Origin of the sequence: Microbacterium halophytorum (assembly GCF_002970975.1) — a bacterium.
GTDB classification, from domain to species: domain Bacteria; phylum Actinomycetota; class Actinomycetes; order Actinomycetales; family Microbacteriaceae; genus Microbacterium; species Microbacterium halophytorum.
The window spans coordinates 1-115343 of the sequence record NZ_PNFA01000013.1 but is presented as its reverse complement, the minus strand read 5'-3'; the positions used below and the strand labels follow the sequence as shown (position 1 = coordinate 115343).

Below are 115343 nucleotides of genomic sequence, written 5' to 3'. Positions count from 1 at the left end.
CTCGTCGTCGGCGGAGATCACGACGGCCTCGCGCGCGCGGTCGGCGAACGCCACGAATGCGTCGTCGAAGGCCTCGTGGCTGCCGTAGTTCTCGAGGTGGTCGGCGTCGACGTTCGTGATGAGTGCGACGGACGTGTCGTAGAGCAGGAACGACTTGTCCGACTCGTCGGCCTCGATCACGAAGAGCTCGTCGCTGCCTGTGCGGCTCGACGTGCCGAACTGCTGGATCACGCCGCCGTTGACGTAGCTGGGGTCGGCGCCGAGCTCGGCGAGCGCGGTCACGATCATCCCCGTCGAAGTCGTCTTGCCGTGCGCGCCCGCGACCGCGACGAGCCGACGACCGGCGATCAGGTAGTGCAGCGCCTGCGAGCGGTGCAGCCGTGGGATGCCGCGCTCCGCCGCCGCCAGGAACTCGGGGTTCTCGGGCCAGATCGCGCTCGTGTACACCACGGCGTCGACGTCGCCCAGATTCGCGGCGTCGTGGCCGATGTGCACCGTCGCGCCGAGCTCCGCGAGGGCGCGCGTGTTCCCGCCCTCCGCGCGGTCGGAACCGGAGACGGGGATGCCCGCCGCGAGGAACATGCGCGCGAGGCCCGAGATGCCCGAGCCGCCGATTCCGATGAAGTGGACGGAGCGGATCTGCTCGGGGATGGGAACGCTGAGATCGGGTGTAATCATGGCGCTTCGAGTCTAAGTACGGCGACCTGCGACGAGGCCGACGGCGCGCTGGGAGAAGCCCACTGCCCGGTCGGCGACCGAAGAGAGCGCCGCCGGGCATGCCCCATCGCACCGTCGCTCGCCGCGCGAGAACGTGCGTCCGGCACGGCCGACGAAGGCGTCGACCCTCAGGTCGGCGACTGAGGAGAACGCCGCCGGAGGCACCTCATCGCACCGCGGCGGCGTCCAGCATGCGGATGACGTTGCGGGTGCCCTCGCGTGTTCCGGCGCCCTCGGCTGCTGTCGCCATCGCCGCGATCTGCCCGGCGTCGCCCAGGAGCGGCACGACCGTGCGGCGCACGGTCTCCGGCGTGAGGTCGGCGTCGTCGATGACGATCGCCGCGCCGGCGTCGATCGAGCTCTGAGCGTTGAGCCGCTGCTCCCCGTTGCCAACGGCGTACGGAACGTAGACCGCGGGGATGCCGAGCGCGCTGACCTCGGCGACCGTCGATGCGCCCGAGCGGCACAGCACGACGTCCGCCAGCGCGAACGCGAGGTCCATCCGGTCGATGTACGACCGCAGGGCGTACCCCGGCTCGCCCGGGTCCACGAGATCGGAGCGATCGCCGACGACGTGCAGGAGCTGCCAGCCGGCGCCGGTCACGTCGCCTCGGGCCTGCCACAGCGCGTCGTTGATGCGCCGCGCCCCGAGCGAGCCGCCGAACGCGAGCAGCACGGGCGCCGATGCATCCAGGCCGAAGGCCTCGGCCGCCTCCGCACGAAGCGCGGCCCTGTCGAGCTCCGCGATCTCCGGCCGCAGCGGCATGCCGACGACCTCGCCGCGCTTCAGCGGCGTGCCGGGGAATGTCGTGCCGACCGCGAACGCTGAGCGCGCGCCGAGGATGTTCGCCAGGCCGGGCTTCGCATTGGCCTCGTGCACGACAAACGGGATCTTCTCGCGCTTCGCCGCGACATACGCGGGCGTGGCGGCATAGCCCCCGACGCCCAGGACCACGTCGACGCCCCGCTCGCGTACGTATCGGCGCACGCGCTTCACGGCGCGCGAGAACCGCACGGGGAACCGCAGCGCCGCGCCGTTGGGCCGACGGGGGAACGGCACCTTCTCGACGATCAGCAGCTCATAGCCGCGCTCCGGCACGAGGCGCGACTCAAGCCCTTCCGCCGTTCCCAGTACGAGGACCTCGTCACCGGGGGCGCGCTCGCGCAGGGCGTCGGCGACGGCGAGGAGGGGGTTGACGTGGCCGGCGGTTCCGCCGCCCGCGAGGAGGTAAGTGGTCACCCGATCCATCATCCCAGGTCGAGCTGGAGGCCCCGTACACGCGGCGGCGGCAGCGGCTCGCGGTGTCAGCGCTTCTGCGGAACGGCGCCGATACCGCTCTCGATGGGCGGCAGGGTCCTGGCCAGCGACAGGAGCACGCCCGTTCCGAGGAGCACGGCGAGGAGGGACGTGCCGCCGGACGACACGAACGGCAGCGGCACGCCGAGGACGGGGAAGACGCCGATCACGACGCCGATGTTGATGAGCGACTGCCCCACGATCCAGATCGTCATCGTTCCCGCGACGACCCGCACGAACGTGTCGTTCGTGCGGCGCACGATCCGGAACGCCGCGAAGGCGTACAGCGCGATCACCACGAGCACCACGGCGCATCCGATCAGACCGAGCTCCTCGCCCAGGATCGCGAAGATGTAGTCGTCGGCCGCCGCGGGCAGCCAGCCGTACTTCTGCTTCGAATTGCCCAGGCCGACGCCGAACACGCCGCCCTCAGCGAGCGCCCAGATGCCGTGCGTCGGCTGGTAGCACTCGACGTAGTAGTCGCAGTTCTCGTCGAGGAAGCTCATGATGCGGCCCATGCGGTTCGGGCTCAGGATCGCGAGCCCGACGACCGCGGCGATCGACAGCAGCACGGGGATGATGAACAGCCGCATGGGCACGCCCGCGAAGAACAGCGCCGCGAGGGCGATCAGGAACAGGATCATGCCGGTGCCGAGGTCCTTGCCCGCGAGCACTGAGCCGATCACGAGGATCGAGACCGGCACGATCGGGATGAAGACGTGGCCCCAGTTCGTCAGCAGCGAGCGCTTGCGGTACAGGATGCAGCCGAGCCACACGACGAAGGCGAGCTTCAGGAACTCCGACGGCTGCATCGTGAAGCCGCCGACGCTGATCCAGTTGCGGTTTCCGCCGGTCTCGTAGCCGAGCGGTGTGAACACGAGCATCTGCAGAGCGAGGCCGAGCCCGAGCGCGAGCCACGCCACGCGGCGGAAGAACGCCGCGGGGAATCGGCTGAGCAGGAACATCAGCGGCACGCCGACGAGGATGAACATGCCGTGCTTGATCGCGCCGTCGTACGGCGATCCGCCCGCGCTGATCGACTCCACGCTCGTGGCCGAGAGCACCATGACGCCGCCGAACGCCGTCAGGATGAGGGCGCTCGAGGCGAGCAGCAGGAACTCGAGCGGAACCGCCGAGAAGCGCGCTCCCAGCGACACCCGGGCGAGGAAGCCGGGGCGCGGATCCTGCGGGTCGTGACCCGGGGGGCGCGTCGTGGTCTGGCTCATCGCTCCCCCTCTGCTCGTCACTCCCGTGCGCTGTCCGTGTGGGCCCTGACGGCCGCCGCGAACTTCTCGCCGCGGTCCTCGTAGCTGCGGAACTGATCGAACGATGCCGCAGCGGGTGCGAGAAGGACCACGTCGCCGTCGCGCGCCGCCGAGGCCGCCAGCTCGACCACGCGGGCCATCACGTCAACATTTTCGCCGTGCTCGACCTCGTACACCGGCACCTCGGGCGCGTGTCGCGCGAACGCCTCGAGCACTTCGCCGCGCTCGGCGCCGATGACGATGGCCGCACGCGCGCCCGGCCCGCGCTGCGCGATCAGCTCGGAGACGTCGACGCCCTTCAGCAGGCCGCCGACGACCCAGATCGCCCCCGGGTACGCCGCGAGCGACGATGCGGCCGCGTGCGGGTTGGTCGCCTTCGAGTCGTCGACCCACGTCACGCCGCCCGCGCGCCCCACGACCTGGATGCGGTGCGGGTCGAGCTCGAAGCCCTGCAGTCCGACCCGGATGTCGCCGGGCGCGACGCCGAGGGAGCGCGCGAGGGCGGCGGCGGCGAGCGCGTTCTGCACGATGTGCGGCGCGCCGAGGCCGTGCTCGGCGAGCTCGGCAACGGTCGCGAGCTCGAGCGCCGAGGTGCGGCGGTCGTCGAGGAAGGCGCGGTCGGCGAGGATCCCGTCGACGACGCCCAGGTCGCTCGGGCCCGGCGTGCCGAGGTCGAAGCCGATCGCCCTGGCGCCCTCGACGACGTCCGCTTCCTCGACCATCCGCAGGGTCGCGGCGTCTGCCTTGTTGTAGACGCACGCGTGCGTCGTGTGCCGGTACACGACGGCCTTCGCGTCGCGGTACGCCTCGGCCGAGCCGTGCCACTGCAGGTGGTCGTCGGCGAGGTTGAGGCAGACGGTCGAGTGCGGCACGGGCGAGCCGGGCCCGTCGTTCAGGCCGAGGTACCAGAGCTGGTGGCTCGAGAGCTCGACGACGAGCGCATCGAAGCCCGCGGGGTCGCGCACGGCGTCGAGCACCGGCACGCCGATGTTGCCGCACGGCGCGGCGCGCAGCCCGCCGGCGACGAGCATCGTCGCGGCGAGCCGCGTCGTCGTCGTCTTGCCGTTGGTGCCCGTGACGAACACCCAATCGGCCGGCGAACCGTCGTCGCGCACGACCTTGTCGCGCACGCGCCACGCCAGCTCGACGTCGCCCCAGAGCGCGATGCCGCGCTCGCGCGTCCACCGGATGACGGGGTGATGCGGGGGAAAGCCGGGCGAGGCGACGACCACCTCGGGAGCGAAGGCGACCAACTCATCCGGCGCTTCGTCGAGCGTGCCGATGTGCACCGACGCGCCGATGACGGGGATGAGGCGCTCGTACTCCTCGCTCGCCGACTCGGCGAGGACGAGGACGTCCGCGCCGAGCTCCGTGAGGGTGTCCGCGACGGAGAAGCCGGTGGCGGCGAGGCCGAGCACCGCGACGCGCAGCCCCTTCCAGTCGGCGCGCCAGCTCGTCAGTTCGTCGAGCGGTGCGCTCATCGGACCGCCAGCCATTCGACGTAGACGAGGCCGACGCCCGTGACCGCGAGGATTCCGGCGACGATCCAGAGGCGCACGACGATCTGGGTCTCCTGCCAGCCGCGCAGCTCGAGGTGGTGGTGCAGCGGGCTCATCAGGAACAGCCTCTTGCCGCGCGTCGCTTTGAAGTAGATGCGCTGCAGGAGGACCGAGCCCGACGAGATCACGTAGCCGCCGGCGATCAGGATGCCGAGGATCTCGGTGTGCGTCAGAACGGCCATGGCCATCACGACGCCGCCGATCGACATCGACCCCACGTCGCCCATGAAGACCTGCGCCTTGGGCGCGTTCCACCACAGGTAGCCGACCAGGCCGCCGACGAACGCCGCGGCGATGATCGAGAGGTCGAGCGGGTCGCGCACCATGTAGCACGCGGCGACGGAGGCGTCGGACAGGGCCGGCCCCGAGCACGCCTGGTTGAACTGCCAGTACGCGATGAGGCTGTACGCACCGATCACGAAGATTCCGACCCCCGCCGCGAGGCCGTCGAGGCCGTCGGTGAGGTTGGCGCTGTTCGAGAAGCCCACGCCCAGCAGAGAGAGCCAGATCAGGTAGAGCAGCCAGGCGATCACCGGCGTGAAGAAGAAGAACGACAGCGCCGGGATGTCTCGGATGAGCGAGATCGCGCCGGATCCGGGCGTCTGCCCGGATTCGTCGGGGAAGTTCAGTGCGACGATCGCGAACGGCACGATCACGAGCACCTGGCCGATGATCTTCTGCCAGCTCTTCAGGCCGCCGAAGTGCTGCGTGCGCACCTTGAGGAAGTCGTCGATGAAGCCGACGACACCGAAGCCGACCATCAGCCAGATCACGAGCCAGCCGGACAGCGTCGGCGGGATGTTCGCGCTGTAGCAGCCGATCAGGTAGCCGAAGATGGTGCCGACGATGAAGATCGTGCCGCCCATCGTCGGGGTCCCGCGCTTGGCGGCATGGCTCGGGTTGTGCGAGTCCTCCGGCGTGCGGATGACCTGCCCCCAGCCCCATTTCCGGAACAGCTGCAGGAACACCGGGGTGAGGAAAATCGCGAACGCGAAGGAGATGGCGGCCGCGGTCAGAAGAGCTCTCACGAGAACAATCCTCCCAGACGGTCGCCGAGAAGCCGCAGGCCCGCGGCGTTCGACGACTTCACGAGCACCGTGTCGCCGTCGCGCAGTTCGCCCGCGAGGTAGTCGTACGCCTCGTCGGCCGTCTCGAAGAACACGGCCTCCTCGTCCCACGAACCCTCGGCGATCGCCGAGAGGTACAGCGGGCGCGCCTCGCGCCCGACCACGACGATGCGCGGGATGCGCAGCCGCACCGCGAGGAGCCCGATCTTCTGGTGCTCGGCGACGTCGCGCTCGCCCAGCTCGCTCATCGAGCCGAGCACGGCGACCATCCGGCCGTCTTCGCCCGTGACCTGGGCGAGCGTACGCAGGGCGGCCTGCATCGCCTCGGGGCTCGCGTTGTACGCGTCGTTGATGATGCGGACGCGGTCGTTGCCCATCACCTGCATGCGCCACCGCTCGGCGAGCTCCACGCGGCCGAGCCGATCGATCGCCGCGGCGGGGTCGACGCCGAGCGCGACGGCGGCCGTCAGCGCCGCCTGGGCGTTCTTGACGTGGTGCGCGCCGAGCACCTGGAGCCGGATGTCGAACGGCTCGCCGTCGACGACGATGCGCGCCTCGGTCCCCGATGCGCTCACGCGCACGTCCTCGGCCCGCACGTCCGCCGTGTCCGACTCGCCGAACCAGCGCACCTCGACCCCGCGCTCCGCGGCGGCCGACGCCATCGCCGCGACGCGCGCGTCGTCGGCGTTCAGGACGGCGGTGCCGCCCGGAATGATCGCCTCGACCAGCTCGCGCTTGGCCCGCGCTGTGTGCTCGACGCCGCCGAAACCGCCGGCGTGCGAGAGGCCGACCATCAGCACGATGCCGATGTCGGGCGTGACGAGTCCCGCGAGCGAGGCGATCTGGCCCGGGGCATCCGCGCCGAACTCGCAGATCAGGAACCGGGTGCGCTCCGTCACGCGCAGCATCGTCAGCGGTGCGCCGACGGCGTTGTTGAAGCTGGCGACCGGCCAGACCGTCTCGCCCTCCTCGCGGAGCACCGCCGCGAGCATGTTCTTCGTGGTCGTCTTCCCGTTGGAGCCCGTGACGCCCACGACCTGGAGCTCGCCCGCCGCGCGGACGCGCGCGACGACCTCGCGCGCCAGGTCCGCCAGGGAGGCCACGGCATCCTGGACGACGATCTGGCTGACCGGCTCGTCGACCTCGCGCTCGACGACGGCCAGGGCCGCACCGTTCGCGACGGCGGGGCCGACGAACAGATGCCCGTCCGTGGCCTCGCCGGGCTTCGCGACGAAGATCCCGCCTGCCGTGATATTGCGGGAATCGGTGTCGACGGCGCCGGAGACGATCGTCTCCTGCGTGTCGGCACCATGGGTGCGCAGGGAGCCGCCGATGGTTTCGGCGAGCTCCGCAAGCGATAGCGCGATCAAGCGTTCCTCCTGGGGCCACGCATCGTCATCGGGTCTTCGGGTAGATCGTCGGGTTTCCGCTCGACGGTTCGACCCGATAGTTCTTCATCACCTGGGTCAGCGCGTCGGTCAGCGCGGGTACGGTGGCCGCAGACGACCTTATCGTCTTCGGCTCGTCCAGCGTGGCGATCACGACGTACTCGGGGTCGTCGATCGGCGCCACGCCGACGATGCTCGTCGCGTACACGCCCGGCTTGTAGCCGCCCTCGCCGTCGGATTTCTGCGCCGTTCCGGTCTTGACGCCGACCCGGTACCCCGGTACGTCGATCGTGTTGTCGCCCGCCAGCGCCACGTTCTCGATGAGGTTGAGCATCGTGTCGGCCGTCGATTCCTTGACGATGCGCTCGGGCTCCGGCAGCTCGGGCTCGACGACCTCGCCATCTGCGGTCGTGCACGACTCCACGATGTGCAGCGGCATCTTCACACCGCCGTTCGCGAACGCCTGGTACACGTTGGCGACCTGCGGCGCCGTCACCGTGAACGCCTGGCCGAACGCCGTCGTGTACCGCGTCTGCGCGTCCCAGGTGTCGGCGGGGTGCAGCACACCCGCTTCCTCGCCGGCGAAACCGATCGCCGTAGGCGTTCCGACGCCGAACTTCTCGAGGTAGTCATGGCGCGTCTGCATCGACAGCCGGTCGCTGAACTTCGAGATGCCGACGTTGAGCGACTCGTCCAGCACCCCGGCGAGCGTGTAGTTCGCCGCGGCGTGGTCGGTCGCGTCGTTCACGACGGCGCCGTTCGGGAACACCTCGCGGTTCGGCACCCACTCCGTCGACAGCGGGTCGGCCTTGCCCTGGTCGATCAGCATGGCCGCCGTCACCGCCTTGAACGTCGAACCCGGCTCGAAGGTCGTGCGGAACAGCCGCGACCCCCGGTCCTCCGGCGCCGTCGCGACGGGGTCGTTGGGGTCGACCGACGGCGACTCCGCGGCCGCCCTGATGGCGCCCGTCTTCGCGTCCACGACCGTGATGGAACCCCAGTTCGCCTTCTTGTCCGCCGCTTCCTCCGCGATCAGCTCCTGCAGGTACCACTGCAGGTCACTGTCGATCGTGAGCTGCAGCGTGCCGCCGTCGACGGCAGGCGTCGACGTCTCCGTGCCGGGGATCCGGATGCCGCCCGGGCTCTGCTGGTAGCTCTCCTCACCGTTCGACGCGGCCAGGCACGAGTCCGACATCCGCTCGTAGCCGGCGAGAGCCTCGCCGTCGCTCGACATGTAGCCGATCAGGTTCCCCGCCACCTGGCCGTTCGGGTAAGAGCGCGAAGACTTCGCCTCGAAGCTCAGGAACGGCAGGCCGAGGTCGACGAGGTCGACGTACTGCGTCGTCGTGATGTCCTGCGCGAGCCGGGCCCAGCGGTCATCCGGATCCTCGGCGACCGCGTCTTCCACGATCTTCTCGACGTCCTCGGTGTCCATGTCGAGCACGCGCGCGACGTCGGGGGCGAACTCCGAGAACGGTACGTCGACCTCCTCGCCGTCGACGCGATCGGTCATGTTCGTCGCGAGGTACGGATCGATGTTGGCGTCGTAGAGCTCGGTGCTGGTCGCCAGAACGTCGCCGTCCGAGTCGACGATCGATCCGCGCACCCCGAAGAGCGTGCGACTGCCGTGCAAGCCCTTCTCCGAGGCATCGGCGAGGTGGTCGTTCGCGCGCACGACCTGGATGTCGACCAGACGCACGACGAACGCCACGACGATCACCGCGACGACGGCGAGGGCGACGACGGTGCGTCGCCGCGGTGCGCTGGCCGCTGTCTTCTTCGTGGCACCCATGTCATCCCATCAGTGCGTCAGGGGGCTCGGGAGCCCCTCGTCGATCGACGGCGGCGCGGTCTCGCCCGCTCCGCCCTCCTTCTCGGTCTTCTTCTCGCCGGAGCCCGGCGCGTCGTCCTTCTCGATGCTCCCCGTCAGCGTGCGGCTCGGGTCCGCGGCCAGCGGCGTGTCGGCGACCAGCGCGTTGCCCACCTGCGCCTTGCCCATCCCGACGGACGAGTTCCCGTCGGAGGCGCTGCCGCTCCCGGAGACCTCGCCGTCGCTCAGGCGCAGGTACATCGGCGTACCGCCGACGACCATGCCCAGCTCGGCGGCGTTCGCCGCCAGGTACTGCGGCGAGCTCAGCCCGGCGATCGCGTCTTCGAGCTCCTGGTGCTGCAGCGTCAGGTCGCGCCGCTCCTGCATGAGCTCGGCCGCGCGATAGCTGTCCTGGGTCGCCAGCATCGAGAAGACGATCTGCACAGCGACAGCGGCGCCGAGGCACAGCAGGGCGACGATCGCGTACACCGTGCGCGGACGCCGCCGCGGAGCGGGCGATTCCACTGCGCGCAGCCGCCGGCGGCGCGGCGTCTCCGGTGCTTCCGCCGGCCGCCGCGGGGCCGCCGACGTGATGAGGTCGAGGTCGGCGAGGCTCATGAGTTCTCCCTCACCTTCTCGATGGCGCGCAGCCGAACGGGCTTCGCCCTCGGGTTCGACTCGGCTTCCTCGGTGCTGGCCTGTTCGGCACCGCGCACGAGGCCGCGGAACCGGGGTGCGTGCTCAGGGAGCTCGACCGGCAGCCCTGGCGGGCTCGTCGAGGCGGTCGCCTCGGCGAACAGACGCTTCACGAAGCGGTCCTCGAGCGACTGGTAGCTCAGCACGACGATGCGGCCGCCGACGCTGAGTGCGTCGAGCGCCGCGGGGATGGCGGCCTCGAGGGCGGCGAGCTCGCCGTTGACCTCGATGCGCAGGGCTTGGAAGACGCGCTTGGCCGGATGGCCGGCGCCCTTCACCGCGGCCGGCGTCGCGTCCTGCAGCACATCGACCAGCTGGCCCGAGCGCTCGATCGGCGCCTCGGCTCGGGCCGCGAGGATCGCGCGCGCGTAGCGGCCGGAGAGCTTCTCCTCGCCGTAGCGCTCGAAGATGCGCCGCAGCTCGCCCTCCGAGTACGTCGCGACGATATCGGCGGCCGTGCGGCCCGTCGTCGGGTCCATGCGCATGTCGAGCGGGGCGTCCTGCGCATAGGCGAAGCCGCGGTCGGCCTCGTCGAGCTGCAGGGACGAGACGCCGAGGTCGAACAGGATCGCGTCGGCCGACGCGGCTCCCGCGATGTCGAGCGCATGCGCGATGCCGTCGTACACCGTGTGGACGAAGGTGGTGCGACCCTCGAACGCCGCGAGCCGCTCCGCGGCGATGCGCAGCGCCTGGGGGTCGCGGTCCATGCCGATCAGCCGCGCGCCGCCGAAGCGTGTCAGGACCGCTTCGGCGTGGCCCCCCATGCCGAGCGTGCCGTCGACGTACACGGCGCCCTCGCGCCCGAGCGCGGGCCCGAGCAGCTCGAGGCATCGCTCGAGGAGTACCGGGGTGTGGATGTCTCGAATGCTCATCGTGTTCCGGATGCCCTCCCCTGGCTCTGATCCCCATCCGCTCGACCTGCCACCGGGGAAGTGATGTCAGGGCGTCGGCTGGGAGTCGGAACCAGGGGCGGGCCTCAGAAGAGACCCGGGATCACCTCCTGCTCCATCTGCGAGTAGTCGTCCTCGTTCGCCGTGAGGTAGTCGTTCCACGAGTTCTGGTCCCAGATCTCGGCGTGTGCGCCGACGCCCGTGACGACCAGCTCCTTCTCCAGGCCCGCGTATGCGCGGAGGTGCTGCGGGATCGTGATGCGGTTCTGCCCGTCCGGCGTCTCGGCGCTCGCGCCCGACAGGAACATGCGCAGGAAGTCCCGCGCCTGCTTGTTGCTCAGCGGAGCTTGCCGGATCCGCTCGTGCACCTGTTCGAACTCGCTCGTCGAGAAGACGTAGAGGCACCTCTCCTGGCCGCGCGTGACGACGATTCCGCCGGCGAGCTCCTCCCGGAACTTGGCGGGCAGGATGACGCGGCCTTTGTCGTCGAGCTTGGGGGTATGAGTACCCAACAGCATCGGCCTTCACCCCCCTCGTCATCCGGCCAATCTGAGGTGGCCCCCACTTTACTCCACTTCCCCCCACTGTCTAGAGGCGCGCACAATATTCCCCCGCGCGTCGCGTGCGCGTGTGCGGAAACGCCCCCGGATTCACGCGGATTTCCGCGGGTGGAGCGCGGTGGAGCGCGAGTGGAGGGAATCTCGCGCCGAGGCCTCACGACGCGGCCGTCAGACCCCCCATCGCGTGCACGGGTGGAGCGCCGTGGAGGCGCAGGAGTGCGCCGGAAGCGCCGACCTCGGCGGCCGGCGCTTCCGGGTGCATCGCAGACGACGGGCGCGTCACACCCGCAGGGGGCGCCTCCCGCGCTGCGCGCACAGAAAAAGCGCCGACCTCGCGGTCGGCGCTCTCACTGAATCTCTGCGGGGTGCTATTCGCCCCCCTGGCGGCGGTCCCACCTCTCGCCCATGCGGTCCATGAACGAGCCGTGCGACGACTTCCCGACCTTGCCGGGCGTCTCGGCGCGCTTCTCGCCCGGAGTCGGCGCGTTCTTCATCGGCGTCGATGCGATGATCACGCCGCCGAGCATGGCGGCGAAGCCGACGACGCCGATGATCACACCGGCGATCGGCAGGGTCTGCCAGAGGGTGACGCCGGCGATGATCGCGGCGAGGCCGAGGATCGCGACGACGACGCCGATCACCAGGTTGCGGTAGCTGATCGACCGACCGCCCGACGCGTGCACGACGTCGGCGTCGTGCTGCATGAGATGGCGCTCCATCTCGTCGAGCAGACGCTGTTCCTGTTCGGAGAGTGGCATCGGGTTCCCTCCCGGTGAGTTGGTCGAATCAGTCTACCGCTCGCGGCGATCACTAGGCTAGGGGCGTGACCCTTACTCCCGCCTTCGTCGCGGTCATCTCCCAGCGACTGGAAAGCTTCGCGGCGGCGAAGAGCCGGGAAGTCTCCGGACTCGGGCCGGAGGCCGCGCTGTTCGTCGATCACGCGGCGGCCACGCTGTCGGGGGGCAAGCGCCTCCGCGCGCGGTTCTGCGGAGCCGGGTGGGGTGCCATCACGGGCGGGTCGGCGGTCGGCGCGGATTCGGCCATCGCCGGGGCGGCCGCCGCGCTCGAGGCGTTCCAGGCCGCCGCCCTCGTGCACGACGACATCATCGACAACGCCGACACGCGTCGAGGCCGCCCTTCCGCGCACCGCGCGCTCGAGGCCGCGCACCGCGCGGCCGGCTGGACGGGCCGCGCGGAATCTTTCGGGCGCTCGGGGGCGCTCCTGCTCGGCGACCTGCTCGTCGCGTGGAGCGACGATCTGCTCGAGGAGGCGCTCCGCTCCCCCGGGCTCGGCTCCGCCGCCGTCGCCGCAGCGCGCGAGGAGTACGGCGCCATGCGCCGCGACGTCACGCTCGGGCAGTTCCTCGACATCGCGGAGGAATCGGCGTGGTCGACGGCGCCCTCCGGCGACGCCGATGCGAGGGCCCTGCGCATCGCGTCGTACAAGTCGGCCCGCTACAGCGTTCAGCAGCCGCTCGTGATCGGGGCGGCGCTCGCCGGCGGCGACGCCGATCAGCTCGACGCACTGCGCTCCTTCGGCCTGCCCGTCGGGCTGGCGTTCCAACTGCGCGACGATGTGCTCGGCGTGTTCGGCGACGAGGCGGAGACGGGCAAACCCGCGGGCGACGACCTGCGCGAGGGCAAGCGGACGCTCCTGGTCGCACTCACCCGTGCACAGCTGACCGGCGACGCGCTGCGCGAATTCGACGCGCGGTTCGGCGACCCCGACCTCGATCCGGACGAGGCGGCCGGCCTGGCCGAGGCGATCAGGGCCACCGGAGCGCTCACGGAGGTCGAACGGCGCATCTCCGCCTTCGCCGATGACGCCGAGCGTGCGCTCGACGAGGCACCGATCGACCCGCACGCCGGGACCGCGATGCGCGGGCTCGCGGAAGCCGCCATCCGCCGCTCGGCCTGACGGCCGGCGTCGTTCAGAGGATCGCCGCGACGCGGCGGACCTCGGCCTTCCGCCCGGCGAGCAGGGACTCGATCGGCGCGTTGCCGAGTGCGTCCTCGTAGTTCAGCAGCCAGTCGATCGCCTCGTCGGTGCTGAGGCCGACGTCGTGCAGCACCGTGACGGTACCGCGCAGCGACGACAGCGGCTCCGCCCCCTGCAGGAAGACCGACGGCACCTTCTGGACACCATCGCGACGGGAAGCGACCAGGACGTCGTCCTCGATCAGCTTGCGCACCTGGCCGACGCTCACGTCGAGCCGCTCGGCCACATCCGGCAGCGGCAGCCATTCCGTCGGGTAGGTCGCACTGTTCTCAGTCACTGCGCCATTGTCGCACCCCGCCGCTGTGCGGGCGAACGGCGCTGCACCGTTCGCCACGTGCATCACATTCGTCACATCCGCCCCATTGCCCACAATCGTTATCAACTATTGACTTCTCTTTACTTCTTTGACAGCGTGAACGCGGAACAAGTTGGGGGTTTCCATGTCGTTCACGCGTACCGCACTCACTACCGCACCCGTTGCCGTCGTCGGATCGCTCGCTCTGAGCCTCGGGGTCGCCGATGCCGCGTCGGCCGCCGAGACGCACGAGGTGCGCCCGGGCGAGACCGTCACGGGGATCGCGATCAACCACGGTCTCCAGACGCGCGACGTCCTGCGATGGAACGACATCTCGCCGGCCGCCGCTCGCTCGCTCGCACCGGGCACGGTCCTGAAGCTGTCTGGGGGCAACGGCGCTCCCGTGACGACGGCCTCCGCGACGACGCGTTCGTCGTCGAAGACCCACACTGTGGAGCCGGGTGACACCCTCTGGTCGATCGCTCAGCAGCACCGGACGTCGTTGAGCGCCCTCGTCGAGGCCAACGGCTTCAAGGCGTCGACGATGATCTTCCCCGGTCAGAAGGTGAAGCTCACGGGCACAGCTCCCGCCGAGCGGGCAGCCTCGACGCCGACGCGCACGACTTCGCTCGCGACGGCGATGACCTACACCGTGTCGTCGGGAGACACGCTCTGGTCGATCGCGAACGCGCACGGCCTCTCGCTCGGCCAGCTCTTCGAGGCCAACGGCTTCGACCGGTCGACGATCGTGTATCCCGGCCAGGTGATCCGGCTGACGACGGCGCACACCCAGCCGTCCGACGACGGCAATGCCAAGAACGTGCTCGACGCTCGGCGCGACTCCGACCGGACGAGCACGACCGGCGACTCGTCGTCCGACGACGCCGACGCGAACGCGACCACGCATACGGTCGAACCAGGCGACACCCTGTGGTCGATCGCGCATCAGTACGGCAGGACCGTCGCCGAGATCCTCGAGGCCAACGACCTCGAACCGGGCGCGATCATCTACCCCGGTCAGGAGCTCGAGCTCGATGCGCCGGAGCCCGAGACCGTCGACAACCCACAGCGCTTCGCCGCGCTCAGCGGCGCCCAGGCCGAGAACGGCGCGCTCATCATCCGCGTCGGCCGCAGCATCGGGGCGAGCGACCGAGCGATCGCCGAGGCGCTCGCGACCGCGATGGTCGAGTCGTCGCTGCGCAACGTCGAATACGGCGACCGCGACTCGCTCGGCCTGTTCCAGCAGCGCGCGTCGACCGGGTGGGGCACGAAGGCCCAGATCATGGACCGCGAGCGCTCGACGCTGGCGTTCTTCGGCGGCGCGAACGACCCGAACGGCTCCTCGTCGCGCGGCCTGTACGACCTGGCCGGCTGGGAGGACCAGCCGTTCGGCACCCCGTCGCAGCGCGTGCAGGTCTCGGCGCACCCCGATCGCTATGCGCAGTGGGAGACACAGGCCTACCGCTGGCTCGCCGAACTCGCCTGACCCGAGGAACCTCGGCGCCGCATCGGCTGCGTTCTCGTCGCTCGCAGTGCGCAGTACAGCGGCACTCCTCGGCCCTGCCGCCGCGACACCGAGGAACTTCGTCGCGGCAGGTCGTCAGGAAGCCGTGCGCATCCGCGTCTTTCCGGGGTTCGTTCCAGGGGATCGCCACCCTCGACGCCTAGACTGACCCCCGTGAGCACACGTCAGCAGGCCGACCCGTTGATCGGGCAGCTCGTCGACGGCCGCTACCGGGTGCGCTCACGCATCGCGCGCGGCGGCATGGCCACCGTATACGTCGCCACCGACATGCGCCTCGAGCGCCGTGTGGCGCTGAAGGTCATGCACGCGCACCTCAGCGACGACAGCGTGTTCCAGAGCCGGTTCATCCAGGAGGCCCGCTCCGCCGCGCGGCTCGCCGACCCGCACGTCGTGAACGTGTTCGACCAGGGCCAGGACGGCGAGATCGCGTACCTCGTGATGGAGTACATGCCCGGCATCACGCTGCGCGATCTGCTCAAGGAGCAGAAGCGGCTCACGGTGGCGCAGACGATCACGGTGATGGATGCCGTGCTCTCGGGCCTGAGCGCCGCGCACCGCGCCGGCCTGATCCACCGCGACGTCAAGCCCGAGAACGTGCTCCTCGCCGAGGACGGCCGCATCAAGATCGGCGACTTCGGCCTCGCGCGCGCGACGAGCGCGAACACGGCGACGGGCGCGGAGCTGCTCGGCACGATCGCGTATCTGGCACCCGAGCTGGTCACCCGCGGCACCGCCGACGCGCGCAGCGACATCTACGCGCTCGGCATCATGCTCTATGAGATGCTGACCGGCCAGCAGCCGTTCCGCGGCGACCAGCCGATGCAGATCGCCTACCAGCACGCCACCGACTCGGTGCCCCGCCCGAGCTCGCGCAACCCCGGCGTCCCCGAGCAGATCGACGAGCTCGTGCTGTGGACGACCGAGAAGGAGCCCGACGAGCGCCCGTCGGACGCGGCGGAGATGCTGGACCGCCTGCGCGCGATCGAACAGGAGCTCAGCATCGCGCCGATGTCGGCCCAGGCGGGCGCCGTCAGCGCCCCCGACATCGACCCGGATGCCGCGGAGCCGATCGACGAGACCATGGTGCTGCCGTTCTCGCGCACCGAGGCGATCACCGATGAGATCCTGCCCGACGGCGAGGTCGCGGCGACGGGCCCCCAGCAGGTCGACAACGCCGTGGCGCTGCGCCGCGTGACCGAGCGCCGCACCAAGCGCGGTTTCTGGCTCGTGGCGGTCGTACTGCTGCTGTCGGTTCTCGCGGGCGGCGCCGGCTGGTACTGGGGCTCGGGCCCCGGCTCGCTCGTCGCCGTGCCGGACGTGGCGGGCGGCACCTTCGAGGAGGCCTCCGCCGAGCTCGGCGCGCTCGGTCTCGCGGCCGAGGAGCACGGCGTGCACAGCCTGGATGTGGAATCCGGCACCGTCATCGGAACCGACCCAGAGGACGGGTCGCGGATCGAACCGGGCTCGGTCGTCTCCGTCGAGGTCTCGCTGGGCGCGGCCGAGGTCGACGTGCCCGCCCTGCCCGGTATGCCTCAGAAGGAGGCGATCGCGGCGCTCGAGGACATCGGCATCGAGACGAGCGAGGTCCGCAAGTACTTCATCGACGCGAGGGCCGGCGACGTCACGAACGCGCGGATCCAGCCGCGCGACGGCGGCGAGCTCATCGAGTGCATCGATGGCTGCACGGCCCACGACGGCGACACCGCTGTGCTCTCGGTGACCCTCGGCCCCGTGCCCGACGTCGCCGGCCGCTCCCCCGAGGACGCGTCCTCGATGCTCGAGGGGGCCGGCCTGACCGTCTCCGGCGACTCCCGCGAGCAGTTCAGCGACGAGGTGCCGGCCGGCACCGTGATCGGAACGGTCGGCAAGGAGGGCGTCTTCGCCGAGGGCGAGGAGATCCGGATGATCGTCTCGGCCGGGCCCGTGCCGGACGTGGCGGGGCAATCGGTGGAGGATGCCACGAAGACCCTCACGGACGCCGGTCTGAACGTCGTGAGCGAGTCTCAGGAGCAGTACCACGACAGCGTCCCCGAGGGCCAGGTGATCGGCACCGTCGGGAAGGACGGCGCCTTCGTCGCGGGAGACGACATCCAGCTCATCGTGTCGCTCGGCCCGGAGCCCGTGCCGGTTCCGGACGTCGCCGGAATGCACCGGACGGAGGCGATCGCCGCGCTGAGCGGAGCCGGCTTCGAGGTCGAGTACAACGTGCTGTGGAACTCGTTCCCGAACGGCTGGGTCGTCGCAACCGGAACCGACCCCGGCCCCGGCGAGGAGCTCCTTCCCGGCGAAACCGTCAAGCTCCTGCTCGACAACACCGGCCCCATCTGATTCCCGCGCACCCGTGATGCGGGAGAGGGCGCCCGCTCCCAGCCTCAGGCTGCGGAACGGGCGCCCTCTTCATGCGGGTCGCGGGTGCGACTGGTCGGAGGAGCGGGCCTCCGACCGGCGACGCCATGCCGTGCCCGCGGCCCGCGATCAGAGCTTCTCGAGCTCCTCCGCGACGAGGAACGCGAGCTCGAGCGACTGCTTGTGGTTCAGGCGCGGGTCGCAGAGCGACTCGTAGCGCGACTCGAGGCCGGCTTCGTCGATGTGCTCGGATCCGCCGAGGCACTCCGTCACATCGTCGCCCGTGAGCTCGACGTGCAGGCCGCCGGGGAACGTGCCGACCTGGTGGTGCGCCTCGAAGAAGCCCCGCACCTCGTCGACGACGTCATCGAACCGCCGGCTCTTGTAGCCGTTGGCCGTCGTGATGCCGTTGCCGTGCATCGGGTCGGTCACCCAGAGCGGCTGGGCGCCCGAGTCCTTCACGGCCTGCAGCAGGGGCGGCAGCGCGTCACGGATCTTGCCGGCGCCCATCCGGGTGATGAACGTGAGCCTGCCCGGCTCGCGATCCGGGTCCAGGATGTCGATGAGCTTCAGCGCCGTCTCGGGGTCGGTCGTCGGGCCGAGCTTCACGCCGATGGGGTTCTTGATGTGGCGGAAGTACTCGATGTGGGCGCCGTCGAGGTCGCGCGTGCGCTCGCCGATCCAGAGGAAGTGGCCCGACGTGTTGTAGATGTCTCCCGTGCGCGAGTCGACGCGCGTGAGCGGCCGCTCGTAGTCCATGAGGAGGCCCTCGTGACCCGTGAAGAACTCGACGCGCTTCAGCTCGTCGAAGTCGGCGCCGGCCGACTCCATGAACTTGATCGCCCGGTCGATCTCGGCGGCGAGGCCCTCGTAGCGCTCGTTCGCCGCGTTCTCGGCGAAGCCCTTGTTCCAGGAGTGCACTTCGCGCAGATCGGCGAACCCGCCCTGCGTGAAGGCGCGGATGAGGTTCAGCGTCGCCGACGACGTGTGGTACGCCTGCAGCAGGCGGCGCGGGTCTGCCGTGCGCGAGGCGCTCGTGAAGTCGAAACCGTTCACGATCTCGCCCCGGAAGGCCGGCAGCGTCACGTCACCGCGGGTCTCGGTGTCCTTCGAGCGCGGCTTGGCGAACTGACCGGCCATGCGGCCCATCTTGACGACGGGCATCGACGCGCCGTACTGCAGCACGACGGCCATCTGGAGCACGGTCTTCACGCGGTTGCGGATCTTGTCGCCCGTTGCGCCCGAGAACGTCTCGGCGCAGTCGCCGCCCTGCAGCAGGAACGCCTTGCCGGCGGCCGCCTGCGCGAGGCGCTCGCGCAGGTTGTCCGCCTCGCCCGCGAAGATCAGCGGGGGGAGCGCCGCGAGCTCTGCGGATACTTCCGCGACCGCCTCGGCATCCGGATACTGCGGCTGCTGCTTGATCGGGAGCGAACGCCAGGCATCGAGGTCGTGGAGTGAATCAGTCACCCGACGATCCTACCTATCCCCGCCGGCGGCCCGGGCCTTTGCGACGCTCGCATACTCGTCGCGGTAGCGCTGCTGACCGAGGCGCTGCAGCGCGACCATGATCTCGTCGGTGACGGAGCGCAGGATGTAGCGGTCGTTCTCCATGCCGGCGTAGCGGGAGAAGTCGAGCGGCTCGCCGATCACGACGCCGACCCGCACCGTTCGGGGCACCTTCGCCCCGATCGGCATCATCTTCTCCGTGTCGATCATGACCACGGGGATGACGGGGACCTTCGCCTCGAGCGCCATCCTCGCGAGACCCGTGCGGCCGCGGTACAGCGTGCCGTCGTGGCTGCGCGTGCCCTCGGGGTAGATGCCGAGCAGGTCGCCGCGCCCGATCACGCGCAGGGCCGTGTTCAGGGCCGCCTCCGACGCCTGGCCGCCCGAGCGGTCGATCGGGATCTGCCCCGTGCCCTTCATGAACCACTTCGTGGCCCACCCCTTGACCCCGCGGCCCGTGAAGTACTCGTTCTTCGCCAGGAACGACATCGGGCGCTCCAGCAGCAGCGGCAGGAAGATGGAGTCCATCACCGAGAGATGGTTGCTCGCGAGGATCGCGGCGCCCGTCGCCGGGACGTTCTCCTTGCCCGTGATCCACGGCCGATAGATCGCCTTCATCAGGGGTCCGACGACGATGTACTTCATGAGCCAGTAGAACATCGCTCCCCTTCCGCGCGCGAGCATGCCCCGCGCCCCGCCGGAACAGCTTACCGAAGGCTCTCGATCCCATAGAGTGGGGGAACACCCGCCCCAACGGTGCCGAAGGAGTTGCCGTGAACCAGACCTCTATCCCCGCACTCGTCCCCGCGGATCCGGACGCGAACATCGCCGATCTGCTGGTGCAGCGCGTCGCTGAGACGCCCGACCGGGCACTGTTCAGCGTGCCGGAGGGTGACGGCTGGCGCGACATCACCGCCCGCCAGTTCGAGGAGCAGGTGATCGCCCTCGCGAAGGGCTTCGCCGCATCCGGAATGCGACCAGGCGACAAAGCGGGCTTCCTCGCCCGCACGACCTACGAATGGACCCTCGTCGACTTCGCGCTGCACTACGCCGGCGTCGTCATGGTGCCCGTGTACGAGACGAGCTCGGCGTCGCAGGTGCAGTGGATCCTCGAGGACTCGGGCGCCACCTGGCTGATCACGGGAACGCGCGAGCACCTGGAGCGCTACCAGGAGGTCGCCGCCGACCTCCCCCTCATCGGGCAGACCTGGGTGCTCGAGGACGGCATGATCGAAGAGCTGACGGAGGTCGGCGCTGGAGTCCCGGATGAGGAGATCGCCGAGCGGCGCAGCCTCGCCAAGGGGGACGACCTCGCCACGATCATCTACACGTCCGGCTCCACGGGGCGCCCCCGCGGCTGCGTGCTGACGCACAGCAACTTCGTCGAGACGGCGCGCAACGCCGCCGCCTCGCTGACCGAGGTCGTGCACCAGCCGGGCGCGTCCACGATCCTGTTCATCACGACGGCGCACGTGTTCGCGCGCTTCATGAGCGTTCTGTACATCCAGGCGGGCGTTCGGACGGGCCACGAGCCCAACACGAAGAACCTCGTTCAGGCGCTCGGGTCGTTCAAGCCGACGGTGCTGCTGGCCGTGCCCCGCGTGTTCGAGAAGGTCTACAACGCCGCGGAGGCGAAGGTCGAGGCCGAGGGCAAGGGCAAGATCTTCCGCTCCGCGGCGAGCGTCGCGATCGAGCACGCCCGTCGCGAGCAGGAGGGTGAGAAGATCGGCCTGGTTCTGAAGGCGAAGTTCGCTCTGTTCGACAAGCTCGTGTACTCCAAGCTCCGCGAGACCCTGGGCGGCAATGTGCGGTACGCCGTCTCGGGCTCCGCCCCGCTCGGTCCGCGGCTCGGCTACTTCTTCCGCGGGCTCGGCGTGAAGATCCTCGAGGGGTACGGGCTCACGGAGTCCACCGCGCCGGCCTCCGTCAACGTGCCGCAGCGCATCAAGGTCGGCTCCGTCGGCCCCGCGCTGCCGGGTGTGGACATCCGGATCGCCGACGACGGCGAAGTGCAGCTGCGCGGCGTGAACATCTTCAAGGAGTACTGGCGCAACCCGACCGCGACCGAGAAGGCGTTCGAGGACGGCTGGTTCCGGACGGGAGACATCGGCGAGCTCGACGAGGACGGCTACCTGAGCATCACGGGCCGCAAGAAGGAGATCATCGTCACGGCGGGCGGCAAGAACGTCGCGCCGAACACGCTCGAGGACCCGATCCGCTCCAACCCGATCGTCGGCCAGGTCGTCGTCGTCGGAGACCAGAAGCCGTTCATCTCCGCACTCGTCACGCTCGACCCCGAGATGCTGCCCGCGTGGCTGAAGACGCACGGCGAATCGCCCGATCTGACCCTCGCGCAGGCGGCGCACAGCCCGGCCGTCCGCGGCGAGGTGCAGCGCCAGATCGACCACGCGAACAAGCTCGTCTCGCGGGCAGAGTCCATCCGGAAGTTCGAGATCCTCGGGACGGAGTGGACCGAGGCCTCCGGCCACCTCACGCCCAAGCTGTCGATCAAGCGGGCCCAGATCATGAAGGACTTCGCCGCCGACGTCGAGCGCCTCTACGGCGACCCGAACGAGACGACGAACGTCTCGGTCAGCGGCTGAGCCGATGCGCCGGGCGTAGAAGAAAGCCCCGGGAATAGGCGGAACTGAGCGGATTGCGCCTAGCCCGGGGAAATCTGCCTAGGCTCGGTGCGCGGCCCGCGGGTCGTGTGTGCGTGGAGCGCAAGGCCGAGGAGCGCAGGCGTACGCCCCGTCGGCCCTCCCACCCGCTGCATGCGCATCGGGTGGAGCCTCCGCCTCCGTGGGCCCGGTACGGCCAGCGACGAGAACGCAGCGGCGTACGCACGGCCCGCGGGTCAGAACCAGCTCGACTCGCGGACCTGCTTCATGGCTTCGCGGCGGGTCTCCTTGTCGAGCCGCTGCAGGTAGACCATGCCGTCGAGGTGGTCGGTCTCGTGCTGCAGCATCTGGGCGAACAGCCCCGTGCCCTCCAGGACGAGCTTCTTGCCGTCGAGGTCGATTCCCTCCGCGCGGGCGTACGGGTGGCGCCGCGCGTCGTGCCAGAGGTTCGGCACCGAGAGGCAGCCCTCCCCCGTCGGTTCGGCCTCGCCGCGCACCTCGACGATGCGGGGGTTCAGGATGTACCCGATGTCGCCGTCGACGTTGTAGCTGAAGGCGCGGAGGCCGACGCCGATCTGCGGCGCCGCGACGCCGGCCCGCCCCGGGAGCTTCACCGTGTCGAGCAGGTCGGTGACGAGCGCCCTGGTGCCGTCGTCGATCTCGGTGATCTCCGCGCACGGCGTGCGCAGCACGGGGTCGCCGTAGAGGCGGATCTCACGGACCGTCATGCGTCGTCCCCGACCGAGTGCATGGCGGCGGAGCGCATCCCCTCGATCAGGTGCGCCGCCGCCTCGCGGGCCGCGTCACGGGTGGCCCCGTTGAGATCGCCGAACACGATGGCGCCGCCCGTGGCGAGCGCTTCGTCGTACGGCAGGCGCACGACGGCGCGCACGCGGGAGGAGAAGTGCGACTCGAGCTCGTCGAGGCGTACGAGCGATCGACCGGGAGCCGACTGGTTCAGGACGACGACGGCACCGCGCACGAGGTCGGCCCGGCCGTGCGCCTCGAGCCACGTGAGGGTCTCCGACGCGAGCCTGGCCTCGTCGACGCTCGGGCCGGCGACCACGACGAGCTGGTCGGCCATGTCGAGCGTGGCACCCATCACCGAGTGGATGATGCCCGTTCCCGTGTCGGTGAGGACCAGCGAGTAGTACTGCGATGCCACCTCCGCGACCGTGCGGTAGTCCGAAGCGTCGAACGCGTCGGCGACGTGCGGGTCGGTCTCGCTCGCGACGATGTCGAGGCGCGTCGCGTCGCGCGCGACGAGGTCGCTGATGTCGGCGTAGCCGCGGATCTTGTCGTGGCGGCGCACGACGTCGCGCACCGTGCGGTTGGTGCGGTTCGCGGTGCGCTCGGCGAGCGTGCCTCGGTCGGGGTTCGCGTCCACGGCGATCACGCGGTCGTCCCTCGCGTCGGCGAGCGCCATGCCGAGGAGCGTCGTCACGGTCGTCTTGCCGACGCCGCCCTTGCGGCTCAGCACCGGCACGAAGCGGGCGCGACCCGGCAGCGGCGCCGCGATGCGGGTCAGCGTTTCCTTGCGCTCGCGCACGCGCTTGCTGTCGCCGAGGTTGATCAGGCCGCCCGACACGGAGTACCAGAACCCGCGCCACGCGCCCTCCGGCTTGCGCTTGCTGCGCACCGGCTCGATCAGTCGGTCGCTCGTGAGCAGGCTCGCGCTCTCGCCGCCGGAGCTCTGGCGCGCCTGCTGCGAGAGGAACCGCGCCCCGCCCGCTTCCGCCTTGTTGCCGTCTGCCATTCGTTCCGCCTCCGTGGCGTCGTCCGTCGTCACCGGCGCGTCTGCGCCGGCGGTGTCGTTCTGGCGCTCCCCCGCCGTGAGGGCGTGCCGGCGCGCGGCCTCGTCGTCTGCCGCGTCCGTCTCGCCGGTCGGTGCCGCCCCGTCTGCGGTGTCGGTCATCCGGTCGGCCGCTTCCGCGTCTGCCGCCTCGTCGGCCCCGCCGGTTCCGCTCGCGACGGCGTCGTCCTCGGCGGGCAGGTCGCCGGGGGCGTCGGCCGCCCGGTCGATCTCGCCGGAGTCCTCCGCGCCGTCGCCCGACGGCGCCGCCTCGTCCGCGTGCTCATCGGGCGCCTTCTCGGCGCCGTCGGCCCCATCGGGCTCGTCTGCGCCGAGCGCCGCCCCATCCGCTGCGTCGCCGGGCTCTTCGCCCTCGCCGGTGCCGATCGCCGCATCGTCGGCGTCGTCCCGCGGCTCCGCGGCTTCATCGCCCTCCTCGGCGCCGCCCTGCTCATGGAGGTCATCTGCATCGACAGCGGCGGCGTCGGCCCGGTCGTCGCCCTCGGCGGCATCGTCCTCGGCGTCGCCCCACTCGTCGTCGACATCGCCCGACCCGCCGGCATCGCCCGGAGAGTCGTCCGCCGCGTCGTCCGGCTCGTCGACATCGCCCGACTCGTCCTCGGCGTCGCCCGACTCGGCATCGTCCGATTCGCCGGCATCGCCCACCTCGTCGGCGTCGCCCTCCGCCTCGTCGCCGGCCCCGTGGGGAGCCCTCTCGGCGTCGCCGGCCCCGCGCGGCGCTCCTGCGCCGCCGTCCGTCTGGTCAGCCGGCTCGTCGGCGGCCTCGACGGCGCCACCCGGCTCCCCCGGAGCGCCGCTTCCGGCCGCAGCGTCGTCCGCGCCGCGGTGTGCGGCACCCGGCAGTTCGAGCACGATCGAGCCGGATGCGAAGCCATCGGGGCTGTCGTCGACCACATCGTCATCGTCTTCGTCGTCGAGGTCCTGGTAGCCGCGCGGCAGCGTGAGATTCACCTGCTCGGTCGGCAGGCCCGACAGATTCAGCGCGGTCGTTTCGACGACGGGAGCGTCGAGGAGCCCATGGTCCTCGACGCTCTCGTCGGAATGCTTCTCGTGACGTGCCACGATGAGCCAATCTACTGCGTCGGACTGAGCACGACCAAAAGGTCGCCCGCATCGACCTGCTGGGTCGGTGCGATCGACAAGCGCTCGACGGTGCCGTCGACCGTTGCCGTGATGGCGGCCTCCATCTTCATGGCCTCGATCGACGCGATCGCCTCGCCCGCCTTCACGACATCTCCCACGGCCGTCTTGAGCGTCACGACGCCCGCGAACGGTGCGGCAACGTGCCCTGGTCGGGACGCGTCAGCCTTCTCCGCCTGGACGACGTCGACGTCGACCGAGCGGTCGCGCACCGCAACGGGGCGGAGCTGTCCGTTGAGCGTCGTCATGACAGAGCGGATGCCCTTGTCGTCCGCCGCGCCGATCGATTCGAGGCCCGCGTACAGCTCAACGCCCTTCTCGAGCTCGACGACGTGCTCCGTGCCCGGCTGGAGGCCGTAGAGGTAGTCGGCGGTCTCGAGCAGCGAGACGTCGCCGAACTCGGCACGAGTCTGCTCGTACGCGCGCGTCGGCGCCGGGAAGAGCAGGCGGTTCAGCGTCGCCCTGCGCGCAGCGGAGTCACCGCTCAGGCCCGCCCGGTCGGCCTCGCTGAGGGGCTCGACGCCCGCCTTCGCGGAGCGCCCGGCGAGCACCTTGCTGCGGAACGGCTCCGGCCACCCTCCGGGCAGGTCGCCCAGCTCCCCCGACATGAAGCCGATCACGGAGTCGGGGATGTCGTACCGCTCTGGGTGCGCCTCGAAGTCTGCGGGGTCGGCCCTGACTGCGGCGAGCTGCAGCGCGAGGTCGCCGACGACCTTCGACGACGGCGTGACCTTCGGCACGCGGCCGAGGATGCGGTCGGCCGCCGCGTACATGTCCTCGATGAGTTCGAAGTCATCGGACAGCCCGAGCGCGATCGCCTGCTGTCGCAGGTTCGACAGCTGGCCGCCGGGGATCTCGTGCGTGTAGACGCGGCCGGTGGGCCCGTCGAGCCCCGACTCGAACGGCGCGTAGAGGCGCCGAACGGCCTGCCAGTACGGCTCGAGGTCGCTGACGGCGGCGAGCGACAGCCCGGTGTCGCGCTCCGTGTGGGCGAGCGCCGCGACGAGCGCCGACAGCGAGGGCTGGCTGGTCGTGCCCGCCATCGGCGCGCTGGCGGCGTCGACGGCGTCGGCACCGGCGGCCGAGGCCGCGAGCAGCGTCGCGAGCTGACCGCCAGGGGTGTCGTGCGTGTGCACGTGCACCGGCAGGTCGAAGCGCTCGCGCAGCGCCGTGACGAGCTTCGCCGCCGCGGCCGGCCGCAGTAGTCCCGCCATGTCCTTGACCGCGAGGACGTGCGCTCCGGCCGCCGCGATCTGCTCCGCGAGGCGCAGGTAGTAGTCGAGCGTGTACAGATCCTCAGCGGGGTTCAGCAGGTCGCCCGTGTAGCAGACGGCCACCTCCGCGACGGTGGATCCGGTGCCGAGCACGGCGTCGATCGCCGGGCGCATCTGAGACACGTCGTTGAGCGCGTCGAAGATGCGGAAGATGTCGACGCCGCTGTCGGCGGCTTCGCGCACGAACGCATCCGTCACCTCGGTGGGGTACGGCGTATACCCCACCGTGTTCCGGCCGCGCAACAGCATCTGGATGGCGACGTTCGGCAGCGCCTCGCGCAGGCGGGACAGCCGCTCCCACGGGTCCTCGCCGAGGAAGCGCAGGGCGACGTCGTAGGTCGCCCCTCCCCAGGCCTCGACCGACAGGAGCTCCGACTCGGTGCGTGCGACGTGCGGCGCGACGGCGACGAGGTCTCGCGTGCGCACCCGGGTCGCGAGCAGCGACTGGTGCGCGTCGCGGAACGTCGTCTCGGTCACGGCGAGCGGCGTCTGATCGCGCAGCGCCTTGGCGAAGCCCGCAGGCCCGAGCTCGAGCAGCCGCTGGCGCGAGCCGCTCGGCGCCGGCTGCGTGAGATCGGTCGCCGGCAGCTTCGATGCCGGTGCGTAGCCCAGGGGGTTCTCCCCATGGGGCTTGTTCACGGTCGTGTCGACGAGCCAGCCCAGCAGCTTCGAACCTCGGTCCTTCGACGTGCGCGACTTCATCAGGCCCGGTCGTTCGTCGATGAACGACGTCGACACGTCGCCCTCGATGAAATCGGCGTCCTCGAGCACCGCCTGCAGGAACGGGATGTTCGTGGCGACGCCCCGGATCCGGAACTCGGCGAGCGCGCGACGGGCGCGGGCGACGGCGGCAGGGAAGTCGCGCCCGCGGCAGGTGAGCTTGGCGAGCATCGAGTCGAAGTGCGGGCTGACCTCGCTCCCCGCCGCGGTCGTACCGCCGTCGATCCGGATGCCGCTGCCGCCGGGCGATCGATAGGTCGTGATCTTTCCGGTGTCGGGGCGGAAGCCCTGCGTCGGGTCCTCCGTCGTGATGCGGGTCTGCATCGCGGCGCCGTGGAGGCGTATGCTCCCCTGCGTGAGCCCGAGCTCGGTGAGCGTCGCGCCGGCCGCGATGCGCATCTGCGACGCGACGAGGTCGACGTCCGTGACCTCCTCCGTCACGGTGTGCTCGACCTGGATGCGGGGGTTCATCTCGATGAAGACGACCTCCCCTGCGCGCTCCCCCGCCGTCTCGAGCAGGAACTCGACGGTCCCCGCGTTCTCGTAGCCGATCGACTCGGCGAACGCGACCGCGTGCCGGTACAGATCCTCGCGGACGGCCTGATCGAGGTTCGGCGCCGGTGCGATCTCGACGACCTTCTGGTGGCGGCGCTGCACGGAGCAGTCGCGCTCGAACAGGTGCACCGTCGCGCCCTGCTTGTCGGCGAGGATCTGGACCTCGATGTGCCTGGGCCGCACGACCGCCTGCTCCAGGAACATCCGGGGGTCGCCGAAGGCGCTGTCGGCCTCCCGCATCGCGGCCTCGAGCGCTGGCCGGAGCTCCTCGAGCGTCTCGACGCGGCGCATGCCGCGGCCGCCGCCGCCCGCTACGGCCTTGGCGAAGATCGGGAAGCCGATGCGCTCCGCCTGGGCCAGGAGCTCCTCGACGTCGTCGGTCGCCGCAGTGGAGCGGAGCACGGGCACGCCCGCCGCGATCGCGTGCTCCTTCGCGGTCACCTTGTTCCCCGCCATCTCGAGCGCGCGCGGGTTCGGCCCGATGAACGCGATACCCGCCTCCGCCGCGCGCTCCGCGAGCTGCGGGTTCTCCGAGAGGAAGCCGTAGCCGGGGTAGATGGCGTCGGCGCCCGACTCCACCGCGACGCGGATGATCTCGTCGACGTCGAGGTACGCCCGCACGGGATGCCCCTCCTCGCCGATCCGGTAGGCCTCGTCCGCCTTCAACCGATGGAGCGAGTTGCGGTCCTCGTACGGGAACACGGCGACGGTGCGGGCACCGAGCTCGTACGCGGCCCGGAACGCGCGGATCGCGATCTCGCCTCGATTCGCCACCAGGATCTTGTCGAACATGGGCCTCCTCAGGCTGCGGGGTGGGCGGGACAGGGTCAGCATAGGGGACGCCGCGGGGCGCCCCGCCGGTCGCCCCCGCTCCTGAGGCGCAAGATCCGCGCTTCTTTCCGAGAAGCCGACGGTGAGACTTCTTGTCCGCCGCCGCGTCTGTCGGCCACGGTCAGGTAACGGAATGTAACGTGTAGGGGTGCACGTACTCAGCGTCAGTTCCCTCAAGGGCGGCGTCGGCAAGACGACCGTCACGCTCGGCCTCGCATCCGCCGCCTTCGCGCGCGGCCTGCGCACGCTGGTCTGCGACCTCGACCCCCAGTCGGACGTCTCGACCGGCATGGACGTCTCGACGTCCGGGCGGCTGAACATCGCCGACGTGCTCGCCTCCCCCAAGGAGAAGACGGTGCGCCAGGCGATCGCCCCGAGCGGCTGGTCGAAGGTGCACTCCGGGAAGATCGACGTGCTGCTCGGCAGCCCGTCCGCCATCAACTTCGACGGCCCGCACCCCAGCGTGCGCGACGTCTGGAAGCTCGAAGAGGCGCTCGCGATGCTCGAGAGCGAGTACGACCTCGTGCTGATCGACTGCGCCCCGTCGCTGAACGCGCTGACCCGCACGGCGTGGGCGGCGAGCGACCGCGTCGCCGTCGTCACGGAGCCCGGCCTGTTCTCGGTCGCCGCCGCCGACCGCGCGCTGCGCGCCATCGAGGAGATCCGCCGCGGCCTCTCCCCGCGCCTGCAGCCCCTCGGCATCGTCGTCAACCGCGTGCGCGGCCAGTCGATCGAGCATCAGTTCCGCATCAAGGAGCTGCGCGATATGTTCGGCCCGCTCGTGCTCGACCCCCAGCTGCCCGAGCGCACGTCGCTGCAGCAGGCGCAGGGCGCCGCGAAGCCCCTGCACGTGTGGCCGGGCGAATCGGCCCAGGAGCTGGCGGGCGACTTCGACGCGCTGCTCGACCGGGTGATGCGCTCGGGCCGCATCCCCGACCCGCGCGACAGCTGAGACGAGAAGAGCCCCGGATGATCATCATCCGGGGCTCTTGCCGTAGCTACGGCGCGCGGTGCGCGCGTCAGGCGGAGCGCTTGGACCTGCGCGCCGCGAGCTCGTCGACGGGGTCGGGCGCCGTGGGGTCGAAGTCGACGAGCGTCGTCTCGACCTCGCGCAGGACCTTGCCGACCGCGATGCCGAACACTCCCTGCCCGCGGCTGACCAGGTCGATCACCTCGTCGTTCGATGTGCACAGGTACACGGAGGCGCCGTCGCTCATGAGCGTGATGCCCGCGAGGTCGTGAACGCCCGCGGCGCGCAGCTGCTCGACGGCTGTGCGGATCTGCTGGAGCGAGATGCCGGTGTCGAGGAGCCGCTTGACGAGCTTGAGAACGAGGATGTCGCGGAAGCCGTAGAGGCGCTGCGAGCCGGAGCCGGCGGCGTTCCTGATCGTCGGGACGACGAGCTCGGTGCGCGCCCAGTAGTCGAGCTGGCGATACGTGATGCCCGCTGCGCGCGCGGCGATCGCACCGCGGTAGCCGGCGTCGGGGTCGAGGTCGGGCAGGCCGTCGGTGAAGAGGACATCGACGGCGAACCCGGGCTCCGCCGGCGTGCGATCGGTCATGTTCTCCCCTTCATCCTTCAACATCAACTCAAAGCTACGCCCGCACCCGGTGCCCGGCAACGACATCCGGATCGTGTCGCCCGTGTGTCTCGCGAGCGTTACCGAAGCGAGACATCGCACCGCCGAGTCCGCGCGGCCGCGGGAGCGAACCGTTCGAACGCCGGCGCATGGCGATCAGTCGAGGAGGCGGGCGATGGCGTCGGCCACGAAGACCGAGCGGATGTCGTCGAGCCGGGCCGCCAGCTCGGGCGCGAGCTCGCTCGCCTTGGCGCGCGACGCCGCGTCCGTCCGGCGCAGCAGCGCCGACATCGAGCGTTCGACGAGGGCCGCCTCGCGCTCGGCGGTCTGGCGCAGGCCGCGCACGTGGCGCGGTTCGATGCCGTGGCGGTCGAGCGCGACGAGCGTGGAGAGCAGCTTCGCGTCGCGCTCCGTGTACGTGCGGCCGGCGTCGATGATGCCCGTGCTGATGGCGTCGTTGAGCAGCTGCGGCGCGGCGCCCGCGGCGGCGAGCAGCTCGGCGCGGTCGTAGTGCGTGCCCGTCGAGTGGATCGACGGCGGGGCCACCGGCGGGCCCGCCCCCTCACCGGCATCGGCGCGCTCGAGGTGCTCGCGGATGACGTTCAGCGGCAGGTAGTGATCGCGCTGCAGCGTCAGGGCGAAGCGCAGGCGCTCGAGGTCGTCGTCGGAGAACTTCCGGTAACCGCTCGCTGTGCGCTGCGGCGAGACGATTCCCTGCACCTCGAGGAAGCGCAGCTTGCTCGAGGTCAGCTGCGGGAAATCGGGCTGAAGGCGCGCGAGGACCTGGCCGATGCTCAGCAGGCCCGCCGTGGCCGCCGCATCGCGCTGCGCGGGCGAGCCCACGCTCACCCCTGCGCGGAGAGGTCGTGCGGGGAGCGGAAGAAGTTCACGCGGAACTTGCCGATGCGCACCTCTGCGCCGTTGTGCAGCGCGCCGCGGTCGACGCGATCGCCGTCGAGGTAGGTGCCGTTCAGCGAGCGCTGGTCGACGATCTCGAACGTCGCCCCCTCGCGCAGCACCTGCGCGTGGCGCCGGGAGACGGTGACGTCGTCCAGGAAGATGTCGGCGTCGGGGTGGCGGCCGACCGTCGTGACGTCGGAGTCGAGGAGGTAGCGGGCTCCGGCGAGCGGGCCGGAGCGCACGACGAGCAGCGCCGAGCGGCTCGGCAGCGACTGGATCGCCTCGAGCTCGGCGGCGGAGAGCTCACCGGCGAACGGCACGTAGGAGAGGTCGGAGTCGTGGCTCTGCGTGTTCGGCTCACCGCCGCCGTCCTGCAGGAGCACTCGCCCCAGATCGGCCGCCGTCGTGGCCGGGAATTGTGTGTCTGACACGCGGTCCTCCTCCATTCGGTCCAGCGTATCTGATCCGAGCCTGGGCTCGGATCGAGCTCCGTCGTGCGTCGGGCCGCACGACCCGCGGTCGCGGGCGGAACCTCATCAAGCCTCGATTCTCCCGCATGGACCGGGCCCGCCACAAGAGCGCATCGGGCGGCGCGTCTTCGGATTCCGGATGCAGTGCCCGGTCAGGAAGCCGGGGCTATCGTCGCGGGCATGGACACCGCGCGCGCTCTCACCCGCCGCGGCTCTCGGACCGCGCTCGTCGCGGCCGCCGCCGCGACCCTCGTCTTCCTGCCGCTGGCGACATCCGCCCCCGCGTCGGCGCACGACCAGCTCGTCGCGTCCGACCCCGCGGCGGACAGCACCGTCGAGGTGCTCCCCGACGAGCTCACGCTCGTCTTCAGCGGCGAGCTGATCGACGCGGGCGACGGCACCGCCGTCGAGGTCCTCTCCCCCGCGGGTGATGACGTCGCGGGCGATCCGGAGCTCTCCGGCACGGACGTCACGGTTCCGCTCGCGGGCGGCGCCGCCGGCGAGTACGAGGTGACGTGGCGCGTCGTGTCCAACGACGGCCACCCGATCGACGGGACGTTCTCGTTCGCCGCCGAGACGGCATCGGCCGCCGACGCCGCGGGCTCCGACGGAGCAGCGGAACAGACGGACGAGGCGACCGCCGACGCGAGCGGTTCCGAAGACGCGGACGCGCCCGCCGACGCGGGCGGCGCGGAGGAGGCCGACGCCGCCGAGGGCGCCCCGGCCGGAGCCGATTCCTTCCAGCGCAACCTGCCGTGGATCGTCGGCGGGCTCGTCGTGGTCGCCGGTGGCGGCGCCGTGATCGCGATGGCGGTGCTGCGCACGCGCCGCGGCTATCCGCCGGCCGGCGACGCACGCACAGATGATCCGGCGGGCGGCGACCCCGATTCGGAGCGATAGGATCGGTCCATGGCTCATTACGACGTCGTCATTCTCGGAGCGGGCCCCGGCGGATACGTTGCCGCCGTGCGCGCCGCACAGCTCGGACTCAACACCGCGATCATCGAGGAGAAGTACTGGGGCGGTGTCTGCCTCAACGTCGGCTGCATCCCCTCGAAGTCGCTCCTGAAGAACGCCGAGGTGGCCCACACCTTCAACCACAAGGCCGACTTCTTCGGCATCTCGGGCGACGTCTCGTTCGACTTCGGGGCCGCGTTCGACCGCAGCCGCAAGGTCGCGGAGACGCACGTCAAGGGAATCCACTTCCTGATGAAGAAGAACAAGGTCACCGAGTACGACGGGCGGGGCACCTTCACGGGCCCGAAGTCGATCTCGGTCGCCTCCAGCGACGGCGGCGTCGAGGAGGTCACGTTCGACAACGTGATCATCGCGACGGGTTCGACCGTGCGTTCGCTCCCCGGGATCGAGCTCAGCGAGAACGTCGTGTCGTTCGAGGAGCAGATCCTGACGCGCGACCTGCCGTCCTCGATCGTCATCGTCGGCGCCGGTGCCATCGGCATGGAGTTCGCCTACGTGCTGAGCAACTACGGCGTCAAGGTCACGGTCGTCGAGTTCCTCGACCGGGTGCTCCCGAACGAGGACCCGGATGTCTCGAAGGAGCTGACGAAGCAGTACAAGAAGCTCGGCATCGACATCCTGACGTCCACCGGCGTCAAGACGGTCGACGACAACGGCTCCGGCGTGCACGTCACGTACGAGACGCGCGACGGTCAGACCGGCGAGATCGACGCCGACAAGGTCCTGATGTCGGTCGGGTTCGCCCCCCGCGTCGAGGGCTTCGGCCTCGACAAGACGGGCGTGGAGCTCACCGAGCGCGGTGCGATCGGCATCGATGACTACATGCGCACCAACGTCGAGGGCATCTACGCGATCGGCGACGTCACGGCGAAGCTGCAGCTCGCCCACGTCGCCGAGGCGCAGGCCGTCGTCGCGGCCGAGACGATCGGCAAGGCCGAGACGCAGACGCTGGGCGACTACCGCATGATGCCCCGCGCCACGTTCTGCCAGCCGCAGGTGGCCAGCTTCGGCCTCACGGAGGAGCAGGCCAAGGCCGAGGGCCACGAGATCAAGGTCGCGAAGTTCCCGTTCAGCGCGAACGGCAAGGCGAACGGCCTCGGCGAGCCCGTCGGCTTCGTCAAGCTGATCGCCGACGCGGAGCACCTCGAGCTGCTCGGCGCTCACATGATCGGCCCCGACGTGTCGGAGCTCCTTCCCGAGCTGACGCTCGCGCAGAAGTGGGACATCACGGCCGTCGAGGCGGCCCGCAACGTCCACACGCACCCGACCCTGTCGGAGACCCTGCAGGAGGGCTTCCACGGCCTGATGGGCCACTTCATCAACATGTGACGACGCCCGCTCACGCGGAAGGCGCCCCGCTCTGCGGGGCGCCTTCCGCGTTCCTGCCGTGTGTGCGTCAGCGCCCGAGGGCGCGCGCGAGCTTCGAGGCGGAAGCGGCGGGGCGGGCGCCCGCCTCCTCTGCGGCCGCCGCGACGGCCGCGAAGAACGCGTCCCGGGCCGCCGGTTCCTGCGGGCCGGCGGGGCCGAGCTCGATCTCCCACTCGGCCCATGCGCGGTCGACGCCGGAGCGCAGGTCGGTGGCCCGCACCCGGTCGTCGACGAACTCCGCGACGACGTGCCCTTCCTCGTCGCGCAGTTCGTACGCCGTGCGGTCGTTCACGATGCGCGCGAGGGGCTCGAGCGGCTCGGTCGCCCACGGCGCGATCTCGGCGAGCAGGGCATCCGGGGCCCGATCGCCCTCGCCGAGCGGCCAACCGAGCTCGGTGCGCCCGCCGTCGACGAGCGGCCCCTTGATGTGCCACCCGGCATCCGGGCCCCCCGTCCGCCGGCGCACGGCGACGCCCGCCCGCGCGAGCGCCGCGTCGGTCGTGTCGAGGTACATCGCGTCGAGGTGGCGCGCCTCACCGGGCGAGACCGACGCGACACCGGGGATGCCGCCCCAGTTCGGCAGCGGCGTGCCCTCGTCGACGTCGAACTTCTTCTCGATCTCGACCGAGCGCGACGGCTCGGCCTGCGGGGTTGCGGCCATGCGTCGAGTCTATCGACGCTCCTCGCCTGTCGTTGCGGCGCTCGCAGCCGCCTTCGCGCGGCGCTCGTTGATGCGGCGCCGCTCCTCGGCCTCGGCCTCGCGCGCGGCCTTGAGCGCGTCGACCGAGACGCGCACCTCGCGCTCCGCCGCCCGCACGGCGCGCTGTTTCAGGGTCTCCGCACCGTAGCGAGCGGCGACGCGCTCCTCGTTCTCCTCGACCGTGAGCGCGATGAAGGCGCTCGAGATCAGCACGACCTGTGCCGAGAGGTTGAACCACAGAAGCAGCGCGATGAGCGAGGCGAACGAGGTCAGCAGCGGATTCGACGGGGCGCCGCCCGCGAACAGGCTGGACAGCTGCTGCAGGGCGACCAGGCCGATCGCGCCGAGCAGGGAGCCCGGCAGGAGCGTGCGCACCGACACCTTGACGCCCGACTGCAGCCAGAACAGCCAGGCGATGATGACGGCGTCGATGATGTAGGTCACGAGGACCGTGCCGATCATCGTGACGACCCCGGATACGCCGCCGGCATCGAGCCCGAGCCACCCGAGGACGTTGTCGGTGAACGTCATGCCGAGGAACGTCAGCACGGTGCTCCCGGCGATCAGGACCCCGATCGACAGCGCGAACAGCAGGTCGAGCAGGCGCGTGATCACCATCGATTCCGACGGGTTGCTGCCCGTGATGGCCCGCAGCGACAGGCGGAGGTTGCCGACGGCGCTGACGAGGGCCCAGAGCAGGGCGACGACGGCGGCAATGCTCGCCACCGTGAAACCGGTGCTCAGCGTCGTGATCTCGGAGACGTCGATGAGCGCGCTGCCGTCGGTCCCGACGAGCCCTGGTACGAGCTGGTCGATCGACTGGATCATCGCCTCCCACAAGTCGTCGCGGCCGGCGATCCAGAGCGACGCGAACGAGAAGCCCAGGAACACCGCCGCGAACACGGCGAAAAGCATCCGGTACGTGATCGCCGCCGCGAGCAGCGTGCCGTGGGCGTCGGTGTACATCAGCACGGCGCGCGCGAGCCGCAGCTTCAGGCCCCACGCGATGATCGCGCCGACGGTGTCCAGGATCTTCCCCACGCCCCCACGCTACCGGGCGCCCTGCGCCGGGGAGCGGGCGCGCGCCGGGCCGCCGCTGATGCGCGAGCCGCAGCGCGCCGCGAGGGTTCACGCGAGAAGCGGCCCGACGCATGCCCCGAGGAGCATGAACGGGCCGAACGCGATGCGCGTCTCGCGTCGGGCCCTGCGGGCGGCGACGAGCGCGAGGGCGGCCCCGCCGCCGAGGACGAAGGCCGCCGCCGCGCCCACGGCGAACGCACCCCACCCGTGCCAGGCGGTCAGCAGTCCGACGAGCAGGGCGAGCTTGACGTCGCCGCCGCCCATTCCGCGCCCCGCGCCCCACAGCACGAGGTAGAACCCGCCGAGCAGGCCCGCGCCGAGCGCTCCCCGAACGAGCGGCTCCGCCCCCGCGCCGGTCTCGGCCGCGCCCGCCAGCAGCACCGCGACGGCGGCCGTCGCCGGCAGTACGACACGATTCGGGATGCGGTGCTCGAGCATGTCGCTCCGGATGATCGCGAGTGCCGCGAGCGCGAAGGCCGCGTGCGCGAGCACCTCGAGCATCCGTTCCATGCCGTCAGGCTAGGCGGCCCCGCGGGGGTGGCGTTCGTGCCTGTGGATGGGCGAACCCGCCGTGCGGGTCGCCGCGGGCGCTACTCGCCCATCCGGTTGCGCGTGCGCATGGCGCGCTCGGCGTCGCGCTTGTCCTGCCGCTCCCGCAGAGTCTGGCGCTTGTCGTACTGCGTCTTGCCCTTGGCGACACCGATCTCGACCTTCGCACGACCGTCGACGAAGTACAGCTTCAGCGGCACGAGCGTGTAGCCGCCCGCTGCGGCCTTGTGGCTGAGCTTGGCGATCTCGTCTTTGTGCAGGAGGAGCTTGCGGTTGCGCTTGGCCGCGTGGTTCGTCCACGTGCCGTTGGAGTACTGCGGGATGTTCACCTGATCGAGCCAGGCCTCGCCGCGGTCGATGTACGCGTAGCCGTCGGTGAGGTTGGCATGGCCCTCCCGCAGCGACTTGACCTCGGTGCCCTGCAGCACGAGCCCCGCCTCGTAGGTCTTCTCGATCTCGTACTCGTGACGGGCGCGCCGATTGACCGCGACGGTCCGCTGATTCGGATCCTGTGCGGACTTCTTCTGCTTCTTCGCCATTCCAGCCTCCCCGGCGCTCCCAACGGCCAGCCCACCATCCTACCCTGTGCTCGGAGGTGCGCTCCTGCGACGCTCAATCGCGTGCTCAGGCGCGAGTCAGGTCCGGAGCCAGCGGCGGATGGCGATGCCCGCGGAGACCCAGGCGAGCACCACGCCGAGTACGATCACGACGGCGACCACCCAGATCGCCTCCTGCATTCCGACCCACGGGACGGGACCCATCCGGTCGGCGAGATAGCCGCTCACCCCGAAGTGCACCATCGCGATGATCGCGCCGCTGGCGAAGATCGACCCGATGAGCGACGCGATGACGCCCTCGAGGACGAACGGCGTCTGGATCGCGCGGTTCGAGGCACCGACCAGGCGCATGATGCCGACCTCGCGCCGCCGCGCGTACGCGGACAGGCGGATGGTCGTTCCGATCAGCAGCACGGCGGAGATCAGCATGAGCGCGGCGATGCCGACCGCGATGTACGTCGCGATCGCGAGCGCCGAGAACAGCGGCTGCAGGTAGGCCATCTGGTTCGAGACCTCTTCGACGCCGTCGACGTCGCTGAACGCCTCGACGACGGCCTCGGCGTTGGCGGGGTCGTCCGGCGCGACGAGCGTGATGTGGAACACCGCGTTCGTCCATTCCTCGTTCAGGCTCTCGGCCTGCTCGGGGAAGTTCTCGACGTAGGCCGCGTAGGCGTCGGCCTGCGACTCGAAGGTGTAGTCCTGGATCAGGGGGTTGAGCGTGTCGGCGTCGAGCATCGCCTCGACCTCGGCGACCTGCTCGTCCGTCGCGGACCCGTCGACGCAGGTGTCCGTGGACGAGATGTCGGAGCAGAGGTAGATGTCGACCTGCGCGCGGTCCTGGAAGTAGTCGCGCATCGTCGAGACCTGCGCCTGCATCAGGATCGCGGCACCGACGAAGGTCAGGGAGACGAACGTCACCAGGATGACCGACACGACCATCGAGAGGTTGCGGCGCAGGCCGGAGAAGGCTTCGCCGAGGATGAGGCCGATGTTCACGAGGTGGGCCCTACTTCCTGGTCGTCACCCGTCAGGCCCAGCCGATCGGCGACCCCCGGTTCGGTGCCCGGCACGGGCTCAGGGGGCTCCGGCGCGGCGGTGGGCTCGGGCTCGGCGATGCTCGCTGGGCTCGAGGAAGCGGCTTCCGCGGGCTCGCCGAGCGCTGCCTCGGCTCCGCCGATCGGAGCCGCGTCCGCGCCGTCGGACATCCGCTCCTCCGCCTCGCGCTGCGCCGCCTGGACGGCCGTGAGCGCCGCGGTCGATTCGGCGCCCTTCTCGGTCTGCATCCGGATGCGCTGGAGCGCCGAGCTGTCGCCGTAGCCGCCCGTCGCCTCGTCGCGCACGACGCGGCCGTCGGCGAGCTCGATGACGCGGCGGCGCATCCGGTCGACGATCGCGGCCTCGTGCGTCGCCATCACGATGGTCGTCCCGCCCTCGTTGATGAGCGCGAGCAGGTCCATGATGTCGGCGGACGTCTTGGGGTCGAGGTTGCCGGTCGGCTCGTCGGCGAGCATCACCTGCGGGCTGTTCACGAGGGCCCGCGCGATCGCGACGCGCTGCTGCTCGCCGCCGGAGAGTTCGTGCGGCATCCGCTTCGCCTTGTCCTTCAGGCCCACGCGGTCGAGCGCCTCCGGGACGGCCTGCTTGACCATGGCACGGGATGCGCCGATGACCTGCAGGGCGAACGCGACGTTCTGGAAGACGTTCTTCGCCGGCAGAAGCCGGAAGTCCTGGAAGACCGAGCCGATGTTCCTGCGGAAGAACGGGGTGCGCCGGTTCGAGAGCGTGCTGGTGTCGCGGCCGAGGGCGAGCACGTCGCCGCTCGACGGCACCTCCTCGCGCAGGATGAGGCGGAGGCACGACGACTTGCCCGAGCCCGACGGGCCGACGAGGAAGACGAACTCGCCTCGGGCGATGTTGAAGGTGACGTCGTCTAGGGCGGGGGCCGCCGCTCCGCGATAGCGCTTTGTGACGTGTTCGAACCGGATCATGGCGTACCCAGGCTATGCGCGCGCACCTCGGCGCCCCCGCGCGACACACCCGAGCCCACCTGCGATCTCCCTGGCAACGTCGGCGCTGCCACGCCCATGCAGCAGGGCCGCGGCTGCTCACACCCGCGGCCCCACGAAGCGCGAGGGTCAGTCGTCGTCGGGCATGTCCTCCAGCTCTTTGCCCTTCGTCTCGCGCACCTTGGAGATCACGAACACCAACGACAGCGCGCTGAACCCGGCGTAGAGGCCATAGGCGAGGCTGAGCGAGATGTCGCTGAGCCACGGGAAGGTGGTCGACACCGCGAAGTTCGCAACCCACTGGGCCGCGGCCGCGACGGCGAGTGCGCTCGCACGGATGCGGTTCGGGAACATCTCGCCGAGCAGCACCCAGACGATCGGGCCCCAGGTCGCGCCGAAGCCGACGACGAACAGGTTCGCTGCGATCAGGGCGATCACCGACCACGGCGCTTCGAGGGAGGCGGTCGTGGTGCCGTCGGCGGCCGTGACGAGGTCGGCGAACGAGAACGCGACGGCCATGATGCCCAATGCGATCGTCATGATGATCGAGCCCGCGATCAGCAGCGCCTTCCGGCCCACCCTGTCCACGAGGAGGATCGCGACGATCGTGACCACGATGTTGGTCACCGAAGTGATGACGCTCGTCATCAGCGCGCTGTCCTCGCTGAAGCCGACGGAGCGCCACAGCGTCGTCGAGTAGTAGAAGATGACGTTGATGCCGACGAACTGCTGGAAGACGCTCAGCAGAATGCCGACCCAGACGATGGGACGCAACCCGAGCGTGCGACCGCGCAGGTCGCGCAGCGACTCGTTCTTCTCGTCGTGCAGCGATTCCCGGATCTGGACCACCCTGGTATTGACGTCCGGCTCGCCCGTGAAATCCAGCAGAACGCGCGAAGCGCCATCGATATCGCCCTTGTGCACGAGGTAGCGCGGCGATTCCGGCAGGCGGAACGCGAGGATGCCGTAGACGAGTGCGGGAACGGCCTCGGCCATGAACATCCAGCGCCAGGTCTCGATGCCGAACCAATACGCCTCGGCGGCACCGCCGGACGATGCGGCGAGAACGGCGTTCGTGAGCAGGGCGGCGAAGATGCCGAGCACGATCGCGAGCTGCTGCAACGACCCGAGGCGGCCGCGGACGCGGGCGGGCGAGACCTCCGCGATGTATGCGGGCGCGATCACGGACGCGGCGCCGACGCCGAGGCCGCCGACGGCGCGCCAGATCATCAGATCGACGACACCGAACGCGAGCCCGGAGCCGATCGCCGAGATCAAGAAGAGGACGGCGGCGACCACCATCACGGGAACGCGGCCGAATCGGTTCGCGATGCTGCCGGCGAACCAGGCGCCGACAGCGCACCCGAGGAGCGCGATCGACACCGCGAAGCCCTGCAGCGCGGAGCCGAGCGCGAACTCCGACGAGAGCGCGTCGACGGCGCCGTTGATCACGGAGGTGTCGTAGCCGAAGAGGAAGCCGCCGAGGGCCGCCGCGATCGCGATTCCGATGACCCGCCCGCTGATGCGGGAGGGAAGCGTGTCTGACATGGATGTCCGATCTCGTGGATCGCCCGCCACGGCGCGGATGATGGCGCACTGCGGCAGGCGGGACGGAGCGCCGCCATGGCGCTGGTGCGCCGACACTCTACCCCGTCCCGGCGGCTGTGTCCCTCTCCGCGCCCCGCACACCGTGCATTCGCCGGGCCCCTCGCCTACCGCAGCCCGGCCTCGTAGACCCGGCGCGCGAGCTGCACCCGGTTGTCGGCGGCGAACTTCGCGAAGAGGTGGCCGATGTGGGTCTTCACGGTCGCGACGCCGATGAAGAGCTCGGCGGCGATCTCGGAGTTCGACAGGCCCCGTGCGACGGCCGCGGCGACCTCGCGTTCGCGCTCGGTCAGCGACTCCACGAGCGCGCGGGCGTCGCCGGACGGGGCGTGCGCCCTCGTCGCCGCGGCGATCAGCTGATGCGTCACGCTCGGCGAGAGCATCGGCTCGCCCCGTGCGACGCGCCTGACCGCGTCGACGAGGTCGGCGGGAGGCGTGTCCTTCAGCAGGAACCCCGCCGCGCCGTCCCGCAGCGCCGCGAGCACCATGTCGTCTGCGTCGAACGTCGTCAGCACGATGACGCGCGTCGCGGACCCGCTGGCCGAGATCTCGCGCACCGCGGCCAGGCCGTCGAGCACGGGCATCCGGATGTCCATGAGGGCAATGTGCGGACGCTCGCGCGCGACGAGGTCGACGCCCTCCCGGCCATTCGCGGCCTCCGCGACGACATCGATGCCCTGGTCGCCGCCGAGCATCATCGTCAGGCCCGCACGCACGAGCGGGTCGTCGTCGACGACCACGACCCTGATCGCGTCAGTCATCCGTGCTCTCTCCCCAGGGCAGCCACGCGCGCACCGCGAATCCGTTCTTCCCGTTCGGACCGTAGTCGATCGTGCCTCCCGCGAGGCCGACGCGCTCGGCGAGCCCCGCGAGCCCCATGCCCGCACCGCCGACGCCCGCGGGGCCGGGAGCGCGGCCCGGCGAGCCGTTCGTCACCTCGACCGCCAGGAGTCCGCCGGGACGCCCGCCGATGCGCACGCGGATCGGTGCGCCCGGAGCGTGCTTGCGGGCGTTCGTCAGCGCCTCCTGCACGACGCGGAATGCGGTGCGGGAGACGAGGTCGGGCGGCTGCTCCCGCTCGGCGTCCTCGGCCCCGACGACCGCGAACGGTCCCTCCCCGTCGATCGATGCCCCCGCCGACCGCGCCTCGTCGAACAGGGCGGGCAGTGCGGCGAGGGTCGGCTGCGGTGCCTCGACGCCCCCGTCCGGCGCCTTCAGCACGCCGAGCACCTGGCGCAGCTCCGCCATCGCCAGGCGGGCGTTGTCCTGTACGAGCACGGCGGTGCGCCGCGTCTCGTCGCGGGTGAGGTCCTCGCGGTGCGTGAGCGCGCCCGCGTGCATCGCGACGAGCGAGATGCGGTGCGCGAGCACATCGTGCATCTCGCGGGCGATCCGGGTGCGCTCACCGGCCTGGGCCGCCCTGACCTGCAGCTCGCGCTCGTGCTCGGCTTCGACGGCGCGGTCGTGCAGGGACGACAGCAGGGCGCGCCGGGCGCCGATGTAGAGGCCGAACGTCACGGGGACGATGGCGGCGATGATCACCACGGGGAGCAGGATCCAGAACGAGACCGGCTCCAGGGCGACCCCGGGGATGAGGTACTCGTAGGCGCACGCCGCCCCGACCATCGCGACGGTGTTGGCGACGATCGGCGCCCACCGCCGGTGGGTCGCGTTCGAGACCGCGGCGAGCTGTGCCGGCCCCGCGTACGTCATCGCGGAGACCGCGCCGAGCAGCGAGGTCGTGATCGCGATGACCGCAGGCGCTCGTCGGCGCAGCGGCAGTAGGAACGTCGCGACGACGAAGACCACGGCGTCGAGCAGCGCCAGCCCGAAGAGCGCGGCGGAGGCCGCATCCGACGCGTTCGTCGTCTCGATCTCGGTCGCCACGAAGCCGTAGCCGATCACCCACGCGAACAGCCCTGACGCGACCACCACGAGGTAGCGCCAGACGCGCGACCAGGTTCCGAGGCGCGCTCCTGTCGCGTACTCGATCCGTGCGGGCGCTGTCGTCACCATTCGACCCTACTGATGCGGCCGGTCCGTTCCCTCCCCCGTTCGGCTCGACCGCATCCACCGAAGGGCGGACCGGGAAGAGACCCCGGTCCGATGCGCCGCCGTGCCGCCGCGCGGGAGCGTTGAGGCATGATCGAAGCGAAGGAACTGACCAAGAAGTACGGATCGACCGTCGCCGTGGACCGCGTGTCGTTCACGGCGAAGCCCTACCGCGTGACGGGATTCCTCGGCCCGAACGGCGCCGGCAAGTCGACGACGATGCGAATGCTCGTCGGGTTCGCACGCCCCGACTCCGGCGAGTCGCGCATCCTCGGGGTGCCGTTCACGGAGGTGCCGAACCCCGGCCGCCACGTGGGGGTGCTACTCGACGCATCCGCCATGCACAAGGGGCGCACGGGGCGCGAGACGCTCGCCCTGGCCGCGATGACGATGGGCCTCGGACCGGACGCGATCGACAGGGCGATCGACCGCGTCGGCCTGACGAAGAAGGAGGCCGCCCGGCGCACGGGCGGTTACTCGCTCGGCATGCGCCAGCGGCTCGGGATCGCCCAGGCCCTGCTCGCCGACCCGGCCGTGCTGATCCTGGACGAACCGGCGAACGGCCTCGATCCGTCCGGCATCCGATGGATGCGGGACCTGGTGCGGGGCTTCGCCGACGAGGGCGGCACGGTGCTCCTGTCGTCGCACCAGCTCGCCGAGCTCGACCAGATCGCCGACGACGTCGTGATCATGGGAGGCGGGCGCGTGCTCGCCGAGGGTCCCAAGGCGGACCTCACCGCCGACGGATCGCTCGAGGACCTGTTCTTCGGCGCCACGTCGGGTCGGGGCCGCGAGGGGGCGAGCGCATGAGCGACGTCCTCGCGGGCCGCCGGATCCCGTTCCTCCGCCACGCTCGCGTCGAGCTGCGCAAGCAACTCGACACGCGCGCGGGCCTGTGGATCCTGATCGCGATCGCCCTGATCACGATCGGCGGCGCGGTCCTGCCGCTGTGGATCCTCGAGCCGGACGGTCTCACCTGGCGCGCGTTCATCGACTTCTCGTCCGGCGGGTGGGGGATCCTGCTTCCGTTCGTCGGCGTCATGGCCGCAACGAGCGAGTGGAGCCAGCGCACGGGGCTCACCACTTTCGCGCTCGAGCCCCGGCGGACGCTCGTGAACATCGCGAAGCTCGCGTCCGCGCTGCTGCTCGGTGCGGTCCTGGTGGCGGCGAGCTTCGCCGCGGCCGCCGCCGTCAATCTGATCGGCATCGCCGCGTTCGGCGGCGACGGCTCTTGGACCCTCGACGCCGGCTACGTGCTCGGCCAGGTCGCGACGCTGACGATCTATGTTGCGCTGGGCGTGGGCGTCGGGCTCGCTCTGCTCAGCACCCCGCTCGCGATCGTCGCGTTCATCGTGCTGCCGCTCGCGGTGAGCGTGCTCGCGATGATCCCAGCCCTCGCGGATCTCGTGCCGTGGCTCGACCTGTCCGGCGCGACGCTGCCGCTCGTATCCGGATCGATGAGCGGCGAGGATTGGGCGCAGCTGGGCACCGTCGTCGCGCTGTGGTGCCTCGCGCCGTTGGGCTTCGGGCTCTGGCGCACGGCGCGCCGCGAGGTCGCGTAGGCCAGGAACCAGCGGCGCGGACCGGCCGCGGGCGGTCGCCTCGACAGGCGGTCTCCCGCGGCCGGTTGCGCGCCTACGCGTTCGCCGCGCGCACCTCCAGGTCGCGGCGCAGGTGGTCGCGCTGCTCGATGACGAGGCGGCGCAGCGACCCCGGCGCGTCCTCGTTCTCCGCGAGCCACGCGTCAGCCAGGGCGAGGTCGCCCCGCTGCGGGAAGAGATCGCGCACGAGGCGGCGGGCGATCTCGATGCTGCGCGTCGCCCACGTCTCGCGGAGCCGCGCGAAGTAGTCGGCGTCGAAGCGCTCGATCAGGTCGCGGCGCCCACCGGCCGCGACGCCGTCGATCGTCGCCTGCAGGTGGTCGTTGCTGAGCGCTGCATCCGTCCACGCCGCCTCCCACGCCGCCGCGCGCACGTCGGCTTCGGGGCGCGAGGCCATGACCTCGACCCACGCCGTGCGGCCCGAGAGCGTGTCGTCGCGCTCGAGCTCCGCCGCGGCGTCGGCCTCGGTCGCGCGCCCCGTCGCGGCGAGCGCCGTCAGCAGGCTCCAGCGCAGGTCGGCGTCGAGCGGCAGCCCGGCGGGAACGCCGCGCCCGTCGAGCATGCCCCTGATCTCATCGGCGCGATGCGCGTCGCGGCTCGCGGCCGCCGCGAGCGCGCGGGCCCATGCCAGCTGCGCGTCGCTGCCAGGGGTCGCCGCGCCCATTCCCTGCCACGTCGCCTCCAGCCACGTGCGCTCCTCTGCCCGCTTCGCGGCATCCGGAACGTAGTGTCCGACGGCGAAGCCGGCGTTCGCGAGCGTCTGCGTGAGGAGGCCGACGTGGGCCTCGGCCGGCGCGTGGCGGCGGACGATCTCGAGGTAGCGCGCGGCGGGCAGCTCGCCGTCGCGCGTCGCGTTCCACAGCGCCGACCACACGAGGCCGCGGGCGAGGTCGTCGTCGATCGTCGACAGCGCCTCGGCGGCCGCGTCCACCGAGCGCGCGTCGAGGCGCGCCTTGGCGTAGCTGAGGTCGCCGTCGTTGGGGAGCACGAGGTCGGCGCCGCGCACGGCGGCGGCCGTGAGGCCCGCGAACGCCGTGCGCTCCTTCCGGATGTCGAGGTCGATCAGGCTCGTGCGCGACAGGCGGCCGCCCGTCATCCGGTACAGCCCCACGCCGACGCGGTGCGGCCGCGGGTCCGTCTGGGTGAGCGCGGCGCCCTCGCCGTCGCGGTCGACCGCGAGGGTCGACATGCCGGAGGTCTCGAGCCACGCCGACGCCCAGCCGCGCACGTCGCGGCCCGAGACCTCGGCCAGCGGAGCGAGCAGGTCGTCGAGCGTCGTGCTTCCGAACGCATGCGCCGCGAAGTACCGGCGAGCGGCTTCGAAGAACGCCTCCTCGCCGACGAACGCGACGAGCTGCTTCAGCACGGACGCGCCCTTCGCATAGGTGATGCCGTCGAAGTTCAGCTTCGCGGCCTCCAGGTCGGGGATGTCGGCGACGATCGGGTGCGTCGTCGGCAGCTGGTCGGCCTGGTAGGCCCAGGCCTTGCGCCGGTTCGCGAACGACACCCACGCATCGGTGTACTCCGTGGCAGCCGCCGACGCGTGCGAGCCCATGTAGTCGGCGAACGACTCCTTCAGCCAGAGGTCGTCCCACCAGCGCATGGTCGCGAGGTCGCCGAACCACATGTGCGCCATCTCGTGCAGGATCGTGTTGGCCCGGCCCTCGTGCTGGGCGCGGGTCGCGGCGCCGCGGAACACATAGCTCTCGGTGAAGGTGACGAGGCCGGGGTTCTCCATCGCGCCGAGGTTGTACTCGGGGACGAAGATCTGGTCGTACTTGCCCCACGGGTACGGGTAGGCGAAGGCGTCGTCGAAGAAGCCCAGCCCCTGCCGCGTGACCTCGAGGATGTTCTCGGCGTCGAGGTGCTCGGCCAGCGATGCGCGGCACAGCACGCCCAGCTCAACGCGCTGCCCGTCGCGGGCCCACTCCCCCGCGACGCGATGGTACGGGCCGGCGGCGACGGCCGTGATGTAGCTCGGGATCGGCAGGGTCTCGGCGAAGCGCACGGTCTGCCGCCCGCCGTCGTCGTGCCTCTCGGCGGCCGGAGCGTTGTTGAGCAGCGTCCAGCCGGCGGGTGCCGTGATCTCGAAGGTCCAGGGCGCCTTCATGTCCGGCTGCTCGAAGCAGGGGTTGACGCGGCGCGAGTCGGCCGGCTCGTACTGCGTGTACAGGTACGTCTCGCCGTCGACGGGGTCGACGAAGCGGTGCAGGCCCTCGCCGGAGCGGCTGTACGCGCCCGCGGCGACGATCCGGATGGTGCTGCTCCCGCTCGCGAGCCCCGTCACACGGATGCGCGCGCCGTCCCACTCGACGTCGCGCCGTTCGCCGTTGACCGACACCTCGGACACGGCCTCGCCGAGGAAGTCGACCCAGGTCTCGGGCGCCTCGGTCTCGATGTCGAGCTCGCACGTGACGCCGAAGCCCGTGGCATCCGGCTCGGGAGCGCTCGTGACATCGAGGAAGACGCGCTGTGCGCGCAGCCGGATCGCGGCGGCGCGGGCCGCAGTCTCTTCACGGGTGAGGTTGGCGGAGGCGTTCGGATTCGTCACCCGTCAATGCTCGCAGACGGCGCCGCCACCGCTCTCCCTCACCCTCCGCCGCGGTGACGATATCCGCGCCAGATCGGTCGATTTCTCCGCGTCATCTGCGACCGCGGCCGGGCGCGGCGGGGCAGGAGGGGCCGGATGAGTGGACGCGGCGGCGGGAGTCGGACCCGCTGCGCAGCAGGTTATGAACCAGTGCCCGGAACCGTCCGGATCGCCGCGGAGCACCTCCAAGCTAGCGAGCACGCCGCTCCCTGTCACCGGATGCTGCCGATGTTTTCCCTATGCATCCGCTGAGCGTCGGCCGCTCTTCGGCTCAGTGGCTCAGGCGCTCGTAACGCTCGAGCCTGCGCAGGCCGTCGGCGTCGGCGGTCTCGGCGGGGCGGAGCGCATCGGCGATGCGCTCCGCGGCATCGACGGCCAGCCGAGTGCCGATCGCAACGAGCCCGTCGGCCGACCGCCCGCGCGGGGCTCGCTCGACGTGCACCGACCGCCCGACCCTGTGCACCGTGTAGGCGCGCGATCCCCGCGCCGTCCGCACCGGCACGGTGCCCTTCATCCGGTATGCGCCCTCGGGCGGGCTCTCCAACAGGTCGACGAGCGCCCCCGCGGCGACGGGCGCGGCGGCCGTCGTTCCCACCGACTCCGCGTGCGCGTGGTCGTGCGCGCTGGCCGCCGCCTGTTCACGGAGCAGCTGGGCGATCGGAAGCTGGTCGACGGGGTCGTCCTCGCCGTCGACGTCGAAGACGAGCCCGGGGTCGATCGCGCCCCTGGCGGCCGGGACGACCTCGACCCCGGGATTGTGCTCCCGCACCGCAGCGGCGAGCGCGGCGACCCGCGCGTCTCGTTCGCGCTCCGGCACGATGTCGGTCTTGTTCACGACGGCGAGCGTCGCCGCGGCGTATCGGGCGGGCGCCACGAGCCCCGCCGCGACCGATTCCTCGTACTCGACCGCGTCGATCACGTCGATCACTCCCCCGAGCCTGGCGTTGTCGGCGCCGCTGAACCGGATGAGGCGGGCGAGCGCCACGGGCTCCGCGACGCCGCTCGCCTCGACGATCACGGCGTCGAGGCGCAGCTTCGGGTCGGTGAGCGCCGCGAGCGCTTCGTCGAGCCCACCCGCATCCGGCATGCAGCACACGCATCCGCCCGCGATCGAGGCGGCCTCGTCGACCTGACCGACGACGAGTCCCGCGTCGACGTTGATCGCGCCGAAGTCGTTGACCACGACCCCGATGCGTGCGCCGGGCGCGGCGAGCAGGTGGTTGAGCACCGTGGTCTTCCCCGCCCCCAGCGGGCCCGTCAGAGCGATCACCGGCACGGTCATCCGGCCCTCCGTTCCTGAGAATTGCTCTCACCAGGGTAGCGGGAGGACCCGCTGCCTCGCCGCGGGACGACCTGCCGGAACATCCCGCAATGTCACGCCGTCTTAACACTGATGACACTAGATTGATCGCATGACTGCACCCGTCGATGCCACCACCACGACAGCCTGGGCGGAGCTCACCGCCCACCGCGACGCGTTCGAGCCCGACCTCCGCGGCTGGTTCGACGCCGACCCCGACCGCGCGCAGCGGTTCGCGTTCGACCTCGCCGACCTGCGCGTCGACCTGTCGAAGAACCTCGTCACCGACGAGATCCTCGCGTCTCTCGTGAAGCTCGCCGAGGAGAGCGGCGTCGCCGAGCGCTATGCCGCGATGCTCGCCGGCGAGCACATCAACACGACGGAGGACCGCGCCGTGCTCCACACGGCGCTGCGGGCGCCCGCGGGATCGTCGCTCACGATCGACGGACAGCACGTCGACGCCGACGTGCAGGAGGTGCTCGCCCGCGTATCCGCCTTTGCGGACAGGGTCCGCTCCGGAGACTGGACGGGCATCACGGGCAAGCGCGTCACGCACGTCGTGAACATCGGCATCGGCGGCAGCGACCTGGGGCCCGTGATGGTCTACGAGGCGCTGAAGCCGTACGCGGACGCCGGGATCGAGGCGCGGTTCGTGTCGAACATCGACCCGACCGACCTCGCCCAGAAGGTGTCGGGCCTCGACCCGGAGACGACGCTGTTCATCGTCGCGTCGAAGACCTTCACGACGCTCGAAACGCTCACGAACGCCCGGATGGCGCGCGAGTGGCTGTGGCAGGGGCTCGCTGAGCGCGGCATCATCGACGGCGACGACGAGGCGAAGAACGAGGCCGTGTCGCGCCACTTCATCGCCGTGTCGACGGCGCTCGACAAGGTCGCGGAGTTCGGGATCGACACGAACAACGCGTTCGGCTTCTGGGACTGGGTCGGCGGTCGCTACTCGGTCGACTCGGCGATCGGCACCTCGCTCGCCATCGTCTTCGGCCCCCCTGCTTTCCGCGACCTGCTCGCGGGCTTCCACGCCGTAGACGAGCACGTGCGCACGGCGCCGCTCGCGCAGAACGTGCCCGTCCTGATGGGGCTGCTCAACGTCTGGTACACCAACTTCCTCGGCTCGCAGTCGCACGCCGTGCTCCCGTACGCCCAGCAGCTCAGCCGATTCCCCGCGTACCTGCAGCAGCTCACGATGGAGTCGAACGGCAAGTCGGTGCGCTGGGACGGCACCCCCGTCACGACCGACACCGGCGAGGTGTTCTGGGGCGAGCCCGGCACCAACGGCCAGCACGCCTTCTACCAGCTGATCCACCAGGGCACCCGCCTGATCCCCGCCGATTTCATCGCCTTCGTCAACCCGGCGTACCCGCTGAAGGACGGCGACCGCGACGTGCACGGCCTCTTCCTGGCGAACTTCCTGGCGCAGACGAAGGCGCTCGCCTTCGGCAAGACGGCGGAAGAGGTCGAAGCCGAGGGCACGACGGGCCCGCTCGTCGCCGCCCGCACGTTCAGCGGCAACCGCCCGACGACCTCGATCTTCGCCTCGTCGCTCACCCCCGCCGTGCTCGGCCAGCTCATCGCGCTCTACGAGCACATCACCTTCACGCAGGGCGTGATCTGGGGCATCAACTCGTTCGACCAGTGGGGCGTCGAGCTCGGAAAGCAGCTCGCCCTGCAGATCGCCCCGGCGATCGAGGGCGATGCCGCGGCCGTCGAGGCGCAGGATCCCTCGACTCAGGCTCTGCTCGCGTACTACGCGGAGCACCGCACGGCCTGACTGGCAGACCTAACGGCCCGCACCGGCTCGGTGCGGGCCGTTCGCGTCCCCGGATGCCCGTCGCGGGGCCCCCGGAGAGCGCAACCTCGGTGGATACGGCGCGCAGGCGGCCCTCGGCCCGGCGAGATCCGGGACGAGGGCCGCCTGCGCGCGCGTCAGCCTCGGGGCTTGTTCCTGTCCCCCGCCTGCGGGCGGCGGATGCCGCGCGTGCGGGAGATGCGGTAGTCGATGCGGTCGTCGACGTACTCGCGCACGGCGGGGTTGTCGGCCAGGTGATCGGAGATGCGCTCGAGGCGCTCGACGCTCTCGTTGTGCATGCGCTGCATGTGCTCGTAGCGCAGCGCGCGCACGGTCGCGATGCACATCAGGATGAGCACGATCGCGAACGGCAGCGCCGTGATCAGCGACCCGGTCTGCAGCGTCGACAGGCCGCCGGCGAACATGAGCGCGATCGCGAGCGCGCCCTCGAGCACCGCCCACAGGATGCGCGACCACACGGGAGGGTTCGGGTGGCCGCCGGAGGCGAGCATGTCGACCACGAGCGAGCCCGAGTCGGACGACGTGATGAAGAACAGCGCGATCACGATGATCGTGATGACCGACAGGACGCCGCCGAGAGGCAGGTCGCCGAGAACGAGGAACAGCGATTCCTCCGGCTGGACCTCGCCGGAGTCGGGGTTGATGAGGCTGCCCACCGAGGTGTCGAGGAACTCGCGGAACAGCCCGGAGCCGCCCATGACGCCGAACCAGATGAAGCCGACGACGGTCGGCACGATCAGCACGCCCGCGACGAACTGCCGCACGGTGCGGCCGCGCGAGATCCGTGCGATGAAGACGCCGACGAACGGGGCCCAGGCGATCCACCAGCCCCAGTAGAAGATCGTGTTGCCCGAGAGCCAGTCGAGGCCGGCCTGGCCCTGATAGGCGCCGACGTCGACCGTCATCTCCATGATGTTGACGAGGTACACGCCGATCGACTGCACGAGGTTGTCGAAGATGAACAGCGTCGGGCCGAGGACGAGCATCGACACGAGCAGGAGTCCCGCGAGCGTGATGTTCGCATTCGACAGCCACTTGATGCCCGCGCCGACGCCGCTGACGACCGAGAGCGTCGCGAGGAACGTGATCACGACGATGAGCACGACGAGGAACGTCGTGTCGAAGCCATCGATCACGCCGATCTCCTGCATGCCCGTCGCGATCTGCTGGACGCCGAGTCCGAGCGAGGTCGCGACGCCGAACACGGTGCCGAAGATGGCGAGCACGTCGATCACGTCTCCGACCCATCCCTTGACGCGGTCGCCGAACAGCGGTTCGAGCGCCCACCGGATCGACACCGGACGGCCGCGGCGATGGATCGCGAACGCGAGCGCCAGGCCGATGACGGCGTAGATCGCCCACGGGTGCAGGCCCCAGTGCATGAAGGTCTGAGCCATCGCCATCGGGGCGCCCTCGGGGCCCGTCATGTCGACGCCCGGCTTCGGGTCGACCGTCGCGAACTTCACGGGCTCGCCGACGCCGTAGAAGATGAGCCCGATGCCCATACCCGCCGAGAACAGCATGGCGAACCACGACATCAGGCCGAACTCGGGCTCGTCCTCATCCCTGCCGAGCTTGATCGCGCCGTACTTCGACAGCGCGATGACGACGGCGAACACGATGAAGGCGCCGACGACGAGCATGTAGAACCAGCTCAGGTCGGCGACGATCCACCCCTGGATGGCGCTGAACGTCGCGGCCGAGCCCTCGGGCCAGATGATCGCGGTGAGCGTCACCGCGACGATCACGACGAGCGCCGGCCAGAACACGCGGGGCGCGATGAGGCCTCGTCCGACCTTCACGCCCTGGCGCTTCAGCTTCTCCGTGATCTGGTCGTCCGTGTCCTCCTCGGCGATGTAGTGCTCCTCGGGCACCATGCCGATCGCAGGGTTCTCCTCGAACTCCTCGCCGCTGAGCGGGTTGACGAGCGTCGCCGGCTCGGCCTGGCCCGTATTGTCGTCGTCTCCTGTTGTCGAACTCACGTCTGTCCTCACGTATGCGTATCTGGTTCCGTATCCGTCACCTCTTCGTAACCGCCGGGCAGTCTAGCGGAGGGCCGCGCCGACGCACAGGGCCCCGGAGGGCACCGGGCGGCGATGTGATCGGCATACTGCTATTGCCCTCCCGCATCGGCGGGAGTACCATCCCGGGCCCAGCGAGCCCTCCGGTAGCATCGAGCGGGTGACGGAACCGCCGCCCCGGCGGTCGCAGCCCGACGAAAGCAGTCCCGCATGTCTCGTCCCGACTTCCCGCGCGCACGCCGCATCCTGGCCGCGGTCGCCACGGGAGCGCTCGCACTCACCGGAGCCGTCGTCGCCCCGCTCGCGGCCCCCGCTCCCGCCGAGGCCGCGTACCCCGAGAGCTTCAACCCGTTCTCGGCTAACGGCGGCTTCACGGTGTACGCCCGCAACGACCTCAGCCTCGGCAACACAGAGACCGAGGGCTCGCTGGCGGCCGGCGGCACCACGACGCACCCCGGTGACGCCCAGTACGCGATCGTCCACGTCGTCGCGGGCACCGGGGACTACACGATCCCGACGGTCGACGGCGACCCGACGCGCCTGCTCACTGACCGGTACGACACGAGCAGCGGCGGCATCCTCGCCATCACGAGCGCCGGAACGAGCGAGCCCTCGCTGCAGGGCGACCTGAAGCTCGTCGATCGCGACGACCCGTGGCAGGCCGGGGCGCGCGGCGACTGGCTGCGCCTGAACCTCGACGCATCGTCGCCCGACCGGACGCCCATCATCGACGCGAACGCCCAGGACTACCCCACGGGCGCCGAGCCGCCGGTCGGGAGCACGGGCGGCGGCAGCATCTACACCGCCGACACCGCGGACACCGCCGTCGCGGACTACGTCGAAGCGAACGCCGAGGCCGAGTACGATCAGGCGGCGCAGTGCTTCGCCGACCTGCCCACCACGGCGCATCCGGTCGGCATCGCCGAAGACGCGGGAGACCGAAAGGTCCTCGAGTCCCTCAGCGCCGACCAGGTCAACGTCGTCGACTACGCAGACATCGCCGGCGCATCGACGCTGCAGTTCTCCCCCGGCCCGACGCCCGGCCGACAGAACCCGCTCGTGATCCAGGTGCCGGCGGGCACCACCGAGGTCGTCGGCGGGCGCATCGATCCGCAGGGCGCCTACTCCCCCTACACGCTGTGGGATCTCTCGCAGCTGACGGGCGACGTCACCGTCTCCGCCGCCGGCGGCGGCCGCATGGACGGTTCGATCTATGCGCCGAACGCCGACGTCACCGTGACGGCGGCACCGCTCGACGGCCAGATCATCGGCAACGACGTCTCACTGCGGGGCGGCGAGGTCCATTCCTTCCTCTTCGCGGGCGAGATCTCCTGCGACGGTACGGAGGAGGGCACGTTCCGCATCCGGAAGGAGCTCGAGGGGATCGAGGCGTCCGATCTGCCCGCCGGAACATCGTTCACTGTGAACTACACGGCCACCGAACCCGATGGCACCGAGACCCCCGGCTCGATCGAGCTCACGCCGGACGGCGAGTGGATCGACGCGGGTGCCAGCTTCCCCGAAGGCACAGAGGTCGTCTTCGACGAGATCGACCCGGCGAGCGTTCCCGGTTACGAATGGGGCGACCCGCAGATCTCGCCCGAGAGCATCACCGTCGGCGGCGGCACGGCCGACGTGGTCGTGACCAACGCCGCCAATGAGCGGCTCGGCACCTTCAGCGTGTCGAAGACGGTCGAGGTTCTCGACGACGACGGCACCGTGATCGCCCCCGACGGCACGGTGCCCGTGAACTGGACTGCGCGCAACGGCGGCGAGGAGATCGCTGCCGGCTCGCTCGACGTTCCCCTCGACGGCACGCCGGTCGAGGTCGGGCGCGACTTCCCGGCGGGCACCCGCGTCCTCCTGACGGAGGACCGTTCCGCCGCCCTGCCGCCCGACGGCTACCGTTGGGTCTCGACGGCATGGTCCCCTGGCCGCGTCATCACGATCGGCGACGACGAGACGACGGCCGTGGGCCTGACGAACACGATCGCGCCGGATGACGCCGAGCGCACGATCTCGATCGCCAAGGCCGCTGCCGGAGCTGATGCCGACTACGGCTATGCGGCGAGCTACAACTCCGAAGGGGGTCGTGTCGACGTTGACCTGCCGTTCGGCGATCCGATCGCGCTGACCGACGTTCCCGCCGACGCCGAGACGCTGGACCTCGCGGAGCACCTGCCGACCCTCGACGGCGAGCCGACCGACCCCGCGGACTGGGAGAGCCCGATCTTCCGCGTGACGGTCGACGGCGAGACGACCGAGTACCCGACGGGCGGTTTCGAGGAGGTCGTCGGCCTCGAGGAGGCGCTCGCCGAGATCCCCCTCCCCGCCGAGGGCGACATCGCGATCGAGGTGGGCAACGAGCTGAAGCAGGGCACGTTCCAGCTGCACAAGGAGTTCGCGTCGGGTGCGGGAACGCACCTGCCGCCCGATGTGGAGTTCGGCGTCTCGTACACCGCGATGACGCCCGGCGGCACGGTCACCGAGGGCGTCATCCGGGTGCCCGCGAACGGCGACCCCGTGAGCCCGCTCGACGCCGCGGGCGACCCCGTGCAGTTCCCGTACGGCACGGTGATCACGTACGGCGAGCTCCGCGCGCCGCGGTTCGCACACGTGTCGTGGGAGCGGACCGACGTGTCGGCCCGGTCGGGAACGCTCGTGATCGGCGAGGACGACCAGGCCGTCGTCTCGGCGACCATCACCAACGTGCTCTCGGCGCGGCTCGGGACGTTCGACGTCTCGAAGAACGTCACGGGCATCGACCCGGACGCGCTTCTGATCGACGACATCACCGTCGAGTACGACGCGCGACTGCCCCTCGGCCAGGAGCAGCAGGGCAGCTTCGAAATGCCCGTCGACGGAACGGCCGCCGGCCCCGTCGACGAACACGGCGACCCGCTGCTCTTCCCGCTCGGCACGATCGTGTACCTGAACGAGGTCGCGCCGTCGGACGACTCGCTCCCCGACGGCTACGAGTGGGCGAGCACGACGTGGAGCCCCTCGCCGACCCTCGTCATCCGGGGCGACCACCGCTCCGAGCTCGAGGTGACGAACAGCGTGGTCGAGCACGCCAGCTTCTCGGTCGAGAAGCGGCTCACGGGCGGCGCGGCCGGCCTCGTTCCCGCCGACACGACGTTCCCCGTGGAGTGGACGGCGAACGGCGAGGCGCAGGATGCGCTCGAGGCCGGCATCGGTGAGCCCGCGGTGTCGGGCTACCTCCCCGTCGGCTCGCACGTCGTCCTGCGCGAGGGCGATCTTCCCGAGATCCCCGGCGTCGAGTGGGGCGACGTCTCGTGGAGCGCCGACGGCGACGAGGTGCAGACCACCGATGCCGGCGAGGTCGTGTTCGATCTGAAGGGCGGCGACCAGCCCGACCCGCTCGAGCTCGTCATGACGAACACGGCGAATGTGCCCGAGACGACCGATGGCACCGACGACGGCACGACCGACGGAACCGACGACACCACCACCGACGGAACCGACGACACCACCACCGACGGAACCGACGACACCACCACCGACGGAACCGACGACACCACCACCGACGGAACCGACGACACCACCACCGACGGAACCGACGACACCGGCACGGACGGCGGCTCAGACACCGACACCGACCTCGCCGTGACGGGTGGGACCGTGTCGGGCGTCGTGATCACCGCGGCCGCGATCCTGGTGATCGGCGGGGTGCTGCTGCTCGTCCTCCGCAGGCGCAGGCGCGACTGATGGCGAGGAGCGGGTGCGGACGACGATGATCGCCCGCACCCGCTCAGTCCGCGCGGCCGCGCCGAGCGACGGCGCCCCGCTGCCGCGCGTTCGACGTGCGAGCGGGCTCCAGCCGGTGGGTGCTGCTGGAGAACGTCGCGGGCCAGCGGTACGGTCGCGTCATGGCTGAGATCACGATGACCCCGGCAACAGCCCGCGAATGGAATGACCTGCAGGCCGCACTCACGGGCGGCGGAGACGGCAGGACCTGTCAGTGCGCATGGGTGATGATGCGCAGCGCCGAATACCGCGCGGCCTCCGTCGACGCGCGACGCGAGGCTCTCAGGCGCGAGACCGAGGCGCCGCTGCCGCCGGGGATCCTCGCGTACCGCGACGGCGAGCCGGCCGGCTGGGTTCGGGTCGGCCCCCGCACGGCGCACCTCCGCTTCGAGCGCACCCGCGTCGCGGCGGCCTCCCCCGAGCCGAAGGACGACCCGTCGGTCTGGGTGGTCTCGTGCTTCTCGATCCGCAGCGAGCACCGCCGCAGGGGCGTCAGCGCGGCGCTCCTCGACGCCGCCGTCGCCTTCGCGCGCGAGCACGGCGCCCGGGTGATCGAGGGCTATCCGCTCGACAACACCCAGCAGAAGCCGTCGTCGAACGCGCTCTTCGTCGGCGCGCTCACGACGTTCCTCGACGCGGGCTTCACAGAGCTCGCCCGCCCGACCGAGACCCGCCGCCTCGTCTCCCTGACCCTCTGACCCGTCGCGCGGCCCGAGCCTGCGACGGTCGGCATTGCGCCGCGTCAGGAGAGTTGGAGCTCGACGACGGGCATCTCCCCGCCCTCGGCGGCACGGATGCGCGACACGCAGGGGCACATCTTCGAGCGGGCGTTCTTCTGGCGCTCGCTGTAGAACACATCGCGGTGGTCGATGTCGCCGGCGAGGCTCACGACGCGTGCCTCGCAGATGCCGCACTCGCCCTTCCTGCAGTCGAACATCGCGTCGGCACCCGACTCCTCGAGCGCCTCGAGGAGCGTCTTGTCGGGCGGCACGACGCAGTCGATGCCGCGGTTCGGGACGCGCACGCGGAACGGCTGAGCCTCGTGCCAGCCGCTGTTCCCGAACGTCTCGAAGCGCAGATTCGCGTTGGGGTGCTCGGACGCGTCCCATGCGCGCCGCACGGCATCCATCAGGCGGATCGGGCCGCACACGTACAGCTCGGTTCCGGGCGCGATGCCCGCGACGAACTCGGGGACGTCGATCGACGTGCCCTCGTCGCCGACGTGCACCTCGAGGCGCTCGCCGTGCTCGTCACCCAGCTCGTCGAGGTAGGCCATCGCCGCGCGACTGCGCCCGCAGTAGACCGCGCGGTAGTCGGCGCCGGCCCTGCGCGCCGCTCGCGCCATCCCGAGCACGGCCGTGATGCCTACGCCGCCCGCGAGGAATGCGTAGCGGGGCGCGCCGTGCCGGAACGGGAAGTCCTGCAGCGGGTGCGTCACCTCGACGCGGTCTCCCGGCCGCAGCGCGTGCATGACCGCCGCTCCCCCGCGCGAGACGGCCGTTCGCATGATGCTGAGCGCGAAGGCGCCGTCGTCGCCGACCCGTTCCACGACGGAGTACGAACGCGTCGCGGACTCGCCGCCCACCTCGAGGCGCACGTCGACGTGCATCCCCGGCTCGATCCTGGTCCGTGCGTCGGGCCGCAGCACGACCCGGTGGATCTGCTCGGTCAGCGGGATCGACTCCAGGACGACTGCGCCCTGCCAGGTCACCGTGTGCGACTGCGCCATGTCACACGACCTCGCGGACGAGCTGCGCCGAACCGCGCAGCGGCGGCACGGCCGGCGCGAGGCCCTCGGCCTCCAGCATCCTCTCGAGGATGCGGCGCACCCACATGCCGCCCGTGTCGATGTTCAGGCTGTAGAACTCGTAGTCGGGGTTGGCGTCGATCGCGGCCTGCTGCGCCTTTAGCATCCGCTCGTCCTCGCCGAAGACGCCGTGCACCCCGTTTCGCAGCTGCGTCGTGATCAGCTGGCTGTCGAGGCAGTAGTTGCGCTGGAACGACCAGAAGTAGTGACTGGTACGGTCTCTCTCCGGGGTGATCGTGTTCATCACGTAGCCGTTGACGCCCTGGCTGCGGTCGCCCTCGCGCGCGCCCGTGCCCGCCTTCGCGACGCCGACGTCGATGCGGATCGTCGAGGGCGCCTCGAAACGGATGATCTGCCAGCGGTCGACCTTGCCCTCGAAACCGGGGAACTTGTCGCGCATGTTCTTGAGCCAGAACGGCGGCGCGTCGATGCCCAGCATCCAGCGCTCCACCGTCACCGTCGTGTCGGTGTGGGTCGTGACGAACTCCGACTCGCTGAGCTCCTCCTGGCCGATGCTCGACGAGTGCACGAACTCCTCGTGCGTGAGGTCCATCAGGTTGTCGAGCACGAGCTGGTAGTTGCAGTCGGCGTAGATCAGTTCGCCGTCGCCCGTCCACTCCGGATCCGTCATCTGGCCCATGTCGGGAATCAGCGCTGGGTCGGCCAGTGCGGGGTCGCCGACCCACACCCAGACGTACCGATAGCGGTCCACCACCGGGTACGAGGGCACGGTCGCACTCGGGTTGATGGTCTCCTGAGCCGGCATGGACGCGCATCGCCCCGTGCTGTTGTACCGGATGCCGTGGTACGGGCACTGCAGGTCGTCACCGATCACTCGGCCCATCGACAGCGGCGCGAGCCGATGCCAGCAGGCGTCCGCGAGCGCCGCGGGCGTGCCGTCCTGTGTGCGGTACAGCGCGATCGGCGTCCCCGCGATCGTCCGCGCCAGGGGCGTGCGCGTGACCTCGTAGTCCCACGCGGCGACGTACCACGCATTGCGCGGGTAGTTGAAGATCTTCGCGGTCGTGCGCGACTCGGCCATGTCCACTCCTTCGTGTGCAGATCACTATCTCCATGTATCTATGTCGATAGGTATTTCGGGAGTGTACGCCCGATCTCGATCGGGTGCAAAGCGACGCGCAGCGACGCACGGCGACGCACAGCGACGCGCAGCGACGCACACGCCCGATCTCGATCGGGTGCAGAGCGAAGCGCAGCGACGGCGCGTCAGTGCGCCAGCGCGGCCAGCTCGGCCCTGCTGCGCGTCCCCGTCTTGCGCAACAGGTTCGACACGTGGAACTTCACGGTGTTCCCGCTGATGCCCAGCGCCGCGGCGATCTCCTGGTTCCGGGAGCCGCCCGCGAGCAGCCGGAGCACCTCTCGCTCCCGCGCCGACAGCTCGGCGACTTCCGCGAGCGGCTCCGGCGCGGCCGGCGGGTCGAGCGGAAGCCGGATTTCGATGACGGACCCCCAGCCCTCGGTCGAGGCCACGCTGAGGTCGCCGTTCAGCGACACCACCTGCTCCGCCGCCGGCCGCAGCGCGTCGTCGCGCGCCGATAGCTCGCCCCGACCGTCGTCGCGGATGCCGATCAGCAGGTTCAGCCCGTCGCAGTCCCACTGGATGCGCACGCGCCGCGCGACACCGTCGCCGACGATCGCAAGCACGGAGTTCCGCACGATCGCCCGTGCGGCCCTCGCCACCTCGCTCGGCAGCGCGCGCCCGGTCGCGGGAGGCTCCACGAACTGCACGTCCAGGTCGCCGAACCGCTCCAGCGGGCGCAGGTCCGACTGCAGGCGCGCGAAAGCGCCCACCACGGGCTCCAGCACGTGCTCGCGCTGCTGGTCACCGGCCTCCCGCAGCTGGACCAGGGCCGTCGCGGCGGCGTCGATCGCCATGGCGCGCGCCGCGCGGTCGTCGAGCCGCGCCGACCGCAGGATCGCGAGCATCGATTCGAGGGCCACGGCGTGGCGGTCCATCAGCTCCGTCAGGTCGCGCGCGTGGTCCCGCTGCATGCGGCGGATGCTCGGCGACACGAGCGCCTGGGGGTCGGGGTCAACGGTCACCTACCCGAGCCTACCCGCCCAGCCCTTCGGGTAGGAAGGACCATCCCGCCTGGTGGGGGCGACGGGCGGCGCCACGGCCCAGGATGGGGGCATGGACGTGAAGGAAGCAGGTGTCGGACGCTCGCTCGGGCTCGTCGCCGATGAACTGTCGGGCGCGATCGATCGGGTCGCGGCCGAAGACCCGACGGCGCTCGACCGCGTCGCCGACCTGGTTGCCGAATCCCCCAGGGTCTTCGTGCTCGGCGCCGGCCGCTCGGGCCTGGCGCTGCGGATGACCGCGATGCGGCTGATGCACCTCGGCCTCACGGTTCACGTCGTCGGCGAGGCCACGACGCCCGCGATCGCCGCCGGCGACCTGCTCCTGACCGCGAGCGGCTCCGGCACGACCGCCGGCATCGTCCGCGCCGCCTCCACCGCCGTCGAGGCCGGCGCCAGGGTCGCGGCCATCACGACCGATGGCTCCTCCCCCTTGGGCCGCCTGGCGAACGGAGCCGGCGTCGTGGTGCCTGCGGCCGACAAGCTGGACCGCTCCGGACGCGCGTCCGCGCAGTACGCCGGCAGCCTCTTCGAGCAGGCTGTCGTCGTCATCGGCGACGCCCTCTTCCACGCGCTCTGGTCGCGCAGCGACCAGGATGCCGACGCGCTGTGGCCTCGGCACGCCAATCTCGAATGATCGCAGCAACGAAAGGAACCCCATGAAGCTGCAGTTCGCCATGGACACGCTGTCCACCGATTCCGCCCTCGAGCTCGCCGCCGCGGCCGCTCCGCACGTCGACATCCTCGAGCTGGGAACGCCCCTGATCAAGAGCGCCGGGCTGAGCGCCATCACGGCCGTCAAGGCGGCGCACCCCGACAAGATCGTGTTCGCGGACCTGAAGACGATGGACGCCGGCGAGCTCGAGGCCGACATCGCCTTCGCGGCGGGCGCCGACCTGGTCACGGTGCTCGGCAGCGCCGGCGACAGCACGATCACCGGCGCCGTGAAGGCCGCCGAGAAGCACGGCAAGGGCGTCGTCGTCGACCTCATCGGCGTCAAGGACAAGCCCGCCCGCGCGAAGGAGGTCGTCGCGCTCGGCGCACAGTTCGTGGAGATGCACGCGGGCCTCGACGAGCAGGCGGAGGCGGGCTTCACGTTCGAGACGCTCCTGCGCGACGGCGAAGCGTCCGGCGTGCCGTTCTCGGTGGCCGGCGGCATCAACAGCTCCACCGTCGCCGCGGTGAAGGAGTCGGGTGCCGGCATCGCAGTCGCCGGAAGCGCGATCTACAGCGCCCCCGACGTGGGCGCGGCGGCCGCAGAACTGCGCGCGGCGATCGCCTGATCCGGGCGCACGCGCACGAAGAGGGGGCGAGCCGTGCGGCTCGCCCCCTCTTCGTGCGCGGTTCAGGCGGCGCCGAAGGCGTGCGCCGCCTTGATCGGCTCGGCCTCGGGGGAAGCGAGCTGCGCCAGCACCCGCGCCGCCGCGTCCGGGGCGGCCGCCCGTGCGGCAACGGCGCCCGCGAACACCGTCTCGATCGCGCAGTCCGCCGGCAGCACGCCGAGGATGCGGACGCCCGGCTGCCCGACGAGCTCGCTGAGCTGCTGGAACCCGAGGTCGACGTCGCCCGCGGCGAGCGACGCCGCCACGGGGACGCCGGGGCGCGCCTGCACGAGGCGGTCGCCGAGCTCTTCGGCCAGGCCCCAGCCCTCGATCATCTCCACGAGGGCGGTTCCGCTGGGGCCCGTCGAGTATCCGATGGCGGTCGCCGCGCGCAGTGCGGTGCGCACGCCGTCCGCGTCATCGAATGCGGCCGAGTCCGGCCGTGCCGCGGGCTCTGCGTCGCCCGAGGCGACCGCCGCGGCGACCTGTGACACGACGAGCGGAGTGACGGTGCCGGCATCCACATGACCGGCATCCGCCAACCGCTTCAGCGCGCCCGCGGCGAGGAAGACGAGGTCGAACGCCTCGCCGGCCGCGATGCGCTGCTCCGCATCCACTCCCCCGACGGACTCGATCTCGACGTCGCCGAGGCCGGCTTCCGCCGCCGCGCCGGCCAGGTCGGCCAGCACGTGCCGCGTTGCCATCGACGAGATCGCCCTCACGCGGCGGCCCCGTAGTCCTCGGTGTCGACGTCGGCCGCGGGCCCCGGTGCGTAGCGCGGCCCCGACACGGTCTCGTTGCCGATGAGAGCGCCCGCCCGGTCGATCACGCCGGGGTCGATGGCGAGAGCGGCCGCGGCGAAGTCCTCGCGCATGTGGTCGATGCGGGTCGTCCCGGGGATCGGCACGACGTGCTCGCCCCGCGAGAGCAGCCACGCCAGCGCGAGCTGCGCCGGCGTGCAGCCCGCCTCAGCGGCGAGCGCGCGCCATTCGGGCAGCAGGGCCGCGTTCGCGACCCAGTTCTCGCCCTGGAACCTCGGCATGCCCCTGCGGATGTCCTTGGGCGCGAGCTCGGCGGGGTCGTGCACGCTGTCGCTCAGGAAGCCTCGGGCGACCGGCGAGAACGCGACGAACGCGACGCCGGATGCCCGCGTCGCCTCGAGCATGCCGAGTTCCGCGTTGCGGCTCCAGAGGGAGTACTCGTTCTGCACGGCGGCGATCGGCGCGACGTCCCGCGCCTCGCGCAGGCGCGCGACCGACACCTCGCTGAGCCCGATCGCGCCGATCTTGCCCGCTTCGACGAGCTCTGCCAGCGCAGCGACGCTCTCGCCGATCGGCATCGACTTGTCCCACCGGTGCAGGTAGTACAGATCGATGTGATCGACCGCGAGGCGCGACAGCGACGCGTCCACCTGCGCTCGCAGAGTCTCCGGCCGCCCGTCGATCGTGCGCTTGCCGTCGACGAGCGCCATGCCGCCCTTGCTGGCCAGCACCACCTCGTCGCGCCGTCCCGCGATCGCGCGCCCCACCAGCTCTTCGTTGCGGCCGCCGCCGTAGAGCGTCGCCGTGTCGAGGTGCGTCACGCCGTCGTCGAGCGCCGCCCGCAGCAGGGCGAGCCCCTCCTCCTCCGAGGGGGGAACGCCGTAGGCGTGGCTGAGGTTCATGCACCCCAGACCCATGCGAGGGAGCATCACGCGAGCTGCTCCTCCAGCGCGCCGAGCACGCGGTAGCAGTCGATGACCTGGCGGATCGACGAGTTCGGCTCGCGGCCCTCGCGGATCGCGGCCACGAACTCGCGGTCCTGCAGCTCGATGCCGTTCATGCTGACCGCGACGTCCGAGACGTCGATCTGCTCCTCCTTGCCGGTGAACAGGTCGTCGTAGCGCGCGATGTAGGTCGCCGTGTCGCCGATGTAGCGGAAGAACGTGCCGAAGGGACCCTCGTTGTTGAACGAGAGCGACAGCGTGCAGATCGCGCCCGACTCGCTCTTCAGCTGGATCGACATGTCCATCGCGATGCCCAGCTCGGGGTGGATCGGGCCCTGGATGGCGTTCGCCTGCACGATCTTCCCCGCCTGGTAGGCGAACAGGTCGACCGTGTGGGCGGCGTGGTGCCAGAGCAGGTGGTCGGTCCAGCTGCGCGGCTCGCCCTTGGCGTTGGTGTTCGTGCGGCGGAAGAAGTACGTCTGCACGTCCATCTGCTGCACGCCGAACTCCCCGGCCGCGATGCGGTTGTGCACCAGCTGGTGCGAGGGGTTGAAGCGGCGGGTGTGGCCGACCATCACGACGCGGTCGGACGCCTCTGCCTGGGCGAGCGTCGCCTCGGCGTCGGCGAGCGAATCCGCCAGCGGGATCTCGACCTGCACGTGCTTGCCGACCGCGAGCACGGCCTGGGTCTGGCTCGCGTGCACGCCCGTCGGCGTGGCGAGGATCACGGCGTCCACGTCGTCGCGCTCGAGCACGGCGTCGAGGCCGACGACGGCCGTCGGCACGCCGTACTGGTCGGCGACGGCCTGCGTCTTCTCCTGCTGCGTGCCGCTGACGACCGTCACGACGGCGTCATCGATGTTCGCCAGGCCGTCGAGGTGCTTCATGCCGAAGGCGCCGGTGGCTCCGACGACGGCGATGCGGGTCTTGTCGCTCACTCGGTGGTCTCCTCGGGGTTCGCGCCGGCCGACGCCGGCTCGGAAAGGTGGGGCGCCGCGGGGTTGCTGATCACCAGGTGACCGACCGCGGTGTTGGACGCGGGCACGTGGTAGAACCGGTGGTCGACCACGGGTTCGCCGCCTTGGAACTGATCGTCCATCGCGCCGCGCGCGATCAGCCAGTCGACGAGCTCGATGCCCTCGGAACCCGCCTCGTCGACGTACTCCATGTGCGGCCACTCGGTCAGGCCCAGCGGGTCGGCGATCAGGTGGTCGAGGAATGCGTTGTCCCATTCCTTGTTGATCAGGCCGGCGCGCGGGCCCTGGAGCTGGTGGCTCATGCCGCCCGTGCCCCAGATCTGCACGTTCAGCTCCTCGCCGTCCCACTTGTCGATCGCGCGGCGCAGGGCCTTGCCGAGCTCGTAGCAGCGGCGCGCGGAGGGCACCGGGTACTGCACGACGTTGACGGCGAGCGGGATGACCCTGGTCGGCCACTGCTCATCCGGGCCCAGCTCCCCGTAGGTGAGCGAGAGCGGCACCGTGAGGCCGTGGTCGACGACCATCTCGTTGACGAGCGTCAGGTCGAAGTCGTCCTGGATGATCGACTGCGCGAGGTGCGCCGCGAACTCCGGGTAGCCCTTGACATCCGGGACGGGGCGAGGGCCGTAGCCCTCGTCCGCCACGGGGTACTCCGCGCCGGTGCCGAGGACGAAGGTCGGGATGATCGAGGCGTCGAACGCGGTGGCGTGGTCGTTGTAGACGAGGATCACGACGTCGGGGGCGTTGTCCTTCGCCCACTTGCGGGTCCACTCGTAGCCGTCGAACACGCGCTTCCAGTAGGGCTCCTCGGTCTTGCCGAGGTCCATCGCCGCACCGATGGCCGGCACGTGCGACGTGAACAGCGCCGAGGTGAACTTCGCCGGTGCGTCGGGGCGCATCGTCTGCGCCTTCTCGTTCGACGGCGGCGTCCAGCCGTCGAGGTCCTTGAGGCGGTTGCCCTCGGGCCTGCGGCCGCCGCCGACCATCATGTCGCGGTACGCGGCCTCCGTCATCCCGGTCATGGAGCCGGCCATCTGCTGGAAGCTCATGCCGTGCGTGGCGCCGATCTTGGCCAGGAAGTAGATGTTGCCGCCCTCGGCGATCATCGTGTTCATGTCCATGTCGAGCACGGCCTGCTTCTGAACGGGGTTCAGGTTCCACTCGTCCAGGTACGCCGACTGGTCGGCCAGGAACCGCTCGCGGTTCTCCGGCTTCATGAGCGACATCGCGAACTGGTTGAGGTTGTACCCCTTGCGCGCCTGCTCGGCGTCGTAGATCGTCGTTCCCGGTATGTCCTTGTAGGGCTTGTCCAGTGTCATCGTCATTCTCCTTCGAGTGCGTCTTCCGGCCAGTACAGGCGACGGGGATTGTCGACGAGGAGCTTGCGCTGCAGGTCGTCCGTCGTCGCGATCCGGGGGATGTAGTCGACCAGCAGCCCGTCGTCGGGCATGTGGTCCTTGAGGTTGGGGTGGGGCCAGTCGGTGCCCCACAGCACGCGGTCGGGGAACTCCTCGACCACGCGTCGGGCGAACGGCACGACGTCGGTGTACGCCTGCTGCTCGCCGTCGAGCGCGCGCGGCCCCGTGACGCTGAGCCGCTCGGGGCACGAGACCTTGGTCCACACGTTCTCGTTCTCGCGCATGAAGCGCAGGAACAGGCCGAACTCCGGCCCCTCCGGGTCCTTCGACACATCGGGGCGGCCCATGTGGTCGACGACGACGGGGGCCTGGATGCCCGAGAAGAAGTCGTACAGCTCGGGGAGGTCCTCGGCCTCGAAGTAGATGACCACGTGCCAGCCGAGCGGCGCGATCTTGGCGACGATCTCTTCGAGCGAGTCGGTGGGCACGCGGTCGACGAGGCGCTTGACGAAGTTGAACCGGACGCCGCGGACGCCCGCCTCATGCAGCCGCTGCAGTTCGTCCTCGGCCACGTCGCGGCGGACCGTCGCGACGCCGCGGGCGCGGCCCTCGCTGCGCTGCAGCGCGTCGACGAGGGCGCTGTTGTCTGCGCCGTGGCACGTCGCCTGCACGATCACGTTGCGGTCGAAGCCGAGCCGGTCGCGCAGGGCGAACAGCTGCTCGGCCGAGGCGTCGCACGGCGTGTACTTGCGCTCCGGCGCGAACGGGAACTCGCCCCCCGGCCCGAAGACGTGGCAGTGCGCGTCGACGGCGCCGGGAGGCATCCGGAACGTCGGGACGCTGGGGCCGTCGTACCAGTCGAGCCAGCCGGGGGTCTTATCGAACGGCCCTGTGGTGTCTCCGTGCGCCATCAGTCCTCCACGTATTCCAGGCCGGCGGCGGCGAGCGGCTCGCGCATGCCGTACAGGTCGAGCCCGAGCACGCCGTCGCGGAACTGCTGCCGCTTCGCCTCCTCGTTGTCCTCGCGCTTGCGCGAGGCGTCCGCGACGGCTCCGACGAGCTCGCGCGGCACGACCACGACGCCGTCGACGTCGGCGACGACCACGTCGCCGGGATTGACGAGCGCGTTGGCGGCGACGACGGGGATGTTGACCGAGCCGAGGGTGGCCTTGACCGTGCCCTTCGAATTGACGGCCCGCGAGAACACCGGGAAGTCCATCTTCTCGAGGTCGGCGACGTCGCGGACGCCGCCGTCGATCACGAGGCCCTTGCAGCCGCGCGCCGTGAGCGACGTGGCGAGCAGCTCGCCGAAGAAGCCGTCCTCGCTCTCCGTCGTGCATCCGGCGACGAGGACGTCGCCGTCCTGTACCTGCTCGGCGGCGACGTGGAACATCCAGTTGTCGCCCGGCTGCAGCAGCACCGTGACGGCGGGGCCGCACATCTTCGCCCCGTGGTAGGCGGGCCGGATGTAGGGGCGCATCAGGCCGACGCGGCCCATCGCCTCGTGGATGGTCGCGACCCCGAACTCGGACAGACGTGCCACGTCATCCGGGTCGGGCCGCTCGATGTTCGTACGGACGATGCCGAGGTTGTTCAGGCGCATGCTTTCCTTCTCTCAGAGCCCGCGGGCGGTCAGGGCGCGGTCGAGCCGCGGGTACACGCGGCGGGCATTGCCCTCGAAAACCGACTGGCGCTCGTCGTCGCTCAGGTTCGGCGTGGCGTCGACGTATCGCCTGGTGTCGTCGAAGTAGTGCCCCGTACGCGGGTCGACGTCGCGGACGGCGCCGATCATCTCGCTCGCGAACAGGATGTTCTCGGTCGGGATGACGTCGGTCAGCAGGTCGATGCCCGGCTGGTGGTAGACGCAGGTGTCGAAGAACACGTTGTTCAGCAGGTGCTCCTCGAGCTCGGGCTTGCCGAGCGCCATCGCGAGGCCCCGGAAGCGCCCCCAGTGATAGGGCACCGCGCCGCCGCCGTGCGGGATGACGAGCTTGAGCTCGGGGAAGTCGCGGAACAGATCGCCCTTGAGCAGCTGCATGAACGCCGTCGTGTCGGCGCCGAGGTAGTGGTCACCCGTCGTGTGGAAGACGTCGGGCCGGCACGTGGTGCTGACGTGCACCATGGCGGGGATCTCGTACTCGACGAGCTTCTCGTAGATCGGGTACCACGAGCGGTCGGTCAGGGCCGGGGCGCTCCACCTGCCACCCGATGGGTCGGGATTGATGTTGACCGTGACGGCGCCGAGCTCTTCGACCGCGCGGGTCAGCTCGTCGAGCGTGGTCCTCTGGTCCTCGCCGGGTGACTGCGGGAGCATCGCCCCCATGAGGAACCTGTCGGGGAACAGCGAGCTCACGCGAGCGACGAGGTCGTTGCAGATGCGCGCCCAGGTCGTGCTGACGGCGAGGTCGCCGATGTGGTGCGCCATGAACGAGGCCCGGGGGCTGAAGACCGTGACGTCGCTGCCTCGCTCGTCCATCAGCCGCAGCTGGTTGGCGCTGATGGTCTCGCGGATGTCGTCGTCGCTGATGCGGAGGGCCGCCGGATCGGGTGCTTCCCCGTCACCGTTCGCGAAGGCGATCTGGAGGTCGCGCCACGCGCCCAGCTGGGCGGGCGCGGTCGTGTAATGCCCGTGGATGTCGATGATCAACGCGTGTCGTCCTTGTCACTCGGCGGCTGTTGCTGACGACTCTAGGTCCGGGGTTCTATATAGTCCAATAGATACGAACGGCCGTCTCCATAGAGAGGATCGATGCGTGACGCTCGCCGATCTGAACCAGCTGCGCACCTTCGTCGTGCTCTACGAGCTCCGCAGCGTCACGGCCGCGGCGGAGCGGCTGCACGTGACCCAGCCGACCGTCAGCTACACGCTGCGGCGCCTGCGCGAGCGCTTCGCCGACGAACTGTTCCGGCGCGAGGGGCACGACATGGTGCCGTCCGCGAAGGCGACCGCGCTGTTCGGTCCGCTGCACGAAGCGCTCGCGCAGATCGACGCGACCGTCGGCGATCCGGATGCGTTCGAGCCCTCCGGGTTCCGCGGCGAGCTCACCCTCGGGCTCACGTCGATCGGCGAGCAGACGTTCCTGCCGCCCGTCATGGAATCCCTCGCGCGGCAGTCGTCCCGCCCGCACCTGCAGGTCGAGCGCGTCGATGCCGACCAGGTGGAGGAGAGCCTCATCCGTGGCTCGATCGACCTCGCCATGACGGTGTCGATGATCGGCAGCCCGCGCCTGTGGCGCACGCACGTCCGGGCCGTCGAATACGTCGCGCTCACCTCGACCGAGCATCCGCTGCCGGAGGCAGGGCCCGACATGTTCGCGGGCCGCCACTTCGTGCGCGTCTCGGCGCGCGGCGGCCACGTCTTCCCCCTGCAGGCGCTCACGGAGCACGGCCTCATGCCGCAGGTGACGCTCACGGTCGAGGAGTACGCGACGGTGCCCGCCGTCCTGCAGGCGACGGACCTGGTCGTGCTCCTCCCCCGCCACGTCGCCGAGGTGTTCTGCGGCTGGTTCTCCGGGCTCCGGATCACCGACCTGCCCTGGCCGGCGCAGAGCACGCCGGTCTCGCTCTACACCCGGCGAGACGCGAGCCTCTCACCGGCGCAGCGGTGGTTCCGCTCGGTTGTCGCCGACGCCGTGATCCCCGACGTCCACCGGCCGGGCTGAGTCCGACCGCGCCGCCCGGGTCAGGGGCGGGGCTTCCTGTTCCAGCTCGCCTTCGCCGGCGTCATCGGGCTGCGCACGTGGATGGCCCAGGTCGAGTGCGGGTGGATGCGCAGCAGCGCCGTCTCGTAGAACGACACCGCCTCCTCCGTGAGCGCCGGCAGGACGGCGTCCTTGTCGGCGGTGTCCTCCGCTCGCGGGCGCAGCGCCTTCCACACCAGCTGCACCTCGGGCGCGCCCGTCGGGACGCCGTCGATGTCGATCACGGCCCTGTCCCACGGCAGGTTCAGGCGAGGGTCGCGCTTGTAGACCCAGGCCCGCGGGGAGCCGTCCTCTGCGTTGACCTGGAGGACCCATGCGCCTTCCGCGTCGTCCCGGATGAGCACCGGCTGCACGTCCGCATCCTCGGGCGCCTCGGCGAAGGGGATCACATCATCCTCCCCCTCGCCCGGCGCCCATGCGCTGTAGCCGGCGGGCAGCCCTGCCACGAGGGCCGCCAGATCGGATGCCACGACACTCGCGTCGACATTGGGGCGGGGGCGGATCGCCCGCCCGAGCCAGCGGTCGAGCGCGGCCCCTCCCGACAGCCACCAGCGGACCCCCGTGGGACCGAGCAGCCGGGCGACGCCCTCGGCGTCGAGCGGATCCCAGGACGAGGCGGAGGCGGCAGTCGGCATGCATCGAGGCTACCGCTCGCGGAACGGGGCAGCGGCCGCCGGGCCCGCGGCGGAACCCGCGCATCCGCATTTGCTCTTTCCCTATCCCGATAGGTATGGTGACCGCCGAGCGCAAGGCAGCGCCCCGAGCCCTACCGAAGAAGGTATCCACGCTTATGTCACACACCCTCAGTCGGCCGCGCGACCTGCGGAACCATCTCGAGCACGCCCGGATGGGCTTCTACCAGTGGGCGATCGTCGCGTGCGCCGTGATCCTGAACGCGAACGACGGCTACGATGTCGCAGCCATGTCGTTCGTGTCGGTCCACGTCGAGGAGGAGTTCGCTCTGAGCGGGTCCGAGCTCGGCACCGTGATCAGCGCCACGCTCATCGGCATGGCGATCGGCGCGTTCGCGATCGGCCGGCTCGCCGACATCGTCGGGCGGCGCTGGACCGTCATCGGCTCGGCCGTCGTGTCGACGGTCGGCATGTTCCTCGCGGCGTCGTCGACCGACGTGCTCCAGCTCGGCATCTGGCGAGTGCTCACGGGCCTCGGCGTGGGCGGAATCCTCGCGAGCATCACGGTGCTCACGTCGGAGTTCTCGAGCCGCCGCTGGCGCGGCATGGCCATCGGCCTGTACACGGCCGGCTACGGAGTCGGCGCGTTCCTCGGCGGCATCGCCGCGAACTCGCTCGAGGCGAGCTACGGGTGGCGCTCGATCTTCCTCGTCGGCGCGAGCGCGAGCGTGCTCGTCGTGATCGCCCTGATCGTCGTCGTGCCCGAGTCCGTGCAGTTCCTCGTGACCCGTCGCCCGGCATACGCCGACCGCGAGCTGCGCCGCATCGCCCGCCGCGTCGGCTTCGACCCTGAGCGCTCGTCGCTCGCTCACATGACCGACCTCCCCGCCGAGGCGCCAAAGTCGCGCCTGGCCGACCTGTTCCGAGGCCGCCTGCTCCTGATCACGCTCCTGCTGTGGCTGGCGTTCTTCACCGTGATGTTCGGCTTCTACTTCGTCAACTCGTGGACGCCCCGCCTCATGGTCGAAGCCGGGATGACCGCGGAGCAGGGCGTCGTGATCGGCATGGCCCTCGCGATCGGCGGTGCCGTCGGATCCGTCCTGTACGGAGCCGTCGCCGTGCGCTTCAACCAAGAGTCCGTGCTCATCGCGTTCCTGCTGCTCTCGGCGGCGACGATCGTCGCGCTCGTCGTCTCGACGCCGTTCCTCGCGCTGGCCTTCGTGCTCGGCGTCGCAACCGGGATGCTCGTGAACGGCTGCGTCGCGGGGCTCTACTCGGTCGCGCCCGCTCGCTACGGCGCCCTGACCCGCGCGACGGGCGTCGGCTCCGCCCTCGCGGTCGGCCGCATCGGCGCCATCTTCGCCCCGATCGCCGGTGGAGCCCTGCTCGACCTGGGCTGGACCAACGTCGCGCTCTACTCCAGCACGGCGGTCCTGCTCGTCCTGGGCGCCGTGGCGGTCACGGTCCTCCGCCGCGTCCCCGAGGCCGCGGACGCCTGAGCTCCGGCGGCGCCGCGTCCGGAAGCCCCAAGGGGGCACCGGATGCGGCGCCGTTCCATGACAGATGTCACGCCCATGGGGGCCGCATCGTCACTCCCCCGCGGCGGCGCGGCGCCCATAGGCTCTCGTCGTACGAGCAGGACGCGGAGCAGGAGGAGATCGGACATGGCGCGGAAACCCCGGCCCGGTGACGGCAAGGTGCTCCCGCGGTACCGGTGGTGGCAGGTGTTCTCGCGGTCACTCTTCCATCTGAACCGCAGCGGCCCCGACGGCGCCGTCGAGGTGTGGTCCGTGGACGTCCGCCACGGCGGCGACGCCGACGGCGAGGTGTGGGCGCGCCTCTATCGCGACGGGCGCAACGAAGCCAGGTCCAAGCTCCCCGCAGCATTCCCGCTCGCGGACGGCGTGCTCCAGGTCGCCGCCAGCGCCTACGGCATGAAGCGCTGCCGATTCGTCGCGCAGGACGGCAGCACGCGGACGCTCACGCCCGACCCCGCGTCCGCCGAGGGCCTCCGCGCACGCCTGGATCGCACCCACCCCGCCCTGAGCCGCTCGATCGGCGCCGCCTCCGTGGCCATCCTCGTCGTCGCGCTCGTGCTCGGCGCGCCGCAGATCGCCGAGGACATCACGCGGATCCCCATCGTCGCCGACCGCGTCGGGACGTTCGTCAGTCCGATCCAGCTCCCGTTCTGGGCCAACATCTCGCTGCTGCTCGCCACGATCGCGGCGAGCAGCGAGCGGGCGCTCCGCCTGCGCTACAGCTGGATCCTCGACGGCGGGGCGTTCGACGGGGACGTGTGAGGCGTGCACCGGAGACGCGCCCCGCAACGACGGCGATGCCCCCTCGGATGAACTCCACTCCGGATCCGGGCGAGGCCGCACGTGCCCGTTCGATGGCTTGGACGGAGGGGTCCACCCCCGTTACCGCATATCCGCGCACAGTCAGCGCGCGCGCCAGCTGCCCCGTACCGCATCCGATGTCGAGTGCACGCCGCCGCTCGAGCGCGAGCTTCGGCAGACTGCCGAGGACGGCATCGAGCTCGCGATCCGCCAGTTGGCGGAACTCGCGCCCGGTGGCGTACAACTGGTCCCAGGCATCGTCGTCACCGCCCATACGTCAAGACTCTCATCCGTATCGCGTGTGATGAAGGACTTCGGGCCTGATGGAGCGACAGGATTCCGATCGAGTCGTCGTGCTGGGTGCTGGAGCCCGCCCACCAGCCGCATCACTGCGGGTTGCATCAGACCTTTGTGTTGTGACGCCCCGTTCGTCGGGTGGTTTGCGGGCCCTCTTCACCCCTCATCGGCAACTGCCGCGCGCGGAAGCAGCGGCACTGCCAGGAGGCACAGAGCGGCGACGACGAGGATCACGATGAGGGTGGTCGTCATCGCCGTGACAGTGCCGCTGGCGAGGGTGCCGATGAAGATCGTCGTGACGAGGGCAGAACCGATACCGTTCGCGATCTGTTGGATAGCGCTGAGGGAACCACTGGCGGAGCCGGCCTCTTCGGGCTTCAGATTGCCGAGCGCGGTATTGAAGACCGAGTTGAAGCATATTCCTGCGGCGATCCCGAGAAGGCTGGTCGCAATGAGGTTCTGCCACCAAGTCACCTGGACCCCGGAAGCGAGCACGAACACGAGCAGTAAGCCGGTGCCGAGCAGCGTGGTGAGCATTCCGATGAGCACGAGCCGCCGGCCGAGCCCCAGGATGAGCGCGTTAGCGATGCCGGAGCCGACCATGATGCCGACGGTGAGCGGGATGAGGTTGAGGGATGTCTCGGTCGGGGTGTAGCCGAGGCCGAGTTGGAAGAAGAGGCTGATGACGTACATCAGTCCGCTGAAGCTCGCGAAGACGCAGAGACCGACGATGAGCCCGGACGTGAAGCCACGGTTGGTGAGCAGGCTGCGCGGGAGAAGGGGTTCGTCGGCCCGAGCCTGCCGCCATCCGAACAGTGCCAGGAGTGCGACGCCGACAATGACGCTGCTGATCGTGAGCGTGCTCCATCCGTCCGACGAGCCGGTGACGAGCCCGAACAGGAGGCCGAACAGCGCGAGCGCGAGCAGGACGCTGCCGATCAGATCGATGCGCGTCGAGTCGCGCGCGGGCACTGCAGGAAGGTAGCGGAGGGCGAGAAGGAGAGCAACGCCTCCGAGAACGATGTTGATGAGGAAGATCGGACGCCATCCCAGTCCGAGGATGTTGGCGTCGATGATCAGTCCTCCGAGGATGGGGCCCCCGACAGCGAAGACGCCGAGCAGCGGTGCGAAGACGGCGAATGCCCTCTGCAGCATGGGCTTCGGGAACGTCGCGGCCATAATGGCCATGCCCTGCGGGATGAGCAGAGCACCGAATGCTCCCTGCACGACCCGCGCGGCGATCAGCACTCCGGCGGACGGGGCCAATCCCGCGAGTGCGGAACCGACGACGAAGCCGATGAGCCCGGTGAGGAACGTGCGGCGCTGGCCGAACTTGTCTCCGACACGCCCGCCAAGGACAAGGAGAGAGCCCAGCGCGAGCGCGTAGGACGCGCCGAGCCAGGGGATGACGCCATCGCCCACTCCCAGCTCCTTCACGATCGAAGGTGCCGCGACGTTGGCGATCGTCGCATCCATGAGGTCCATCGCATCAGCGAGGAGGACGACGATCAGGGTGAGCCAGACGGCTCGGGTGGACAGGGGCGGCGTTTCAGTGGTGATGGTCATGGGAACTCCGATCTCAAGCGACGAACACGATCGTAACGAACATGTTCGTGACGATCAAGATCGTCGATTGCTATGATCGGTGCCATGACGACGCGGATACCCATCAGCAGGCGCGAGCGGCCCGCCAAGCCGGCCCTTTCACGCGAGGCGATCGTTTCGGCCGCGCGCCTCGTCCTGGAGCGCGATGGCGCGGAGAAGCTGACGATTCGGCGGGTCGCCGACGAGCTCGATACAGGCCCCGCCTCGCTGTACGTCTACGTGAAGAACGTCACCGTGCTGCACGCGCTCTTGATCGACGCGCTGCTCGCTGACCTCGACCTCGCTTGGGAGGACACAGAACCCTGGCGCGAACGCCTTCACCGTGTGATCGAGGACTACATCGATCTCCTCACAGCTCACGGAAACCTCGCCCGCTCTGCGCTGTTCGTGTGGCCCGACGGCCCCCACTACCTCAGCCTGATCGACCTGCTTCTGCGACTCCTGCGTTCCGGCGGTGTCGACGACCAGCCCGCCGCGTGGGGCATCGACATCCTCCTCCAGCACGCCAGCATCACCGCAGCCGAATGGGCGGCGCGCGCTTCCGGAACTGGCCAGGAAGTCAATGAACTCGCCACCACGCTTGCTTCGGCGGACCCTCAGCGCCAGCAGACGCTTTCAGCGTTCCCCACGGAGACATTCACGCGAGGAAGCCCTCAAGTACGTCAGCGATGGGCGCTCGACGTGCTGCTCGATGGCATCGCTCGTCATCACCCCTGAGCGGATGCTCGCCCGACTTCAGCAGCCTTTTCAGTCCGACGGCGCGCAGATCCCGCCGAGGATATAGCCCGTCCTGCGGTCATAGTCGTCGCGGGAGGGGCGCACGCGAGCGTGCTTCAGCGCGAGCGCGTTGTCCATCGCGAGCGCCTGAAAGTCACCCGGTGTGACGCCATCAGCCAGGATGCCGGCGATGTGCCCTTCCGCGACGAGCTCGCCGTGAAAGGCATCCCCGGCATGACAGAGCGCCATGAGCGGCTCAGAGTCAGGAAACTCCTGCAGCAGGACGTCATTGACGGCGGGCAGCGAGTACTGCAGGCCCCGAATCGCACGAACGTAGACCTCGACTCGCCCCCGCGCTCCTTCGACCGACCGCGACTCTTCGATGACACTCACCAGTTCCGCCGCCACGACATCGTCGATGACGGCGTCGATCAGACCAACCCGCCCACCGAAGCGATTGAAGATCGTCGCCTTGCTTACGCGGGCCGCAGCCGCCACGTCTTCGAGCGGCACGGACAAGCCGCGCTCGCGGAACACCTGCACCGCAGCCGCACGGATACGTTCGATACTCCGACGAGCATCAGCCCGGAGCTTCAATGGAGCAGCCATACCTCAGGCACCCTTTGCGATCAACGATTCAACTTGACCAGCTTGGTCAAGTTCATGCACCATAGTACCCGGGCGACAAGGTGACTCACGGAGTCAATTTATCGAGCCGCTGTGACGACCGCACGCACGAGATGTACGAAAGGACGTCGTCTTGATCATCGTGACTGGAGCAACGGGTGTGCTCAACGGAGCCACCGTTGAGCACCTGCTGAAGCGAATCCCCTCGAGCCGCATCGCGGCGAGCGTGCGAGATCCTCGACGCGCCCAGCACCTGGCTGACCAGGGTGTCCGCGTACGACAAGGCGCCTACGACGACCCCGATTCTCTGCGCGAGTCGTTCGCCGGTGCGGAACAGGTGCTGTTGGTCTCCTCGAGCGACATCACAGCCAACGTCGTCGCACAGCATCGAACCGCGATTGACGCGGCAGTCGAGGCAGGAGCAGAACGGGTCCTGTATACGAGTGCACACGGAACAGGCTTCGACACGCCCTATCCGCCGCTCGCCATCCACGCCGCCACGGAGCAGCACCTTGCGTCTTCGGGCATCGCATGGACCGCCTTGCGCAACGGTTTCTACGGCGATCTCAACCAGTTGCTCGGCCCCTGGCGCGAGACGGGAACCATCGCGAAGCCCGCCGACGGTCCCTTCTCATGGGTCGATCGCCGCGACGCGGGAGAAGCCGCGGCTGCGATCCTGACCGACGAGTCTCCGCTCGACGGGCCTGTGAACCTGACCCTGCCGAAGCCGGTCACCCTCGCAGACTTCGCGTCCGCGGCATCGAAGCTCACAGGACGCCGGATCGAGCGCATCGTCGTCGGCGACGAGGAGTGGGTCGCCGGCGAGATTTCGAATGGGGTTCCCGAGCAGGCCGCGCGCTTCGCACTTTCGATGTTCCAGGCAACGCGAAGCGGTCACTTCTCAGAATCTGACCCCGCGCTTGTGCGACTGCTGGAGAGGGAGCCTCGCAGCATCGCACAACAGCTCGCCGACCACATGCTCGCTTGAACAGGCGGTCCTGAACGCCATCGATAACGCGGTCACCCTGCGTGGTGACGTCGCCGACTGCGTGGTTCACGGCGACCGGGGCAGCCCGTTTCGCGCTCGGAAAGCGGTCCGGACGCTGACTTGCCACGAGCTGGTCCGATCGATCGGCCACGTCGGTGCAGGCGGCGACAACGCGGTGATGGAAACGTTCTTCTCACTCCGGCGGAAGACCGTCCTCCGCCGACGCTCCTGGGCGCCGTGGGAGGGACTGCGGATCGCAATCGTGATCCGGGCCCCAACGCCCCACCACCGACGTCGACGGCAGGCGCGTCTGGGGAAGCTTGCCCCGCACGGATCGAAACCAGGACGAGACCGTCGACCACCCTCGCTGTCTGACTAGCCGCTGCCACGTATCCGTTCGGCAGCCCCAGTCGGACAAGACCAGCCGATCCCGATCGCCGGAACAATGACCCGAGACAGGCACGGAAGCGTGTCCCGAGACACCCGCCCCGAAAGCGGACCGATCTCCAGAGGCATCCGAACCCCGAAACGAGAAAAGTCTCGGGACATCGAGTGAACGATGTCCCGAGACTTCACAATGGTCGGGCTGACAGGATTTGAACCTGCGACCCCTTGACCCCCAGGTAGACGCTTCAGCTCAGATCCTTGATTTTCCGGGCCTATCTGCCCTTCGAACGGCCTCATTTCACGTCATGGCTTGCATGGTTTGCATGCGTCAGGTCCCGGCCAGGTCCCGACTCTTGGTAGTCATCCAGAACCTCGTCTGGGGTTTACGCGGGGTTTGTGGAAGTGTCCTCTTCTCCCATTGAGGTGCGCGGCGGCGTTGGCGGCCCGCAGGCCGCGGGGAGACCTGCGCGCCAGGGTGCATCCGCCGGCCCGAGTCTCTCCGCGGACGGTCACCCCGTGATCTGGCACCGCTGAACCTCGGGTCGGCGATCCCTTGGGCGAAGACGGCCAGCCGAGTCCTCGGGGGTCATGACGAGCAGGAGTCGGTAGGGGGCGGCGAAGTCCTTGGATCGCAGCTCGGTACCACTGGTAGCGGAGACAGCGTGTCTGCCCCTGGGCACCGACGCGAAGGCTCGGCCGGTGAAGCGCCGGTCGGCGCGCGCATGGGACGCGACCATCGTTCAAAGCATCGCGCGGCGCATACGGGCACTTGACGCGCTCAGCACTCTTCCTCTGAGGTCCTAGTACAAGCGGGAAGCCGAAGCCGGCGAGTCCAAGCGCGCTCAGCGACCCGCCAGCGTGCACTACGACTATGCCTTACTGCCAGGCTGCAACGCGGGCGGCGGGACCTGGGCCGCACCGCACACCCCCGGCACCGATCGAGTGACGACACGCTCGCCTTGACGATGCTCTGCGTCATGATGTGAAGGTGGCCCAAGGAGACTCTTTCCGTCGCCCCGATCCGAGCGCGTTGCCCCGGCAGGTTCTACCGCCGGGGCCGTCTGCGGCGATCCGTGTGCCCACGCACGCGGGCCCGCAGACAAGGGCAGACTTCAACGCATTCGATGAGGCATTCGTACGGTGCTACCCGCCCGCTGCAGAGGCGGCGAAAGATGCCCTGCGCGCCGCGCTGCCTGCGGTTGAGGACGGCGTTGTGATCGAAGGGGCGCCGGCGTTCGACTACATCATCGTGCTTCGCCAAGGGCTTGTGAATGCTGCGACGGAGGTCGCGACCGTCTACGACTCAGAGACATGGCTACATCTCATTCGTAGACTCACCCCTCACGCCTTGGCCTTCGCAGAAACAGGCAGGACGGATACCGAGGGCGACTCGAGACAACGTATTGCTGAGAACCTTGTCGGTACAGCTCGCGGCGAGAGGTTCGAGGCAATGGCCGAAACCGTTCCGATCGCCGTCTCAGCGAGGTTGGCGAAGTTCATGGCGCTCGTCCGATTGGTGGACGAGCTAGAAGGCGCAATCCGTAGCGCCTCCAAAGGTGTCAAGTACAAAGTCCGTAGCACGCGCCGCCCCGCCGTCTTTGGCAGCGCCGCGCTGCTCGATGCTCTCCACGAGTTCGATATCCGCACCTCATGGTCTTCCGCTGACGATGAGGTCCGTCTCGACAAGATTGACGTCGACGCGTTCGATGGCGACCCGCCGATGCTCGTCGCATTCCGCTTCACGCACGGGTACGCGCTCGACGAAACCTGGCACGGACCTTACGCCGCCGCAGCGATAACCGAAGATGCTGTGCAGTTCACGGTCAGGGCCTTCGCCACGGGGGATGAGAAGTACATGATCCTCGGACGCCACGATGTGCTCGCGTCGTTCGACAACCCTGCACAGGTCGTCTCCCTGGTTATCTTCGGAAACGCCCTCCTCCGGACGGTCATGTCCGCCGACAACGACGCTGGACGGACTCTGCCCCACCTTGGACTCATGTCGCTCGCAACAGCGGACCTGGAAGCACAAGTGAGTGCCGCTCTCGGAGATGTCGAGGTTGCGAAGTGGTTGTCAGACAACGGCCATAGCACCCTCACCTCGAGCGAGGTCATGGATCACGTCCAGAGCATGTACGAAGCGGGTCGACGCAGCTTCCCTGGCCCGGTCCTTCAGGACCACGAGGGGATGACTCTGGTCGACGCGTGGGCGTACGCGTGGCACGTGACGCAGGGACTCAAACTCTCGCCAAGCGGAGGCCCGGTAGCGAATCTGACCGGGAAGCAATTCGAGCTCGTCGTCCAGGAACTCATCGACGGAAGCGTGTTCGCTCCGCCCGCTCAGCTCCGCGCAATGCGCGGCAAGGACCTCCGCCTGAACGGATCGGTCATAACCGACGCCGACGCTCTGCTCGTCGTCGGCACCAAGCTCTTCCTGATTTCCTGCAAACGGTTCCTGACTGCCGTCGACTACCTCGCTGGCGAGCACGCCGCGGCGCGGAGCGGGACCGACCGGCTCAACAGGGCGCTGGACCAATGGCAGGACCGAATTGCCACACTGACCAACAACCCCGTCGGAGACAACTATGACTTCTCCGACTACGAGGTCGACGGGTTTGTACTGATGCCAGAGCTGATTTTCACACCGAGAAGCGATTCCCGCGAGTTGCTGCGACTTGGGCACGATGACCTCTTCTTCACGCGCGCGGAGAGCTACAGCCAGTTCGCCGCAACACTCGAGATGGCGAGTTGGCCGCCGGAGCAGCCAGCGCTACGAGCGGTCCGCCTCGCCGAGGCCGGCGTTCGACTCCCTGCACACGCCGCAGATTGAAGAGGCAACGCGTGCATGCTCCGCCGCAACCCGTGGACTGCACGCACGCCTGACGACCGGTCTGCGGGCGCCCAGCGAGCACTCGGCATACGGCGAACTCGACGCTCAGGGAAGAGTCGAGCGAGCGATCAAGCGAGCCCCTGAAGCTTCATTGTCATCGGCGCGAACGTCAGCTTCGGACTTTAGTGAAGCTATCCCACCGCGTTGGGATGCCGAAGTGTGCGTCCGACGCCGGTGACGTAGACGTGGCCCTTTGCAGTTGTGCGGACGACCGCGTTGTACACGTACTCCGTGTCCTGAAAGACGAACTTCTGCGTGCGCTCGAATGCGTCTTCATACTCCGATACGAGCGTAAGGTCGTCCCCTCTTGTCGGGAAACGAGTCGCAATGCGCGTTCGTGCTGACGCCACGGCCCGGTCGGCGTCAGGGGTAGGCCCCGGCTGCTTGCGCCGGTCGAAGAACTTATCGATGGCGTCGTTGAAGCGCGTGCGAAATATCGTGTCTGATGCAGTGGCTGCCCACTGCAGGATGACCTCGGTGGACGAACCCTGACCACCCCATTGGGTAACGGAGCGTGATCGCTTGATGTAGTAGTAGTCGGGTTCGATGTCGGCGAGGAACGCTTCCAGCTCGGCGTCGGTGATATCGCCCCACATCTCGAACACCGTCTCATCCAGAGCGTCAGCGTCTTGCGGGCCATCGGCCGGGCGCAAGACGAGGGTGGAACGTTCAGACTCGAAGAGACGCTCTCGCATGAGGCCAGGCTACCGAGCGGTGGCGCTGGAGCACGAACGTGGAAGGACCGTTTATAGGGCAAAGTCGCCCCGCACGCGGACGCTAAGACCCGCTCACGCTCGAACGCCGGTACCGAAGGCCCAATGCTCGCGCCCGTGCGATCGGCCCGCTGAACGAGCGGCTCCGCGGTGAGCTGGGATGCTGACATCTATGGACGCATATGCCCAGTACGCCCGATCCCGACGAACCCGTCCCCTCGGGCTGAGCAATAGGCGCTTGGCCGCCATGCTGGGAGACTTTGTATACGAGACCTCAAATGCAGAAGACGAGTCCCGACGGTACCTGGAGATGCTTCATGGCAAGGGCAAGCAGGTTCTCACCGGCCGAGACCTCGACTCTCTGGAGCGCTTCACCAGCGAGCACAATCGAGAAGAGCGTCGAGCCGTCGGCATCGAGGAGGAGTACTTCTCGTGGGGCCGTGTCGACGGACTTTCGCGCAAAATCATCCGCACCGCCTCGGAAGCCGTCGTTCGCACAGAACCTGAGTTCGCCGAAAACTCCGCCGCGCTGGATCGGATGTTCGCCACGACGAACGCCCTACGCGAGTTCCGGAATCAGGTTGCGCATCGAACTCCGAGTGATGGCGGAGGGCGACTCCACTTCTATCGCCAAAGCGACAGTCTCGTCACCCCGCGTGAGATCTGGGGCTGGACTGAGGTAGCCGCTAGTTACTGGTCCAACCTGACCTCGATCACGAATGCGATCTCCATGGCAATCGGCGTTGTCACAGGCCCGTGGATGATGATGAGGGTTCCCCGCCCGCTTCAATGGCCACCAGCCGGCATTTCCATCCATGGCCTGCGGGTGATCGAACGAAGCGGCATCTCGGTGCCCGAGCAGAGACTCAAAGACGCCCGGTCGGAGTGGACTGCTGTGACGCGCCGGTGGAAGCTTCAACGTCGATGAACCTCGCCTCGCCGGTTCGCGGGCGATGGAACCTAATCTGCATCAGATGGGGACCGGCCTACGAGCCGTCGCTAGAGACTTGTTCAGCCGCTGATCTAGCAACCGGCGCCAACAAGCCCTCCACTAGGTCGTCGACTTGAACTGCTCCCAATGCACTCCAGCTATCGCCGTCGCGATCGTGTCTTCGGCGTGCCCCAAGGAGTAGCCCGGGGACCCCCCGTGGCGATCCTCTAGCGGTAGGTCAGACCAGAAGGCTTCCACGGAGTACCGCGGCCGGCTCGCACGGGGACCCCCGTCTCTCAACCTGACAGTTACCGGCCGCCCATGGAGCCACACCTCGTATTCGGTGATCTCAAGAACATCCGAGGCACCGACTACGTAGGAATCGATCGCATCTCTCAACTCACTCATGAGGCCTGAACGTACCCGATCGAGTCGTCCCATACCCACGACTCGCTCGAACCAGCGCGGGGGGCGGTGTTGCCCTTCCATCACTAACCAGTCACGGGGCAGTCGACCCGCTTGCTGCACGACCCGGGTCGCTCTGGAGGATCGCTGACGCACTGCGCACACGAGTTGGGGACGGAGTACCGAGGGCGACCGGAGCGCGAAGCGCCGAAGACGAATCGCGGAGGACGGCAGCCGATAGAATCCGGAGAGGTGTTTGGAGGCCGCGTTGAGTGATCCAGTATTGGTCCGGAGTTTTCTCTACCTGGACGCCGAACGCGTTCGGTCGCTGGCCGCCCAGCTTCTTGGCGGCGTGCCGGAGACTAGCACCCAGGACCGGTCGCACGAGGTCGGAGGGGCGGCCAAGGCCGAGGCAGGGCTTCTGAAATTCTTGAGGGCAAGCGGCGAGGCCGACTACCGATATCGCCGTTCATCCACTGAGACGAGTAGCTTGCATCACCAGGTCTACGTTCAGTTTGAGGAAGTTCTCTCCGAAAAAGGTGCTCTGGAGCAAATCGGCGATGGATTCGACTTCGCGGACTGGACGCCTTCGCACTTCGAGGATGGTGCATTCTTTCGTGCTCGCGGCCGAGTCCAGATCGCTGACTACTCTCGGACGATCGAGACGATGCAGGGCTTCCCGTCGCTACTGAAGGCGTTCGCGACAATCCAAACAACGAACATTCAGAACGAGGTGGACGCGGGGAAGATCACCGCAGCCGAGGCGACGATCAAAAAGCGCGAGTTGCAGCAACTTCAGAATACGGTCAAGGGGTTCTCGGTCGACTCGTTGGCCGCCCTCGGCCGCGCGATGTACGCAGATGGCGCGCTCCGTGTGAAGGTACATCCCACGGGAGCCCCCGCGTTGCACGTGATCGTCGGCACAGGCAATCCCGATTCGCTGCTTGTTGAGCTAGGCAATGAAGGCTTGATGCAGTCGCCGGACACTACGGAGTGGACGGTCGTTGGTCAAATATCGGCCGCCGCGCTCTCTACCGGCCTGAACACAATCCCCACCGGGAACGGGATTGAAGATGCCATTGAGGGCATGACGAACGGATTCCGTGGATTAGTGAAGACAGGCAACGCGGCCACCTTCCCAGTGATGGAGTGCACCCCGATCGCGATCTACAGAGAGACGCAGGTCAGCTGAGGGCCCTTGATCTTGTATTGAAGATTTCGGGAGACCATCACGCCCTGCGCGACCGGCTAGAGATTCAGCGCGTCCGATCAGCGGTGGGCTTGTCACCGGCGACGGCGTGGTGATGCTCTTCAATAGGGGCGACGGCTCGGAGTGCGCCATCACATTTCCGCTTTCACCTGTTCGACTGCTTGTCATCGGCGACGGGCTACCCGGGGTTCATCCGCTCTTCAACCACCTAATCGCGAGCCGCTGCTGTAGGTGGCTTGTCGACCACGTTGAGGGACCAGTCGCTAGAGCCATTCGGGGCGGTATCCGACCGTTCAGTGAACGAGCGAAGCGTCGCGTTGGCGCGGCCCCTGCCCCTGCGAAGATGCGTTGCGAACGGCATTGGATTGATCGGTGCTAGAACAAGTCGATCTCCTGCGCCTCGTTGTCATCAGACGAGGAGGCGCTCCTTAGGTCCCAGTCGGTCATCTCGTTGAATCCTTTGCAGGGGCCGAGGTCTCCGTCACAGTTGAGCAAGCCTCGCTTCGCGGCGTCGCGTACTCGCGTATCTTCGCCGGCCCGTCCTAGGTCAAACGACTTTTCGACAATTCGTGCAAGCGGGTATCGGGGGCGTGCAACCATGGACACTTCGTTTGCCTTGACATTGCGAGCGCTCGCCCACGCCTCGACCAGGATCGTCTCACCGACTGGGTGATGGCACTCCGTCTCGTGACAGATGGTGCACCTGCCTTCAGCGTCGCGGTCCGCGATCTTCGGGTAATACTCACGCATCTCATGATCACAGTCTTCGACCAGTTTGCCGCAAATGGAGCACTCGAAGTCGCTCACGAGTCCGGCCGAGACTCCCATCCTTAGGTGGGAGACGTTGATGGGGCAATCCGTCCAGTACTCCTCGTCCTCGCTATAGGTAATCGGGCAGCCGAACAGCCCGCGCTTCACGAACGCCGCGCGGTGAATCGCTGCGTGAGCGTCCTCGCGCAGTGGATGATCCTCGAGATAGTTCAGCGCATCCATCGCAGCAGAGACCGACTTCCTTATGTGCGGCTCGATCGCGTCTTGCACTTCCGTGTCGATGGTGGATTGGAACGCCAGCCACTCGGCGCGTTTCTGGCGCTGGATAGCACGTCGCGCACGGTCGTCGTTCTCAACCAGGTCGAAGTCGAGTGCCGGCATGTGCGCCCCGTCGGTACCGAGAAGCCTCACCACTTCGTCATACTCGTCTTCCGCAGTCTGAAGCGACGCGCGACCGTAATGATCTAGGTACCGCTCACGGTGGGGCCCGCCTGAGGGCGGGATCGGGCCCCATTGCAGGATGAGCATCTTGTACTGCAGCCCTCTGCGCTCAGTCACGTCAATTCCCTTGTTTACGCTTCTTGGCTTCGGCCTGTAGCACCTTCAGAGCCTCGATCACATCTGTACCGCTGCCTTCGAGCTCGATGTCGCGCCCCGTCTCGGTCTCCGCGACGTAGACCCGCAACGGCAGCTCATGCGCCTGCTCGTTTGTCCAGCCCTGGTTGTCTGCTCGCTGGGAAATGAACAGACTCACGGTCAGAATGAGCCAATCGCTGGCCATCGTCAGCAGCGCCAGCCCGAGCGACCACATCTCCGGGTCGATGCTGAACTCTTGCAGGTAGTGCCGCTCGCCCTCAGGCTGCGAAAACTCCAATGGCAGCCCCTTGACACGAGCAGCCTTCGGGAGATATCGAACGTTATCCGTGTAGCAGAGCTCTGGCTTCGCTCCTTCCGCCGTCTGGACAGCGGTGCGGGTGGGGATGAGATAGACCTTGTCTGCGTCGAGGGTCTCGGGTACGGCACCGTCCAGCGGAGTCCAGCCGTGCTCGTTGATTCGGACTGTCATGGCGTGAGCCTACTGGTCCCTCCGACGTCTTCTTCGGCAACGTGGCTGGATCGACAACGTGGCTGGCGATGGCTGTGTCTGGCGACCGCATTGCGGCGGGCTGAACATGGCGAGCCAGAGCATTTGGGCCCGAGGCTTGCGCGAGACCCCGATGTCCGCGTTAGGCGAGCTATCTCCCGAGCGCTCGCTCAACAGCCCGACGGCGCCCGTGCCTGCGCCAGGGACACACTGGCCGCCGGCCCCACCTACAGTGTCCGAACGGCACTCAAGCAAGCTCCTGCACCCTAAACTCGTCTTACCTCGGGCGTGAGGAACGAACTGGTGACAGTTTCGGTTTAGGCCGCGAGTGTGAGCGGCGCAGCTAGCTTGGCTTCGAACTCGATGGGCGTCAAGCCGCCGAGGGTGTCCTGGGCGCGCTGGCGGTGATACTTCCGCTCGATCCACACGACAATCGCGAGCCGGAGTTCCTGCCGGGTCGTCCATCGCTGGTGGTTGAGGACGTTCGTCTGCAGCAGTGACCAGAACGATTCCATGGCGGCTTTGTCTCCGGCGGCGCCGACGCGTCCCATCGATCCGACCATGTCATGGCGGCGCAGTTCGCGGGCCATGGCACGGCTTCGGAACTGGCTGCCTCTGTCAGCGTGCAGGATGCATCCGGCGACGTCGCCTCGGCGAGTGACGGCGTTGCGGGCGGCGTCGACGGCGAGCTTCGCGGTCATCCGGTCCGAGATCGAGTAGCCGACGATCCGGTTGGAGAACATGTCCTTGATCGCGCAGCAGTAGAGCTTGCCTTCACCCGTCCAATGCTCCGTGATGTCCGTGAGCCAGAGCCGGTTCGGGGCATCGGCGCGGAAGGCCCGCTTCACATGGTCATCGAATACCGGAGGGCCCGCCTTCTTTGTCCTTGCCGCGCCGGCGGCGCCGCGCGGACGAGAGGATCCCAGCCTGCGAGCACAGCTTCCACGCCGTCCGACGGCTCATCCGCCACCCCGCACGCCGCGCCTCATCAGCCAAGTAGCGGTACCCGAACGTCGGGTCGTCATGGTGCGCGTCACGCAGTGCGTTGATCCGATGCGCGCGGAGCACGTCCGCGTCCCGGACAGGGTCGCCTCTCCACCGGTAGTAGGACTGTCTTGCGAGCTTGAGGACCCGGCACGACACCGTCACGGGAATCCCCGTCTCGGCGAGCTCAGATACGAGCGGGTACGTCATTTTGGGGAGCCGCCGAGTTTCAGGTTCGCCTGCGACAGATACGCCGCAGCCCGACACAGGACCTCGTTCTCCTGCTCGAGCAGGCGGATCCGTTTCTTCAATTCCCGCGCCTCTGCCGCGTCCGCAGCGGTCTGACCGGGCCGGTTGCCGTCTTCGACATCGGCCTGGCGCAGCCAGTTCTGCAGGGTCGCTTCACTGATACCGAAGTCGGTCGCGATCTGTTTGATGGTGACGCCGCTCTCACGGCTACGAGCAACCGCGACAACGTCCTCGCGGAACTCTCTGGGACAAGGACCGGGCATGATGACATCCTCCCCGCCAGCACCTCCCGGCACCAACGATCAGTTGTCACCAGTTCGCTCCGCACGCCCGAGTACCGATCCTCAAGCCGTTAGAGCCCGTACTCAGACGCATTACTGAGGGCCGCGAACATGAGCAGCCGCTCCTCCGAGGACCCCGAGGCGGAGTCCTCACCACCGGGACGCTCTCGCGAGCAACCGACTGGACCAACCTGGTGCAAAGACTCGGCCACCCCGGTCTGCGACGACACGATCTCAGACACGCCGGGGCCACATGGTTCGCGAACGCCGGCGTCCCGCTTCACATCGTCCGTGACATCCTCGGACACGCCTCGATCGAGACGACCAAGGGCTACTTGCACGCCGACACCACCGAGCTCGCGCGCGCCGCGGAACGGACGAACCAGCATCTCAGATGGAGCGGAGCGAGGCTCTACAACACTTGACTTTGATTCATGGGGTCAGGGGCTTGGGAACAGGTTGGGACCATGCGAGTTCCGTGAGGTTCGACATCCCGTAACATAGGAAGCACAAATCGGGACCACAGGATCGGCCTTCGTCCGGCGCTTACTCGCGGAAATCGGACACTCGGAAATGCCGTTCCATCAGGCTTTTTCTGTCGGGATGACAGGATTTGAACCTGCGACCCCCTGACCCCCAGTCAGGTGCGCTACCAAGCTGCGCCACATCCCGTTGTTGAGTTATCTAGGCTGTTCTCGACCGTTGAAGACAATGTGTCCCCCAGTCAAGTGCGCTACCAAACTGCGCCACAGCCCGTTGTTCAGTTGAGTCGCCCGCGGGCAACTCGGATAGTCTAGCCGGTCGCCGACGCGGTCGCGAACCGGGGCGCTCCCCGCGCGTGGCGCGGCGGATCAGAGCGTGTGCGACCGGCCCGCGAGCCAGCCCGACACTGCAACGGCGACGGAGACCGCCATTAGTACGATCAGCGCCGGGGCCCAACTGCCCGCCGCGTCGTGCAGGCCGCCGGCGGCGACCGGGCCGATCGCCGCGAGCACGTAGCCGAGGCACTGCGCCATGCCCGACAGCGACGCCGCCTGGCTGTGATCGCGGGTGCGCAGGCCGAAGAACGACAGCGCCAGCACGATGCTCGCACCGCCCGCGAACCCGACGATCCCCGACCAGGCGAGACCACCCGCGGGCGCGAAGAGGAAGCCGGCGCTGCCGACGAACATCAGCGCGGCACCGCCGACCGCGAGCGCCCGCTGGTCGCGCATGCGCGGGATGAGCGCGGAGGCCGTGAGGCTGCCGACGATTCCGAGGGCGTTGACGACGAGCAGGTGCATGCCCGCCTCCGCCTCGCTGAATCCGGCGGCCGTTTCGATCGAGGGCAGCCAGGTCACGAAGATGTAGTACACGACCGACTGCAGCCCCATGAAGACCGTCACCTGCCAGGCCAGCGCCCTCCCCCACGGCGAGCGCGGCGCCGACGACACGCCCCCGGATGGACCGCTCCGCTCGGCGGCGACCACCGACGCGGCCGCGACCACCGCCGTCGCCGGCCCCCTGCGCAGCTGCGGCGCGAGCACGCCGAGCGCGATCAGAGCCAGCCCTGCCCACATCCCGAGCGGCAGGCGCCAACCGAGCGCCGTCGCGGCCGCGATCGGCACGGCGACCCCGGCGGCGATCGCGGCGAAGATGCCCTGCACCGCCGAGTACGCCCCGGTGACCTGGCCGATCCGGTCGGGGAAGTCGCGCTTGACGAGTGCGGGCAGGAGCACGTTCAGCACCGCGATCGCGACACCGATGAGCGCCGTGCCGACCCCGAGCAGCGGCATCGGCGGAAGCGAGCGCACGACGAGACCGACGGCGAGCACACCGAGTCCGAGACCCACCGTGCGCTCGAGCCCGAGGCGCTGGGCGACGCGGGGAGCGAAGGGCGACACCACGGCGAACGCGAGCAGCGGCAGGCTGACGAGGATCGACGCCGCCATCGACGACAGGCCGAGGTCGCGCTCCATATCGGGCACGAGCGGCCCGACCGTCGTGATCGCCGCGCGCAGGTTGCCGGCGACGAGCAGCAGCCCCGCGAGCACGAGCCAGGCGGGGAGCGAGCGTGCGGCGCGGGCGGCGTTCATCATGGCGTGCTGAGGTCCTTCTGGCTCGAGGGGCGCCCGGACATCCGGATATTCATACCTGATTTATATAACCATGGTATGCTTTCGGACGTGGACAGGGAACGCGATCTCGAGGCGCTGATCGTCGGCGCTCATGCGCTGACCCGCATCGCCGCGCTCGATACGCGGAGCGAGACCCCGTCCGCCCAGTGGCGCACCCTGGCGATCCTACGCGAGGGCGGCCCCCAGCGCCTCGGCGACCTGGCCAGGATCAGCCGCGTCAGCCAACCGGGCATGACCCGCCTCATCAAGACGATGAGCGAGGCCGGCCTCGTCGAGCGCACGCACGACCCGGACGATTCGCGCGTCGTGCGCGTCGACGTGACCGATGCCGGCGTCGACGCCTATTTCGCTTGGCGCAAGGAGCTCACCGCGGCGCTCATCCCCCGGTTCTCCGGCCTGAGCGACGCGGATTGGGCCGCCATCCGGCGCACCGCCGAGATCGCCGCGGCGATCACCGACGGCATCGGTGATCCCGACGCACCGTAGCGCGCCGACCGTGCGGCGGGCGCCCGGCTGGACGCCCCTACGCGCCGCACGGGCGTCCGCCGCGCCCGCGGCGAATCCTGCTCGCACCGCAGCAGACCCGCGCCGAGACGGCCGCGGCGTGCCTCGAGCCCAGAATCCTCCCCCATCCCACAGCAGAAAGGACCCCGCGTGAGCAAGCCCCGATCCGCCGCGCCCTCCGCGCCCTCCGCGCCCATCTGGAAGCAGCCGCTGGCCGTCTGGGCGATCGCGTTCGCCTGCGTCGTCGCTTTCATGGGCATCGGCCTCGTCGACCCGATCCTGCCGGCGATCGCCGAGCAGCTCCACGCGACGCCGTTCCAGTCGGAGCTGCTGTTCACGAGCTACCTCGCGGTGACGGGCCTGGCCATGCTCGTCACGAGCTTCGTGTCGAGCCGCATCGGCACGAAGGCGTCGCTGCTGATCGGGCTCGCACTCGTCGTCGTCTTCGCGTTCCTGTGCGCGATCAGCGGCTCGGTCGACGAGGTCATCGGGTTCCGCGCCGGATGGGGGCTCGGGAACGCCCTGTTCATCTCGACCGCGCTGGCGGCGATCGTCGGGGCCGCCTCCGGCGGCTCCGGCCAGGCCATCGTCCTCTACGAGGCGGCCCTCGGAATCGGCATCGCCGTCGGACCGCTCGTGGGCGGCCTGCTCGGCGAGGTCAGTTGGCGCGGGCCGTTCTTCGGCGTCGCCGCGCTGATGGCGATCGCGTTCATCGCGATCCTCACCCTCCTGCGCACACCGCACGAGAAGCGGTCGCCGATCAAGCTCTCCGCGCCCATCACGGCTCTCGGCCGGCCGGCGCTCGGCACGCTCGCGGTCACGGCGCTGTTCTACAACGTCGCGTTCTTCATCCTGCTCGCGTACTCACCGTTCCCCCTCGGCTTCGGCGCCATGGGCATCGGTTACACGTTCTTCGGCTGGGGCATCGCGCTCGCGATCACGAGCGTCTGGCTCGCCCCCATCATGATCCGCGCCTGGGGCCGCCGCGTCACGCTGATGGTCGCCCTCCCCCTGCTCGCGGTCGACCTCGTCGTCGCCGGCGTCCTCGTCGAGACACCCGCCGCGCTCGTGACCTGCATCATCGTGGGCGGGCTGTTCCTGGGCGTGTGCAACACGACGCTCACCGAGGCCGTCATGGAGGCCACCGACCTGCCCCGCCAGGTCGCGTCATCGTCGTACTCGGCGGTCCGCTTCCTCGGCGGTGCCGCCGCCCCGCCGCTGGCCGCCTGGCTCGGCGCGCAGTTCAGCGACACGGTGCCGTACGTGTTCGCGGCCGGCGCCGCCGTCGTCGCGACGCTCGTGCTCGCGTTCGCGAAGCGCCCACTCGCCGTGATCGACGCGCACGACGCCGACGCCGCGGAGGAGGCGGAGGCCGCCCTGCTCGGCGACGCCGCCTGACCTCTGCGGGAAGCCCCGGGCGCGCCGCCGCGCGCCCGGGGCTTCCGCGTCCCGCGACGCGGCCGGTTCCGGATGCCTCTGCCGCAGTACCATGGGCGGATGGCCGAGTCGGTGCGATTGGACGTGTGGCTGTGGGCCGTGCGCGTCTACAAGACCCGCTCGCTCGCGACGACCGCCGTGCGCGGCGGTCACGTGCGCGTCAACGGCGACCCCGTCAAGGCGGCGCACGCGCTGCGCGTCGGCGACGAGGTGCGCGTGCGCATCGGGCACATCACGAAGATCCTCGGCGTCGCGCAGCTGCTGACCAAGCGGGTGGGCGCGCCGATCGCGGCGAAGGCCTACGAGGACCGCACGCCTCCCCCGCCCCCGCGGGAGTTCGTCGCGCCGCCCGGCCTCCGGGACCGCGGCGCCGGGCGCCCGACCAAGCGCGAGCGCCGGGACATCGACAGGCTCCGCGGCAGGGCCTGAGCTCGCGCGCCCCCGCCGCGCGACGGTATGCACTGAGCGCATACGGTTCTGTCATGCCATCTATTTGACGACATACTCTGGCGGGCGGACACTGATTCGGTCCGCTGACAGCGGGGACGTGCCGTACGAAGGCGTGCACGGCCGACGACGCAATGGAGAACTCAACGATGAAAACCGCGTCCCGCCCTTGGATCGTCGCCCTGTGCTGGCTGACGGTCGCATTCGAGGGCTTTGACATCGTCGCGCTCGGCGCGACCATCCCGGTCCTCACGGACCCGGCGCACGGGGTCGGCGTCACCGCAGCCGAGATGACGTTCGTCGCGACGATCTCGCTCGTCGGCGTCGGCGCCGGCGCCACGGCGATCGGCCCGCTCGCGGATCGGTTCGGGCGGCGCGGGCCCCTGATGGCGTGCATCCTCGTGTTCTCGATCTTCACCCTCGTGTTCCCCCTCATGCCGAACGCCGCGATGATGGGCGCCGTCCGGTTCATCGCCGGCCTCGGCCTCGGCGGCTGCATGCCCGTCGCCGTCACGATGATGCAGGAGTCAGCGCCCGGCGGCCGCAAGGCCCACGCCTCGACGATCACGATGACCGGCTACCACGCCGGGGCCGTGCTCGCGTCGCTCGGCGCCCTCTGGCTCGGCGGCAACTGGCACTGGCTGTTCTACCTCGGCGGCCTCATCGGGCTGGCCCTCGTCCCCGTCATGTGGGCGAAGCTTCCCGAGACCCACCCGCTCGCGAACGCGGAGGCGGCCCCTGGCCCGCGGTACGGTGTGCGAGACCTGTTCACGAGCGGCCGCGGCCGCATCACGATCGGCCTCTGGGTCGGCACCTTCATGGGCCTGCTCCTGGTCTACGGCCTGAACACCTGGCTGCCGAAGATCATGGCCGAGGCCGGCTACCCGATGTCCAACTCCCTCGTGATGCTCTTCGTCATGAACGTCGGCGCGATCATCGGCCTGCTCGTCGGCGGCAGGATCGGCGACGCGAAGGGCGTCAAGGGCACGATCCTGATCTGGTTCGGCGCCTCCGCCGTGCTGCTGTCGGTCCTGAGCATCCCCTTCACGAACGAGCTGCTGCTCGATGCGGTGCTGATGGCCACGGGCGTGTTCGTCTTCAGCGCGCAGGTGCTCATCTACGGCCTCGTCGGCTACGTGTACCCCAAGGCGCTCACGGCGACCGGCATGGGCTTCACCTCGGGCGTCGGCCGCCTGGGTGCCATCGTCGGCCCGCTCATCTCCGGCGTGCTCGTGACGGCGGGCATCGCCTACCCCGCCGGCTTCTACATGTTCGCCGCGGCCGCGGTCATCGCGTTCGTCGCCGTACTCTCGATCCCGAAGCCGAAGGCATCGACCGCGGCGGCCCTGGCGGCGCAGGAATCCCAGGAATCCGCCCGCGCGTGATCCGCGGACGGAACGGCTGAGCCCCCCACACGGGGGCTCAGCCGTTCCGCGCTTCCGCCAGCGCACGCCGTGCCAGGCCGATGAACCACGCGCGCGGCCCCGTCGCCCCCGTCACGGCCGCGTCCCAGTACAGGTTCACGTCGAACTCGGGCATGCCCTTCGGCAGCTCGCGCACCGCGAGGCCCCACGTAGGCGCGACGGCGTCCGCCATGTGCACGGGCATCACGGCCATCAGCCCACCGTCCGCGACCAGCTGCGGCAGCGCGAGGAAGTGCTGCACCTGCACCGCCGCCCGGCGCACCACGCCGACGGCCGCGAGCGCCGCATCGATCTGCGCATGCCCCGCCCGCTTGCTGACGACCGCGTGCGCGCGCTCGGCGACCTCCTCCGCCGTCAGTCGGAGAGCCGCCGGGGCGTCATCCGGATGCATGAGCGCGACGTAGTGATCGCCGCGCAGCACAGCAGCCCGCCCCGAGACGTCGAGCTCGACCGACGCGATCGCGGCATCGATCGCACCGCGTGCGAGGGCGTCGACGACCTCGTCGATCGGCGTCTGCTCGACGATGACCGACGCGAACGGCGCCTCCGCCGCCATGGCCCGCAGCACGGCGGGCAGGAAGCTCGACTCGCCGATGTCGGACAGCCGGATGCGGAACTCCCGTTCCGTCGTCGCCGGATCGAACGCGCGGTGCGCGTCGACCGCGTCATCGAGGTTCGCGAGCGCGGAGCGCACGAGGGGCCCGAGCTCCACGGCGCGCTCCGTCGGCACGATGCCTGCGCCGTGCCGGACGAACAGCGGGTCGCCCAGCTGCTCGCGCAGGCGGCCGAGCGCGTGCGACACGGTGGGCTGGGTGAGGCGGAGGTCATCGGCGGCGGCCGTCACCGACCCCGCATCGAGGATCGCGAGGAACGTGCGCAGCAGGTTCAGGTCGACGGACATGCGGCCATCCTATAGACGATGTCTATGAATATCAGTGCTGATATGTATTGGCGCGCATGAGGCTGACTGCGTACGGTCGGGAGCATGACACGAGCAACGGTGCGCGACACGACGTACGAGATCCTGCGTGCGCACGGGATGACGACGGTCTTCGGAAACCCCGGTTCGAACGAACTGCCGTTCCTCGCGGGGATGCCCGACGACTTCCGGTACGTCCTCGGCCTGCACGAGGGCGCCGTCGTCGGCATGGCCGACGGCTACGCGCAGGCAACGGGTCGCCCGGCGTTCGTGAGCCTGCACGCGGCATCCGGAACGGGCAACGCCATGGGGGCGCTCACGAACGCGCATTACGCGCACTCGCCGCTCGTGCTGCTCGCCGGTCAGCAGGTCCGCAGCACCGTCGGGCAGGAGGTCATGCTCTCGAGCGTCGATGCGGCGCTGCTGCCGCGCCCGCTCGTGAAGCACTCGCACGAGCCGCTCTCCCCCGACGACGTCTCGCGGTCGGTCGCGCACGCGATCCACGAGGCGGGCAGCTCGCCGCGCGGGCCCGTCTACCTCTCGGTCCCGTATGACGACTGGTCGCAACCGGCACCCGCCGATGACGCCCTGCTCGCGTCGCGATCCGTGCGGCACGCGGCCGCGCTCGACGGCGGCCAGCTCGCGGCGCTCGTCGCCGACCTCGACGCCGCTCGGGCCCCCGTGCTCGTGCTCGGACCGGATGTCGACGCCGAGCGCGCCCAGCCGCACGCCGTCGCCCTCGCGGAACGCCTCGGCGCCCCCGTCTGGGTCGCCCCCTCGCCGTCGCGCTGCCCGTTCCCGACGACGCACCCGCATTTCCGCGGGCAGCTGCAGACCGGGAAGAACGCGCTGCGGGGCGCGCTGGAGGGCCACGACCTGATCGTCGTGATCGGCGCGCCCGCCTTCCGCTATCACCGCTACGAGGAGGGCTCCTACCTGCCGGAGGGGACTCGCGTGCTGCACCTCACGCAGGACCCGTCCGAGGCGGCCCGCGCCCCCTTCGGCTCCGCGACGGTCACCCCCGTCGGCGCCGCCCTGGCCGGGCTCGCCGAGGGCGTCGCCGACCGCGGCGAGCGCCTGACTCCGCGGCCGGCGCCGGCCGTCCGCCGCGCCCCCGGCGGCATGACAGGGGAAGAGATCCTCGAGATCCTCGACGAGCGGTCCGCTCCGGGCATCACCTACGTGAACGAGACGACCACGCTCGACACGATGTTCCTCGAGCGCGTCGCCATGACCGAGCCGGACAGCTATCACTTCCCGGCATCGGGCGGGCTCGGCTTCGGGCTGCCCGCGGCGGTCGGCGTCTCGCTCGCGCGCCCCGACGACACCGTCGTCGCGGTCGTCGGCGACGGCAGCGCCAATTACGGCATCACCGCGCTGTGGACCGCCGCTCAGCAGCGCACCCGCACGGTGTTCGTCATCGCGAACAACGGCACGTACGGCGCGCTGCGCGGGTTCGCCGCTGTGCTCGACGCGCTCGACGCCCCCGGTCTCGACGTGCCCGGCATCGATTTCGTCGCTCTCGCGACGGGCTACGGCGTGCCCGCCAGCCGCGTCACGACGCCCGACGCGTTCCGCGCGGCATACGACGCGGCCCTGGCAGCGGACGGCCCCGTGCTGATCGACGCGCGCATCGTCTTCTAGGCTTCCACCCACACCCCTCGAAGGAGAGATCATGACACTTCTCGACACCGCACTCTGGAGCGGCAGGATCAGCACCGGATCGTGGCAGCCGGGTCACGGCGGCGCCTACGACGTCGTCGCGCCCGCAACGGGCGAGGTGCTCGGCAGCATCGGTTCCGCCGACGCCTCCGACGCGTACGCCGCCTCCGCACGAGCCGCCGAGGCGCAGCGCGGCTGGGCGGCGAAGGCACCGGAGGAGCGCGCGGCCGTGCTGCGCCGGGCCGGCCTCCTCTTCGAGGAGCACGCGGAGGAGATCCAGGGCTGGATCATCCGCGAGGCCGGGTCCATCCCGCCCAAGGCGGGGCTGGAGACCCACATCGCCGCGAACGAGTGCTTCGACTCGTCGGCGCTCCCCCACCTCGCGCAGGGCGAGGTGCTGCCGAGCGACGAGGCGCGCTGGTCGTTCGCGCGTCGCAAGCCGATCGGCGTCGTCTCGGTGATCGCGCCGTTCAACTTCCCGCTCATCCTGGCTATCCGCGCCGTCGCCCCCGCGCTCGCGACCGGGAACGCCGTGCTGCTCAAGCCGGACCCCCGCACGGCCGTGTGCGCCGGCGTGTCGATCATGCGCGTCTTCGAGGAGGCGGGCCTGCCGGCCGGCGTGCTGCAGCTGCTGCCGGGCGGTGCGGACGTCGGGTCGGCCGTCGTCGATGCCCCCGAGGTCGGCATGGTCGCCTTCACCGGATCCACCGGCGCCGGCCGGAAGATCGGCGAGACCTGCGGGCGCCTGCTGAAGCGCGCCCACCTGGAGCTCGGCGGCAACAACGCCATGATCGTGCTCCCCGGCGTCGACGTCGCCAAGGCGGCGAGCGCGGCGGCGTTCGGCTCGTGGATGCACCAGGGCCAGATCTGCATGACGACGGGCCGCCACATCGTGCACGAGTCGGTGTACGACGAGTACGTCGCCGCCCTCGTCGAGAAGGCGAACGCGCTGCCCGTCGGCGACCCGGCGAGCGAACAGGTCGCCCTCGGCCCCCTCATCGACGACGGCCAGACGCGGCACTGCGCCGAGATCGTGGCCGACGCGCGCTCCGCGGGCGCGACGATCGCCGCGGGAGGCACCCACGAGGGCCGGTTCTTCCGCCCCACCGTGATCACGGATCTCGACCGAGACAACCGCGCATGGGCGGAGGAGATCTTCGGCCCCGTCGCCCCCGTCATGAAGTTCTCGACGGTCGACGAGGCGGTCGAGCTCGCGAACGACTGCGACTTCGGCCTCTCGATCGGCGTGCTCGGCAACGTCAGCGACGCCATGGTGATCGCCGACCGCCTCGACAGCGGCAAGGTGCACATCAACGAGCAGACGGTGTCCGACGAGTCGCAGGCGCCGTTCGGCGGCACGAAGTCGTCGGGCAACGGCACCCGCATCGGCGGGGCCACGACGAACCTCGAAGCGTTCACCGAGATCCAGTGGCTCACGGTGCGGCCGGAGATCGCCGACTACCCGTTCTGACCCCGCGCGACGGCCTCGGCCGGGGCGGATCCGTTCCTCAGGGCGCGATCCGCCCCGTGGCCAGCCCGACCAGGGCCGCGACCGCCATCGCGATCACGACCGCCAGCATGACCAGCTCGCGCGCACGGAAGGGTCGTCGGCCCTGCTCGCGCCGCGTCATCGCGAACAGCACCGTCGCGGGGGCGTAGAACAGGCAGGACAGCAGCAGGAGATCGATCCCGGCGGCGAACAGCAGGAACGCCGTGTACGCCGAGGCGAGCGCCGCGATCGCGAGGTCGCCCCAGAGCACCGCCCGCCCCGCCTCCGCGTACGTCTCCCTCGTGACCCGGAGCTTGAGCGCGTACAGAGCCGCCAGCAGGAACGGGACCAGCACCATCACCGAGGTCATATCGAGCGCGAAGTCGAACGCATCGGCCGAGAAATAGGTCAGCACGAGCGCGACCTGGGCGAGCGCGATGCTCAGCACGAGCGCGTTCACGGGTGCGCCCCTGCGGTTCTGCGTCGCGAGGAAGCGCGGCATGTCGCCGTGCTCCGCCGCCTCTGCCACGACCTCGGCCGCCATCAGCGTCCACGCGAGGTAGGCGCCGAGCACCGCGATGATCATCCCGATGCTGACGAGCACGCCGCCCCATGAGCCCACAGCGGCTTCGAGCACGCCCGCCATCGACGGCTGCGGCAGCGCCGCGAGCTCCGCCGTGGGGAGCACGCCGAACGAGACGATGGTCACGGACGCGAAGATCGACAGCACGCTGAGGAATCCGAGCACGGTCGCTCGGCCGACGTCCCTGCGCGTGCGCGCGTACCGGGAGAAGACGCTCGCGCCCTCCACCCCGATGAAGACGAACACCGTGATCAGCATCGTGTCGCGCACCTGGTCGAACAGGGGCGCAGAGCCGGCGCCGCCCGACCAGTTCGCCGCGAACACGGCGGGGTCGAACACGAAGACCGCGAGCAGGAGGAACACCGCGATGGGGACGATCTTCGCCACAGTGACGATGCGGTTGATCGCCGTCGCCTCCCTGATGCCGCGGCGGACGAGGAAGAAGAACGACCAGAGGCCGATCGACGACACGAGGACGGCCAGCGGGGTGTCCCCCGCCCCGAGCGCGGGGAACCACTGGCCGAGCGTCGAGGTGATCAGCACCCAGTACGTGACGTTCCCGAGGAACGAGCTCGCCCAGTATCCGGATGTCGCGATGAACCCCATGAAGTCGCCGAAGCCCGCTTTTGCGTACGAGTAGACCCCGGCGTCGAGGTCCGGCCGCCGCACGGCGAGCCTCTGGAACACGAGGGCCAGCGTGAGCATTCCCGTGCCCGCGATGCCCCAGGCGATCAGCGTTCCCGCGACGCCCGTCGACGCCGCGAACCGCTGCGGCAGCGAGAACACGCCGGCACCCACCATCGAACCGACGACCATCGCGGTGAGCGTGGGCAGCGAAACCTTCGCGGAGCCCTGAACTGACATCTCGGAGCCTTCCGCCGGCACGGCCGGGTCGTCGCAGGAGCGCCGGGGACCGCGGCCGCACGGCACCCGGCGACGCCCCGGGAACCCCGACCGTCACGGCCGCGCCCCACCCACCCTGCACCACGAAAATGCGAAGTCGGTGAGCCCCTGACTACTCCAACCGTGCGCGCAGCCACCGGACGCCGCGCACCGCGGCGCCCGCGCGCTCGAGCCGGCCGCGGAGCTCGCGGTCGCTCGTCACGGCCGTGACGGCGCGCCCCGCGGATGCCAGCGCGGTCGCGCGCGCGACGAGCTCGTCGTCCCCGGAGGCCGCCGCATGCGCGACCCGCACCCGGCCCGCGCGGTCGGGCATCGAACGGGCGGCGCCCTCGACGACCATCTCGATCTCCGGGAACCAGTGGTCGTGCGTCAGGCCGAGGTCTCCGGCGGGCAGACCCTCGGATGCCAGCGTTTCGAGCGCCGACCGGAGCCGCGCGACCGCTCCGGCCCTGTCGCGCCACCATCCGTCGGGCACAGACCCGACGACGTTCGCCGCGTCGACGAGCAGCGAGGGCCGCACGCCGAGCGCGTCGCGCAGCGACGGCCACGCGGTCCCGAACGAGGGGTGCAGGTCGTAGCCCGCGATGTCGTCGACGGGCACCCACGCCAGCTCGAGCGACTCGGGGTCGCTGATCGTCGGTTCGAAGGGATCGGCGACGTCGGCCGCGACCGTCGTGTACCGCCAGACGCCCGCGTCGTAGACGTGCAGGAAGCGCGGCGCGACGGCCGCATCCGGGACCCCCGCTTCCTCCTGGGCCTCGCGCATGGCGCCGGCGACGGGCCGCTCGCCGGCGTGCAGGGCGCCTCCCGGCAACGCCCAGGTGCCGCCGAAATGGCTCCACCCCACGCGGTGCTGCAGCAGCACGCCTCGGTCGGCGTCGAGCGCGAGCAGCCCGGCCGCGCCGAACCGCCCCCAGTACCGCTCCCCCGTGGGCGCCTCGACCCAGGCGTCGCCGGAGTTCGGTCGGTGGCTCATCTCCCCCACGCTACCGCGCCGGACCCCTGCCTTCATCCGACGCGCAGCACGGTTTCACAAGCGCGGAACCGGCGCGCACCCAGTGACGCCGCGGGGCGCGGCTACTTGCGCTGGCGCTTCTCGCGGATGCGCATGGTCGTCACGATCGGGGTGCCCTCGAAGTCGTAGAGCTCGCGGAGCCTGCGCTGGATGAAGCGCCGATACCCGGGGTCGAGGAAGCCCGTCGTGAACAGCACGAACGTCGGCGGGCGGGAGCTCGACTGCGTGCCGAACAGGATGCGCGGCTGCTTGCCGCCCCGCAGCGGGTGCGGGTGCTCGGCGACGAGCTCCGAGAGGAAGGCGTTGAACTTGCCGGTCGGGATGCGGCGGTCCCAGCTCTCGAGCGCCGTCTCGAGCGCTGGCACGAGCCTGTCGAGTCGGCGGCCCGTCTTGGCCGAGATGTTCACGCGCGGGGCCCACGCGACGTGCGCGAGGTCCTTCTCGATCTCACGCTCCAGGAACCGGCGACGCTCGTTGCGCTCCGCCTCCTCGGTGTCGAGGAGGTCCCACTTGTTGAATGCCAGCACGAGCGCGCGGCCCGACTCGAGCACGAGCTCGATGATCCGGATGTCCTGCTCGCTGACCGGCTCGGAGACGTCGAGCACGACGACGGCGACCTCTGCCTTCTCGAGCGCCGCGGAGGTGCGCAGCGACGCGTAGAAGTCGGCGCCCTGGTGCATGTGCACGCGGCGGCGAATGCCTGCCGTGTCGACGAGGCGCCACGGCTTGCCGCCCATCTCGACGATCTCGTCGACGGGGTCGCGGGTCGTGCCCGCGAGGTCGTCCACGACGACGCGCTGCTCGCCGGCGGCCTTGTTCAGCAGCGACGACTTGCCGACGTTCGGGCGCCCCAGGATCGCGACGCGGCGGGGCCCGCCGATCTCCTCCTTCGCGACCGCCGAGACATCCGGCATCTTCGCGATGACGGCGTCGAGCAGGTCGGCGACACCGCGGCCGTGGATCGCCGAGACGGGCCACGGCTCGCCGAGGCCGAGGTTCCAGAGTGCGGCGGCCTCCGGTTCGTGCGACGAGTCGTCGATCTTGTTCGCGATCAGGAAGACGGGCTTGCCCGACTTGCGCAGCAGGCGCACGACGCGCTCGTCCGTCGCCGTGGCGCCCGTGATGGCGTCGACGACGAACAGGATGACGTCGGAGAGATCGATCGCGATCTCGCTCTGCGACGCGACGGACTTGTCGATGCCGCGGGCGTCGGGCTCCCAGCCGCCCGTGTCAACGAGCGAGAACCGGCGATCGTTCCACTCGGCCTTGTAGGTGACGCGGTCGCGGGTCACGCCCGGCTCGTCCTGCACGACCGCCTCGCGGCGGCCCAGGATGCGGTTCACGAGCGCCGACTTGCCCACGTTCGGGCGGCCGACGATCGCCACGACGGGCAGCGCGGGCGAATACTCCATTCCGAGCTCGTCGATGCGGACGCCCGCGATGAGCTCGGCGTCCTCCTCGTCGAGCTCGTAGTCGCCGAGGCTCTGGCGCAGCGATTCGCTGCGCGCCTCGATCAGGTCGTCGTCGAGCTCCGCCAGGCGCTCGGCGAGGTGGTCCTCGCCGCCGGCGTACTCCTCGTTATCGGCCATCTCGGCCTCCCGTTCGTCGTTCGATCACGTCTCGCACGGCGGCGACCGACTGCTCGAAATCGAGCTCCGTGGTGTCGACGACGTCGACTCCCTGGTCGCCCTGCGCGAGGGAGAGTGTGTGCGCGTCGCTCGCGTCGCGCTTGCTGATCGCCGCGGCGACGTCGGTCGCGTCGGCCGAGATCTCGAGGCCGCGGCGCTCGGCGCGCACGCGCTCGCTCGCCGTGAGCAGGATGCGCACCGGTGCGTCCGGCGCGACGACCGAGGTGATGTCGCGCCCCTCGATGACGACGCCGGGCAGGCCCGATTCGCGGGCCTTGCGGCGGAAGCCGTCGTTGAGTCGGTCGCGCACCGCCTGCACCTTGGTGAAGCCCGCGATCGCCGCGGTGACCTCGGCCGTCCGGATGGCGTCGGTCACGTCGGTGCCGCCGACAGCGACCGCGCGCTCATCCGGGTCGAGGCCCTGGCGCAGGTCGAACCCGTCGAGCGCCGAGAGCACGGCGACCTCGTCGGTCGTCTCTGCGCCGGACGCCAGCACGTGCCACGACAGCGCACGGTAGGCGGCGCCTGTATCGAGGTAGCCGAAGCCGAGGCGCCTGGCGATCTCCTTGGAGACGCTGGACTTGCCGCTGCCCGCCGGGCCGTCGATCGCGACGACCGTCACGCCGCCGAACGCATCATTCGTCATCTGTGCTCGCAATCCTCCAGCCGCGGCCCTCGAGGCCGCGGACGGCGGCCTCGAGCGTTCCCTTGTCGACGGCGATCTCGGCGAGGCCCAGCGGGGCTCCCGGCGAGTGCTCGAGGCGTAGGTCCTCCACGTTCACACCCAGCTCGCCCAGGTCGCCGAACAGGCGACCGAGCTGACCGGCGACGTCGTCGACCATGACGACGAACGAGACGAACTCGCGGCGCTGCCCGTGCTTGCCCGGCAGCCGCTCGACCCCGACGTTGCCCCGGCGGATGGTCTCGGCGATCTCGCGCCTGGCCCCGGGGCGCTCGGTCTCGCGCAGGGCGTCGGCGAGGCCCGCCAGGTCTGCGGCGAGCGCATCGAGCCCCGCCACGACCGCCGGCGCGTTGGCCTCGAGGATCTGCACCCACAGCTCGGGGGCCGAGTGCGCGATGCGCGTCGTGTCGCGCACGCCCTGGCCCGCGAGGCCCAGAGCATACTCCGGGGCGTCCGCGAGGCGGGCGGCCAGCAGCGAGGCGACGACCTGCGGCAGGTGGGAGACGAGCGCGACCGAGCCGTCGTGCTCCTCGGGGCTCATCTCGATCGGCACGGCGCCGACGTCGAGGGCGAGTGCCTCGACGAGTGCGAGGTCGCTGGGACGGGTCTCGCCGTCGCGGCAGATCACCCACGGGCGCCCCGCGAAGATATCGCTGCGTGCGGAGATCGCTCCACCGCGTTCGCGGCCCGCCATGGGGTGCGAACCGATGTAGCGGGTCAGGTCGGCGCCGCGCGAGCGCAGCTCCACGAGCGGCGCGAGCTTGACGGAGGCGACGTCGGTGACGACCGCAGCCGGGAACGCCTTCAGCTCGGCTTCGACGACGTCGGCGACGACGTCGGGCGGCACGCAGACCACGACGAGCGAGGGCCGGTCGCCGTCGGCCGCGGCGCGGCCCGCGCCGTAGTCGATCGCGAGGCGCAGCTGCGCCGGCGACGTGTCCGCGAGCGCGACGTCGACGCCCGCTCGGCTCAGGGCATGGCCGACGCTCGCGCCGAGCAGGCCGGCGCCGACGACCCGCACGGTGCCCGACGTGCGCACGGCGCGGCCGGGCACGGCGGCGCGAGCGGCGGTCGGATCAGTCACGGGGGCCCCTCGGTTCTGCGGTCTCGGGCTGGGAAGCGCCCGTCTCGTCGCGCGACAGCGTGAGCAGCGCGCCCCGTTCCACCTTAGTCAGTTCCCTGGCCTCGCCCGCTGGGAGCGTGCCGAGGTGGAGCGGGCCGAACTGCCTGCGCACGAGCTCGAGAACGGGGTGGCCGACCTCCGCCATCATCCGGCGCACGATCCGGTTGCGGCCGGAGTGCAGCGTGAGCTCGACGAGGCTCGTGCCGCGCGAACTGTCGAGCAGCCGCGCCTTATCGGCCGCGATGGGCCCGTCGTCGAGCGCGACGCCGCGCGTGAGCTTCGCGATGGTCTGCGGCGATACCGTGCCGCGCACCTTCGCGATGTACACCTTCGTGACGCCGTGCTTCGGATGCGCGAGCACCTGGGCCAGCTCGCCGTCGTTCGTCAGCACCAGGAGTCCCGAGGTCTCGTAGTCGAGGCGGCCGACGTTGAAGAGCCGCTCCTCCCATTCCTCGGCGTACCGGCGCAGGTCGGGCCGCCCGCGGTCGTCCTTCATCGAGCTGACGACGCCCGTCGGCTTGTTCAGCATGATGTAGCGCTTGGAGGTGTCGAGCTGGACCGCCTGCCCGTCGACGTCGACGAGGTCGGTCTCCGGGTCGATGCGCCGGCCGAGCTCCGCCACGACGACGCCGTTCACGCGCACGCGCCCCGCCGCGATGAGGTCCTCGGATGCGCGGCGCGAGGCGACCCCCGCGTTCGCCATGACCTTCTGCAGGCGCACGCCCTCCGGCGCTGAGCTGTTCTCCATCCGGACATTCTCTCAGCCGGCGCCCTCTCCCCGCGCCCGCAACTCTTCATTTCTGGCACATCTCCGGGCGAGCACACCACCGGAGATGTGCCAGAAATGAAGAGTTACCGGGGTCAGGAGAAGTCGGGGAAGCCGTCCGCTCCGTCCTCGAGGAGCGGGGAGATCGGCGGGAGCTCGTCGAGCGAGTTGATGCCGAGCTGCTGCAGCAACAAGTCGGTCGTGCCATAGTTCAGCGCGCCCGTCTCGGGGTCGGCGAACTGCTCGGTGATGAGGCCGCGCGCCAGGAGCGTCCGCACGACGCCGTCGACGTTCACGGCCCGGATGGCCGCCACCTGCGAGCGCGAGACCGGCTGCTTGTACGCGATCACTGCCAGCGTCTCCAGCGCCGCCTTCGACAGCCGCGCCGGGGCCTGTGCCCCGACGTAGTCGGCCACGAGCCCGTCGAGCTCGCCCCGCACGTAGATGCGCCACCCGCCGCCGACCTCGCGCAGCTCGAAGCCGCGCCGCGGCCCGCCCGCCTCACCGTCGTAGTCCTCGACGAGCGCACTCAGCGCCTGCCGCACGGCGGGCACGGGCGCGCCGACCGCCGTGGCGAGCGACACGAGCCCGATCGGCTCGTCGGCGACGATCAGGATCGCCTCGAGCCGCTGCGCGACGCTCGGCTCTGGCGCGGCCTGCCCGGCGCCGTCGCTGCCTGCGCCCGACCGATCCGGCGCCTGCGTCTCATCTGTCATACTCGGCCCCCAGGGATGCCAGCGTTTCATCGGACCAGTCCTCGGCCGTCCAGGTCAGCGTGAGGTCGCCGAGCGGCTCGAGCTGTTCGAACGTGAGCGCCGCGTGCCGGTACAGCTCGAGCACGGCGATGAAGCGGGCGACGACGACGCCGACCTCGCCCTCGCCCGCGATCAGCTCGCGGAACGACAGGGTGCCGGCCGACCGCAGCGTCGACACGACGACCGCCGCCTGTTCCCTGATGCTCACGGCCGGCGCGTGCAGGTGGTCGAGCCCGACGCCAGGCAGCTCCTTCGGCGCGAACGCCAGCATCGCGAGCGCCGCGAACTCGTCGAGGCTGAGGGTCCACTTCAGCTCGGGCGTGCGGGCGCGGTGCTTCTCCTCGATCGGCACCTGGCGCGTATGACGCGTCGCCTCCTGCCCCAGGCGCTCGGCGAACCACGCGGCCGCTTCCTTGAACGCCCTGTACTGCAGCAGGCGGGCGAAGAGCAGGTCGCGCGCCTCGAGCGCCGCGACGGCCTCGGCATCGACGAGCTCGCCCTGCGGCAGGAGCCCCGCGACCTTCATGTCGAGGAGCGTGACGGCGACGACGAGGAACTCGCTGGCGCGGTCGAGCTCCTCCCCCGTCTCGGCACCGGCGAGGAAGCTGATGAACTCGTCGGTCACGCGGCTGAGCGCGATCTCGGTCACGTCCATCTCGTGCTTCGAGATCAGCTGCAGCAGCAGGTCGAACGGGCCGTCGAAGTTCGCCAGCGACACCCGGAATCCGGATGCGCCGGCCTCGGCCGCCTCATCCGGGAACTGAGCCTCGGTCGGCTCAGGCGACCGCGCCACGGTCGACCAGCTCGCGGGCGAGGCGCAGATACGCCTGTGCCGCCGGATGCTCCGGCGCGAAGTCGATGATCGGCACGCCCGAGACGCTCGCGTCGGGGAACTTCACGGTACGCCCGATCACGGTCTCGAAGACCTTGTCGCCGAACGTCTCGACGATGCGCTCCAGCACCTCCCGCGAGTGCAGCGTGCGCGAGTCGTACATCGTCGCGAGCAGGCCGTCGAGCTCGAGCGACGGGTTCAACCGGTCCTGCACCTTCTCGATCGTCTCGACGAGCAGGGCGACGCCGCGCAGCGCGAAGTACTCGCACTCGAGCGGGATCAGGACGCCGTGCGCCGCCGTGAGCGCGTTGACCGTGAGCAGGCCCAGCGACGGCTGGCAGTCGATCAGGATGAGGTCGTACTCGGGCGCGAGCCTGCGCAGCACGTGCGAGAGGATCATCTCTCGCGCGACCTCGTTGACGAGATGCACCTCTGCGGCCGAGAGGTCGATGTTGGCCGGGATCAGGTCGAGGCCCTCTGTCGCCGTCGGCACGACCGCGTCGTGCGGGTCGCGCTTGGTGTCGACGAGCAGGTCGTAGATCGTGGGCACGTCGTGGGCCGAGACGCCGAGGCCGGCCGAGAGCGCGCCCTGCGGGTCGAAGTCGACCGCCAGCACCTTCCGGCCGTAACTCGCGAACGACGCCGCGAGGTTGATCGACGTCGTCGTCTTGCCGACGCCGCCCTTCTGGTTGCACAGCGCGACGATGCGCGCCGGGCCGTGGCGATCGAGCTTCGGCGGAGTCGGGAAGCCGCGGTACGGCCGGCCCGTCGGGCCGAGAATGACCTCGTCGCTCTGCTTCTGGGGGTTAGCCACCGATGATCCTCCTGACGTTCCCCCGCGAGTCTAGACGCCGCGGGCCCTTCGGGCGGTGCAGGAGCGCGGCGGGGCGCGGCATCGGGGCTCCTACACGGCGCGCGGGTGGGCGGTGGCGTACATGTCACGCAGCGCGTCCGCCGTCACGTGCGTGTAGATCTGCGTCGTCGCAACGCTCGCGTGCCCGAGCAGCTCCTGCACGACGCGCACGTCGGCGCCGCCCGCCAGCAGATGCGTCGCGAACGAGTGGCGCAGCGTGTGCGGCGACACGGCCTCGCTCAGCTGGGCGCGCTCCGCCGCGGCCCGGATGACGAGCCAGGCGCTCTGCCGCGAGAGCGGGGCTCCCCTGGCGCCGAGGAACAGTTTCGGCGTCGCCGCGCCCTTCGCGGCGAGCGCGGGGCGCACGCGGGAGAGGTACGCGTCGACGGCCGCCCTGGCGAACGAGCCGACGGGCACGATGCGCTCCTTGTCGCCCTTGCCCCGCAGGCGGATGATGTCGCCGTGCGCGACGTCGTCGACGTCGAGGCCGATCGCCTCCGATACGCGCGCTCCGGTCGCGTAGAGCAGCTCGAGCAGCGCGCGGTCCCGGATGCCGATCGGCTCGTCCGGGCTCGGCGCGGCCAGGAGCGCCTCGACCTGCTCGATCGTGAGAGCCTTCGGCAGGGGCGACGCCTGCTTCGGGGGGCGCAGCCGACCCGTCGGGTCGTCGGGGCTCAGTCCCTCCCTGGCCAGGAAGCGGTGCAGGCCCCGCACCGACGACTGCAGCCGCGCCAGCGACGACGGCGCCGGCGGCGGCTCTTCGCTCGCGCGATCGGCGGCGAACTCCGCGACGATCTCGGGAGTGACGGCCGCCGCGTCGTCGACGCCGTGCCCGTCGAGCCACGCCGCATAGGCGCCGAGGTCGCGCTCGTACGCCGCGACGGTGTGCGCGCTCAGCCCCCGTTCGATCGTGATGTGGCGCAGGTAGGCGTCAACGGCGCGCTCGACGCGCATCCGCGCTCCCCTAGCGCAGCCGGTCGGCGGCGCTCAGCAGACCGAGCGCCGTCGTCGCATTCACGAAGCGGCCGGCCCGCACGGCGGCGAGCGCGTCATCGAGCGGCAGCCACTCGACCCGGATGTCCGCCTCCTCGGCGTCGCGGGGGAACGGCTCCTCGGTCGCCGCCAGCCCGGTCGCGAGGAAGACGTCGATGTGCTCGTTGCTGCCGCCCGGAGTGAGCGCGAACCGCCCGAGCGGCTCCCACTCGCGCGCCGTGAGGTCGGCCTCCTCCGCCAGCTCGCGCTTCGCCGTCTCGACGGCCGGCTCGCCGGGGACGTCGCGCAGGCCGGCCGGGATCTCCCAGTCGCGCGCCTGGATCGGGTGGCGGTACTGCTGAAGCAGGAGCACTCGGCGCTCGTCGTCGATCGCGACGACGGCGACGGCGCCTGGATGGTCGACGTAGTGGCGCACGAGCTCCGCGTCGCCGTACCGGAAGCGGTCCTCGACGACGTCCCACACGTGTCCCGTGTACCCCGTCTGCGTGTCGACGACCTCGACGTCGAACGGTTCGTCCCTCAGATCCACAGCTCTCCTCGCTCCGCGTCCGTACCCGGGTCGCGCACGATTCCTCCGCCGGCCGCCGGCCGCCGGGCCGAGGGTCGTCGGGCGCTCCCCGGCCGATCCTAGGGCACGTTGATCACGTCGATCACCTGCGGCGCCGACATGAACAGCGCACCCGCGCGCCGCGCCTCACGCCTCCGCGTCGAACAGCTCGCTCGCGCTGTGGCGCTCGAGCGCCGCGCCGACGAGGCCGGCGAACAGCGGGTGCGGCGCCGTCGGGCGCGAGCGCAGCTCGGGGTGCGCCTGGGTCGCGACATAGTACGGGTGCTGCTCCCGCGGGAGCTCGACGAACTCCACGAGGTCGAGATCCGGGTTCACGCCGGAGAACACGAGGCCGGCGTCGCCGATCTGCTCGCGGTAGGCGTTGTTGACCTCGTAGCGGTGGCGGTGGCGCTCGCTGACCTCGGTCGCACCGTAGGCCTCGGCAGCGATCGAGCCCTTCGCGAGCTTCGCCGGGTACAGGCCGAGCCGCATGGTGCCGCCCAGGTCGCCCCCGTCGAGCACCTCGACCTGCTCGGCCATCGTCGCGATCACGGGCGTCGGGGTGGCGGGGTCGAACTCGCTCGACGACGCGCCCTCGAGACCGGCGACGTTGCGCGCGTACTCGATCACCATGCACTGCATGCCGAGGCACAGCCCGAGCGTCGGGATGCCCTGCTCGCGCGCGAAGCGGAGTGCGCCGAGCTTGCCCTCGATGCCCCGGATGCCGAAGCCGCCCGGCACGACGATGCCGTCGAGGTCCGCCAGCTTCGCGCGCGCGCCCTCCGGCGTCTCGCACTCGTCCGAGGGGATCCAGCGGATGTCGACCTTGGTCTCGTGCGCGAAGCCGCCGGCCTTGATCGCCTCGGTGACCGACAGGTACGCGTCGGGCAGGTCGATGTACTTGCCGACGAGGCCGATCGTGACTTCGTGCTTCGGGTTGTGCACGGCCCCGAGCACGCGCTGCCAGCGCGTCCAGTCGACGTCGGCGGCCCGCGTCAGGCCCAGGCGGCGCACGATGTGCGAGTCGAGGCGCTGCTTGTGCAGGGTCGACGGGATGTCGTAGATGCTGGGCAGGTCGACGGTGTTGACGACGCCCTCGACGTCGACGTCGCACATCAGCGCGATCTTGCGCAGGTTCGCCTCGGTCACGGGGCGGTCGCTGCGCAGCACGAGCGCGTCCGGCTGGATGCCGACCTGACGCAGTGCGGCGACGGAGTGCTGCGTCGGCTTGGTCTTCTGCTCGCCGGATGCCCCCATGAACGGCACGAGCGAGACGTGCACGAAGAAGACGTTGTCGCGGCCGAGCTCGTGGCGCAGCTGGCGCGCCGACTCGAGGAACGGCTGCGACTCGATGTCGCCGACGGTGCCGCCGACCTCCGTGATGATGACGTCGGGCTGCGGCACGTCCTCCGACTGGAGCCGCATCCGGCGCTTGATCTCGTCGGTGATGTGCGGGATGACCTGCACTGTGTCGCCGAGGTACTCGCCGCGGCGCTCGCGCTCGATGACCTTCGAGTAGATCTGGCCCGTCGTGACGTTGGCGGCCTGCGACAGGTTGAAGTCGAGGAAGCGCTCGTAGTGGCCGATGTCGAGGTCGGTCTCGGCGCCGTCGTCCGTGACGAAGACCTCCCCGTGCTGGAACGGGTTCATCGTGCCGGGGTCGACGTTCAGGTACGGGTCGAGCTTCTGCATCACGACGTGCAGCCCGCGCGCCGTCAGAAGATTGCCGAGGCTGGCGGCCGTGAGGCCCTTGCCGAGAGACGAGACCACACCACCGGTCACGAAGATCTGTTTGGTCGTCTTGCCCGTGGGGCTCGCATCTGAACTCTGCATCACGGGCTTCAATCCTATCCCTCGAATCCGGTCGATGACCCATCCTGGCACGCCCCGCGCCTGTGTGTCTGCCCCACGTCGCCGTCGGGGCGATCGGGACGAGGCGGAGGGCGCGAGACGCCCGCCCCGGATCGCCGGGGCCGCGCGCGCCGTCAGGCGGTCGCCGACTCCAGCAGCTCTCGGGCGTGCTCGAGCGCGGCGCCCGTGTCGCTGCCCGAGAGCAGGCGCGCCATCTCGGCCTCGCGCGCCGGGCCGTCGAGCGCCGTGACGCTCGACGTGGTGACACTGCCGTCCGACGCCTTCACGACCGAGAGATGGTTGTTCGCGAACGCCGCGACCTGCGCCAGGTGCGTCACCGCGATCACCTGCGAGCGCTGCGCCAGGCGAGCGAGGCGGCGGCCGACCTCGATCGCGGCGGCGCCGCCGATGCCGGCATCGACCTCGTCGAACACGAAGGTCGGCACGGGGTCGGTCTCGGCGATCACGACCTCGATCGCGAGCATGACCCGGCTGAGCTCGCCGCCGGATGCGCCCTTCGCGACGGGCCGAGGCGCGGCGCCGGGGTGCGGGGCGAGCAGGAACGCGACGTCGTCGCGGCCGTGCGCGGACTCCGCCGCCTCGGACACGCTCACGGTGAGGTCCGCGTCGGGCATCGCGAGCGCGCGCAGCTCCTCGGTCACCGCCGCCGACAGCCGACCCGCCGCCTCCGTGCGCGCCGCCGTGAGGACCGCCGCCCGCTCGTCCAGCGCCGCGCGGGCCTCATCGCGCGCGGCGGCGAGGCGCTCGGCGCGTTCGCCGTCGTCGTCGAGGTCTGCGAGCCGAGCCGAGCCGGTCTCGAGCAGTTCGAGCGCGGCGTCGAGCGTGCCGTGCGCGCGCACGAGCGCGTTCACGGCGGCGCGGCGCTCCTCGACGGCGGCGAGCTCGGCGGGGCCCTGCTCATCGAGGTCGGCGAGGAAGCCCGACAGCTCGACGGCGAGGTCGCCGATGCGATATCCGATCTCGGCGAGCTGTTCCGCGACAGCCGTGAGCGCCGCATCCGGAACCCGCTCGAGCTGGCGGCGGGCCTCGGCGAGCAGCGCCGTCACGTCGGGGGCGTCCTCCTCGCTCGAGAGGGCCTCGCGCGCCATCGCGGCGGCCGTTCTGAGCTCCTCGCCGTTCGCGAGGCGCTCGGCCCTGGCGGCGAGCTCGGCGTCCTCGCCCTGTTCGGGCGCGACCTGCTCGATCTCGGCGAGCTCCGCGCGCAGCCGCTCCGCCTCGGCGGCGCGCTCCGTGCGCTCCGCGTTCAGCTGCGTCAGCTCGGCGTCGATCGCGCGCCACGCTTCGTATGCCTCCGTGTAGGCGCCGCGTGCGGAATGCACGGCCTCGCCGCCGAAGCGGTCGAGCGCGTGGCGCTGGGCGGCGGCCGACTTCAGCCGGAGCTGCTCCGACTGCCCGTGCACGACGACGAGGTGCTCCGACAGGTCGCCGAGCACGCCCGCCGGGGCGCCCCTCCCGCCGACGCTCGCGCGACTGCGCCCCTCGGCCGTGAGTGTGCGGCCGAGGAACAGCTCTCCCCGCCCGTCGCCGATCGGCTCGACCTCGCCGCCGGCCTCGGCGACGCGCTCCGCGACGGCGCCAGCCACCGGCACGTTCCATACGCCCTCGACCGATGCCTGCTGCGCGCCCTCGCGCACGGCCCCGTAGTCGGCGCGCGCGCCGAGGAGCAGGCCGAGGCCCGTCACGACCATCGTCTTGCCTGCGCCGGTCTCGCCCGTCACGGCCGTGAACCCGGGGCCGAACGGCAGCTCGGCCTCGCTGATCACGCCGAGGTCGCGCAATCGCATCTGCTCGATCACGTGTCTTCCATCATCCCTTCCGCCGCGGCGTCCGCCATCGGGATCACGCTCACGGCCGTCGTCATCATGGTGCCGGTCGGGCCCCGCCAGCCCTGCACCGGCAGCTGGAACTTGCGCACCAGGCGGTCGGTGAACGCCGCCGGGTGCAGCCTCGCGAGGCGGACGGGCGCGTCCGAGCGCCGCACCGAGACGCGCGAGCCGGCCGGCAGGTCGCAGGTGCGCCGCCCGTCGCACCACAGCACCCCGGATGCGCCGATCGAGTTCTGCAGCTCGACGGCGACGGCGTGCTCGGGGCCGACCACGAGCGGGCGCGCGAACAGCGCATGCGCCGAGAGCGGCACGACCGTCATGGCCTGCACGGTCGGCCAGACGACGGGCCCGCCCGCCGAGAAGGCGTACGCCGTCGACCCCGTCGGCGTCGCGATCACGACGCCATCGGCGCCGAAGCTCGACAGCGGCCTGCGATCGACCTCGAGGACGACCTCGATCATCCGCCCGGGGCTGTCCTTCTCGACGGTCGCCTCGTTCAGCGCGAAGCTCTCGAAGATGACCGACCCCGTCGCGTCGCGGACCTTCACGGCCAGCGCGAGGCGCTCCTCGACCTCGAAGTCGCCCGCGATGGCACGGGCGACGGCGGCATCCATGTTGTCGCGCTCGATCTCGGCGAGGAAGCCGACGTGTCCCATGTTGATGCCGAGGATCGGCGCCGTGCCACCGCGCACCAACTCTGCGGCACGCAGGATTGTGCCGTCGCCGCCCAGCACGATCGCCACGTCGATCCGCTCGACGGGCACGTCGTCGGCCAGCACAGCGACGTCCGCGAGCACGGGCGCAACGTCGGACAGCGCCGCCCGATCGTCGCGGTCCATCACGGGCTCCGCCCCGGATTCCCGCAGAGCCATGACCACGCGAACAGCGGCCTCGACGGTGTCGTCGCGATGAGCGTGCGCCACGACGAGGATCCTGCGTTCGGTCATGGGGGCTCCGCTCCGCCGGGTGGGTGCTGGACGTTCCTCCCATTGTGTCGGATCACCGGATGCGCGGCGCGTCCCCCGCGGTGATTCGTTCAGATGTTCGAACCTTCTGCGGGGCGCGGCGTCTCACCGTGCCGGCGAACCGCCGGTGCGGCCGCGAGCCCGGCGCCGCGGTCCGCTCCCCTGCCGAGAGGCGCCGTCCCGCGGACCTCCCGTCAGCCGGCGACGGCGAGGCCGACCTCGTGGTCCCAGTCGCGCCCGTCATCCGGCCCCGGCGTCAGGTGCATCAGCGCCTCGCGGTTGCCGTGCGTGCCCTCGACGGGCGAGGGCAGGACCCCGCGCACCGCGAACCCCGCCTCGCGCGCCCGGCCGATCACGTCGTGCACGGCGCGTCGACGCAGCTCCGGGTCGACGACGATCCCGCCCCTGACGCCGGTGCGGCCGACCTCGAACTGCGGTTTCACGAGGAGCAGGACATCGGCCGGTGACCGGCCGATGACCGCCGCGACGGCCGGCAGCACGTAGCGCAGCGAGATGAACGATAGATCGCCGGTCACGACCGATGGCGCGGAGTCGACCCCGCTCGACTCCGCGAGGGACTCCGCCGTCATGTGCCGCACGTTGTAGCCCTCGACCGAGCGCACCCGCTCGTCGGCGCGCAGGGAGGGCGCGAGCTGGTCGTGCCCGACGTCGACGGCGATGACGGGCGATGCGCCGCGCTCGAGCAGCACCTGGGTGAACCCGCCGGTCGACGCACCCATATCGAGCGCCGTGCGGCCCGCGGCATCGACGCCGAAGCCGTCGAGCGCCGCGATCAGCTTGTGCGCCGCGCGGCTGACGTACTGATCGCCGCCGGTGACACGGATGTCGGCGTCGCGGTCGACCCTCAGTGAAGGCTTGGTCGCGACGGCGCCGGCGACCGTCACGGCGCCCGCCGCGATCAGCACGGCCGCCTGCGTGCGGGAGCGGGCGAGCCCGCGCGCGGCGAGCTCGGCATCGAGCCGTGCGCTCATGCGTCGCCGGGAGCCTGCTCGAGCCGCTGCGCCAGCTCTTCGTGCAGTGCGCGGTACCCCGCGGCGCGCTCCGCGAGCGGCAGACTCTCGATGTCGGCGACGCGCTCGGACGCGCTCTCGGCGCGCGCCGCGGAGCCGCCATCCGGAGCACCGGCATCGGCGGCCCCGCGATCGGCGTCCCGCTCACCGGCGTCGGCCGCGCCGCCTCCGCGGGCGCGTGAGTCCTCCGCGGGCGTCGGCTCGTCGGCCGCCGCTCGCCAGGGCCGCTCCGCCCGCGCGCCTCGTATCGCGTGCGCCGTGGCGGCGGGCGGGCGCGGCGTCGGCTGATCCGGATCGCTCATGTCGCCAGGCTACCGCTGGCGGTGGAAGGGGTCCGCGTAGAGGCGCTCGGGAACGCGGAACCCGAAGATCTGCCGGCCCGTCGACCAGATGCCGTGCGCCGCGGCGCGCAGCAGGTCGATGTCCCGCCCCTCGGCGACGACCCGGACATCCGGCCCGTCGATCGCCACCGCGGCATCGCCGACCTTCGTGATGCCGTCCTTCTGCCGGACGTGGGGGTACGGCTCGAAGAGCTCGCGCAGGTCGCCGACGATGTACGTCGGGCGCGCGTGCTCGGGTGCGGCCAGCGCGTGCTTGGGGCGGTCGATGCCCGTGAGCACGAGCGCCGAGTCGATGCCGGCCGCTTGCGCGCCCTGGATGTCGGTGTCGAGGCGGTCACCGATCATGAGGGGCTTCGCGGCTCCGAAGCGCTCGACCGCCGCGTGGAAGATCGGTGCCTCCGGCTTGCCCGCGACTTCGGCGAGCCTGCCGACCGCTGTGTGCACGGCCGAGACGAGCGTGCCGTTGCCCGGCGCGATCCCCCGCGCCTGCGGGATCGTCCAGTCGGTGTTCGTCGCGATCCACGGGATCCCGCCCTCGTCCTCCGGCGTCGCGAGCGCGAACGCCGCCTCGGCGAGGTCGGTCCACCGGACGTCCGGGGAGAACCCCTGTACGACCGCGGCTGGTTCGTCGGTGGCGCTGCGGGTGACGGTGTACCCGGCCTTCTGCAGCTCGTCGACGAGGCCGTCTCCCCCGACCACCATGATGGTCGAGCCGGGCGCGACCTTCTTCGCGAGCAGCGCGACCGCTGCCTGCGGGCTCGTGACCACGTCGTCCGGCCGCGTCTCGAGCCCGAACTCGCGGAGGTGCTCGGCGACCGCGCGGTCGGTCCGGGACGCGTTGTTCGTGATGTAGCCGAGGCGGCGGCCCTCGGAGGCCGCGCGCGTCAGGCTCTCGACGGCGTGCGGGATCGGCCCTGGGCCCGCGTACACGACGCCGTCGAGGTCGTTCAGCACGACGTCGACGCCGTCGAGCGGCGCCGGCCCTGTCTTCTTAGAAAAGAGCGCCACCGGGGCGGTCCTCCCCCTCGTCTCCCGCGGCGTCGGCCTGCTCGGCATCGACGGCGGGAGCGTCGGCGCCCGCCGCGTCGGCCGCGCCGTCGGCGCTCTGCGCCTCGCCCGGCTCGTCGACCCCAGCCTCGACGAGGATCTCGGCGACCTCGTCCTCGACCGCGAAATCCGGGTCGGGAACGGACCCGCCGGACGCGGTCGATGCGTCCGGGCCGCCGGCGGCGTCATCCGAGCCGCCCGCCTCGCCCGCGACCCCATCGGCGTCCGCGCCTTCCGCGGCTTCCGCCGCCTGGGCGGCATCCGGAGCCGTCGGGCGATCGCCCTCGGCCCCTTCGGCGGCGCCGCCCGAGGGCTCGGCTCCGTCCTCTTCGTCGGTGGTGTCGGAACCGGCCGTCCCGGCTTCGTCGGGGTCCGCGACCACCGGCCCGTCCGCGTCGACGCTGTTGACGGCTTCGGTGTCGTCGCCTTCGTCCTCGACGTCGTCCTCAGCGTCATCCGGCAGATCGATCTCCTCGATCTCGTCGACGACGAGCTGGTCGTCGCGCGCCATCTCCTGCGCGATCGCCTCGGCGGCGACCTCGGCGCGGCGGTTCCATTCCTCCGCCTCGGATTCGAGCCCGAGGTCCTCGAGCACAGCGGCGCGCGCCGCGAACAGGCCGGGGCTCCACGAGTACGCGACGTCCGGGTCGAGCTCGTCGATGTCGAGCTCGGCGAGGGCCAGTTCGGTCTGCCCGAGATCGAGGCGCGCTCCCGACATCGCGATCGCGAGCTGCACGCGCTGGGCGGTCTCGAGCTCCTCGCGATTCGCGGCCGTGCCCTCCTCGAGCGCTTTCTCGGGCCGGCCGACGCCGCGCTCGGAGTCGACGATCATCGCCACGTGCTCGTTGCGGCCGGAGATCCGGCGGAGCGTGCGCAGCTCGCGCAGCGCGAGCGAGAAATCGCCGACGGTGTAGGCCGTGATCGCGAGGGTCTCGCGCGCGACCGCGACTCGGCCGGCGTGGCTCACCGCGGCCTTGGCGTGCTCGTGGGCGAGCTCCGGATTCTCCTCGATCTCGCGCGCGGCCATCACCATGTGGCGGGCGACGCGCTCAGCGTTCTCCTTGCTCAGCGTCTTCAGCTCGTTGCGCGCGGGCGCCGGCAGCTCGCGCGCCGTGACGTCGTCCGGCAGGAACGGGTCGCGCGTGCTGCCGATCCGACCGTCACGCCGGTCGTCCCGGCGGTCGCCGCCCCGGTCGTCCCGGCGGTCGTCACGCCGATCGTAGCCGCGGCCGTCACGCCGGTCGTCGCCCCGACGCCCGTAGCCGCGGTCACCGCCGCGGTCGTTCCGCTGACCGTAGCTGGCACCGCGGTCGTCGCGCTTGTCGTACCGACCACCGCCGCGCTGCGAATCCCGGTCGCCATAGCGACGCTCGCCACCGCGATCGTCACGCTTGTCGTACCGACCACCGCCGCGCTGCGAATCCCGGTCGCCATAGCGACGCTCGCCACCGCGATCGTCACGCCTCTCGTAGCGCTGACCCCCGCGGTCATCGCGCTTGTCGTACCGACCACCGCCGCGCTGCGAATCCCGGTCGCCGTAGCGGCGCTCGCCACCCCGGCCGTCCCGACCGTCGTAGCGCTGGCCGCCACGGTCGTCGCGCTTCTCGTACCGACCACCGGCACGCGGGGAATCGCGGTCACCGTAGCGACGCTCGCCACCTCGGTCGTCCCGCCTGCCGTATCCTCCGCTTCCCTGCGGATCGTGATCGCCGCTCGGCCGGCCCCCGCGGTCATCGCGCTTGCCGTACCCCGAACCGCGGTCGTCGCGCTTCGCGTACCCGCCGCGCTGCGAATCACGGTCACCGTACCGGCGCTCGCCCCGCTGGCCGGCGCCCGCCCCGCGACCATCCTGCACGCCGTAACCGGCGCGACGGCCATCGCGCTTGTCGTACCGATCACCGCTGCGCTGCTGATCGCGGTCGCCGTAGCGACGCTCACCCGACCGGTCGTCGCGCTTGCCGTAGCCGGTTCCCCTGTCGTCCCGCTTGTCATGCCGGCCGCGCTGCGAGGCGCGGTCACCGCCGCGATCATCGCGCGCACCGTACCCGCCACGGCTTCCGCCTGCGTCTTCCCCGCGGTCGGTGCGTCGATCATCGCGGGCGCCGTTGGGCCGGCCGCCCCCGCGCGAATCGCGATCGCCGTAGGCCGAGCGGCCCCGGTCCGACGACGCACCCCGGTGTCCGCCATCGGGGCCGCCCGATCGATGTGCGCCGTAGCCGCGGCGGTCGTCGCGACCGCGCGAGCCACGAGCGCCGGAACGCGGATCGCTGTCGTCGCGGTAGGTGTCACGACCCTTCGCACGCGGGGCGCCGTCGCGGGTGCGCCGCCCGCGAGCGGCGTCGTCGGAGGAGCGGCTGTTCCGCTCGTTGTCGTCGGTCATAGCTTCGTCCCTCGTCTACGGAGTCTGGTGCACCGTACCGCTGTTGTGTTGTCTGTGGGGCGCGTCATCCGCGCTGCCGAGCGCTCGCGAGCGCGCCGGACCAACCACTCTACCCGGGGATGCCGTGAGCCCGCCCAGAGAGGCTGCTCGGGCCTGCGTTCGCGCTCTGCGCCCGCGGCGTCGGGGTGCGTCCCCCGGGTACGACGAAAGGCCGACCAGCGTTGCTGGTCGGCCTTTCGGTGAAGTTAATTTCGGCGGTGTCCTACTCTCCCACACCCTCCCAGGTGCAGTACCA

General features: G+C 70.3%; 98 protein-coding genes, 2 tRNA genes and 2 pseudogenes (1 of these 102 running past the window's edge). 30 read left to right on the top strand and 72 right to left on the bottom strand.

From position 1 onward, the window contains the following. The 11 genes from murC to C0010_RS12510 all read right to left on the bottom strand — a co-directional run. On the bottom strand, nucleotides 1-678 hold the 5' end (the start) of the coding sequence (murC, locus tag C0010_RS12560; protein ID WP_105567430.1) for a UDP-N-acetylmuramate--L-alanine ligase. The gene continues 726 nt to the left of window position 1, outside the view; the window shows 678 of its 1404 coding nt (coding positions 1-678); its start codon is at nucleotides 676-678; its stop codon lies beyond the left edge, outside the window. A 205-nt stretch (nucleotides 679-883) separates the two neighbouring features. Then, nucleotides 884-1957, bottom strand: coding sequence for a UDP-N-acetylglucosamine--N-acetylmuramyl-(pentapeptide) pyrophosphoryl-undecaprenol N-acetylglucosamine transferase (locus tag C0010_RS12555; protein ID WP_105567429.1), 1074 nt, complete (start codon nucleotides 1955-1957; stop codon nucleotides 884-886). Nucleotides 1958-2022: 65 nt separating this feature from the next. Beyond that, nucleotides 2023-3240 (bottom strand): putative lipid II flippase FtsW, encoded by a 1218-nt coding sequence (gene ftsW, locus C0010_RS12550; protein ID WP_105567428.1) that lies wholly within the window; start codon nucleotides 3238-3240, stop codon nucleotides 2023-2025. Nucleotides 3241-3257: 17 nt separating this feature from the next. After that, nucleotides 3258-4760, bottom strand: a complete 1503-nt coding sequence (gene murD / locus C0010_RS12545) for a UDP-N-acetylmuramoyl-L-alanine--D-glutamate ligase (RefSeq protein ID WP_105567427.1) — start codon at nucleotides 4758-4760, stop codon at nucleotides 3258-3260. Further along, the gene (mraY, locus tag C0010_RS12540) at nucleotides 4757-5866 is read right to left on the bottom strand and encodes a phospho-N-acetylmuramoyl-pentapeptide-transferase (protein ID WP_105567426.1); all 1110 of its coding nucleotides are present in this window, start codon (nucleotides 5864-5866) and stop codon (nucleotides 4757-4759) included. The genes murD and mraY overlap by 4 nt, the downstream gene beginning before the upstream one ends. Then, a complete protein-coding gene (locus C0010_RS12535) occupies nucleotides 5863-7275 on the bottom strand; it encodes a UDP-N-acetylmuramoyl-tripeptide--D-alanyl-D-alanine ligase (RefSeq protein WP_105567425.1) in 1413 nt (470 codons plus the stop codon). Before C0010_RS12535 ends, mraY begins: the two co-directional genes overlap by 4 nt. Nucleotides 7276-7300: 25 nt before the next feature. After that, complete coding sequence (locus tag C0010_RS12530; protein WP_105567424.1) at nucleotides 7301-9085, bottom strand: peptidoglycan D,D-transpeptidase FtsI family protein; 1785 nt, start codon at nucleotides 9083-9085, stop codon at nucleotides 7301-7303. 9 nt (nucleotides 9086-9094) lie between these two features. Then, complete coding sequence (locus C0010_RS12525; RefSeq protein WP_105567423.1) at nucleotides 9095-9721, bottom strand: cell division protein FtsL; 627 nt, start codon at nucleotides 9719-9721, stop codon at nucleotides 9095-9097. Next, on the bottom strand, nucleotides 9718-10671 hold the full coding sequence (gene rsmH / locus C0010_RS12520; RefSeq protein ID WP_105567422.1) for a 16S rRNA (cytosine(1402)-N(4))-methyltransferase RsmH: 954 nt from the start codon (nucleotides 10669-10671) through the stop codon (nucleotides 9718-9720). The genes C0010_RS12525 and rsmH overlap by 4 nt, the downstream gene beginning before the upstream one ends. Before the next feature lie 104 nt (nucleotides 10672-10775). Next, nucleotides 10776-11207 carry a division/cell wall cluster transcriptional repressor MraZ gene (gene mraZ / locus C0010_RS12515; protein ID WP_105567421.1) on the bottom strand — a complete coding sequence of 144 codons (432 nt, stop codon included), beginning with the start codon at nucleotides 11205-11207 and terminating at the stop codon, nucleotides 10776-10778. A 410-nt stretch (nucleotides 11208-11617) separates the two neighbouring features. Then, nucleotides 11618-12007, bottom strand: coding sequence for a DUF3040 domain-containing protein (locus C0010_RS12510; protein WP_105567420.1), 390 nt, complete (start codon nucleotides 12005-12007; stop codon nucleotides 11618-11620). 65 nt (nucleotides 12008-12072) lie between these two features. Here C0010_RS12510 and C0010_RS12505 point away from each other — a divergent pair, with 65 nt between their 5' ends. Next, entirely contained in the window at nucleotides 12073-13167 is a 1095-nt protein-coding gene (locus tag C0010_RS12505) for a polyprenyl synthetase family protein (RefSeq protein WP_105567419.1), read from the top strand. A 13-nt stretch (nucleotides 13168-13180) separates the two neighbouring features. On the opposite strand, the gene C0010_RS12500 is transcribed toward C0010_RS12505, so the two are convergent. Beyond that, a complete protein-coding gene (locus tag C0010_RS12500) occupies nucleotides 13181-13525 on the bottom strand; it encodes an Rv2175c family DNA-binding protein (protein WP_105567468.1) in 345 nt (114 codons plus the stop codon). 163 nt (nucleotides 13526-13688) lie between these two features. Between C0010_RS12500 and C0010_RS12495 the strand changes: the two genes are divergently transcribed. Both C0010_RS12495 and pknB read left to right on the top strand, forming a co-directional pair. Then, nucleotides 13689-15029, top strand: coding sequence for a LysM peptidoglycan-binding domain-containing protein (locus tag C0010_RS12495; RefSeq protein ID WP_105567418.1), 1341 nt, complete (start codon nucleotides 13689-13691; stop codon nucleotides 15027-15029). Between the two features lie 192 nt (nucleotides 15030-15221). Beyond that, nucleotides 15222-17396: a Stk1 family PASTA domain-containing Ser/Thr kinase gene (gene pknB / locus C0010_RS12490; protein WP_105567417.1), complete on the top strand. Its 2175-nt coding sequence runs from the start codon at nucleotides 15222-15224 to the stop codon at nucleotides 17394-17396. A 147-nt stretch (nucleotides 17397-17543) separates the two neighbouring features. Here the strand turns inward: pknB and C0010_RS12485 are convergent, their stop codons facing one another. Together C0010_RS12485 and C0010_RS12480 are read right to left on the bottom strand one after the other, a co-directional pair. Next, nucleotides 17544-18881, bottom strand: coding sequence for a class II 3-deoxy-7-phosphoheptulonate synthase (locus C0010_RS12485; RefSeq protein ID WP_105567416.1), 1338 nt, complete (start codon nucleotides 18879-18881; stop codon nucleotides 17544-17546). Nucleotides 18882-18890: 9 nt separating this feature from the next. After that, complete coding sequence (locus tag C0010_RS12480; RefSeq protein WP_105567415.1) at nucleotides 18891-19580, bottom strand: lysophospholipid acyltransferase family protein; 690 nt, start codon at nucleotides 19578-19580, stop codon at nucleotides 18891-18893. Nucleotides 19581-19693: 113 nt separating this feature from the next. Here C0010_RS12480 and C0010_RS12475 point away from each other — a divergent pair, with 113 nt between their 5' ends. Further along, complete coding sequence (locus tag C0010_RS12475; protein WP_105567414.1) at nucleotides 19694-21523, top strand: AMP-dependent synthetase/ligase; 1830 nt, start codon at nucleotides 19694-19696, stop codon at nucleotides 21521-21523. 254 nt (nucleotides 21524-21777) lie between these two features. Here C0010_RS12475 and def read toward each other — a convergent pair whose 3' ends face one another. From def to C0010_RS12455, 3 genes are read right to left on the bottom strand one after another with little or no spacing between them, the layout of a single operon-like run. Continuing rightward, a complete protein-coding gene (gene def / locus C0010_RS12470) occupies nucleotides 21778-22269 on the bottom strand; it encodes a peptide deformylase (RefSeq protein ID WP_105567413.1) in 492 nt (163 codons plus the stop codon). Then, entirely contained in the window at nucleotides 22266-24416 is a 2151-nt protein-coding gene (locus C0010_RS15310) for a nucleotide-binding protein (protein WP_232531946.1), read from the bottom strand. Before C0010_RS15310 ends, def begins: the two co-directional genes overlap by 4 nt. An 11-nt stretch (nucleotides 24417-24427) precedes the next feature. After that, nucleotides 24428-27835 (bottom strand): pyruvate carboxylase, encoded by a 3408-nt coding sequence (locus C0010_RS12455; protein WP_105567412.1) that lies wholly within the window; start codon nucleotides 27833-27835, stop codon nucleotides 24428-24430. Between the two features lie 187 nt (nucleotides 27836-28022). On the opposite strand from C0010_RS12455, the gene C0010_RS12450 reads away from it, so the two are divergent. Then, a complete protein-coding gene (locus tag C0010_RS12450; protein WP_105567411.1) occupies nucleotides 28023-28826 on the top strand; it encodes a ParA family protein in 804 nt (267 codons plus the stop codon). Nucleotides 28827-28893: 67 nt separating this feature from the next. On the opposite strand, the gene C0010_RS12445 is transcribed toward C0010_RS12450, so the two are convergent. The 3 genes from C0010_RS12445 to C0010_RS12435 all read right to left on the bottom strand — a co-directional run bounded on the left by C0010_RS12445 (nucleotide 28894) and on the right by C0010_RS12435 (nucleotide 30737). Beyond that, nucleotides 28894-29436, bottom strand: coding sequence for a MerR family transcriptional regulator (locus C0010_RS12445; RefSeq protein ID WP_105567410.1), 543 nt, complete (start codon nucleotides 29434-29436; stop codon nucleotides 28894-28896). Nucleotides 29437-29610: 174 nt separating this feature from the next. Next, nucleotides 29611-30297, bottom strand: a complete 687-nt coding sequence (gene ftsR / locus C0010_RS12440; RefSeq protein WP_105567409.1) for a transcriptional regulator FtsR — start codon at nucleotides 30295-30297, stop codon at nucleotides 29611-29613. Nucleotides 30298-30299: 2 nt separating this feature from the next. Beyond that, nucleotides 30300-30737: an FHA domain-containing protein gene (locus tag C0010_RS12435; RefSeq protein WP_232531951.1), complete on the bottom strand. Its 438-nt coding sequence runs from the start codon at nucleotides 30735-30737 to the stop codon at nucleotides 30300-30302. 267 nt (nucleotides 30738-31004) lie between these two features. On the opposite strand from C0010_RS12435, the gene C0010_RS12430 reads away from it, so the two are divergent. Both C0010_RS12430 and lpdA read left to right on the top strand, forming a co-directional pair. Continuing rightward, nucleotides 31005-31724 (top strand): copper resistance CopC family protein, encoded by a 720-nt coding sequence (locus C0010_RS12430; RefSeq protein WP_105567407.1) that lies wholly within the window; start codon nucleotides 31005-31007, stop codon nucleotides 31722-31724. Nucleotides 31725-31733: 9 nt separating this feature from the next. Further along, on the top strand, nucleotides 31734-33131 hold the full coding sequence (gene lpdA, locus C0010_RS12425) for a dihydrolipoyl dehydrogenase (RefSeq protein ID WP_105567406.1): 1398 nt from the start codon (nucleotides 31734-31736) through the stop codon (nucleotides 33129-33131). A 67-nt stretch (nucleotides 33132-33198) separates the two neighbouring features. Here lpdA and C0010_RS12420 read toward each other — a convergent pair whose 3' ends face one another. The 9 genes from C0010_RS12420 to C0010_RS12380 all read right to left on the bottom strand — a co-directional run bounded on the left by C0010_RS12420 (nucleotide 33199) and on the right by C0010_RS12380 (nucleotide 41680). Next, a complete protein-coding gene (locus tag C0010_RS12420; RefSeq protein WP_105567405.1) occupies nucleotides 33199-33831 on the bottom strand; it encodes a CYTH domain-containing protein in 633 nt (210 codons plus the stop codon). Nucleotides 33832-33840: 9 nt separating this feature from the next. Beyond that, nucleotides 33841-34911 carry a YihY/virulence factor BrkB family protein gene (locus C0010_RS12415; RefSeq protein WP_105567404.1) on the bottom strand — a complete coding sequence of 357 codons (1071 nt, stop codon included), beginning with the start codon at nucleotides 34909-34911 and terminating at the stop codon, nucleotides 33841-33843. An 87-nt stretch (nucleotides 34912-34998) separates the two neighbouring features. Then, nucleotides 34999-35460 (bottom strand): prepilin peptidase, encoded by a 462-nt coding sequence (locus C0010_RS12410; protein ID WP_105567403.1) that lies wholly within the window; start codon nucleotides 35458-35460, stop codon nucleotides 34999-35001. Nucleotides 35461-35540: 80 nt separating this feature from the next. Further along, nucleotides 35541-36038, bottom strand: coding sequence for an SsrA-binding protein SmpB (gene smpB, locus C0010_RS12405; RefSeq protein WP_105567402.1), 498 nt, complete (start codon nucleotides 36036-36038; stop codon nucleotides 35541-35543). A 96-nt stretch (nucleotides 36039-36134) separates the two neighbouring features. Further along, nucleotides 36135-37052 (bottom strand): permease-like cell division protein FtsX, encoded by a 918-nt coding sequence (ftsX, locus tag C0010_RS12400; protein ID WP_105567401.1) that lies wholly within the window; start codon nucleotides 37050-37052, stop codon nucleotides 36135-36137. Next, nucleotides 37049-38044, bottom strand: a complete 996-nt coding sequence (gene ftsE, locus C0010_RS12395) for a cell division ATP-binding protein FtsE (RefSeq protein WP_105567400.1) — start codon at nucleotides 38042-38044, stop codon at nucleotides 37049-37051. Before ftsE ends, ftsX begins: the two co-directional genes overlap by 4 nt. A gap of 147 nt (nucleotides 38045-38191) precedes the next feature. Beyond that, nucleotides 38192-39610: a sugar porter family MFS transporter gene (locus C0010_RS12390; RefSeq protein WP_105567399.1), complete on the bottom strand. Its 1419-nt coding sequence runs from the start codon at nucleotides 39608-39610 to the stop codon at nucleotides 38192-38194. A 164-nt stretch (nucleotides 39611-39774) separates the two neighbouring features. Next, nucleotides 39775-40428: a response regulator gene (locus C0010_RS12385; protein WP_105567398.1), complete on the bottom strand. Its 654-nt coding sequence runs from the start codon at nucleotides 40426-40428 to the stop codon at nucleotides 39775-39777. Further along, nucleotides 40421-41680, bottom strand: a complete 1260-nt coding sequence (locus tag C0010_RS12380; RefSeq protein ID WP_158685498.1) for a sensor histidine kinase — start codon at nucleotides 41678-41680, stop codon at nucleotides 40421-40423. The genes C0010_RS12385 and C0010_RS12380 overlap by 8 nt, the downstream gene beginning before the upstream one ends. Nucleotides 41681-41809: 129 nt before the next feature. Between C0010_RS12380 and C0010_RS12375 the strand changes: the two genes are divergently transcribed. Then, nucleotides 41810-42529 (top strand): ABC transporter ATP-binding protein, encoded by a 720-nt coding sequence (locus C0010_RS12375; RefSeq protein ID WP_105567396.1) that lies wholly within the window; start codon nucleotides 41810-41812, stop codon nucleotides 42527-42529. Further along, on the top strand, nucleotides 42526-43281 hold the full coding sequence (locus tag C0010_RS12370) for an ABC transporter permease (protein WP_105567395.1): 756 nt from the start codon (nucleotides 42526-42528) through the stop codon (nucleotides 43279-43281). The genes C0010_RS12375 and C0010_RS12370 overlap by 4 nt, the downstream gene beginning before the upstream one ends. A gap of 73 nt (nucleotides 43282-43354) precedes the next feature. Here C0010_RS12370 and pepN read toward each other — a convergent pair whose 3' ends face one another. The 3 genes from pepN to C0010_RS12360 all read right to left on the bottom strand — a co-directional run bounded on the left by pepN (nucleotide 43355) and on the right by C0010_RS12360 (nucleotide 47192). Beyond that, nucleotides 43355-45871 (bottom strand): aminopeptidase N, encoded by a 2517-nt coding sequence (gene pepN / locus C0010_RS12365; RefSeq protein WP_105567394.1) that lies wholly within the window; start codon nucleotides 45869-45871, stop codon nucleotides 43355-43357. A gap of 140 nt (nucleotides 45872-46011) precedes the next feature. Beyond that, a tRNA-Met gene (locus C0010_RS15050) sits at nucleotides 46012-46087 on the bottom strand. Between the two features lie 94 nt (nucleotides 46088-46181). Beyond that, nucleotides 46182-47192: a CobW family GTP-binding protein gene (locus C0010_RS12360; RefSeq protein ID WP_105567393.1), complete on the bottom strand. Its 1011-nt coding sequence runs from the start codon at nucleotides 47190-47192 to the stop codon at nucleotides 46182-46184. A 130-nt stretch (nucleotides 47193-47322) separates the two neighbouring features. On the opposite strand from C0010_RS12360, the gene pgi reads away from it, so the two are divergent. Then, nucleotides 47323-48999 (top strand): glucose-6-phosphate isomerase, encoded by a 1677-nt coding sequence (pgi, locus tag C0010_RS12355; RefSeq protein ID WP_105567392.1) that lies wholly within the window; start codon nucleotides 47323-47325, stop codon nucleotides 48997-48999. Nucleotides 49000-49154: 155 nt separating this feature from the next. Here pgi and C0010_RS12350 read toward each other — a convergent pair whose 3' ends face one another. Then, complete coding sequence (locus C0010_RS12350) at nucleotides 49155-50915, bottom strand: BCCT family transporter (protein ID WP_105567466.1); 1761 nt, start codon at nucleotides 50913-50915, stop codon at nucleotides 49155-49157. A 354-nt stretch (nucleotides 50916-51269) separates the two neighbouring features. On the opposite strand from C0010_RS12350, the gene C0010_RS15165 reads away from it, so the two are divergent. After that, entirely contained in the window at nucleotides 51270-54788 is a 3519-nt protein-coding gene (locus C0010_RS15165; RefSeq protein WP_105567391.1) for a DUF5979 domain-containing protein, read from the top strand. A gap of 161 nt (nucleotides 54789-54949) precedes the next feature. Then, entirely contained in the window at nucleotides 54950-55525 is a 576-nt protein-coding gene (locus tag C0010_RS12340; protein WP_105567465.1) for a GNAT family N-acetyltransferase, read from the top strand. A gap of 44 nt (nucleotides 55526-55569) precedes the next feature. Here the strand turns inward: C0010_RS12340 and C0010_RS12335 are convergent, their stop codons facing one another. The 3 genes from C0010_RS12335 to C0010_RS15370 all read right to left on the bottom strand — a co-directional run bounded on the left by C0010_RS12335 (nucleotide 55570) and on the right by C0010_RS15370 (nucleotide 58698). Continuing rightward, complete coding sequence (locus tag C0010_RS12335; protein WP_105567390.1) at nucleotides 55570-56556, bottom strand: PDR/VanB family oxidoreductase; 987 nt, start codon at nucleotides 56554-56556, stop codon at nucleotides 55570-55572. A 1-nt stretch (nucleotide 56557) separates the two neighbouring features. Then, nucleotides 56558-57676 (bottom strand): aromatic ring-hydroxylating dioxygenase subunit alpha, encoded by a 1119-nt coding sequence (locus tag C0010_RS12330; RefSeq protein ID WP_105567389.1) that lies wholly within the window; start codon nucleotides 57674-57676, stop codon nucleotides 56558-56560. A gap of 185 nt (nucleotides 57677-57861) precedes the next feature. Beyond that, nucleotides 57862-58698: a helix-turn-helix transcriptional regulator gene (locus C0010_RS15370; protein ID WP_269777856.1), complete on the bottom strand. Its 837-nt coding sequence runs from the start codon at nucleotides 58696-58698 to the stop codon at nucleotides 57862-57864. A gap of 91 nt (nucleotides 58699-58789) precedes the next feature. Here C0010_RS15370 and hxlB point away from each other — a divergent pair, with 91 nt between their 5' ends. Then, the gene (gene hxlB / locus C0010_RS12320) at nucleotides 58790-59371 is read left to right on the top strand and encodes a 6-phospho-3-hexuloisomerase (RefSeq protein ID WP_105567388.1); all 582 of its coding nucleotides are present in this window, start codon (nucleotides 58790-58792) and stop codon (nucleotides 59369-59371) included. A gap of 22 nt (nucleotides 59372-59393) precedes the next feature. Continuing rightward, the gene (hxlA, locus tag C0010_RS12315) at nucleotides 59394-60017 is read left to right on the top strand and encodes a 3-hexulose-6-phosphate synthase (RefSeq protein ID WP_105567387.1); all 624 of its coding nucleotides are present in this window, start codon (nucleotides 59394-59396) and stop codon (nucleotides 60015-60017) included. Nucleotides 60018-60079: 62 nt separating this feature from the next. Here the strand turns inward: hxlA and C0010_RS12310 are convergent, their stop codons facing one another. Genes C0010_RS12310 through C0010_RS12280 form a run of 7 tightly spaced genes read right to left on the bottom strand, consistent with a single transcriptional unit; the run spans nucleotide 60080 to nucleotide 66743 of the window. After that, nucleotides 60080-60760 carry a substrate-binding domain-containing protein gene (locus C0010_RS12310; protein ID WP_105567463.1) on the bottom strand — a complete coding sequence of 227 codons (681 nt, stop codon included), beginning with the start codon at nucleotides 60758-60760 and terminating at the stop codon, nucleotides 60080-60082. A gap of 14 nt (nucleotides 60761-60774) precedes the next feature. Further along, entirely contained in the window at nucleotides 60775-61746 is a 972-nt protein-coding gene (locus C0010_RS12305; protein WP_105567386.1) for an aldo/keto reductase, read from the bottom strand. Further along, nucleotides 61746-62699, bottom strand: a complete 954-nt coding sequence (locus tag C0010_RS12300) for a Gfo/Idh/MocA family oxidoreductase (RefSeq protein WP_105567385.1) — start codon at nucleotides 62697-62699, stop codon at nucleotides 61746-61748. Before C0010_RS12300 ends, C0010_RS12305 begins: the two co-directional genes overlap by 1 nt. Then, nucleotides 62696-64057, bottom strand: coding sequence for a protocatechuate 4,5-dioxygenase subunit alpha/beta (locus C0010_RS12295; protein ID WP_105567384.1), 1362 nt, complete (start codon nucleotides 64055-64057; stop codon nucleotides 62696-62698). The genes C0010_RS12300 and C0010_RS12295 overlap by 4 nt, the downstream gene beginning before the upstream one ends. A 2-nt stretch (nucleotides 64058-64059) precedes the next feature. Then, the gene (locus C0010_RS12290; protein ID WP_105567383.1) at nucleotides 64060-65007 is read right to left on the bottom strand and encodes an amidohydrolase family protein; all 948 of its coding nucleotides are present in this window, start codon (nucleotides 65005-65007) and stop codon (nucleotides 64060-64062) included. Next, nucleotides 65007-65699: a 4-carboxy-4-hydroxy-2-oxoadipate aldolase/oxaloacetate decarboxylase gene (gene ligK, locus C0010_RS12285; RefSeq protein WP_105567382.1), complete on the bottom strand. Its 693-nt coding sequence runs from the start codon at nucleotides 65697-65699 to the stop codon at nucleotides 65007-65009. The genes C0010_RS12290 and ligK overlap by 1 nt, the downstream gene beginning before the upstream one ends. Before the next feature lie 12 nt (nucleotides 65700-65711). Continuing rightward, nucleotides 65712-66743, bottom strand: coding sequence for an amidohydrolase family protein (locus C0010_RS12280; protein WP_105567381.1), 1032 nt, complete (start codon nucleotides 66741-66743; stop codon nucleotides 65712-65714). Nucleotides 66744-66849: 106 nt separating this feature from the next. Between C0010_RS12280 and C0010_RS12275 the strand changes: the two genes are divergently transcribed. Continuing rightward, on the top strand, nucleotides 66850-67758 hold the full coding sequence (locus tag C0010_RS12275; protein WP_105567380.1) for a LysR family transcriptional regulator: 909 nt from the start codon (nucleotides 66850-66852) through the stop codon (nucleotides 67756-67758). Between the two features lie 20 nt (nucleotides 67759-67778). On the opposite strand, the gene C0010_RS12270 is transcribed toward C0010_RS12275, so the two are convergent. Then, complete coding sequence (locus C0010_RS12270) at nucleotides 67779-68432, bottom strand: hypothetical protein (protein ID WP_105567379.1); 654 nt, start codon at nucleotides 68430-68432, stop codon at nucleotides 67779-67781. Between the two features lie 155 nt (nucleotides 68433-68587). Between C0010_RS12270 and C0010_RS12265 the strand changes: the two genes are divergently transcribed. Together C0010_RS12265 and C0010_RS12260 are read left to right on the top strand one after the other, a co-directional pair. Then, nucleotides 68588-69928, top strand: coding sequence for an MFS transporter (locus C0010_RS12265; RefSeq protein WP_105567378.1), 1341 nt, complete (start codon nucleotides 68588-68590; stop codon nucleotides 69926-69928). A 165-nt stretch (nucleotides 69929-70093) separates the two neighbouring features. Further along, entirely contained in the window at nucleotides 70094-70729 is a 636-nt protein-coding gene (locus C0010_RS12260) for a hypothetical protein (protein WP_105567377.1), read from the top strand. A 49-nt stretch (nucleotides 70730-70778) separates the two neighbouring features. On the opposite strand, the pseudogene C0010_RS12255 reads toward C0010_RS12260, so the two are convergent. Continuing rightward, nucleotides 70779-71042: pseudogene (locus C0010_RS12255) on the bottom strand (class I SAM-dependent methyltransferase); the annotation flags it as partial. A gap of 179 nt (nucleotides 71043-71221) precedes the next feature. Further along, a complete protein-coding gene (locus C0010_RS12250) occupies nucleotides 71222-72631 on the bottom strand; it encodes an MFS transporter (protein WP_105567376.1) in 1410 nt (469 codons plus the stop codon). An 84-nt stretch (nucleotides 72632-72715) separates the two neighbouring features. Between C0010_RS12250 and C0010_RS12245 the strand changes: the two genes are divergently transcribed. Then, nucleotides 72716-73387: a TetR/AcrR family transcriptional regulator gene (locus C0010_RS12245; protein WP_105567462.1), complete on the top strand. Its 672-nt coding sequence runs from the start codon at nucleotides 72716-72718 to the stop codon at nucleotides 73385-73387. 30 nt (nucleotides 73388-73417) lie between these two features. Here C0010_RS12245 and C0010_RS12240 read toward each other — a convergent pair whose 3' ends face one another. After that, nucleotides 73418-73996 (bottom strand): TetR/AcrR family transcriptional regulator, encoded by a 579-nt coding sequence (locus C0010_RS12240; RefSeq protein WP_105567375.1) that lies wholly within the window; start codon nucleotides 73994-73996, stop codon nucleotides 73418-73420. Between the two features lie 160 nt (nucleotides 73997-74156). On the opposite strand from C0010_RS12240, the gene C0010_RS12235 reads away from it, so the two are divergent. Together C0010_RS12235 and C0010_RS12230 are read left to right on the top strand one after the other, a co-directional pair. Further along, on the top strand, nucleotides 74157-75002 hold the full coding sequence (locus tag C0010_RS12235; RefSeq protein ID WP_232531950.1) for an SDR family oxidoreductase: 846 nt from the start codon (nucleotides 74157-74159) through the stop codon (nucleotides 75000-75002). Nucleotides 75003-76464: 1462 nt separating this feature from the next. Beyond that, nucleotides 76465-78219, top strand: a complete 1755-nt coding sequence (locus C0010_RS12230) for a hypothetical protein (protein WP_105567373.1) — start codon at nucleotides 76465-76467, stop codon at nucleotides 78217-78219. Between the two features lie 191 nt (nucleotides 78220-78410). Here the strand turns inward: C0010_RS12230 and C0010_RS12225 are convergent, their stop codons facing one another. Beyond that, a complete protein-coding gene (locus C0010_RS12225; RefSeq protein WP_105567372.1) occupies nucleotides 78411-78974 on the bottom strand; it encodes a hypothetical protein in 564 nt (187 codons plus the stop codon). Nucleotides 78975-79230: 256 nt separating this feature from the next. On the opposite strand from C0010_RS12225, the gene C0010_RS12220 reads away from it, so the two are divergent. Together C0010_RS12220 and C0010_RS12210 are read left to right on the top strand one after the other, a co-directional pair. Beyond that, complete coding sequence (locus tag C0010_RS12220) at nucleotides 79231-79920, top strand: hypothetical protein (RefSeq protein ID WP_158685497.1); 690 nt, start codon at nucleotides 79231-79233, stop codon at nucleotides 79918-79920. Nucleotides 79921-80596: 676 nt separating this feature from the next. Further along, nucleotides 80597-81520 (top strand): DUF6414 family protein, encoded by a 924-nt coding sequence (locus C0010_RS12210; protein ID WP_158685496.1) that lies wholly within the window; start codon nucleotides 80597-80599, stop codon nucleotides 81518-81520. 393 nt (nucleotides 81521-81913) lie between these two features. Here C0010_RS12210 and C0010_RS12205 read toward each other — a convergent pair whose 3' ends face one another. The 3 genes and pseudogenes from C0010_RS12205 to C0010_RS12195 all read right to left on the bottom strand — a co-directional run bounded on the left by C0010_RS12205 (nucleotide 81914) and on the right by C0010_RS12195 (nucleotide 84889). After that, the gene (locus tag C0010_RS12205; RefSeq protein WP_105567368.1) at nucleotides 81914-82867 is read right to left on the bottom strand and encodes a hypothetical protein; all 954 of its coding nucleotides are present in this window, start codon (nucleotides 82865-82867) and stop codon (nucleotides 81914-81916) included. 1 nt (nucleotide 82868) lies between these two features. Then, nucleotides 82869-83375: a hypothetical protein gene (locus C0010_RS12200; protein WP_105567367.1), complete on the bottom strand. Its 507-nt coding sequence runs from the start codon at nucleotides 83373-83375 to the stop codon at nucleotides 82869-82871. 335 nt (nucleotides 83376-83710) lie between these two features. Next, nucleotides 83711-84889 (bottom strand): annotated as a pseudogene (locus C0010_RS12195) (IS3 family transposase). Nucleotides 84890-84927: 38 nt separating this feature from the next. Here C0010_RS12195 and C0010_RS15300 point away from each other — a divergent pair. Continuing rightward, nucleotides 84928-85332 (top strand): tyrosine-type recombinase/integrase, encoded by a 405-nt coding sequence (locus C0010_RS15300; protein WP_105567366.1) that lies wholly within the window; start codon nucleotides 84928-84930, stop codon nucleotides 85330-85332. A gap of 173 nt (nucleotides 85333-85505) precedes the next feature. On the opposite strand, the gene C0010_RS12185 is transcribed toward C0010_RS15300, so the two are convergent. Further along, a tRNA-Pro gene (locus C0010_RS12185) sits at nucleotides 85506-85579 on the bottom strand. Nucleotides 85580-85758: 179 nt separating this feature from the next. Beyond that, nucleotides 85759-86985, bottom strand: a complete 1227-nt coding sequence (locus C0010_RS12180) for a CynX/NimT family MFS transporter (RefSeq protein ID WP_105567365.1) — start codon at nucleotides 86983-86985, stop codon at nucleotides 85759-85761. Between the two features lie 87 nt (nucleotides 86986-87072). Here C0010_RS12180 and C0010_RS12175 point away from each other — a divergent pair, with 87 nt between their 5' ends. The 4 genes from C0010_RS12175 (at nucleotide 87073) to C0010_RS12160 (ending at nucleotide 90797) form a co-directional block, all read left to right on the top strand. Further along, nucleotides 87073-87510 (top strand): MarR family winged helix-turn-helix transcriptional regulator, encoded by a 438-nt coding sequence (locus tag C0010_RS12175; protein WP_232531944.1) that lies wholly within the window; start codon nucleotides 87073-87075, stop codon nucleotides 87508-87510. Nucleotides 87511-87678: 168 nt separating this feature from the next. Beyond that, nucleotides 87679-88926, top strand: a complete 1248-nt coding sequence (locus C0010_RS12170; protein WP_232531943.1) for an MFS transporter — start codon at nucleotides 87679-87681, stop codon at nucleotides 88924-88926. Between the two features lie 99 nt (nucleotides 88927-89025). Further along, nucleotides 89026-89394 (top strand): RNA-binding S4 domain-containing protein, encoded by a 369-nt coding sequence (locus C0010_RS12165; RefSeq protein ID WP_198410853.1) that lies wholly within the window; start codon nucleotides 89026-89028, stop codon nucleotides 89392-89394. 167 nt (nucleotides 89395-89561) lie between these two features. Next, nucleotides 89562-90797 (top strand): MFS transporter, encoded by a 1236-nt coding sequence (locus C0010_RS12160; protein ID WP_105567460.1) that lies wholly within the window; start codon nucleotides 89562-89564, stop codon nucleotides 90795-90797. A 37-nt stretch (nucleotides 90798-90834) separates the two neighbouring features. Here C0010_RS12160 and C0010_RS12155 read toward each other — a convergent pair whose 3' ends face one another. Next, nucleotides 90835-91737, bottom strand: coding sequence for a LysR family transcriptional regulator (locus C0010_RS12155; protein ID WP_105567362.1), 903 nt, complete (start codon nucleotides 91735-91737; stop codon nucleotides 90835-90837). Nucleotides 91738-91821: 84 nt separating this feature from the next. Here C0010_RS12155 and mdlC point away from each other — a divergent pair, with 84 nt between their 5' ends. Further along, nucleotides 91822-93399 carry a benzoylformate decarboxylase gene (gene mdlC / locus C0010_RS12150; RefSeq protein WP_105567361.1) on the top strand — a complete coding sequence of 526 codons (1578 nt, stop codon included), beginning with the start codon at nucleotides 91822-91824 and terminating at the stop codon, nucleotides 93397-93399. 31 nt (nucleotides 93400-93430) lie between these two features. Then, nucleotides 93431-94888 (top strand): benzaldehyde dehydrogenase, encoded by a 1458-nt coding sequence (locus tag C0010_RS12145; RefSeq protein ID WP_105567360.1) that lies wholly within the window; start codon nucleotides 93431-93433, stop codon nucleotides 94886-94888. A 37-nt stretch (nucleotides 94889-94925) separates the two neighbouring features. Here the strand turns inward: C0010_RS12145 and C0010_RS12140 are convergent, their stop codons facing one another. From C0010_RS12140 to C0010_RS12055, 18 genes are all read right to left on the bottom strand, one after another. Beyond that, entirely contained in the window at nucleotides 94926-96353 is a 1428-nt protein-coding gene (locus C0010_RS12140) for a basic amino acid/polyamine antiporter (protein WP_105567359.1), read from the bottom strand. Nucleotides 96354-96504: 151 nt separating this feature from the next. After that, nucleotides 96505-97368, bottom strand: coding sequence for an NUDIX domain-containing protein (locus C0010_RS12135; RefSeq protein ID WP_232531942.1), 864 nt, complete (start codon nucleotides 97366-97368; stop codon nucleotides 96505-96507). A 101-nt stretch (nucleotides 97369-97469) separates the two neighbouring features. Next, the gene (gene der, locus C0010_RS12130; protein ID WP_105567357.1) at nucleotides 97470-98996 is read right to left on the bottom strand and encodes a ribosome biogenesis GTPase Der; all 1527 of its coding nucleotides are present in this window, start codon (nucleotides 98994-98996) and stop codon (nucleotides 97470-97472) included. Beyond that, the gene (cmk, locus tag C0010_RS12125) at nucleotides 98986-99681 is read right to left on the bottom strand and encodes a (d)CMP kinase (protein WP_105567356.1); all 696 of its coding nucleotides are present in this window, start codon (nucleotides 99679-99681) and stop codon (nucleotides 98986-98988) included. Before cmk ends, der begins: the two co-directional genes overlap by 11 nt. Next, nucleotides 99671-100801: a prephenate dehydrogenase gene (locus C0010_RS12120; RefSeq protein ID WP_174150357.1), complete on the bottom strand. Its 1131-nt coding sequence runs from the start codon at nucleotides 100799-100801 to the stop codon at nucleotides 99671-99673. Before C0010_RS12120 ends, cmk begins: the two co-directional genes overlap by 11 nt. Beyond that, on the bottom strand, nucleotides 100794-101588 hold the full coding sequence (locus C0010_RS12115) for a pseudouridine synthase (RefSeq protein ID WP_105567355.1): 795 nt from the start codon (nucleotides 101586-101588) through the stop codon (nucleotides 100794-100796). Before C0010_RS12115 ends, C0010_RS12120 begins: the two co-directional genes overlap by 8 nt. Nucleotides 101589-101701: 113 nt before the next feature. Continuing rightward, nucleotides 101702-102322, bottom strand: a complete 621-nt coding sequence (gene scpB / locus C0010_RS12110; protein ID WP_105567354.1) for an SMC-Scp complex subunit ScpB — start codon at nucleotides 102320-102322, stop codon at nucleotides 101702-101704. Then, complete coding sequence (locus tag C0010_RS12105; RefSeq protein ID WP_105567353.1) at nucleotides 102312-103154, bottom strand: segregation and condensation protein A; 843 nt, start codon at nucleotides 103152-103154, stop codon at nucleotides 102312-102314. The genes scpB and C0010_RS12105 overlap by 11 nt, the downstream gene beginning before the upstream one ends. Further along, nucleotides 103138-104007, bottom strand: coding sequence for a ParA family protein (locus tag C0010_RS12100; RefSeq protein WP_105567352.1), 870 nt, complete (start codon nucleotides 104005-104007; stop codon nucleotides 103138-103140). Before C0010_RS12100 ends, C0010_RS12105 begins: the two co-directional genes overlap by 17 nt. Before the next feature lie 90 nt (nucleotides 104008-104097). After that, entirely contained in the window at nucleotides 104098-105000 is a 903-nt protein-coding gene (xerD, locus tag C0010_RS12095) for a site-specific tyrosine recombinase XerD (protein WP_105567351.1), read from the bottom strand. Between the two features lie 10 nt (nucleotides 105001-105010). Further along, the gene (locus C0010_RS12090) at nucleotides 105011-105568 is read right to left on the bottom strand and encodes an NUDIX domain-containing protein (protein WP_105567350.1); all 558 of its coding nucleotides are present in this window, start codon (nucleotides 105566-105568) and stop codon (nucleotides 105011-105013) included. A 165-nt stretch (nucleotides 105569-105733) separates the two neighbouring features. After that, the gene (locus tag C0010_RS12085; protein WP_105567349.1) at nucleotides 105734-107419 is read right to left on the bottom strand and encodes a CTP synthase; all 1686 of its coding nucleotides are present in this window, start codon (nucleotides 107417-107419) and stop codon (nucleotides 105734-105736) included. 152 nt (nucleotides 107420-107571) lie between these two features. After that, on the bottom strand, nucleotides 107572-109254 hold the full coding sequence (gene recN / locus C0010_RS12080; RefSeq protein ID WP_105567348.1) for a DNA repair protein RecN: 1683 nt from the start codon (nucleotides 109252-109254) through the stop codon (nucleotides 107572-107574). Beyond that, a complete protein-coding gene (locus C0010_RS12075) occupies nucleotides 109251-110231 on the bottom strand; it encodes an NAD kinase (protein ID WP_105567347.1) in 981 nt (326 codons plus the stop codon). Before C0010_RS12075 ends, recN begins: the two co-directional genes overlap by 4 nt. 212 nt (nucleotides 110232-110443) lie before the next feature. Beyond that, the gene (locus tag C0010_RS12070) at nucleotides 110444-111241 is read right to left on the bottom strand and encodes a TlyA family RNA methyltransferase (RefSeq protein ID WP_105567346.1); all 798 of its coding nucleotides are present in this window, start codon (nucleotides 111239-111241) and stop codon (nucleotides 110444-110446) included. Further along, nucleotides 111238-111582 carry a hypothetical protein gene (locus C0010_RS12065; RefSeq protein ID WP_105567345.1) on the bottom strand — a complete coding sequence of 115 codons (345 nt, stop codon included), beginning with the start codon at nucleotides 111580-111582 and terminating at the stop codon, nucleotides 111238-111240. Before C0010_RS12065 ends, C0010_RS12070 begins: the two co-directional genes overlap by 4 nt. A gap of 9 nt (nucleotides 111583-111591) precedes the next feature. Then, nucleotides 111592-112629: an HAD-IIA family hydrolase gene (locus tag C0010_RS12060; RefSeq protein WP_105567344.1), complete on the bottom strand. Its 1038-nt coding sequence runs from the start codon at nucleotides 112627-112629 to the stop codon at nucleotides 111592-111594. Beyond that, nucleotides 112613-113695 (bottom strand): hypothetical protein, encoded by a 1083-nt coding sequence (locus C0010_RS12055; RefSeq protein WP_232531941.1) that lies wholly within the window; start codon nucleotides 113693-113695, stop codon nucleotides 112613-112615. The genes C0010_RS12060 and C0010_RS12055 overlap by 17 nt, the downstream gene beginning before the upstream one ends. Here C0010_RS12055 and C0010_RS15040 point away from each other — a divergent pair. Continuing rightward, complete coding sequence (locus C0010_RS15040; RefSeq protein ID WP_158685495.1) at nucleotides 113654-115291, top strand: hypothetical protein; 1638 nt, start codon at nucleotides 113654-113656, stop codon at nucleotides 115289-115291. The genes C0010_RS12055 and C0010_RS15040 overlap by 42 nt on opposite strands. Nucleotides 115292-115343: the final 52 nt, after the last annotated feature.

Bases quoted from the DNA above. Each gene is read 5' to 3' on its own strand.
- C0010_RS12385 (WP_105567398.1), bottom strand. From the start codon at position 40,428: ATGACTGACGCGATCAGGGTCGTGGTCGTCGACGACGACCCGCTCGTG.
- pgi (WP_105567392.1), top strand. From the start codon at position 47,323: ATGACTGCACCCGTCGATGCCACCACCACGACAGCCTGGGCGGAGCTC.
- C0010_RS12360 (WP_105567393.1), bottom strand. From the start codon at position 47,192: ATGACCGTGCCGGTGATCGCTCTGACGGGCCCGCTGGGGGCGGGGAAG.
- C0010_RS12265 (WP_105567378.1), top strand. From the start codon at position 68,588: ATGTCACACACCCTCAGTCGGCCGCGCGACCTGCGGAACCATCTCGAG.
- C0010_RS12085 (WP_105567349.1), bottom strand. From the start codon at position 107,419: ATGCAGAGTTCAGATGCGAGCCCCACGGGCAAGACGACCAAACAGATC.
- C0010_RS12350 (WP_105567466.1), bottom strand. From the start codon at position 50,915: ATGGTGCCCGAGGAGCACTACATCGCCGAGGAGGACACGGACGACCAG.
- lpdA (WP_105567406.1), top strand. From the start codon at position 31,734: ATGGCTCATTACGACGTCGTCATTCTCGGAGCGGGCCCCGGCGGATAC.
- C0010_RS12335 (WP_105567390.1), bottom strand. From the start codon at position 56,556: ATGGCGCAGTCGCACACGGTGACCTGGCAGGGCGCAGTCGTCCTGGAG.
- C0010_RS12240 (WP_105567375.1), bottom strand. From the start codon at position 73,996: ATGGCTGCTCCATTGAAGCTCCGGGCTGATGCTCGTCGGAGTATCGAA.
- smpB (WP_105567402.1), bottom strand. From the start codon at position 36,038: ATGGCGAAGAAGCAGAAGAAGTCCGCACAGGATCCGAATCAGCGGACC.
- scpB (WP_105567354.1), bottom strand. From the start codon at position 102,322: ATGACAGATGAGACGCAGGCGCCGGATCGGTCGGGCGCAGGCAGCGAC.
- C0010_RS12115 (WP_105567355.1), bottom strand. From the start codon at position 101,588: ATGGAGAACAGCTCAGCGCCGGAGGGCGTGCGCCTGCAGAAGGTCATG.
- C0010_RS12530 (WP_105567424.1), bottom strand. From the start codon at position 9,085: ATGGGTGCCACGAAGAAGACAGCGGCCAGCGCACCGCGGCGACGCACC.
- hxlB (WP_105567388.1), top strand. From the start codon at position 58,790: ATGGACGTGAAGGAAGCAGGTGTCGGACGCTCGCTCGGGCTCGTCGCC.
- C0010_RS12525 (WP_105567423.1), bottom strand. From the start codon at position 9,721: ATGAGCCTCGCCGACCTCGACCTCATCACGTCGGCGGCCCCGCGGCGG.
- C0010_RS12160 (WP_105567460.1), top strand. From the start codon at position 89,562: ATGAAAACCGCGTCCCGCCCTTGGATCGTCGCCCTGTGCTGGCTGACG.
- C0010_RS12290 (WP_105567383.1), bottom strand. From the start codon at position 65,007: ATGGCGCACGGAGACACCACAGGGCCGTTCGATAAGACCCCCGGCTGG.
- C0010_RS12340 (WP_105567465.1), top strand. From the start codon at position 54,950: ATGGCTGAGATCACGATGACCCCGGCAACAGCCCGCGAATGGAATGAC.
- C0010_RS12445 (WP_105567410.1), bottom strand. From the start codon at position 29,436: ATGACCGATCGCACGCCGGCGGAGCCCGGGTTCGCCGTCGATGTCCTC.
- C0010_RS12495 (WP_105567418.1), top strand. From the start codon at position 13,689: ATGTCGTTCACGCGTACCGCACTCACTACCGCACCCGTTGCCGTCGTC.
- C0010_RS12145 (WP_105567360.1), top strand. From the start codon at position 93,431: ATGACACTTCTCGACACCGCACTCTGGAGCGGCAGGATCAGCACCGGA.
- C0010_RS15165 (WP_105567391.1), top strand. From the start codon at position 51,270: ATGTCTCGTCCCGACTTCCCGCGCGCACGCCGCATCCTGGCCGCGGTC.
- C0010_RS12155 (WP_105567362.1), bottom strand. From the start codon at position 91,737: ATGTCCGTCGACCTGAACCTGCTGCGCACGTTCCTCGCGATCCTCGAT.
- C0010_RS12330 (WP_105567389.1), bottom strand. From the start codon at position 57,676: ATGGCCGAGTCGCGCACGACCGCGAAGATCTTCAACTACCCGCGCAAT.
- C0010_RS12270 (WP_105567379.1), bottom strand. From the start codon at position 68,432: ATGCCGACTGCCGCCTCCGCCTCGTCCTGGGATCCGCTCGACGCCGAG.
- C0010_RS12165 (WP_198410853.1), top strand. From the start codon at position 89,026: ATGGCCGAGTCGGTGCGATTGGACGTGTGGCTGTGGGCCGTGCGCGTC.
- cmk (WP_105567356.1), bottom strand. From the start codon at position 99,681: ATGACGAATGATGCGTTCGGCGGCGTGACGGTCGTCGCGATCGACGGC.
- xerD (WP_105567351.1), bottom strand. From the start codon at position 105,000: ATGCGCGTCGAGCGCGCCGTTGACGCCTACCTGCGCCACATCACGATC.
- C0010_RS12420 (WP_105567405.1), bottom strand. From the start codon at position 33,831: ATGGCCGCAACCCCGCAGGCCGAGCCGTCGCGCTCGGTCGAGATCGAG.
- C0010_RS12455 (WP_105567412.1), bottom strand. From the start codon at position 27,835: ATGTTCGACAAGATCCTGGTGGCGAATCGAGGCGAGATCGCGATCCGC.
- C0010_RS12200 (WP_105567367.1), bottom strand. From the start codon at position 83,375: ATGACAGTCCGAATCAACGAGCACGGCTGGACTCCGCTGGACGGTGCC.
- C0010_RS12510 (WP_105567420.1), bottom strand. From the start codon at position 12,007: ATGCCACTCTCCGAACAGGAACAGCGTCTGCTCGACGAGATGGAGCGC.
- C0010_RS12295 (WP_105567384.1), bottom strand. From the start codon at position 64,057: ATGACACTGGACAAGCCCTACAAGGACATACCGGGAACGACGATCTAC.
- C0010_RS12375 (WP_105567396.1), top strand. From the start codon at position 41,810: ATGATCGAAGCGAAGGAACTGACCAAGAAGTACGGATCGACCGTCGCC.
- ftsW (WP_105567428.1), bottom strand. From the start codon at position 3,240: ATGAGCCAGACCACGACGCGCCCCCCGGGTCACGACCCGCAGGATCCG.
- C0010_RS12140 (WP_105567359.1), bottom strand. From the start codon at position 96,353: ATGTCAGTTCAGGGCTCCGCGAAGGTTTCGCTGCCCACGCTCACCGCG.
- hxlA (WP_105567387.1), top strand. From the start codon at position 59,394: ATGAAGCTGCAGTTCGCCATGGACACGCTGTCCACCGATTCCGCCCTC.
- mdlC (WP_105567361.1), top strand. From the start codon at position 91,822: ATGACACGAGCAACGGTGCGCGACACGACGTACGAGATCCTGCGTGCG.
- C0010_RS12250 (WP_105567376.1), bottom strand. From the start codon at position 72,631: ATGACCATCACCACTGAAACGCCGCCCCTGTCCACCCGAGCCGTCTGG.
- der (WP_105567357.1), bottom strand. From the start codon at position 98,996: ATGGCCGATAACGAGGAGTACGCCGGCGGCGAGGACCACCTCGCCGAG.
- C0010_RS12245 (WP_105567462.1), top strand. From the start codon at position 72,716: ATGACGACGCGGATACCCATCAGCAGGCGCGAGCGGCCCGCCAAGCCG.
- C0010_RS12065 (WP_105567345.1), bottom strand. From the start codon at position 111,582: ATGAGCGATCCGGATCAGCCGACGCCGCGCCCGCCCGCCGCCACGGCG.
- C0010_RS12370 (WP_105567395.1), top strand. From the start codon at position 42,526: ATGAGCGACGTCCTCGCGGGCCGCCGGATCCCGTTCCTCCGCCACGCT.
- mraZ (WP_105567421.1), bottom strand. From the start codon at position 11,207: ATGCTGTTGGGTACTCATACCCCCAAGCTCGACGACAAAGGCCGCGTC.
- C0010_RS12305 (WP_105567386.1), bottom strand. From the start codon at position 61,746: ATGCTCCCTCGCATGGGTCTGGGGTGCATGAACCTCAGCCACGCCTAC.
- ligK (WP_105567382.1), bottom strand. From the start codon at position 65,699: ATGCGCCTGAACAACCTCGGCATCGTCCGTACGAACATCGAGCGGCCC.
- C0010_RS12055 (WP_232531941.1), bottom strand. From the start codon at position 113,695: ATGGCCGCGCGCGAGATCGAGGAGAATCCGGAGCTCGCCCACGAGCAC.
- def (WP_105567413.1), bottom strand. From the start codon at position 22,269: ATGACGGTCCGTGAGATCCGCCTCTACGGCGACCCCGTGCTGCGCACG.
- ftsE (WP_105567400.1), bottom strand. From the start codon at position 38,044: ATGATCCGGTTCGAACACGTCACAAAGCGCTATCGCGGAGCGGCGGCC.
- C0010_RS12410 (WP_105567403.1), bottom strand. From the start codon at position 35,460: ATGGAACGGATGCTCGAGGTGCTCGCGCACGCGGCCTTCGCGCTCGCG.
- C0010_RS12225 (WP_105567372.1), bottom strand. From the start codon at position 78,974: ATGCGAGAGCGTCTCTTCGAGTCTGAACGTTCCACCCTCGTCTTGCGC.
- C0010_RS12070 (WP_105567346.1), bottom strand. From the start codon at position 111,241: ATGAGCGCACGGCTCGATGCCGAGCTCGCCGCGCGCGGGCTCGCCCGC.
- C0010_RS12260 (WP_105567377.1), top strand. From the start codon at position 70,094: ATGGCGCGGAAACCCCGGCCCGGTGACGGCAAGGTGCTCCCGCGGTAC.
- rsmH (WP_105567422.1), bottom strand. From the start codon at position 10,671: ATGAGCATTCGAGACATCCACACCCCGGTACTCCTCGAGCGATGCCTC.
- C0010_RS12430 (WP_105567407.1), top strand. From the start codon at position 31,005: ATGGACACCGCGCGCGCTCTCACCCGCCGCGGCTCTCGGACCGCGCTC.
- murD (WP_105567427.1), bottom strand. From the start codon at position 4,760: ATGAGCGCACCGCTCGACGAACTGACGAGCTGGCGCGCCGACTGGAAG.
- C0010_RS12390 (WP_105567399.1), bottom strand. From the start codon at position 39,610: ATGTCAGACACGCTTCCCTCCCGCATCAGCGGGCGGGTCATCGGAATC.
- C0010_RS12075 (WP_105567347.1), bottom strand. From the start codon at position 110,231: ATGACCGAACGCAGGATCCTCGTCGTGGCGCACGCTCATCGCGACGAC.
- C0010_RS12480 (WP_105567415.1), bottom strand. From the start codon at position 19,580: ATGTTCTACTGGCTCATGAAGTACATCGTCGTCGGACCCCTGATGAAG.
- C0010_RS12310 (WP_105567463.1), bottom strand. From the start codon at position 60,760: ATGGCAACGCGGCACGTGCTGGCCGACCTGGCCGGCGCGGCGGCGGAA.
- C0010_RS12180 (WP_105567365.1), bottom strand. From the start codon at position 86,985: ATGATGAACGCCGCCCGCGCCGCACGCTCGCTCCCCGCCTGGCTCGTG.
- C0010_RS12135 (WP_232531942.1), bottom strand. From the start codon at position 97,368: ATGAGCCACCGACCGAACTCCGGCGACGCCTGGGTCGAGGCGCCCACG.